A 115,002-nucleotide genomic window follows, 5' to 3' on the forward strand; every position below is an offset into this window, starting at 1 on the left:
CCACCAGATACGAGAAGACCGCCACTTCCTACGAAGCTGCGGTCACCCTCGCCTCGTTCCTGCTCTGGGCAAGATCCGTTTGAAGACGGACCCTAGTGCCCCGGCAGGCGACGTTTGCCCGTCGAGGAGCGGCGTCCGGTGCGTGCTCTCGGTGTGCCGGGCGCAGGCCCTCGTACTGGGTGTACTTGGGTGTGTGCCCGGTGCGGCGAGAGTGCGTGCCGGGCGTCGCGACGGGGCGAACGTCGCCTGTCGGGGCACTAGCCGCCGGAGGTGTCCAGTTCGGCATCCTCGCCCACTCCCGCGCAGTCGTAGGGGTCCTTCAGCCAGCCGTCCGGCAGGACCACCCGGTTGTTGCCGGACGTGCGCCCGCGGGGCCCGTCCGCGCCGGTCGGCCACGGCTGGTCGAGGTCCAGTTCGTCGAGACCGGCCCGCAGCTCGGCGAGCGACGAGGTGACCGCGAGCCGCTTGCGCATCTCGGAGCCGACCGAGAAGCCCTTCAGGTACCAGGCGACGTGTTTGCGGAAGTCGATCACGCCGCGCGTCTCGTCGCCGATCCACTCCCCGAGCAGCGTCGCGTGCCGGACCATGACCTCGGCGACCTCCTTGAGCGCGGGCCGCGCGATGTCCTGCTCCCGCCCCTCGAACGCGGCCACGAGGTCCGCGAACAGCCACGGCCGGCCCAGGCAGCCGCGGCCCACGACCACCCCGTCGCAGCCCGTCTCCCGCACCATCCGCAGCGCGTCCTCGGCCGACCAGATGTCGCCGTTGCCGAGCACGGGGATCTCCGGCACGTGCTCCTTGAGCCGGGCGATGGCCTCCCAGTCCGCCGTGCCGCCGTAGTGCTGGGCGGCCGTGCGGCCGTGCAGCGCGATGGCGCTCACGCCCTCCTCGACGGCGATGCGCCCGGCGTCGAGATAGGTGATGTGGTCGTCGTCGATGCCCTTGCGCATCTTCATGGTGACCGGCAGGTCCCCGGCGCCCGCGACGGCCTCGCGCAGGATCGCGCGCAGCAGGTTGCGCTTGTAGGGCAGGGCCGAACCGCCGCCCTTGCGCGTCACCTTGGGGACCGGGCAGCCGAAGTTGAGGTCGATGTGGTCGGCGAGGCCCTCCTCGGCGATCATGCGGACGGCCTTGCCTACGGTCGCCGGGTCGACGCCGTACAGCTGGATCGAGCGCGGTTTCTCGGACGCGTCGAAGTGGATCAGCTGCATGGTCTTCTCGTTGCGCTCGACCAGCGCCCGGGTCGTGATCATCTCGCTCACGAACAGGCCCTTGCCGCCGCTGAACTCCCTGCACAGCGTGCGGAAGGGCGCGTTGGTGATCCCGGCCATGGGGGCGAGGACGACGGGCGGCCGGACCGTGTGCGGGCCGACCCGGAGGGGCGTGGCGGGCTTGGACATTCCCCCATTGTCGCGCACGCGTGCCCGTGCCCGTCCGGCCCTGTGGACAACCCCACGACCACGACCGTGCAGGAGTCATTAGTTAGCCGCACTATTGAATTGCGCGTACGATGGGGCCCATGCCCGAGCTCAGCCACCGCCGACGTCTGCTCGTCCTCGCGATCTGCTGCATGAGTCTGCTGATCGTCAGTCTCGACAACACCGTCCTCAACGTCGCCCTGCCGTCGATGCAGCGGGAACTGCACGCGACCACCTCGGGCCTCCAGTGGACGATCGACGCCTACACGCTGGTGCTGGCCTCGCTGCTGATGCTCTCGGGCTCCACCGCCGACCGCATCGGCCGCAAGCGGGTCTTCATGGCCGGTCTGGTGGTCTTCACCCTCGGCTCGCTGCTGTGCTCCCTCGCGCCGAACCTGGAGTCCCTGGTCGTGTTCCGCATGATCCAGGCGGTCGGTGGCTCGATGCTCAACCCGGTCGCCATGTCGATCATCACCAACACCTTCACCGACCCCCGCGAGCGCGCCCGTGCCATCGGCGCGTGGGGCGCGGTCGTCGGCATATCGATGGCCGCGGGCCCGCTGGTCGGCGGGCTGCTGGTGGAGTCGGTCGGCTGGCGCTCGATCTTCTGGGTCAACCTGCCGGTGGGCCTGGCCGCGCTGCTGCTCACCCTGCGCTGCGTCCCCGAGTCCCGCGCCCCCAGGGCCCGCCGCCCCGACCCGGTCGGCCAGGTCCTGGTGATCGCGCTGTTCGGCTCGCTGACGTATGCGATCATCGAGGCCCCGGACTCCGGACCCAGCACGGTCGTGCCCTTCGCGGTCGTCGCCCTCCTCGCCCTGCTGGGTCTGCTGCGCTACGAGCCCCGGCGCCCCGAACCCCTCATCGACCTGCGCTTCTTCCGGTCGGCACCGTTCAGCGGCGCCACCGTCATCGCGATCAGCGCGTTCGCCGCGCTCGGCGGCTTCCTGTTCCTGTCGACGCTCTACCTCCAGAACGTCCGCGGCCTCGACGCCCTGCACGCCGGCCTGTGGATGCTGCCGATGGCCGTGCCCTGCTTCCTGTGCGCGCCGCTGTCCGGACGGCTGGTCGGCACCCGGGGACCGCGGGTGCCGCTGCTGATCGCGGGCCTCGCCATGACCGCGAGCGGGCTGCTGTTCGCCCTGTTCGAGGCGGAGACCTCGAACACCACGCTGTTCGCCGCGTACGCCGTGTTCGGCATCGGCTTCGGCTTCGTGAACGCGCCCATCACCAACACCGCCGTCTCCGGCATGCCCCGCACCCAGGCCGGGGTGGCCGCCGCCGTCGCCTCCACCAGCCGGCAGCTCGGGCAGACGCTGGGCGTCGCGGTGATCGGGGCGGTCCTCGCTTCCGGCATCGGCTCCTCGCCGTACCGGGACGCCTTCGTGTCGGCGGCCCGGCCGGGCTGGTGGATCCTGACCGCGTGCGGCCTCGCCGTGCTGGTGCTCGGGGTGCTCACCAGCGGGCGCTGGGCCCGCCGCACCGCCGAACTCACCGCTCAGCGGCTGGAGTCCCCCGAGGTGAGGGAGGCGGCGGGCGCCACCGCCTGAACCTCCTCGGCGAGGACGGCCGCGTACAGTTCCTCGATCCGCTTCCGGGTCTCGTCGTCCTTCGGGACGTACGTCACCATCCGCGCCCCGGACTCCGGGTTGAGCCACAGGTCGGTGTGGTCCAGCGTGACCAGGCCGACCAGCGGGTTGAGGAACTGCTTGGTCTTGGTGCGCATGCCCACGACCTCGTAGCGCTCCCAGTTCGCGCGGAACTCGGGCGACTGCGCCGTCAGCCGCTTCACCAGCATCTTCCAGGCGGGGTCGCCGAGGTTGCCGGCCATCGAGGCGCGCAGCTTGGCGGCCATCAGCCGCATCGTCTCGTCGTGGTGGACGATCGCCCGGCGCCAGTCGGGGTGGGTGTACACGAGGAGGATGCAGTTGCGGTCCTCGGGCGGCACCTCGTCCAGGTTCCCCATGAGCCGGCCGTAGGTGCGGTTGTAGGCGAGGATGTCGTACTTGCTGTTCTGCACGCAGGCCGGCAGCGGTTCCAGGCGGCGCAGCATCTCCGCCAGCGCCGGGGTGACGCTCGGGCAGCTCGCGGCGGGCGTCGGGTCGGCCGTCCCGGCGAGCTGGAAGAGGTGGGCGCGCTCGCTGCCGTCCAGCATCAGCGTGCGGGCCAGCGCGTCGAGGACCTGCACGGAGACCTGGATGTCCCGGGCCTGCTCCAGCCACGTGTACCAGGTCACGCCGACCGCGGAGAGGTGCGCGACCTCCTCGCGGCGCAGGCCGGGGGTGCGCCGGCGCGGGCCGCGCGGCAGGCCGACCTCCTCGGGGGTGATCCGCTCGCGGCGGCTGCGCAGGAAGGCGGCCAGCTCGTGCCGCCGGATCTCCGAACCCCGGGCCGCCGGGGCGGCCGTCCCCTGTGCCATGCTCGTCATTCCTCCAGACTGCCGTCCGGTTGATCCTGTTGCCAGGTAGTCCTGGTACCAGGATAAGGACACTCTGGTACCAGCCTTGGCGCTACCGCAGGCTCGGGATCATGACCGAAACCGTCACCACCCCGACCGTCCGGTCCCCGGCCGCCGCGCCACCGGCGCTCAGCGGCCCCGGGCTCTTCACCGTACTGCTGGCCGCGGCCCTCCCCCTGGTCGACTTCTTCATCGTCAACGTCGCCCTCCCCACGATGGGCAGGGACCTCGACGCGAGCGAGGCCGTCCTCGAACTGGTCGTCGCCGGCTACGGGCTGGCGTACGCGGTGCTGCTCGTCCTCGGCGGGCGCCTCGGCGACCTCTTCGGCCGCCGCCGGCTGTTCATCGGCGGCATGGCCGCCTTCGGCCTGACCTCGCTGGCCTGCGGGCTCGCGCCCGACGCCTGGAGCCTGGTCGGGGCCCGCGTCGCCCAGGGCGCCGCGGCCGCCGCGATGCTGCCGCAGGTCCTCGCCACCATCCAGGCGTCCACCAAGGGCGCCCGCCGCGCCCGCGCCATGAGCCTGTACGGCGCGACCGCCGGCCTGTCGATGGTGGCGGGCCAGATCCTCGGCGGCGTCCTGGTCGCAGCCGACATCGCGGGCACCGGATGGCGCTCGGTCTTCCTCGTCAACGTACCGGTCGTGGTCATCGGCCTGGTGCTGGCCGTGCGGACCGTCCCCGAGACCCGCTCCCACCACCCCGAGCCGGTCGACGGCGCCGGCACGGTCCTGCTCGCGGTCTCGCTGCTGACCCTGCTCGCCCCGCTCACCGAGGGCCGGGCGGCGGGCTGGCCGCTGTGGACGTGGCTGTCGCTGGCCGCGTTCCCCTTCGCGGCCTGGGGGTTCTACGCGGTGGAGCGCCGCGAGGACCGCGCGGGCCGTACGCCGCTGGTGCCGCCGAGCCTGCTGGAGCTGGCCTCGCTGCGCCGGGGCCTGGTGCTGATCGTGCCGTTCTCCATCGGCTTCAGCGGGTTCATGTTCGTGATCGCGGTGGCCCTCCAGCAGGGCGCGCACCTCGGCCCCGTCCAGGCCGGTCTGGCGCTGGCACCGATGGCGGTCGCGTTCTTCCTGGTCTCCCTGGCCGGGCCGCGGCTCGTCGGCCGGTACGGCACCCGTGTGGTGACCGCGGGCTCGGTGCTCCAGGGCGTGGGCGTGGCGCTGATCGCGCTGGCCGCCTGGCGGGACTGGCCGCACCTGGGCTTCACCGAACTGCTGCCGGGCGTCGCGGTCGCCGGTGCCGGGCAGGCGCTCCAGCTGCCGGTGGTGCTGCGGCTGGTGCTGTCCGAGGTGCCGGCCGCCCGCGCCGGGGTCGGCAGCGGCGTGATGGTCACCACACAGCAGTCGGCGCTCGCGCTGGGCGTGGCCACGCTGGGCACCCTGTTCCTGTCGCTGTCCTCCTCGCACGGGATGGGGGACGCGCTGGTGATCACGCTGCTGGTGCAGCTGGCCGGGATCGTCCTGACCGGTCTGCTCAGCCTGCGGCTGCCGCGCACGGTGGCCTGAGCCGGGGCACGGCTTGGTGAACTCACCGTGCCGGAACCCCTGTTGATGTTGTTCTTGCTGCACACTCCTGGGAGTTCGAGGCAAGAGTGTCACAACGGATTCTGTCGAGGGACCGGGGCCGACCGGCCCCGGACGCGGGAGGCGTCATGCCGCAGATCGACTCGAGCAAGGTGAGCCGCCGGGACGGACAGGGGCGGGAGCACGTGGTCCGGGTGGAGCGGACGGGAGCGCAGCGCACGATCAGCTGCGACACGTGCGGCTGGCACAAGGGGGCGCAGTTCCTGCCCTGGCTGAAGGCCGAGGAGCACCTCGCCGAGGCGCACCGGGCGACGGTGGATCCCCCGGACGCCCCGACGTCGCGATGAGTCGCGGCCGCCGGGACGGTCATCACGGTGAGGACGTCCCCGACCCGGAAGGCCCGCCATGACCAGTTCGCTCCGCACGACCCTGCGGCGGTACGTCGACGACGGCACGGTGCCCGGCGCCGTGGGCCTGGTGGCCCGCGGCGACCACGTCGAGGTGGTAACCGCCGGCGCCATGGACACGGCGGGCAGCGCGCCGATGGCCCGGGACTGTCTGTTCCGGATCGCCTCGATCACCAAGCCGATCACCGCGGCGGCGGTGCTGGCCCTGGTGGACGACGGGCTGCTCGGGCCGGCCGACCCGGTGGCGCGGTGGCTGCCCGAACTGGCGGAGCCGGTCGTCGTGCGCGATCCGGCGGGCCCGGTGGACGACGTGGTCCCGGCGCCCCGGCCGGTCACCGTCGAGGACCTGCTCAGCTCCCGGGCGGGCTGGGGCTTCCCTGCGGACTTCTCGCTCCCCGCCGTACAGGCCCTGTTCGAGGTGCAGAAGGACGGCCGGGAGCCGGAGGCCACCCCGGACCCGGACACCTGGCTGGCCGCCCTGGCCCGGGTGCCGATGCTGCGCCCGCCGGGCGAGACGTGGCTGTACCAGACGTGCTCGGACCTCCAGGGCGTGCTGGTAGCCCGCGCCTCGGGGCGTACGTTCCCGGAGTTCCTGGCGGAGCGGATCTTCGAGCCGCTGGGCATGGCGGACACGGGTTTCGAGGTGCCGAAGGCGAAGCGCGACCGGTTCACCTGGTCCTACCGTCCCGGCCCGGACGGCGCCCTGGAACTCGCCGACACCCCGGACGGCCGGTGGAACACCCTGCCCGCGTTCCCCTCGGGCGGCGGCGGTCTGGTGTCCACGGCCGACGACTGGCTGGCCTTCGCCCGGATGCTGCTCGGCGGCGGCGAGACGGGCGGCCGCCGGGTCCTGTCGCCGACCTCGGTCAGCCGGATGACCACCAACCACCTCACCGCGGCCCAGCGGGAGGAGAGCACCCTGTTCCTGGAGGGCCAGGGCTGGGGGTACGGCGGCCAGGTCGACGTCACCCCGGCCGACCCCTGGAACGTGCCCGGCCGCTACGGCTGGGTGGGCGGCACGGGCACCAGCGCCCATCTGGTCCCGCACACCGGCACGGTGGCGATCCTGCTGACCCAGGTCGCCATGACCGGCCCGACACCGACCCCCCTGATGCGCGACTTCTGGCGGACGACGACCTGACCCGTCACGCCCTAGCTGCGCGGCGCTCCACCGATGACCACCGCCCGAATATCGTCACATTGACGCTAAATGCGTTCAGTGACCCACTCCCCGCCCCCACGTCTGGGATGCTGAGCTCCAGCGAGAGGGGCCGCGGCGATGCAATGGAAGGTCCACGGGGAACGTCCGATCTACGAGAACCCCTGGGTGAACGTGTGGCTGGTGGACGTCGAGCAGCCAGACGGGCACCGGTGGGAGCATCATGTGCTCAAGCTGCGGCATCTGGCGGTAGCGGCCGTGGTGAACAGCGAGAAGCAGGTACTGATGATGTGGAGGCACCGCTTCATCACCGACTCCTGGGCGTGGGAGCTGCCCATGGGGCTGATCGAGCCCGGAGAGATTCCGGCCGAAGCAGCCGCCCGAGAGGTGCTGGAGGAGACCGGCTGGCGTACCGGCGAGATGACGCCGCTGATCTATGCCCAGCCGGCCAACGGCATCACCGACTCCGAGCACTTCGTCTTCCGCGCGGACGCGGCCGGGTACGCCGGGCCGCCGACCGAGCTGAACGAGTCCGATCGCATCGAGTGGGTCCCGTTGTCCGACCTGCGGAGCATGATCGACCGCCGAGAGATCGTCAGCAGCGGTACCCTCGTCGGCGTTTTGTACCTGCTACTGGACGAGGCCGGCCTGTAGGCGGTTGAGCCCGTGGTTCAGCCCGCCGCTTCGGCCAGCCGCGCGTCCAGTTCCGTCACCGGCCGGGACGAGCGAAACGGCGTGAGCAGGCGGCGGAACTCCTGCAAGTGCGCCGCAACACGGGGCGAGTCCACGGTCATCGACAGGTTCAGGGCGTCGTCGGCCGTCTTGCAGGCCGCTTCGACGTTGCCGCGTTGGAGCTGCGTCCTGGCCAGCCAGAAGGAGTGGAAGGCCCGGCCCCGCAGGTTCGTCTCCGGTTCGCTGTGCAACGCCTCGGCGATCAGGGGCTCGGCCGCTCCCGCATCCCCGAGCTGACCGAGCGCGATACCGATGTCCACGGTGAGCTTGGTCCGGTCGAAGTAGCGCACCCATGGCGGGTCGTCCGCCGGGCCCACCTGCTCGAAGTGCCGCTGCGCTTCGCCGATGGCGGCATAGGTCGCGGAGCGGTCGTGCGCGCTGGCGTGGCCGAACGCCTCGCGCATGGAGAGCATCGCCATCAGCCGGGGCGTACCACCGTCGTGGCGCGCGACGTCCTGCGCGGTCCGCGCCAGGGTGACGGCCTCCTCCGCCCGGTCCTGGTAGGTGGCCTGCAAGCTCAGGCAGGCGAGGACGTTGGCGGCGAAGGCACTGTCGTCGATGGCGCGGGCCAGCCGCAAGGACTGCGTGAAGTACGTTCGCGCGGTGCTGTATTGACGGGCGTCGAAGAACGTCCAGCCGGCCAGCCGCGCGAGTTCAGCAGCGATGCCCTGCAGACTGCGCCGGAAGCCGGGGTCCGCGCTGTCGGCCAACACGCTTGTGACGTAGCGGAGTTGTCCGATGACCGCCGGCCTCAGAGCCTCTCCGCCGTGCTGATCGTCCCGGCGCCAGTAGTCCTCGATGGACGTCTGCAACGACCGCAGGGTGCGGTCACTCCTGCTTCGCGCAGTTCGGCGACGCTGCGCCGGGCCGCCGGGTGCCGGTTCTGGGCCTCGTTCCAGTGCGGGAGGGCGACGATGGGCAGCCCCTTGCCGATGCCTTCGGTGACCAGGCCGAGCGCAAGCGTGTCACTGATACCGGCGGCCCACTCGTTGAGGGTGTTCGAGGTCATCCGAGGGAAGCTTGCAGGAGTGCCGGAGGGGGTGGCCGGTGGGGACGGTGAGACGCCGGGCGGGCGGCGCAGGCGATCACGTACAGAGTCTTCCCACGGGCAGTCCACAGCGTGCGGCGAGCGCCTGCAAGCGGTCTTCAGTCGTACCCGACGCTCAAACGCCTTGAGTTCTCGATGGGTTGCGGGAGTGCCGTCATCGTTCACTACGCTGAGCACCAGCGCGCCTCCCAGACCGGCGCTGCGAACACCGGTCTGCTCGATGACCATCGGCCGATCACCCGGGAAAGTACACCCTTCGCGTACTCCCCGAGTTCGATCCACAGATCTTGAGCGTGGCTCCCCCGAAGCGCGGTGCCCTCCTCTACGACCCAGAGGAGGGCACCGTTCACTTGTACAGAGTTTGTCAGACGGGGATGTTTCGGATGAAAGCGGTGAACGCGGAGCCCGAGACGAGGAGAGCCGGCCCTCTCGTGTCCTTCGAGTCGCGCACACCGACGCCCTGAGGCAGGGCCGCGATCTCGACGCAGTTACCGCCGTCCTGACTGCTGTACGACGACTTGAACCATGCGCCCTCCGGAGCCAGGTCGGTGGAGCGACTGGTTATACCCGAATGTGTCATTTCCAGAGTTCCTCTTCGAGGTCCTTGAGTAGGTGCGGTGTCTCGGACGGTCCGGGAGCCGCTTTTGCCATCGCGTCGAACTGCCTGGTGAGCAGCCCGACGTCGGCCGGTTTGGAGAACATGGTGGTGGATCGGTAGCCGTCGGACTGCACAACGGCATCCAGTTCCTCGAACTCCAGAACCGTGAAGTTCCAACCGGCTCGGTAGATCGGCAACTTTTCGGGGATGATCTGGACGTCTACGTTGTCCAGACCGCAGAGACGGACGATCTCCGCGTACTGTGCACGCATCACCTCGGCACCTCCGACGCAGGTACGCAGGGTGTTCTCCGTCAGGATGATGTGGACCTCACGGCCTTCGACCAGAAGCGCCTTACGCTGCATGCGCGCTTCAATGCTCTGTTGCACGGCCTCCGAGGTCCGCTCCTCGACGACTCTGGCCGAGTTCATCTGAGCGGCTGCGTAGACGTCTGCCTGTAGAAGTCCGTGAACGGCGTTGTTCTCATAGCCCCGAATGCGGATCGAATCTCGCTCCAGCCCCAGGTAACGAGGCATACCGGAAGGCAGGAAGGCCCGGTACGACGTGACTGGATCGACCTTCAACGAGTCCAGTTGCATGCGCTTGAGATCGTGGAGCTCTTCGATGTCGGTGACACCGTATTCGTCGAGAAGGGCTTCCAGATCTGCCAGCTTGGGGAGGGGAATCTCGCCCGCTTCCACCCGGCTGAGTTTCGACCGGGAGAACTCAAGCCGGGTTGAAACAGCTTCGGCGGTCCATGTGGACGGATCGCTGCCGTCCGCCTCCGCTGTCCTCTTCTTCTGCTCGCGCAGTGCACGCAGCTCCTTGCCCAGAGCAACGCGCATGTAGGTCGAACCTCGTCGTGCGGCCACCTGTCCGTCTCCTCGCTTCCCCTGTCGGCCGACAGGGGATGTCTGTCCGGCGACGGGGCTTGTCAGTCCGTCGGACCGTGCTCGCTGTCCGGAGTCTGACCTGCCCTGCCCTCCATGCAACACCCGCTGTCGGTTAACCGGCAATTGCCATTTCACGCCCGTTGGAGCGTTACCTTGAATGTTAATCGGGGTGTGCAGCACTCTAGTTGTGCGCGTCGTGCCAGGAGTCACGTTCGGGATACGGAGCGCAAGAGAAACGCGCGGTTCCGACGACGGAGCCACGCGCCCCCGAGCATGCGGCTCGCTGGAGTCTTCCTCGACAACCTGGTGCCGGCCGCAGCTGCCTTGCGACGATACGGGAGAAGGTTCTCGGGCGATGCCCTCCACATCTCATGCCAAGTCCTCCGGCTGGGGCGGCGATCCGCGATGACCCTTGCGACGCCGGCCCTCAACTTCGATGCAGGCCAGGCCCTTGACCTGCCGGACCGCTTGACTCTGCTGTTCGCAGTCAGCGGGTGCGCTGCGCGCGGACCGGTCCATCCCAAGGACGCAAGACGCGTGGCTTCGTCTCGGCACTGTCTTGGTACCTGGCTCCGGGCCTGTGGTGTTCACGACCACCTCATCGAGGACGCCGAGCTGCTGCTGACCGAACTTGTCACCAACGCCGTCGAGCACGGGTCGGTGGGCGATGTCGAGATCCGTGTCATCAGCTCGCGTGACAGCGTGATGCTCAACGTGCGTGACGGATCGAAAGCAGTCCCACGCCTACAGGCTCCTGATACGGATGCTGAGGGTGGTCGTGGCCTGCTCATCGTCGACGCGATCACGAGGGATCGCGGAGGCGATTGGGGCGTAAGCCGCGACAACACGACGACGTGGTGCACCATCTCGTCTCGCACAGAGGAGACGAGAGCGCGGTCGCAGCCTGCCCCGTGATCCGGATCGGACGCGGCGTAGTCGACACTCAGCGCCCCTGCCTGGTGGCCAGCTGAAGCCAGGTCCCGACCATCAGGCAGGCACGCCCCCTGCCTGGGACACCGACCAGCCATTTTCCCCATGGCGTCCGACACCGGTTCACACGCAGCACCGTCCCAGACACCGTCGTGAGTGCATACGTCTTCGCCCCGCCGGGTGCCCCCTCCCGTCGGCCGTGCCGTGAAAGCCAAGACCCCGCCGACCGTGGTCCTACCGACAGTGGCCCTACCGAGAGTGAAGAAGAAGACTCCCGTGACCAACATCAACATGCTCGACCCGGGTGCTTCGCCGCTCGACTTCTACGGGTCCGAGCTCCGGCGGCTCCGGGAAGCGGCCGGTCTGACGCAGCAGCAACTCGGTGACGTCATCGCCTACACGGGATCACTCGTCGGCCAGATCGAGACCGCCCGCAAGCTGCCCACGGCGGAGTTCAGCGCACGGGCCGACACCGCCCTGGAGACGGGCGGACTACTGTCCCGGCTCGTGGACCTGGTCATGAGAAGTCAACTCCCCCGCTGGTTCCAGGACACCGCACAGCTGGAAGCACGGGCGAGCGAGATCTGCACCTTCCAGCCGGGCATGGTCCACGAGCTGTTGCAGACCCGGGCCTACAGCACGGCGGTACTCGTCGCGTTCAACCAGGCCCACCCGGGGGACGGAACCGCCGCGCGACTGGCCCGGCAGCGCATCCTCGACCAGGAGAAACCACCGGTCCTCTGGATGGTCCTCGGCGAGGCCGCCCTGCACCAGGAAATCGGAGACCCCGAGACCATGCGCGGACAACTCACCCACCTGGCCTCCTACGAGTCTCAGGTCCGGGTCAACATCCAGGTACTGCCCTTCTCGGCCGGAGCACACCCGGGGCTCACCGGCCCCTTCACCGTCTACCGATTCGCGACCGACCCCGCTGTCACCTGCACCGGGGGATACGGCAAGAGCCGTCCCACGGCGGAACCGGAGACGGTCGAGACCTGCTCACTCCGATACGACCACCTACGGGCCGCCGCACTGTCCGTCAAGGACTCGGCGGAGCTGATGCGGCGGACGGCGGAGGACCGCTACGGAGAGCAAGTGACATGAGCCCCGCGGCGGTCAGGGCAGTGAGGATGCCGAGCCGGATCGGCTAGCGCGCCCGCAGGCCCCGTACGAGCAGGTCCACCGCCGCCTCGAAGTCCCGGTCCGCATCCGGGCGTTCCCACTCCCGTGCGTAGCAGGGGTCGTGGTAGCGGCCGGAGAGGTGGAAGAGCGTGCGGCCGGTGGACGCCGGGTCGCCGGGGGCGAAGACGCCCTCGGTGATGCCCGCCGCCACGATCCGGGTGAGCTGGGCGGTCAGTTCGGCGATGTGCCCGGCGACCGCGTCCACGTTCTCCCCGGCCAGCACCAGATAGGTGGCGAACAGCTCCGGGTCGTCACCCGCCTTGCGGCGCTTGGCCTCGAACAGCGCCCGCAGCCAGACCCGCAGCCGCGTCTCGGGGTCCGGTTCGCCGGCCGCGACCTCGGACAGCATGTCCGAGGTGCGGTCCAGCCAGCGTTTGGTCACCGCCTCGCGCAGGGCCGCCTTGGTGCGGAAGTGGCGGTAGACGCTGCCGTGGCTGACGCCGAGCGCGCGGGCCACGTCGACCACGGTCGCCTTGGCCGGCCCGTGGCGGCGCAGCACCTCCTCGGTCGCTTCGAGGATGCGCTCGGCGGTCAGGGCTTCGGTGGACGCTCCCATGCCCCCGACCGTACCCGGCGCCGGGCGCACTACTTGATCCCGAGGCGCGCCATCTGGTGGGCCGGGTAGCGGTCGCCCGCCGCGGCGCCCGCCGGGACGGCCTCCTCGACGGCCGCGAGGTCGGCGGCGTCGAGGACGACGTCCAGCGCGCCCAGCGACTCCGTGAGCCGTTCGCGGGAGCGGGCGCCGACCAGCGGCACGATGTCCTCGCCGCGCGAGAGCACCCAGGCGATGGCGATCTGCGCGACGCTGACGCCCCTGCGGTCGGCGACCGTGCGCAGCGCGTCGACGAGGCCGAGGTTGTGCCGGAGGTTCTCGCCCTGGAAGCGGGGAGCGTGGGCACGGAAGTCGTTCGGGGCGAGACTCCGGTCGCCGGCGAAGTGACCGGAGAGGAGTCCGCGGCCGAGGACGCCGTACGCCGTGATGGAGATGCCCAGTTCACGGGTGACGGGCAGGACGTCGGGCTCGATGCCGCGCGACAGGAGCGAGTACTCGATCTGGAGGTCGGCGACGGGCACGGTGGCGGCGGCGCGGCGGACGGTCTCGGCGTCGACCTCGCTCAGGCCGACGTGGCGGACGTGGCCCTTCTCGATCAGTTCGGCGATGGCGCCGACCGTCTCCTCGACGGGGACGTCCGGGTCGAGGCGGGAGATGCGGTAGACGTCGATGTGGTCGACACCGAGGCGCTGGAGGGAGTAGGCGGCGAAGTTCTTCACGGCGGCCGGGCGGCCGTCGTAGCCCGCCCAGGCGCCGTCGGGGTCGCGCAGGGCGCCGAACTTCACGCTCAGGACGGCGTGCTCGCGCCGGGCGGCGGGCGCGGTGCGCAGCGCCTCGCCGACCAGCAGCTCGTTGTGGCCCATGCCGTAGAAGTCGCCGGTGTCGAGCAGGGTCACGCCCGCCTCCAGGGCGGCATGGACGGTGGCGATGGACTCGGCCCGGTCCGTGTTGTCGCCGTAGAAGGCGGACATGCCCATGCAGCCGAGGCCGAGGGCGGAGACCTGGGGGCCGGTGGTTCCGAGGGTGCGGTTCTGCATCGTCATGGGAGTCACCCTGGCACGTCGACTGACAGGTTTCAATTTCTGTCAGTTGTCAGTCTCCCGTCCGGTCGCACCCGACCGAGGTCCAATTTGGTCCATACCTATTGACGAGAGGTCTGGACCACGAGCACTGTCATGCCTACGACACCTCACCGACCCCCACCGGGAGGCCCGTATGATCCGCCGCACCCTGCGGCTGCTCACGTCGGCGCTGGTCGGCGCCGCCCTGCTCACCCCGCTGTCGCTCGCCGCCGCCCCCGCCGCCTCCGCGGCCGACACCTGCGCGGTCAAGTCACGCCCCACGGGCAAGGTCCTCCAGGGCTACTGGGAGAACTGGGACGGCGCCTCCAACGGCGTCCACCCGCCCTTCGGCTGGACCCCGATCACCGACTCACGCATCGCCGCGCACGGCTACAACGTGCTCAACGCGGCGTTCCCGGTCATCCGCTCCGACGGCACGGCGCTGTGGCAGGACGGGATGGACACGGGCGTGAAGGTGGCGACGCCGGCCGAGATGTGCGCGGCCAAGGCGTCCGGGCAGACGATCCTGCTCTCCATCGGCGGCGCGACGGCCGGCATCGACCTCAACTCGACGGCGGTCGCGGACCGGTTCGTGGCGACCATCGTGCCGATCCTGAAGACGTACAACTTCGACGGCATCGACATCGACATCGAGACCGGTCTGACGGGCAGCGGCAACATCAACCAGCTGTCCACGTCCCAGGCCAACCTGATCCGCATCATCGACGGCGTGCTGGCCCGGATGCCGTCCAACTTCGGCCTGACGATGGCCCCCGAGACCGCCTACGTCACGGGCGGCAGCATCACCTACGGCTCGATCTGGGGCGCGTACCTGCCGATCGTCAAGAAGTACGCGGACAACGGCCGGCTGTGGTGGCTGAACATGCAGTACTACAACGGCAGCATGTACGGCTGCTCCGGCGACTCCTACCAGGCCGGCACCGTCGCGGGCTTCACCGCCCAGACCGACTGCCTCAACCGCGGCCTGGTGGTGCAGGGCACGACGGTCAAGGTGCCCTACGACAAGCAGGTGCCGGGCCTGCCCGCGCAGTCCGGGGCGGGCGGCGGCTACATGTCCCCGTCCCTGGTCTCCCAGGCGTGGCGCACCTACGGCAGCTCGCTCAAGGGCCTGATGACCTGGTCGCTCAACTGGGACGGCTCGAAGAACTGGACCTTCGGCGACAACGTCAAGTCGTTGCAGGGGCGTTGAGCGAGGGACGCCGGACGCACGAACGCCGGACGGGTCGCCATCGACCCGTCCGGCGTTCGTGGTGGTGACTAGGCGCCGATGAGACGTCCGGCGAGGTAGCCCTCGATCTGGTCCAGCGACACGCGCTCCTGCTTCATCGTGTCGCGCTCGCGCACGGTCACCGCGTTGTCCTCGAGCGTGTCGAAGTCGACGGTGACGCAGTACGGCGTGCCGATCTCGTCCTGACGGCGGTAGCGGCGGCCGATGGCGCCCGCGTCGTCGAACTCGATGTTCCAGTGCCCGCGCAGCGCCTGGGCGAGGCCCTTGGCCTTGGGCGACAGCTCCGGGTTGCGCGAGAGCGGGAGCACGGCGACCTTCACCGGGGCCAGGCGGTGGTCGAGGCGCAGCACCGTGCGCTTCTCCAGCTTGCCCTTGGCGTTGGGCGCCTCGTCCTCGACGTAGGCGTCGAGCAGGAACGCCAGCATCGCGCGGCCGACACCGGCCGCGGGCTCGATGACGTACGGCGTCCAGCGCTCGCCGGCCTCCTGGTCGAAGTAGGACAGGTCCTGGCCGGACGCCTTGGCGTGCGCGGACAGGTCGTAGTCGGTGCGGTTGGCGACGCCCTCCAGCTCACCCCACTCGTTGCCGCCGAAGTTGAAGCGGTACTCGATGTCGGCGGTGCGCTTGGAGTAGTGGGAGAGCTTCTCCTTCGGGTGGTCGTACCAGCGCATGTTCTCCTCGCGCAGGCCCAGGCCCGTGTACCAGTTCCAGCGCTGCTCCATCCAGTACTCCTGCCACGCCTCGTCCTCGCCCGGCTTGACGAAGAACTCCATCTCCATCTGCTCGAACTCGCGGGTGCGGAAGATGAAGTTGCCGGGCGTGATCTCGTTGCGGAAGGACTTGCCCATCTGCGCGATGCCGAAGGGCGGCTTGCGGCGCGAAGTGGTCTGCACCTGGGCGAAGTTGGTGAAGATGCCCTGGGCGGTCTCGGGGCGCAGGTAGGCGACGGAGCCGGAGTCCTGCGTGGGGCCGAGGTGGGTGGACAGCAGACCCGAGAACTGCTTGGGCTCGGTGAACTGGCCCTTGTTGCCGCAGTTGGGGCAGTTCACGTCGGCGAGGCAGTTCTCCGGCAGCCGGCCGTGCTTGGCCTCGTACGCCTCCTCCAGGTGGTCCGCGCGGAACCGCTTGTGGCACGCGGTGCACTCGGTCAGCGGGTCCGTGAAGGTGGCGACGTGACCGGAGGCGACCCAGACCTCGGGGGCAAGGATCACGGACGAGTCGATACCGACCACGTCCTCGCGCGACGTCACCATGTAGCGCCACCACTGGCGCTTCAGGTTCTCCTTGAGCTCGACACCCAGCGGTCCGTAGTCCCAGGCGGCACGCTGGCCGCCGTAGATCTCACTGCAGGGGAATACGAAGCCACGGCGCTTGCTCAGGCTGACGATGGTGTCGATCTTGTCGGCGGCCACGGTGCTCTCTTCATTACGACGACGGGCGACGAAGCGAGATGCTTCCAGCGAATGCTTCAGGTTACCGGCGCATGCTCCCCCACGACCAAATCGGTGGGTCCTCCAGCCACCTCCCGGGGGCTCCTCGGGAGCTTCTACGGGAGCTTGTTGACAACGGTTTCCATCTTCGTTGAAAATGACTCTCATGAACGTACGACGACGCCTCATATCCACGGCCGCCGCGGGCGCCGCCACCGCCCTCGGTCTGGCCACCCTCTCCGCCTGCTCCACCGACAGCGCCGCCGCCGGCGACACCGGCACGTTCGACGTCGTCGCGTCGTTCTATCCCATGGCCTTCCTGGCCGAGCGGATCGGCGGCGACCACGTCCACGTCACCAGCCTCACCTCCCCCGGCCAGGAACCCCACGACCTGGAGATCAGCGCCCGGCAGACCGCGCGGCTCCAGGAGTCCGACGCCGTCCTCTACCTCAAGGGCCTCCAGCCCTCCGTGGACGACGCGGTCGCCCAGTCCGAGATCAAGACCAAGATCGACGCGGGCTCCCTGACCACACTGGAGGAGCACGGCAACGAGGTCGGCGGGCACGCCGCCGAGCACGACACCCACGAGGGCGAGGAGTCCGGCGGCCAGGACCCCCACATCTGGCTCGACCCCGTGCGCTACGCCCAGGTCGCCGAGGGCGTCGGCAAGGCCTTCGAGAAGGCCGACCCCGACCACGCCGCCGACTACCGGAAGAACACCGCGGACCTGGTCGGCCGGCTCGGCGAGCTCGACACCGCGTTCAAGGACGGACTCGCGCACACGAAGTCCAAGGTCTTCATCACCACCCACGCCGCCTTCGGCTACCTCGCCGAGCGCTACGGCCTCACCGAGGAGGCCATCAACGGCCTCGACCCCGAGTCCGAGCCCAGCGCCGCCCGCGTCCGGGACCTGGAGCACATGGCCAGGGCCGACGGCGTCACCACCGTCTTCTACGAGACGCTGGTCAGTGACAAGACGGCCAGGACCGTCGCCCGGGACGCCGGGCTGCGCACCGACGTCCTCGACCCCATCGAGGGCATCACCGGCAAGTCCCGCGGCAAGGACTACTTCGCCGTCCAGCGCGCCAACCTCCAGGCCCTCCGAACGGCCCTGGGCGCGGCATGACGGCCCCGGAGGAGAAGCCCATGAGCGACCCCGACCGATCCGCCGCACCCGTCGTCTCCCTGCGCGGGGTGCGCGCCGAGCTGGGTTCGCGCCCGGTCCTGCGCGGCATCGACCTGACCGTGCGCCGCGGCGAGGTCGTCGCCCTGCTCGGCGCCAACGGCTCCGGCAAGTCGACCGCGATCCGCAGCGTCATCGGCCAGGTCCCGGCCGCCGCCGGCGGGATCGAGCTGTTCGGCACCCCGCTCGCCCGCTTCCGCGACTGGGCGCGCGTCGGCTACGTACCGCAGCGCACCACGGCCGCCGGCGGGGTCCCGGCGACCGTCACCGAGATCGTCTCCTCCGGCCGGCTGTCCCGCACCCGCTTCGGCGTCTTCCGCCGGGCCGACCACGCGGCCGTGCGCCGGGCCCTGGAGCTCGTCGGCATGGCGGACCGCGCCAAGGACTCCGCCGAGGCGCTCTCCGGCGGCCAGCACCAGCGGGTGCTCATCGCCCGCGCCCTGGTCGCCGAGCCCGAACTGCTGATCATGGACGAGCCGATGGCGGGCGTCGACCTCGCCAGCCAGGAGATCCTCGCGCACACCCTGCGCGAGCAGGTCGCGGCGGGGACGACCGTGCTGCTCGTCCTGCACGAACTCGGCCCGCTGGAGCCGCTGATCGACCGCGCGGTGGTACTGCGCGACGGCTGCGTCGTGCACGACGGTCCGCCCCCGCACGCCCTCGGCCAGCACGCGCTCCCTGGCCACGACCACGTCCACCCGCACGCACCCGCGGGCACCGATCCGATCCGCACGGGACTGCTGAGCTGATGGAAATCCTGGACTACGCCTTCATGCAGCGGGCACTGCTCGCCGCCGTGCTCGTCGGCATCACCGCCCCCGCCGTGGGCATCTACCTCGTCCAGCGCCGCCAGGCGCTGATGGGCGACGGCATCGGACACGTCGCCATGACGGGCGTCGGCCTGGGCTTCCTGCTCTCCTGGTCGCCGGTGTGGATGGCGACGGCCGTCTCCGTGCTCGGCGCGATCCTCATGGAGCTGATCCGCTGGTACGGCAGGACCCGCGGCGACATCGCCCTCGCCATGCTCTTCTACGGCGGGATGGCGGGCGGCGTGATGTTCATCAACCTCGCGCCGGGCGGCTCCAACGCCAACCTCACGTCGTACCTGTTCGGCTCGCTGTCGACCGTCTCCCAGTCCGACGTCACCGCGATCTGCCTGCTCGCCGCGTTCGTCGTCGTGGTCACCCTGGGGCTGCGCCGGCAGTTGTTCGCGGTCAGCCAGGACGAGGAGTTCGCCCGTGTCACCGGGCTGCCGGTGCGGGCGCTGAACCTGCTGACGGCGGTCACGGCGGCGGTCACCGTGACGGTCGCCATGCGGGTCGTCGGGCTGCTGCTCGTGAGCGCGCTGATGGTGGTGCCCGTGGCCGCCGCCCAGCAGCTCACCCGGAGTTTCGCGGCCACCTTCGCGATCGCCGTCCTGATCGGCGTGGGCGTGACCCTCGGCGGCACGGTGACGTCGTACTACCAGGACGTGCCGCCCGGTGCGACGATCGTGCTGCTGACCATCGCGGCGTTCCTGCTGCTGACCGCCCTCGGCGCCCCGCTGGCCCGGCGGCGGGCCCGCGCGGCCGCCGCGGCGCGGCCCGCCGGGGATCCTGCGGAGTGTGCCATTCCGACCACGCGCGGTGCCGGCGACACGGCCGGCGCCTGACCCGGCGGGGCCCGGACTGGCACAATGGCCCGGCAGACGTCAGCCCCGCCAGGGAAGCAAGGAGGCACACCGGTGACGACCGCTGGACCGCCCGTGAAGGGCCGCTCGACCCGTCAGCGGGCTGCCGTGGCGGCTGCGCTGGACGAGGTCGAGGAGTTCCGCAGCGCGCAGGAACTCCACGACATGCTGAAGCACAAGGGCGACTCGGTCGGCCTCACGACCGTCTACCGCACGTTGCAGTCCCTTGCGGATGCCGGTGAGGTCGACGTCCTGCGGACCTCCGAGGGGGAGTCCGTGTACCGACGCTGTGCCAGTGGGGAGCATCACCACCATCTCGTGTGCCGTGTCTGCGGCAAGGCCGTGGAGGTGGAGGGGCCGGCGGTGGAGAAGTGGGCGGAGGCCATCGCGGCGGAGCACGGGTACGTCAGCGTGGCGCACACCGTCGAGATCTTCGGTACGTGTTCGGATTGCGCCACGCGTTAGCGTTGGCGGGAAGCGCCGTCCGGGGCGGGTTCGCTGCGGGGTGCCGGTTCGTCGTGGCCGGTCGCGCCCACGCGACGGAGTCGCATGTCGACACAGCCCCGCGCCCCTACGGGGCGCGGGTTCTCGGGGCGTGCGGAGAGGCTAGGCTTCGTCGCCCCTCATCGCCGCTTCCATCGCCAGGAGATCCTCGTTGGGGACCGCGCCGCCGAAGCGGCGGTCCCGGGACGCGAATTCGAGGCAGGCCCGCCACAGGTCACGGCGGTCGAAGTCGGGCCACAGCACGTCCTGGAAGACCATCTCGGCGTAGGCGCTCTGCCAGAGAAGGTAGTTGGAGGTGCGCTGCTCGCCGCTCGGGCGCAGGAACAGGTCCACGTCCGGCATGTCCGGGTAGTACAGGTACTTCTGGAGCGTCTTCTCGGTGACCTTCGACGGGTCGAGCCGGCCCGCCTTGACGTCCTCGGCCAACGCCTGTGCGGCGTCGGCGATTTCGGCCCGGCCGCCGTAGTTCATGCAGAAGTACAGGGTGAGCAGGTTGTTGTCCTTGGTCTGCTCCTGCGCGACCTGGAGCTCCTTGGCGACCGACTTCCACAGCTTGGGCATCCGGCCCACCCAGCGCACCCGGATGCCGAGCCCGTCGAGCTGGTCGCGGGTCTTGCGGATGAAGTCGCGGTTGAAGTTCATCAGGAAGCGCACCTCCTCGGGCGAGCGCTTCCAGTTCTCGGTGGAGAAGGCGTACAGCGAGATGTTGCGGACGCCGACCTCGACCGCACCCTGGAGCACGTCGAGGACCCGCTCGGCGCCGACCTTGTGGCCCTCGGTGCGCGGCAGCCCGCGCTCCTTCGCCCAGCGCCCGTTGCCGTCCATGACGATCGCCACGTGGTTCGGGACCAGCTCACCGGGGAGCTTCGGCGCGCGGGCACCGGACGGGTGCGGCTCCGGCTGCTTGTACTCGCGGCGCTGCCGCCCCAGGATCCCGCGTACGACCATGGCCTTCTCGTCTCCTCTTGGTGCTCATGACTTCTCGACGTACCGAAGCGAGCGCAGCCCGCGCTCCAGATGCCAGTGCAGGTAGGCGGACACCAGCCCGCTGCCCTCGCGGACGTGGCGTGCTTCGCACGCGTCCGCCGTCTCCCAGTCTCCCGTAAGCAGGGCGCCGAGGAGGACGAGGGTCTGGGGAGAGGGTACGACGCTGCCGGGCACCCGGCAGTCGACGCAGACGCTGCCGCCGGAGGCGACCGAGAAGAACCGGTTCGGTCCGGGCATTCCGCACTTGGCGCAGTCGCCGAAGCTGGGCGCGTAGCCGTTGACGGCGAGGGAGCGCAGCAGGAAGGCGTCGAGGACCAGGTGGGGGGCGTGCTCGCCGCGGGCCAGGGTGCGCAGGGCGCCGACGAGCAGCAGGTACTGCTGGACGGCGGGCTCGCCCTCGTGGTCGGTGAACCGCTCGGCGGTCTCCAGCATGGCGGTGCCGGCGGTGTAGCGGGCGTAGTCGCTGACGATGCCGCCGCCGTACGGGGCGATGGTCTCGCTCTGGGTGCACAGGGGCAGGCCGCGGCCGACCAGCTCACTGCCCCGGGCGAAGAACTGCACGTCTACGTGGGAGAAGGGTTCGAGCCGGGCCCCGAACTTCGACTTGGTGCGCCGCACGCCCCGGGCCACGGCGCGGACCCGTCCGTGGCCGCGGGTGAGGAACGTGATGATCCGGTCCGCCTCACCCAGCTTCTGGGTGCGCAGCACGATGCCGTCGTCGCGGAACAGACTCATGCCCCCCATTCTGCCCTCACGCCGGGCCGGCCCGGACGCCCTCCGGTCAGCGGGCGTCGGAGCGGTCCGGCGCGCCGGTGTCCGCGCCGGTGTCCGTGTCGGGGTGGTCGGCGGGGTGCTCGTCGGGGGTGGCCTCGCGCACGGCCTCGGGCCGCGCGTCCCACTCCAGTCCGCCACCGTACGGCCTCAGCTGCACGTACGGCCCCTCGTGCCCCATGACGATGCCGAGCTTCCCGGTGAGGGTGTCCACGGCCCAGGAGCCGAGGGGCGGTTTCTGCAAGGCGTCCTCCGAGAGTAGCGACGAGACGTCAATCCCCGCCGCCGTCCCGTTTCACGCTTCGCGTCCCCACGATGGCTGTGGGTGTGCGCAGTTGGCCGGAGAACGCGCTCGGGCCCACCGGATCTCCCCCGGGTGCGCGGCCCCTCAGCCCCCGAACCGGCGTACGTACCGCCGCTGCCACGGTGTCTCCACCGCGTGCCGGTCGTAGTGGCGCCGCACGAAGTCCACCGCCTCGCCCGCCGGCACCCCGTCCAGGACCGCCAGGCAGGCCAGGGCCGTTCCGGTGCGTCCACGCCCGCCGCCGCAGGCGAGTTCGACGCGTTCCGCGGGCGCCCGCCGCCAGACCTCGGCGAGGAGGGCGCGGGCGGCGGCGGGGTCGGCCGGGAGCCGGAAGTCGGGCCAGCGGATCCAGGCGGACTCCCACGGGAAGGACGGGGGGCGGCGGCCCAGCAGATAGACGCCGTACGACGGGCTCGGCGAGCCGGGGTCCGGCGGGCGGCGCAGTCCCCGGCCGCGCACCAGCCTGCCGGACGGCAGCCGCAGCACGCCAGGCCGCCCCTCCTGCCACGCCCCCTCGGATGTCATCGGCCCATCCCAGCGCGATCCGCGTCCGCGGGCAACCTCATTCCGCGCCCGGCGAACCCCGGGACGCCCTGGCCTCGATGCCCCGGAAGTGGACGGCCATGGCCTGCTGGGCGCCGGGGACGTCGTGGGCGCGCAGGGCCGTCACGATGGCGCGGTGGCGCAGGACCGTGAGGCCGGGCGACGGATCGGTCGGCCGGCCGTGGGCGGTGGCCACCCGGCCGAAGACCGTCCAGAACACGCCCAGGAGCTGGGAGATCAGCACGTTGCCGAGGGGCGCGTAGAGCAACTCGTGGAATTCCCGGTCCAGTTCGGGAAACGGGCGGCCGGCGCGGCCCGCCCGTTCCATCCGGCGCACCACCCGCTCCAGCCGGTCCAGCTCCGGCTGGGTCACCGTCACCGCCACCCGCCGGATCAGCCCCTCCTCCAGCACCTCCCGCACCTGGAGGATCTCGGCCAGCGCCCCGGGGTCGTCGGCGTGCCGGGTCAGCGTGCGGAAGGTGAGCCCGTCGACCAGGGGCGTGAGCGACGCCTGGCCGACGTAGGTGCCGTAGCCGTGCCGGATCTCCACGATGTCGAGGGCCTGGAGCGCCTTGAGGGCCTCGCGCACGGAGTTGCGGCTGACGCCGAGCCCGGCCGTCAGCTCCGCCTCCGTGGGCAGCGGGGCGCCCGGCCGCAGACCGCGGTCGAGGATCAGTTGCACGACCGCGCGCTGCAACCGGCTGTTGCGGCTGTCCCTGGGCTCCCCGGCGGGCATGCGCCGCATCGTACGCGTACCAGACGTCCTACGTCCCACGTCCCGTCATGACCAGGGCCAACTCCCGCCATTTCGCTGTGCCATTGGTGCGACCTCTGGCGGCTACGCCATTCGTGTGCGATCCCTTGACCGCCCCCACGGGCACTCCTATGGTCGCGCTGACCACCCGGACGTAGGACGTCGTACCTCCTCACTTCTCCCCACTTCTCCCCACCCGCTGGAGGAACCCGTGCGCGACGACGTGACCCCTGACGTGCCGGCGCTGCACCGTCGGTCGTTCCTGAAGTGCACCGGAGCCCTGGGCGCCGCCGCCGCGCTGTCCTCGTCGCTGGCGGCCTGCTCGTCCGGTCCGGAGTCCACCAACGACACCGGCGGCGGTGGCACCGGCCGGGACCGCACCCTGACCGCGGTGATCGGGTACGGGAACGACGGCAGCTGGGACCCGACGCAGACGGCGTCCGCGTTCTGCATGGCGGCCAACAACCATATCTACGAGGGCCTGCTCGACACCGACCCGATCTCGCGCGCGCCCTACCCGGCGCTGGCCACCCGGCTGCCCGCCGACCCGAACGCGACCACCTGGCGGTTCACGCTGCGCGCGGGCGCGACGTTCCACGACGGGAAGCCCGTCACCGCGGACGACGTGGTCTTCGTCTTCGACCGCATCCTCGACCCCGGCACGCAGACCCTCGCCAAGGGCTTCTTCGCGAGCTGGCTGAAGGAGGTCCGCAAGGTCGACGCGCAGAACGTGGAGCTGGTGCTCAAGTTCCCCTTCCCGGAAGGGGTTTCACGGCTCACCCTCGCGAAGATCATGCCGAAGCACGTGTTCTCGCAGCCCGGCGCCTGGGACGACGCGATCAAGGGGAAGGCGATCGGCTCGGGGCCGTACCGGCAGACCGCGCACCACCCGAAGTCCAACACCACCTTCGAGGCGTTCGCCACCTACAACGGGCCGCGCCGGCCCGCGTTCAAGCGCATGAACTGGCTCACCATCGTGGACGCCGCACCGCGCGTCGCGAAGATCTCCGGGGCGAGCGCGGGCGCGCAGATCGCCGACAACATCCCCTACGCCAACATCCCGCGGCTGGAGAAGGGCGGTCTGTCGGTCGCGGGCGGCGCCGGGATGAACAACCTCTTCCTCATGTTCAACACCCGGCACAAGCCCTTCGACGACGTCCGGGTGCGGCAGGCGCTGCACTACGCCATCGACACCGGCAAGATGGTCGAGGTCGCGCTCAAGGGACACGGCAAGCCGTCCTCGTCCTTCCTCGACGAGGGCAACCCCGGCTACCGCCGCGCCAAAACGGTCTACGACCACGACCCCGACAAGGCGAAGGCCCTGCTGAAGGCGGCGGGCGTCAGCGGTCTCGAGGTCGAGATCCTCGCCGTGAACGTGAGCTGGATCGTCGACTGCCTGCCGACGATCAAGGCGTCCTGGGACGCGATCGGCGTCGAGACCACGCTGGCCCCGCAGGAGACCACGGCCGTCTTCACCAAGATGGACCAGAAGCGGGACTACCAGGTGGTCGCCGCCGCCTCGAACCCCAACCAGTTCGGTGTCGACGCCGACCTGATCATGCACTACAACTACGGCCCCACCAACCTCTGGATGCAGTACACCCGGTGGGCCGACGACCCGGTCGCGGGGGCCCTCTTCCGGGACATGGACCGCGCCACCCGAGAGCCGGACCCCGCGAGGAAGAAGGCGATGGTCCAGGACTACATCGACGTCGTCGCCGAACAGGCGGTGCTCTACCCGGTCGTCCACAACGAGCTGATGACCGCCTGGGACCCGCGCAGGCTCACCGGCATAAGGGCGCAGCCCTACCCGGGCATCAACCTCCTCCAGGCCAAGTGGACCTGACGGCATGACGACCGTCGTCAGGATCCTGCTGCGCCGGATCGCCCTGCTGGTGCCGCTGCTGCTCGGCATCGTGCTGTTCGTGTTCCTGGTGATGCGGTTCTCGGACGTCGACCCGGCGTCCGCGTTCTTCCAGGGCGCCAACCCGACGCCGCAGCAACTGCACGAGTTCCGGGAGCGCAACGGGCTGCTCGACCCGCTCCCGGTGCGCTACGTCCACTTCGTCGGCGACCTCCTCCACGGCGACCTGGGCACCAGCGCCCTGACCCGGGCGCCGGTCGTCGACCAGGTCACCACCGCGCTGCCGCTCACCCTGCAGCTCACCTTCCTCGGGCTGGCCGTCGCGGTGGTGCTTGCCCTGCTCGGCGGGGTCACCGCGGCGGTCTACCGCGACCGGCTGCCCGACCAGGTCATCCGGGTCGTGTCGCTGACCGGGGTGGCCGCGCCCGCCTTCTGGCTGGCGCTGCTGATGATCCAGTACCTGGCGGTGGACCGCGGCTGGTTCCCCACCGGGGGCTACGTCAACCCGGCCGACTCCCTCACCGGCTGGCTGCGCGCGATGACCCTGCCGGCGCTGGCCCTGTCGCTGCCGGTGGCGGCGCAGCTCACCCGGATCGTACGGACGTCGGTGGTGGAGGAGCTGGACAAGGACTACGTGCGCACCGCGATCGGCAGCGGGCTGCCCCCGTGGGTGGTCGTCGGGCGGAACGTGCTGCGCAACGCGCTGATGAACCCGCTGACCGTGCTCGGGCTGCGCGTGGGCTATCTGCTGGGCGGCGCCGTCGTCATCGAGACGATCTTCTCGCTGCCCGGGATGGGCAAGCTGATGATCGACGCCGTGCAGAACGGCGACCCGGCGGTGGTCCAGGGCGTCGTCCTGACGACGGCGACCGGGTTCGTGGTGGTCAACCTGGCCATCGACATCCTCTATCTGCTCGTCAACCCCCGTCTGCGGGAGGCGACGTGACGCACACGCGCAAGGAGCTCGCCGAACGGCTCTCACGGCCCGGTCTGCGACCGCGCGCCTGGCGCCGGCTGCCGCCGCTGTCCCGGGCCGCCGTCTGCTTCCTGGCCGTGGTGGTGCTGACGGCCCTGCTGGCGCCGCTGCTGGCCCCGCACGACCCGCTCGACCAGCAGCCGCAGGTGGACGGCACCGGGCACCCCTCCGCCGCGCACTGGATGGGCCAGGACAGCCTGGGCCGGGACATCCTCAGCCGGCTGATGTACGGGGCCCGCTGGTCGCTCGCCATCGGGCTGGGCGCGACCGCCCTGGCGCTGGTGGTGGGGGCGGTGATCGGGGCGGTGGCCGCGACCTCCCGCAAGGCGGTCGACGAGACGCTGATGCGCTGCCTCGACGTGGTGATGGCGTTCCCGGGCATCGCGCTCGCCGCGGTGCTCGTCGCCGTGTTCGGCGGCGGCATCACCGTGCTGATCTGCGCGATCGCCTTCCTGTTCACCCCGCCGGTGGCCCGGGTCGTCCGGGCCAACGTGCTCGACCAGTACGGCGAGGACTACGTCACCGCGGAGCAGGTCATCGGCGCCCGCACCGGGCACATCGTGCTGCGGCACGTCGCCGTCAACTGCGCCGCCCCGGTGCTGGTGTTCTGCACGGTGCAGGTGGCCGAGGCGATCGTGTTCGAGGCGTCGCTGTCGTTCATCGGGGCGGGTGTGCGACCGCCCGACCCGTCGTGGGGCAGCGTCATCGCGGACGGCAAGAACATGGTGCTCACCGGCGGCTGGTGGGCGACCGTCTTCCCCGGGCTGCTGATGCTGGTCACCGTCCTGTCGCTGAACATCCTCTCCGAGGGCGTGTCGGACGCCTGGGCGGCCCCGGCGCCCCGGGACGTGCCGGCCCCGCAGGACCGCCCGGCGGCCGCCGGGCCCGGCGGCGACGACGTGCCGCGGCTCCCCGGTCTGGCGGAGGCCGCGGGCCGGCTGCGCGCACGGGCCAGGCCGCTGCCCGCCGCGGACACCCCGCCGGTGCTCGCCGTGGAGGACCTCGCCATCGGCTTCCCCGGCCGCCACCGGGGCGTGGACATCGTCGACGGCATCAGCTTCGAGGTCCGCCCCGGTGAGGTCCTGGGCCTGGTGGGCGAGTCGGGCTGCGGCAAGTCCCTGACCGCCCTCACCGTCATGGGCCTCCAGCCCCCGGACGCCCGGGTGGGCGGCCGGGTCCGCTTCCGGCAGCGGGACCTGCTCACCGAGCCGGCGCGGGTACGGCGCCGGCTGCTCGGGCACGAGATGGCGATGGTCCACCAGGACGCCCTGTCCTCGCTGAACCCCGCCATGACCATCCGCGCCCAGCTCAAGCAGCTGGTCCGGCGCGGTGGCCGCCGTACCCCCGGGGAACTGCTCGCCCTGGTCGGCCTCGACCCCGAACGCACCCTGCGCAGTTACCCGCACGAGCTGTCCGGCGGCCAGCGCCAGCGGGTGCTGATCGCGATGGCGCTGTCGCGGGAGCCCGCCCTGATCGTCGCGGACGAGCCGACGACCGCCCTGGACGTCACCGTGCAGGCCCAGGTCATGGAGCTGCTGCTGCGGCTGCGCGCGGAACTCGGCTTCGCCCTGGTCCTGGTCTCGCACGACCTGGCGCTGGTCGCGGACGTCACCGACCGGGTGGTGGTGATGTACGGCGGGCAGATCGTGGAGACGGGCGTGACCGCCGACCTGGTGGCGGCGCCGGCCCACCACTACACGCGCGGCCTGCTCGGCAGCGTGCTGTCCCTGGAGTCGGCGGCGGCGCGGATGACGCAGATCAGAGGTGTCGTCCCGGCCCCGGCCGACTTCCCGGCGGGCTGCCGGTTCGCCACCCGCTGCCCGGCGGCGAGCGAGGTGTGCCGGACGACGGCGCCCGTGCCGGCCGGCGTCCCCGCGCACACGGCGGCCTGCCACCACCCGGCGGTCGACCTCGTGACCAGTGAGAGCGAGCCCGTGACATGACCGCCCGCGACCTGACCGCCGTCGTCGAGCTCTCCGGCGCCCACGTCGTGCACCGGGCCCGCAGCGGCGGGGTCTTCACCCGGGACCGGGTGTACGCCCTGACCGACGCCGATCTCACCGTGGCGCCCGGCGAGACGGTCGGCGTGGTCGGCGAGTCCGGCTGCGGCAAGTCGACGCTGGCGAAGGTCCTGGTGGGCGTCCAGCGGCCGACGGCCGGCACGGTGACCTTCCACGGCCGCGACCTGTGGTCGCTGCCCGCGGCCGAGCGGCGCGGGACGGTGGGCGCGAGCACCGGCATGGTCTTCCAGGACCCGTCCACGGCCCTGAACCGCCGTCTGCCGGTCCGCCGCATCCTGCGCGACCCTCTGGACGTCCACGACCGCGGCAGCCGCGCACAGCGGGAGGAGCGGGTCCGGGAACTGATGGCCCTCGTGGGGCTGCCCGGGGTGCTCGCCGACGCCCTGCCCGGCCAGCTGTCCGGCGGCCAGCGGCAGCGGGTGGCGATCGCCCGCGCACTGGCCCTGGACCCGGCGCTGGTGGTCGCGGACGAACCGACGAGCGCCCTGGACGTGTCGGTGCGCGCCCAGATCCTCAACCTGCTGCTCGACCTGAAGGAGCGGCTCGGGCTTGCGCTGGTGTTCGTCTCGCACGACATCCAGACGGTACGGCGGATGAGCGACCGGGTGATCACGATGTACCTGGGCCGGATCGTGGAGGAGGCCCCGGCCGACCGGGTGACCGACGCGGCCCGGCACCCGTACACCCGGGCCCTGTTCTCCGCGACCCCCGGTCTGCTCGACCCGATCGAGCCGATCCCGCTGACCGGGCCGGTGCCGTCGGCGACCCGGCCGCCGAGCGGATGCCCGTTCCGCACCCGCTGCTGGAAGGCCGACGAGGAGTGCGCGGCGGCCCTGCCGGAGTTCTCGCCCGCGTCGCGCCCCGGACATCGCTACCGTTGCCACCATCCTGTGGAGGAGGATCAGCCGACCCGCGACCTCGTGCGCCAGAGCCTCCCCAAGGAACCTCGATGACCTTCCCCACCCCGCTCACCGGTGTCGTACCTCCCCTCTGCACCCCCCTGACACCGGACGGCGAGGTGGACGTGCCCTCGCTCCACAACCTCGTCGACCATCTGGTGGAGGCCGGGGTGCACGGGCTGTTCGTGCTCGGGTCGACCTCCGAGGCGGCCTATCTGACCGACCGGCAGCGGGTGCTGGTCACCCGGACGGTGGTCGCGCGCGCGGCGGGGCGGCTGCCCGTGCTGGCGGGCGCGATCGACATGACGACGCCCCGGGTGCTCGACCACGTGGCCGCCGCGACGGAGGCCGGCGCGGACGCGGTGGTGGTGACCGCCCCGTTCTACACGCGCACCCATCCGGCGGAGATCGCCCGCCACTACCGGCTGGTGGCCGCCGACAGCGCCGTCCCGGTCGTCGCCTACGACATCCCGTCCGCCGTGCACACCAAGCTCCCCGCCGGCGTGGTGCTGGAGCTGGCGTCGGAGGGGGTGCTGGCCGGGCTGAAGGACTCCAGCGGCGACCTGGCCGCGTTCCGTGAGGTGGTCACGGGACTCGCGGGCCGCGCCGGCACGGCCGGGTTCACCGCGCTGACCGGCTCGGAGCTGGTCATGGACGCGGCGATGGCGATGGGGGCGGACGGGGGTGTGCCGGGGCTCGCCAACGTCGACCCGCACGGTTACGTACGTCTCTACCGGTTGTGCCGGGCGGGTGACTGGGCCGGGGCCCGCGCGGAACAGGAGCGGCTGTGCGCCCTGTTCGGGCTGGTGGGGGTCGGGGATCCCGCGCGGATGGGGGGCAGTTCTTCGGCCCTCGGGGCGTTCAAGGCCGCGCTGCATCTGCGGGGGGTCATCGCTTCGCCGACCACTGCGGCGCCGCAGGTTCCGTTGTCGGCGGAGGAGATCGAGCGGGTGGGCAAGTACCTCGCGGCGGCGGGGTTGCTCTGACCGTGCGTCGTTCGTCGTCCGCGGCTGGATTGTGGCTGAGCGCGCAGTTCCCCGCGCCCCTTCGGGGCGCTCCTTCCTGGGCGTTCCTCACGGAGCTCAGGTGAGTTTCAGGCGGCGGAAGGTGATCGTTTCGTAGGTGCTGGTCGTGCCTGTCTCGTAGGTCAGACCGACCGTGCCGTCCTGGAGTTGGACCAGGTCCGAGTAGGCCGCCTTGTCCTGGGACAGGGTCAGGGCCCTGGTGAAGGTTCGGCCGGCGTCGGTGCTGCGCCATACCGCCATGGCCTGGCGGGTGGTGGGCACGGACGGGCCGGAGAACAGCAACGGGGCCCTGGCACCGCGCAGTTGGAGGACCGAGCCCTCGACCACGGGGACGTCGTCCAGGGTGTGCTGGACGGCGTAGGGGCGGTCGAGGCGGCGGCCGCCGTCGGACGAGTAGGCGTCGAGCCGGTTGCCCGGGCTGCTGCCGTTCTGGTCGCGGGAGCTGAAGTAGAGCCTGCCGTCGGGCAGTTGGGCGGCACTGGACTCGTTGGCGTTGACCAGCCCGTCGTAGGTGTCGTCCACGAAGCCCAGCCGCCAGGTGCGGCCGCCGTCGTCGCTGTAGAGGGCGTGGGCGCCGTAGTGGCGGGCCTCCTGGCCGGTGTCGGAGGAGCCGGCGGGCGGGGCGGCCGAGTGGTTGGCGGGGACGACGAGGCGGCCCTTGTGCGGCCCCGTGGTGAGTGCCACGGCGTGCCCGGGTCCGGTCGCGTACCAGCGCCAGTCGCCGCGCTTCACCGCGGCGGTGATCTCGCGGGGCGCGCCGAAGTGGCGCCCGTCGTCGGAGCTGCGCTGGACGAACACCCGGCGGCTCTGCGCGGGCGTGACCTCGCCGCGCATGATCTGCGCCTCGGTCACGGCACCGCTGTTGTAGGTGGTCAGGAGCACGATCGCGCCGGTGCGCGGGTCGAGCACGGGGGCCGGGTTGCCGCGGGTGTCGCCGTCCCCCGCGGCCACGACGGTCTGCGGCCCCCAGGTGCAGCCCCCGTCGGTCGAGCGCCGCAGGACGACGTCGATGTCCCCGCTGTCCCCCGCGCCGTCGTGCCGCCCCTCGGCGAAGGCGAGCACGGCGCCGTCGCGCGTGAGCACGGTGGCGGGGATGCGGTAGGTGTCGTAGCCGCCCTCGCCCGCGGTGTAGGGCACGGAGGTGGTGCAGCCAGGGCTCGCGGCGGCGGGGTGGAGCGCGGCGAGGGAGGCCAGGGGGGTGAGGAGCACGGTGGCGGTGCGGAGGGCGCGGCTCAGGATGGTCACGGGGCCATGTTCCCCGCGTTCACCGCGACCGCCCGGCGGACCGCGCCACTTCGCCCGAACGGGTCACGAGGGGGTGCGGGCCGCGGCCATCAGCCGGGTCACGTCGTCGGAGCAGATGGTGAGCGCGGCACCGACGGTGCTGAGGACGTCGCGTTCGGCGGGGGTGTAGGGGGCGTCGGCGAGGGCGATGCGGGCGGCCTGGAGCAGGATCGACTCGCGGCCCGCGGGAGCGAGGTGCGGGGCGAGGGGGTCGAGGGCCTCGTGCAGCTCTATCGCCAGGCTCGCGCCGGACGGCGGCCCGAGGACCCGGCCGGTGTCGGCGGCCAGCGCGTCCACGAGCGCGGCGAGCTGCTCCTCGGTGCAGTCGGCGAATCCGGCGGCGCGCACCGTGCTCGCGGCGGTCTCCAGGGCCGTACGGGCGCTCGCGCCGCCCGCGGCCAGGACGGCGAGGGCGACGGTGTGCACGGCGTCGCGGAGCATCGCGGAGAAGCGGGCGGTGGTGGGATGGCCGAGGACGTCGGTGCCGAAGTGGCACGCGCAGGCGGCGCATTCGACGACCGGTCCCGCGGTGCCGCGCGGCAGGACGGGCATGCCGAGCAGGGTGAGCCGGCGGCGGCCGGTGAGCCGCTGGTAGTTGCGGTCGCCGCCGCAGCCCGGACAGAAGAACTCGCCGTCCCCGACGGGTGTCCAGGCGGTGCGGACACCCAGGATGCGGGCAGCCCTGGTGGCACGGCCGTCTCGTCCCCGTACTGGCAGCACGTCGCACCTCCGTAGCCCCGCGGCAACATCGCCGCGCTGGCGTGATGTTAGCCACATTGTCGAGGCGGAGTCAGTACCCCGGACGAGACCTTTCCGTGACCTCCACGGTCACATGGCCGATAACCGATGGGGCCCCGGCCGCTCGAAGGGGCGGCCGGGGCCCGAAAACACCCGGTGGGAGGGGTCAGCGGGTCGCGCGGTTGACCGCGGAGACGACCGCCTTCAGCGACGCACGCGTCGTGTTCGCATCGATGCCGATGCCCCACAGCACCTTGTCGTCGATCGCGCACTCGATGTACGAGGCGGCCTGCGCGGAGGCACCCTCGCTCATGGTGTGCTCCTGGTAGTCGAGCAGGCGTACGTCGACGCCGATGGAGTGCAGGGCGTCGAAGAAGGCCGAGATCGGACCGTTGCCGGAACCGGTCAGGACGGTGTCCTCGCCCTCGACCGTGGCCTCCACGGTCAGCGTGTCCACGCCGTCCGTGTCGGTGGTCGACTGGCCGGTGCGCACCTGGATGCGGCCCCAGGGGTTCTCGGGGTTCGGCAGGTACTCGTCGCGGAAGACCGTCCAGATCTCGCCCGGCGTGATCTCCCCGCCCTCGGCGTCCGTCTTCGCCTGGATGATCCGCGAGAACTCGATCTGCATCCGGCGCGGCAGGTCCAGCTTGTGGTCGTTCTTCAGGACGTACGCGATGCCGCCCTTGCCCGACTGGGAGTTGACCCGGATGACCGCCTCGTAGGAGCGGCCGACGTCCTTCGGGTCGATCGGCAGGTACGGGACCGCCCACTCGATGTCGTCGACGGTGACGCCCCTGGCCGCGGCGTCGGCCTCCATGGCGTCGAAGCCCTTCTTGATGGCGTCCTGGTGGGAGCCGGAGAAGGACGTGAAGACCAGGTCGCCCACGTACGGGTGGCGCGGGTGGACCTCCATCTGGTTGCAGTACTCCCACGTACGGCGGATCTCGTCGATGTCGGAGAAGTCGATCTGCGGGTCGACGCCCTGGGAGAACAGGTTCATGCCCAGGGTGACCAGGTCGACGTTGCCGGTGCGCTCGCCCTGTCCGAACAGACAGCCCTCGATCCGGTCGGCGCCGGCCATCAGGGCGAGTTCGGCGGCGGCGACGGCGGTGCCGCGGTCGTTGTGCGGGTGGACCGACAGGCACACGTGCTCGCGGCGGGAGAGGTTGCGGTGCATCCACTCGAAGCGGTCGGCGTGCGTGGACGGCGTCGAACGCTCCACCGTGGCGGGCAGGTTGAGGATGATCTCGCGGCCCGGACCGGGCTGCCAGACGTCCATGACCGCCTCGCAGACCTCCAGCGCGAAGTCCAGTTCGGTGTCGGTGAAGATCTCGGGCGAGTACTGGTAGCCGAACTCGGTCTCGGGGCCCAGCAGTTTCTCGGCGTACTCCATCACCAGGCGGGTGCCGTCGACGGCGATCTGCTTGATGTCGTCCTTGGAGCCGCGGAAGACGACGCGGCGGAAGACCGGGGCGGTCGCGTTGTAGAGGTGGACGTTGGCGCGCCTGGCGCCCTTCAGGGACTCCACGGTCCGCTCGATCAGGTCCTCACGGGCCTGGGTCAGCACGGAGATGGTCACGTCCTCCGGGATCGCGCCCTCCTCCTCGACGATCGAGCGCACGAAGTCGAAGTCGGTCTGGCCGGAGGCGGGGAAGCCGACCTCGATCTCCTTGTAGCCCATCGTGACCAGCTGGTCGAACATCCGGCGCTTGCGCTCGGGCGACATCGGGTCGATCAGGGCCTGGTTGCCGTCGCGCAGGTCCGTGGAGAGCCAGCGGGGGGCGGCGGTGACCCGCCGGTCCGGCCAGGTGCGGTCGGGGATGTCTACCTGCTCGTAGCGGCCGTACTTGTGGATCGGCATGGAACTGGGCTGCTGGCGGTTCGCCATGATCGCGTGGGCTCCTCGATTGGGGCGGGGTCCGGTGATCCGGTGTGTCCCGTGTCCGGAAGGACGGCCGACGACGCAACGCCAAGCTCCGCGGGGAGGGGGTCGGCCTCGACTACAGGCCCTCGCCGCGGCAGCTAAGGAGAAGCAGCCCGAAACGCATGATGCTGCGCAGCCTAGCCGAGCCGTGCCGGACGCGTGGGCCCGTATCAGTATGCGGAACCCGGGCCGGAAATAGGACAAAAAGTGCGCTATACCACTCTCCGCAACTACCCCATGCCGAATGTCCGCGTATTTCACCAATCATGGTTGCGGGTAGTGACAGGCCCATCACCCGGTGCAAGGGTGCCGGGCATGACCAACCACGGGGGCTTCCAGCCCGTCTTCTGCACCATCGTGCCGCCCCACGTCCTCGACCGGCTCGCCCAGCACGGGGACTCCGCACTGTCCGGCCCCGCGCGCAGCACCCTGGAGCGCGACGCCTACCAGCGCACCCGCCGCCGGCTGACCACCGTGGTCGGCGCCCCCTCCGTCGCCCCGCCCGCCGACGCCGCCGCCGACCGCCCGCACCGCACGATCTACGACGCGGGGCACCGTGAGGACCTGCCCGGCGAGAAGGTCCGCGAGGAGGGCTCCGAACCGGGCCGGGACGCCACCGTCAACCGGGCCTACGCGGGTCTCGGCGCCACCTTCGAGCTCTATCTGAAGGCGTACGGCCGCGACTCCATCGACGGCGACGGCCTCCCCCTCGACGCCACCGTGCACTACGGCGAGAACTACGACAACGCCTTCTGGAACGGCGAGCAGATGGTGTTCGGCGACGGCGACGGCGAGATCTTCCTCGACTTCACCATCCCGGTGGACGTCATCGGCCACGAGCTGACCCACGGTGTCACCCAGTACACGGCGAACCTCACCTACTTCGGCCAGTCCGGCGCGCTCAACGAGTCGCTCTCGGACGTCTTCGGCTCGCTGATCAAGCAGTACTCGCTGGGCCAGACCGCGACCGACGCCGACTGGCTGATCGGCGCGGGCCTGCTCGCCCCGCGCGTCACCGGCACCGCGCTGCGCTCGATGAAGGCACCGGGCACGGCGTACGACGACGACGTCCTCGGCAAGGACCCGCAGCCCGCGACGATGGACGACTACGTGCACACCGGCCGGGACAACGGAGGTGTGCACATCAACTCCGGCATCCCCAACCACGCCTTCTACCTGGCCGCGACCGCGCTCGGCGGGAACGCCTGGGAGCGGGCCGGGCAGATCTGGTACGACGTCCTCACCGGCGGCGGGCTGGAGACCCGGGCGAACTTCGCCGACTTCGCGAAGCTCACGGTCGCGGCCGCCCGGGCCCGCTACCAGGAGGGCGAGGAGCTGGAGGCCGTGCTGAAGGCGTGGCAGCGGGTCGGGGTGCCCACCTCGTAGCCGCGCGCGATCCGTACTAGACAGGAACCATGCGGATTCAGGTGAGGCGCACGGGCGGGTTCGCGGGCATCGAGCGCCGTGCCGAGGTGGACACCTCGGGGCGGCCCGACGCGAGCGAGTGGCACGCCCTGGCCGAGCGGGCACTCGCCGCCGGCCGGGGCACACCGCCCCCCGGGGTGCCGGACGGCTTCGACTACCAGATCACCGTGGACGGGAGGACCGTCTACACGGCGGACCCGCGGCTGACGCAGGAGCAGCGGACGCTGATCTCCCGGGTCCTCGGGGAAGGAGCGTGAGGACCGACTCCGTTGTGCCGCGGGCCCGTTGACGCACGGCGGTCCGGGTGCGGATGATCCGGTCCATGGCGACCAAGACGATGCCGCGGTTCCCGGCCGGTTTCCTGTGGGGCGTGTCGACCTCGGCGCACCAGATCGAGGGCGCGGCCGACGAGCGCGAGCCGTCCGTGTGGGACGAGTTCACCGCCGCGCCTGGCCGGGTGAAGGACGGCTCGACGGCGGCGGTGGCCTGCGACCACTACCACCGCTACCGCGAGGACGTGGCCCTGCTGGCCGGCCTCGGCGTGGACGCGTACCGCTTCTCCGTCTCCTGGCCGCGGGTGAACTCCCCGCGGGGCCTGGACTTCTACGACCGGCTGGTCGACGAGCTGTGCGCGGCGGGCGTACGGCCCGTGCCGACCCTCTTCCACTGGGACCTGCCCGCCCGGCTGGACTGGCTGGAGCGGGACACCGCGGAACGCTTCGCCGACTACGTGACGGAGGTCGCGGACCGGCTCGGCGACCGCGTCGGCACATGGATCACCCTCAACGAGCCCGCCGAGCACACCCTGCTCGGCCATGCGCTCGGCGCCCACGCGCCCGGGAAGCGACTGCTGTTCGACGCGCTGCCGGCCGCCCACCACCAGCTCCTCGCGCACGGCCTCGCGGTGCGGGCGCTGCGCGCGGCCGGGGCACGGGACATCGGCGTCGCCAACTCCCACGGCCCGACCTGGCCGGCCTCGTCCGAGCCCGCCGACCTGGAGGCGGCCGGCTTCTACGACCTGCTGCTCAACCGGCTGTTCGCCGAGCCGCTGCTGCTCGGCGCCTACCCGGACGGGCTCGGCGAACTGATGCCGGGCGACGTGGCCGAGGACCTGGAGGCCATCGCCGAGCCGGTCGACTGGTACGGCGTCAACTACTACGCGCCGACCCGGGTCGGCGCCCCGCGGGAGTCGGACACCGCGTTCGGCGGGCTCACGATGCCGGCCGAACTCCCCTTCTCGGTACGGCAGATCGAGGACCGCCCGCTGACCGACTTCGGCTGGCCGGTGGTCCCGGAGGGCCTGACCGAACTGCTCACCACGTTCCGCGACCGCTACGGCGACCGTCTCCCGCCGGTGGTGATCACGGAGAACGGCTGCTCCTACGAGGGCCTCGACGACCAGGAGCGGATCGCCTATCTCGACGCCCACGTCAGGGCCCTGCACCGGGCCCTGGAGTCCGGCGTGGACGTGCGCGGCTACTTCGTGTGGTCGCTGCTGGACAACTTCGAGTGGGCGGAGGGCTACACCCGCCGCTTCGGCCTGGTCCACGTCGACTTCGCCACCCGGACCCGCACCCCGAAGTCCTCGTACCACTGGTTCCGGAAGCTGCTGGAGGGGCAGCGGGCCTGACGCCGGGCGGTCAGAAGCCGAGGCGCCTGAGCTGCTTCGGGTCGCGCTGCCAGTCCTTGGCCACCTTGACGTGGAGGTCGAGGAAGACCGGGGTGCCGAGAAGCGCCTCGATCTGCTTGCGGGACTTGATGCCGACCTCCTTCAGGCGCTTGCCCTGGGGGCCGATGACGATGCCCTTCTGGCTGGGGCGCTCGATGTAGAGGTTGGCGTGGATGTCCAGCAGGGGGCGGTCGGCCGGGCGGTCCTCGCGCGGCAGCATCTCCTCCACCACCACCGCGATGGAGTGCGGCAGTTCGTCGCGGACGCCCTCCAGCGCGGCCTCACGGATCAGCTCGGCGACCATGACCTGCTCGGGCTCGTCCGTGAGGTCGCCCTCCGGGTAGAGCGCGGGGCCCTCCGGGAGGAGCGGGACGAGCAGGTCGGCCAGCAGGTCCACCTGCCGGTCACCGACCGCGGACACCGGGACGATCTCCGCCCACTCGAAGCCGAGCTCCTTGCCCAGCTGGTCGATCGCGATGAGCTGCTCGGCCAGCGCCTTGGAGTCGACGAGGTCGGTCTTGGTGACGATCGCCACCTTGGGCGTCTTGCGGATGCCCGCGAGCTCCTTGGCGATGAACCGATCGCCGGGGCCGATCTTCTGGTCGGCGGGCAGGCAGAAACCGATCACGTCGACCTCGGCCCACGTGGTGCGCACCACGTCGTTCAGCCGCTCGCCGAGCAGTGTGCGCGGCTTGTGCAGGCCGGGGGTGTCCACCAGGATCAGCTGGGCCTCGGGGCGGTGCACGATGCCCCGCACCGTGTGCCGGGTGGTCTGCGGCCGGTTGGACGTGATCGCCACCTTCTGCCCGACCAGAGCGTTCGTGAGGGTGGACTTGCCCGCGTTGGGGCGGCCCACGAAGCAGGCGAAGCCGGCGCGGTGCACGGCCTCGGCGGGCTGGTCGGATGACGGGGTACGAACGCTCATGGGCTTCATTGTCCCTGATCCACGAGACCCCACCGCACCACGCCCGGGGCCGTGAGGTTCCGGAAACCCGTACGCAACGAAACGTCACGGAAACACACCCGTACGCAACCGGAAACGGATGCCCATGACCCTCTGACGGGACCCCACACCGTTGGAGACGCCCGTGATCCTCATCGCAGCGAAGGCCGACACCGGCGACACCGCCTGGCTGCTCGCCGCCACCGCCCTCGTCCTCCTGATGACGCCGGGGCTCGCCCTCTTCTACGGCGGCATGGTCCGCACGAAGAGCGTCCTCAACATGCTGATGATGAGCTTCGTGTCGATCGCCCTGGTGACGGTGGTCTGGCTCGCGGGCGGCTACTCGCTGGCCTTCGGCGACGACATCGGCGCCGGCCTCCTCGGCGGCCTCCGGCACGCGGGCATGTCCGGCATCGGCCCGGACAGTCTGCACGGCACGGTCCCCACGCTGCTGTTCGCCACCTTCCAGCTGACCTTCGCGATCATCACGGCGGCGCTGATCAGCGGTGCGGTCGCGGACCGGGCCAAGTTCGGGGCGTGGCTGGTGTTCGTGCCCGTGTGGGCGCTGCTCGTATACGTTCCCGTCGCCCACTGGGTCTGGGGGCCGGGCGGCTGGATACTCGACGGGCTCGGTGCGCTGGACTTCGCGGGCGGGCTGCCCGTCGAGATCACCTCGGGCGCCTCGGGGCTCGCGCTGTGCCTGGTCCTCGGGCCCCGGCTGGGGTTCAGGAAGGACGCGATGCGCCCGCACAACCTGCCGCTGGTCGTGCTGGGCGCCGGACTGCTGTGGTTCGGCTGGTTCGGCTTCAACGCGGGCTCCGCGCTCGGCGCGAACGGTCTCGCGGCCGCCGCCTTCCTCAACACCCTGGCGGCCGGCTGCACCGGGCTGCTGGGCTGGCTGTTCGTCGAGCAGCGGCGCGACGGGCACCCCACGACGCTGGGCGCGGCCTCCGGCGCGGTCGCCGGCCTGGTCGCGATCACCCCGTCCTGCGGCGCGGTGTCGCTGCCGGGCGCGCTGGTCGTGGGGCTCGCCGCGGGCGTGGTGTGCTCGTACGCGGTGAGCTGGAAGTTCCGGCTGAACTACGACGACTCGCTGGACGTCGTCGGGGTGCACCTGGTCGGCGGGATCATCGGCACGGTGCTGATCGGCGTCTTCGCGGTGCGCGGGATGACGGGCGGCGCGCAGGGGCTGCTGTACGGGGGCGGGTTCGGGCAGCTCGGCCGGCAGCTGGTGGCGGTGCTCGCCGTGGGGGCGTACGCGTTCGCGGTGACGTACGGCATCGGCAAGGTGATCGACCGGGTGATGGGGTTCCGGGCGAGCGAGGAGCAGGAGCACACCGGGCTGGACCTTACGGTGCACGCCGAGACGGCCTACGATCACGGGGTCCTGGGGCACGGCGCCCCGGTCGCCCACTCCGTCCCCGCCGTCCGGAAGGCCGACTCCCCCTCATGAAGCTGATCACCGCGGTCGTGAAGCCGCACCGCCTCGACGCGGTCAAGACCGCCCTCCAGGAACTGGGCGTGCGGGGGCTGACCGTGACCGAGGCCAGCGGCTACGGCAGGCAGCACGGCCACACGGAGGTGTACCGGGGTGCCGAGTACCGGGTGGACCTGGTGCCCAAGGTGCGCATCGAGGTCGTCGTGGAGGACGCGGACGCGGAGAACGTGATCGACGCGGTGGTGGGGGCCGCGCGCACCGGCAAGATCGGCGACGGCAAGGTCTGGTCCCTCCCGGTCGACACCGTCACCCGGGTCCGCACCGGCGAACAGGGCCCGGACGCCCTCTGACACCGGACGCCCGCGACGCCCCGGGCCGGGGTCAGCCGGCCGCGAGGGTCGTGTGCACCGTGCCGTCCGGGGCCGCCAGCAGGACGGGGGTCGCGGGGCCGCCCAGGTCGCGCACCGCCGCGCGGTCCTCGTCCGGGACGGACTCCGCCGCGCTCACCACCGCCGCCGCCTCCAGGGACGTCGCGCCGGACGCCACGGCCATGGCCACCGCCGTCCGCAGCGCGCTCAGGCGCAGGGAGTCGAGGGCGACGGTCCCGGCGACGTAGGTACGGCCCGTCTCGTCCCGTACGGCCGCGCCCTCGGGCACGCCGTTGCGGGCCCGCGCGGAACGGGCCAGGGTGACGATCTTGCGGTCCTCGGGGTCGAGCGCGCTGCTGTCGGTCATGACCCGAGCATACGGATCACGTTCCCGGCCGCCCCGCGACGGGTCCCCCGGCCGGCCGGGGGGCCGCACGCCCGGGTCAGGGGCGGTCGAGCCGCAGCCGCTCGGCGCGCGGCAGCCCGGCGACGACCAGGTCGTAGGAGTCCTCCACCAGCTCCCGCACCAGCCGGTCCGGGAGCCCTCCGTCCACGGTGACCGTGTTCCAGTGCCGCTTGTTCATGTGCCAGCCGGGGACGATCAGCCCCTCGTGCTCGGCGCGCAGCCGGATCGCGTCCTCCGGGTCGCACTTGAGGTTCACCGTCAGCGGGCGCGCGTCCAGGCTCGTCAGGGCGAACATCTTCCCCAGCACCTTGAAGACGGACGTCTCCGGGTTGAACGGGAAGTCCTCGACGGTCGCGTTGAAGGAGAGGCAGAGGGCGCGGAGCCGCTGCGGGGTCACTCGGGCTCCTCCTCCGGGGGTCCGGCCCGGCCCAGCGGCTCCACCAGGACGGTCACGATCTTGTTCCGGCGACCCGCCGCGGCCTCCGCCGTGAGCCGGAGTTCGCGCCCGTCGGGCAGCGCCACGACCGCGGAGGCCCCGGCGATGGGCACCCGGCCGAGCGCCTTGGCGAGCAGCCCGCCGACGGTCTCCACGTCCTCGTCGTCGTACTCCTCCAGGCCGTACAGCTCGCCGAGGTCGGTGATGTCGAGGCGGGCGGTGACCCGGTGGCGGTCGTCGCCCAGGTCCTGCACGGGCGGCAGCTCCCGGTCGTACTCGTCGGTGATCTCGCCGACGATCTCCTCCAGGATGTCCTCGATGGTGACGATGCCCGCGGTGCCGCCGTACTCGTCAATGACGACGGCGACGTGGTTGCGCTCCTTCTGCATCTCACGCAGCAGGTCGCCCGCGTTCTTGGTGTCGGGCACGAAGAACGCGGGCCGCATGGCCGTGGACACCAGGTCGTTCTCGGCGTCGCGGCTGATGTGCGTCTTGCGGACCAGGTCCTTCAGATAGACCATCCCGACGATGTCGTCCTCGCTCTCGCCGGTCACCGGGATGCGGGAGAAGCCGGAGCGCAGCGCGAGGGTGAGCGCCTGGCGGATGGTCTTGTAGCGCTCGATGACCACGAGGTCGGTGCGCGGGACCATCACCTCGCGCACCAGGGTGTCGCCGAGTTCGAAGACGGAGTGCACCATGCGGCGCTCCTCGTCCTCGATCAGCGACTCCTGCTCGGCGAGGTCGACCAGCGCCCGCAGCTCGGCCTCGGAGGCGAACGGGCCGCGCCGGAAGCCCTTTCCGGGGGTGAGCGCGTTGCCGATGAGGATGAGCAGCGACGGGATCGGGCCCATGACCCGGGCGAGCGGCAGCAGGACGTACGCGGCGGCCGTGGCCGTGTTCAGCGGGTGCTGGCGGCCGATGGTGCGCGGCGAGACGCCGACGGCGACGTACGACACGAGGACCATGACGGCGATGGCGATGAGCAGCGCCTCGGCCGTGTCCGAGAACTCCTGGAGGCAGGCGTAGGTGACCAGCGCGGCGGCGGCCATCTCGCAGGCGACGCGCACCAGCAGCGCGACGTTGAGGTAGCGGGTGGGGTCGGCGGCGACCTGGGCCAGCTTGGCGCTGCCGCGGCGGCCGGACTTGACGGCCTCCTCGGCACGGAAGCTGGAGACGCGGGCGAGGGCGGCCTCGGCGCAGGCGGCCAGCCAGGCCACGACGACGAGGGCGATCGCGCCGACGACGATCTGGGGACTCATCCGGGGCCGGCCCGCCCTACGAGACCGTCGGCGCCGGGGAGGGGCCGGTGAGGCCCTTCTCCGCGCGCCAGCCGTCCACGATGGCCGCCTGGAGGCCGAACATCTCGGCCTTCTCGTCCGGTTCCTCGTGGTCGTAGCCCAGCAGGTGCAGCACACCGTGGACGGTGAGCAGTTGGAGCTCCTCGTCCATGGTGTGCTGCGTGGGCGCCTCGGCCCCCTGCTTGGCGGCGACCTCGGGGCACAGCACGATGTCGCCGAGGAGTCCCTGCGGGGGCTCGTCGTCGTCCTTGGCCGGCGGGCGCAGCTCGTCCATCGGGAAGGACATGACATCGGTGGGCCCCGGCAGGTCCATCCACTGGATGTGCAGCTGCTCCATGGCGTCGGCGTCCACGACGATCACCGAGAGCTCGGAGAGCGGGTGGATGCGCATCCGCGCGAGCGCGTAGCGGGCGATGTCGAGGATCGCCTGCTCGTCGACCTCGGTTCCGGACTCGTTGTTGACGTCGATCGACATGGTGCTGCCGTGTCTCTACTTCCCCTTGTGCCCGGACCTGCCCCGGCTGCCCTTGTGGCCGCCGTTCTCGGTGCCGTGCGTGCTGTCGTACTTCTCGTACGCGTCGACGATACGGCCCACCAGCTTGTGCCGTACGACATCGTGGGAGGAGAGACGGGAGAAGTGGACGTCGTCGACGCCCTCCAGGATGTCCTGCACCTGCCGCAGACCGGACTTGGTGCCGTTCGGCAGGTCGACCTGGGTCACGTCACCGGTGATGACGATCTTCGAGTCGAATCCGAGGCGGGTGAGGAACATCTTCATCTGCTCGGGGCTCGTGTTCTGGGCCTCGTCCAGGATGATGAAGGCGTCGTTGAGCGTACGGCCGCGCATGTACGCCAGCGGCGCGACCTCGATCGTCCCGGCCGCCATCAGACGGGGGATGGAGTCGGGGTCGAGCATGTCGTGCAGCGCGTCGTACAGCGGGCGCAGATAGGGGTCGATCTTCTCGTAGAGCGTGCCGGGCAGGAAGCCCAGGCGCTCGCCTGCCTCGACCGCGGGGCGGGTGAGGATGATGCGGTTGACCTGCTTGGACTGGAGGGCCTGCACCGCCTTGGCCATGGCGAGGTAGGTCTTGCCGGTGCCGGCGGGGCCGATGCCGAAGACGATCGTGTGGTGGTCGATCGCGTCGACGTACCGCTTCTGGTTGAGGGTCTTGGGGCGGATCGTGCGACCGCGCGAGGACAGGATGTTCTGTGTGAGCACCTGGGCCGGGGTCTCCTCCGGGCCCTCCCCGTTCTCGCTCGCGCGCAGCATGGCGATCGAGCGTTCCACTGCGTCCTCCGTCATCGGCTGCCCTGTGCGCAGCACCAGCATCATCTCGTCGAACAGGCGCTGGACGAGGGCGACCTCACCGGGGTCGCCGACGGCGCTGACCTCATTGCCCCGGACGTGGATGTCGGCCGCCGGGAAAGCCTTCTCGATCACGCGCAGGAGGGAGTCACCGGATCCCAGAACGGTGACCATCGGGTGCTGGGCGGGGACCGTGAACTGTGCTCTCGCCTGCCCCTGCGCGGGGGTGTGAGCTGTGGGTGTCTGAGTCATGGGCCGGCGCTGAAGGCCTGCGGTTCCTCCTCGTCACGGCCGCGTAGCTGAGGGCGGCCTCGCGATTCAAGGGTACGACGGTGGACTGACAACGCCGTAGGGCTTTTCCGTATGCCTGTCCGATGTTCAACCCGATGTCCACGAGGCCCGTTCGCGACCGTTCGGGTCCGGTCCCGGTCAGGCCGAGCGGCGGAAGCCGATCGTCGGCACCGCGCGGCGCAGCGGCCAGGGCCGCGCCTGCTCCTCGGGGACCAGGCGCTCCAGGAACGCGTAGCGGCGCAGCGCGGCCGGGTCCTGGCCGGGCGCGGACTGGACCTCGCGCCACCAGGCGCCGATCTCGCTCCAGCCGGGCGCGGACAGCGAGCCGCCGAACTCCTGCACGGACAGCGCCGCGGTGAGCCCGGCGAAGGCGAGGCGGTCGGCGAGCGGCCAGCCGGCCAGGGTGCCGGTGACGAAGCCGGCGACGAACACGTCCCCCGCGCCGGTGGGGTCCAGGGCCTCCACGGCGATGGCGGGGACCTCGGCGGTCTCGCCGGTGCGCCGGTCGACGGCGTAGGCGCCCTCGGAGCCGAGGGTGACCACGGCCACCGGCACGTACTCGGTGAGGGCGTGGGCGGCGGCGCGCGGGGAGTCGGCGCCGGTGTAGCGCATGGCCTCGGCGGCGTTGGGCAGGAACGCCTCGCAGTGTTCGAGGTCGGCGAGGCCGGCCAGGTCCCAGGCGCCGGTGTCGTCCCAGCCGACGTCGGCGAAGATCCGGGCGCCCTTGCGGGCGGCCTGGGCGATCCAGGGGGCGCGTCTGCCGGGGGTGAGGGAGGCGACGGCGGCGCGGGAGCGGGGCGGACAGTCGGGGGCGGGCTCCTCGGGGGGAGGTTCGTGGCCGTGGGAGACCATGGTGCGTTCGCCCTCGTACGCCATGGAGACGGTGACCGGGGAGTGCCAGCCGGGGACGGTGCGCGAGGGGGTGAGGTCGATGCCCTCGCCGAGGGCGAGCGCGTCCCAGCAGTACTCGCCGTAGTGGTCGTCGCCGAAGGCGGCGGCGAGGGACGTGCGCAGACCGAGGCGGGCCAGGGCGGCGGCCATGTTGGCGACGCCGCCGGGGCTTGAGCCCATGCCGCGGGCCCAGGACTCGGTGCCCCGCACGGGGGCGGAGGCGAGTCCGGTGAAGACGATGTCCAGGAAGACGGTGCCGGTGAGGTAGACGTCGCAGGGCGGATCGGCGGCCGTGCGCAGGCCGGCCAGGGGGTCGACCTGGGTCTGGCAGCGGGCTGTTTCGGCGGCGTGCTCCGGTTCCTCTCCGGCGAACGCTGGGGACGGGCTCACGGTGCGCTCCCTGACGTGGTGCGGATCTGGCCAGTGTGCACCACGTCACGGACAGCACGGGGACGCTCACTCCGGAAGGGTCCGGGGGGCGGGGCCGGCCGGTGTCTACCAGCGGGGCACGGTGGGCGTGACCCAGGCGGGGTCGACGACGCGCATGGCGGCCGCGTCGTCGCGCTCGCGCAGCGTGCCGGAGTCGTCGAGCCACCGTTGGTGCAGGAACGCCAGCCGGTCGCGGTCGAGTTCGACGCCGAGGCCGGGGGCGTCGGACACGGTGACCCGGCCGCCGGTGAAGGCGAGGCGCTCGGTGAGCACGTCCTCCGACTGCCAGGGGTAGTGGGAGTCGCAGGCGTGGTGGAGGTCCGGGACGGTCGAGGCGACATGGGTCATCGCGGCGAGGCTGATTCCGAGGTGGGTGTTGGAGTGCATGGAGACGCCGACGCCGAAGGTGCGGCAGACGGCGGCGAGCCGCTGGGTGTTGCGCAGCCCGCCCCAGTAGTGGTGGTCGGACAGGACGACCTGGACGGCGCCCCGGGTGAACGCCTCCGGGATCTCCGCGAAGGTGGTCACGCACATGTTGGTGGCGAGGGGCACCCCGGTCGCGGCGGCGACCTCGGCCATGGCGGGGGTGCCGAGGGCGGGGTCCTCCAGGTATTCGAGGACGTCCCCGAGCTCCTCGGCGACCTTGATCGAGGTCTCCACCGACCAGGCGCCGTTGGGGTCGAGGCGCAGGGGGTGTCCGGGGAACGCCTCGGCGAGGGCGCGTACGGCGGCGATCTCCTCGTCGGGCGGGAAGACGCCGCCCTTGAGCTTGAACGAGGTGAAGCCGTGGCGCTCGGTGAACTTCCGTGCCTGCGCGACGACTCCGGCCGGGTCGAGGGCCGCGCCCCAGTCGTCGCCGCCGTACTTGTAGAAGAGGTAGGCGCTGTACTCGACGCTGTCGCGGACCTTGCCGCCGAGCAGGGCGTGCACGGGCAGGCCGAGGGCCTTGCCGAGGGCGTCGAGGCAGGCGACCTCGAAGGCGGAGACGACGGACAGCCGCAGCTTGTCGGCGGTCTGGACGCCGCGCAGCCCGCCCACGTCGACGGCGTCGGACACCCGTGAGGCGTCCACGGCGACCTCGTCCGCGAGTGTGAACAGCCCGTTGAGGTCGGTCACCTGGCGCCCCGTCAGCCGCCCGGCGAACGGCCGGGCGAGTTCCAGGTACTTGGTGTCGCCGTAGGTCTCGCCGACCCCGGTGGTCCCGTCGGCCGTCTCCACCTCCACGATCAGCCGGGGGGTGCACGGCTGGTGGACGCCCTGGGTGTTCAGCAGCGGCGGATCGGCGACCAGGATCGGTGTCAGCCGTACGTCGGTGATGGCGAGGTTCACAGGGGCTCCTACGACGTCGGGTCCGACATCTTTCCATCCAGATGTCATCCACGTATGAAGACAAAGATTAGGTAGCTGAACCTGAGGGCGTCAACGCCACCCCGGCGAGGTGCCCGACGCTAAAATCAGGGCAGCTACCCGGGGTTCCCCGTCCCAAACAAAGAGTGATCCAGATCACATCGGCCGCTCTTTTTCCGGCACCGCGTGCTTGATACAAATTGCCCGCGCGTTCCTGTCCGTCGACGGTCGGCGCCTCCCCCCCTTTTCGAGCCGCTCCTTTCGTTTGCCCTGGGAACGCCCGTGTCCGCCCCCCGCACCCTGCCCTGGCCCCTGCTCGCCCTCTTCACGGCCGGGTACCTCGCCCCCTATCTGCTGCCGACTACCGTCGGCCGCCTCGACGCCGGTCTGCCGCTGTCCGCCACCGAGGCGGGCGCCGTCGGCAGCGCGCTGCTGCTGAGCTCGGCCGCGGCCGGCTTCCTCCTCGCCTCACGCGTCGACCGCGTCGGGGCGCGCGCCCTCGCCCGCGCCGGCCTGCTGCTCGCCGTCCTCGGCTACGGCGGCGCCGCGCTCACCGCCTCCGTACCGGCCGTCGTCGCCGGCGCGATGCTCGGCGGCTTCGGCTCCGGGACGATCACCGCGGTCGCCGCGTCCGGCATCGCCGCGCAGCGCGACCCGCACCGCACCGCCACCCTCGGCCTGCTCGGCGTCTCCGCACTCGCCGGCGCCTTCTACCTGACGATCCCGCACCTCGGCGCGGGCCACGGACAGCCGCTCGCCGCGCTCGCCCTGACCGCGGCGGCCGTCTGGCCGCCGACGTCCCGGCTGCCCGGCCGTACGGCCGCCCCGCGCATCCGGGAACAGGTCGGCGCCCCGCTGCCGCACCGCCGGGCCGGGCTGCTCCTGGCCGCCGCCATGCCGTGCTGGTCGCTCGTGCAGAACGCGCTGTGGGGCGTCAGCGGCCGCATCGGCCTCGGCCAGGCGCGGCTGACCGAGGTCACGGTCGGCGCGGTCTTCGCGATCGCGCTCGGCGCGGGGCTGGTCGGGGTGGTGGGCGCCGGGGCGCTCGGCACCCGGCTCGGCCGGGCGGCGCCCATCGGCATCGGCACGGTGCTCATCGCGGTGTGCGTGGCGCTCAGCGCGGGCGCCGACGACCTGCGGACGTTCGCCACGGGCGAGATCGCCTGGAACACGCTGTACCCGATCGTGCTCTCCTACCTGCTCGGCCTCGCCGCCTCCCTGGACCCACGCGGCCGCTGGGCGGTCTTCGTCGGCTCGGCCTCCTCCCTCGGCACGGCCGCGGGCCCCCTCACGGGCAGCGCCCTGGCGACCTGGGCGGGCTTCCCGACGATGGGCCTGATCCTCGCCGCGGCCCTCCTCCTGGTGGCCATCCCCATGACCCTGGTGGCCCGCACCCCCCGCACGACGGAGGTCTTCCAGCCGACGGAAGTCTTCCAGCAGACGGAGATCGTACGGTCGCCGGAGGTCATGCGGTCGCCGGAGGTTCTCCAGGCCACCGAAGCTCTCCAGCCCGGCCGCAACACTCCCAGCCCGTCCGGCGTTTGAGGACGAGGCCGGAGGCCGAAGCGGGGGCCCGGGGGCGGCAGCCCCCGGACGGGCGGAGCAACACCGGGCACCGACACCGACCCGGCAGACCTAGTGGAACGAATACGCGGCGACCTCCGCGAGGTAGCGGCGGCGCAGCTCCTCGTCGTCGTCAAGGAACGCCGCCAGGAAGGAATTCCGCGCCAGCTCACGCAACCTTTCCTCGCCAAGGCCCAGCGCCGAGCGCACCGCGTCGAAGTTGTCCCCCGCGTACCCCCCGAAGTACGCCGGGTCGTCCGAGTTGACCGTGCACAGCAGCCCCGCGTCGAGCATCGCGGCCAGCGGATGCGCGGACAGCTCGGCCACGGCCCGCAGCCGCACGTTGGACAGCGGACACACCGTCAGCGGCACCCGCTCCCGCACCAGCCGCTCGACCAGCGTCGGGTCCTCCAGACAGCGCAGCCCGTGGTCGATCCGCTCGGCCCCGAGGACGTCCAGCGCCTCGGTGACGTACTCCGGCGGCCCCTCCTCCCCCGCGTGCGCCACCCGCCGCAGCCCGAGCGCCGCCGCGGCCGCGTACACCTCGCGGAACTTCGCCGGCGGATGCCCCACCTCGGCGGAGTCGAGCCCCACCCCGACGATCCGGTCCAGATACGGCTTCGCGGCCTCCAGCGTGGCCAGCGCCGACTCCGCGGACTCGTCCCGCAGGAAGCACATGATCAACCGCGTGGAGACCCCGTGGTTCCGCTCACTGGGGCCGAGCGCCCGCCACAGCCCCTCCACGACCGTGCCCATCGCCACGCCCCGCGCCAGATGGGCCTGCGGATCGAAGAAGATCTCCGCGTGCCGCACCCCCTGCGCGGCGGCGCGGGCCAGGTACGCGTTCGCGAGGTCCTCGAAGTCCCGCTCGGTGCGCAGGACGGCCATCAGCTCGTAGTAGAGGTCCAGGAAGGACTGGAGGTCGGCGAACCGGTACGCCTCGCGCAGCGCGTCCGTGTCGGCGTACGTCAGCTGGACACCGTTGCGAGCGGCCAGCGCGAACGCCAGCTCGGGCTCCAGAGTGCCTTCGATGTGCAGGTGCAGTTCAGCTTTGGGGAGCGCCATCAAAGCATCGTACGGCGGATCTACCTGCGCTTCGGAACCGGCACTCGGAGCAGATCCCGCGCCACGGTCAGCTCCCCGTCGAACCCGGCGGCCCGTGCCTGCCGTTCGAACTCCTCGGGGTCGGTGTAGCGCTGGCTGAAGTGGGTGAGCACCAGGTGCCGCACGCCCGCCTCCCGCGCCACCGCCGCCGCCTGCCCGGCCGTCAGATGGCCGTGCTCGTCGGCGAGTCCGGCGTCCTCGTCGAGGAACGTGGACTCGATGACCAGCAGGTCGCATCCCTCGGCCAGTGCGTGCACGCCCTCGCACAGCCGGGTGTCCATGACGAACGCGAACCGCTGCCCGCGCCGCACCTCGCTGACCTCCTCCAACGTCACCCCGCGCAGCGCGCCCTCGCGCTGGAGCCGTCCCACGTCGGGCCCCGTGATGCCGTGCGCGGCGAGCCGTTCGGGCAGCATGCGGCGCCCGTCGGGTTCGACGAGCCGGTAGCCGTAGGACTCCACGGGGTGCGAGAGCCGGTGGGCCCCGAGCGTGTACGGCGGGCCCGTCACCAGGTCGCCGTCGGCGTCCACCGGGGCCTCGGTGACCCCGACGGTCTCCCGGTAGGCGGTGGCGTACCGCAGCCGGTCGAAGAAGCGCTGCCCCGAGCGCGGGTAATGGGCGGTGACCGGGTGCGGGACCTGGTCGAGGTTGATCCGCTGGATCACCCCGGCCAGGCCCAGCGAGTGGTCCCCGTGGAAGTGCGTGACGCAGATCCGGTTGAGGTCGTGGGCGGCGACCCCGGCGCGCAGCATCTGGCGCTGGGTGCCCTCGCCGGGGTCGAACAGCAGGCCCTCGCCGTCCCAGCGCAGCAGATAGCCGTTGTGGTTGCGGTGCCGGGTCGGGACCTGGCTGGCGGTGCCGAGCACCACCAGTTCACGGACGGACACGGCGACCTATCCGGGGGGCCAGTGGAGGCCGCGCCCGCCGAGGACGTGCGCGTGGGCGTGCCAGACGGTCTGGCCGGCGCCGCTGCCGGTATTCAGGACGACACGGTAGCTGTCCAGCTTCTCGTCGTCGGCGACGGCCTGGGTCTCGCGCAGCAGGTCCGCGGCGACGGCCGGTTCGGCGGCGGCGAGCAGGGCGGCGTTCTCGTAGTGGACCTTCGGGATCACCAGGACGTGCGTGGGCGCCTGGGGGTTGATGTCCCGGAACGCGACCGTCGTGTCCGTCTCACGGATGATCGTCGCCGGGACGTGTCCCCCGACGATCTTGCAGAACAGGCAGTCGTCCTGCGGCTCCCCGGCCATACCGTTCCCTCCGAGAGATCGATCGCGTCCCGGGCATCGTAGCGTCGTCAGGTCGGCAGACCCGGCGGTGTCTTCGCGGGCCGCTCCTCCAGGGACTCCAGGGCCAGCCGGATCGCCTCGTCCAGCTGGGGGTCGCGGCCGGCCGCCCAGTCCTGGGGGCGCTGGAACACCTCGACGTCCGGGTCCACGCCGTGGTTCTCCACGCCCCAGTCGTAACCCTCCAGCCAGAAGGCGTACTTGGGCTGGGTGACCAGGGTGCCGTCGACCAGGCGGTAACGGCTGTCGATGCCGACGACACCGCCCCAGGTGCGGGTGCCGACGACGGGCCCGATGCCGAGGGCGCGGATCGCCGCGTTGACGATGTCGCCGTCCGACCCGGAGAACTCGTTGGCGACGGCCACCACCGGCCCGCGGGGCGCGTCCTGCGGATAGCTGTACGGCCGCAGCCCGCGCGGCAGCACCCAGCCGACGATCCGCCGGGCCAGCTTCTCCACGACGAGTTGGGAGGTGTGCCCGCCCCGGTTCTCGCGCACGTCGACCACCAGCCCCTCGCGGACCACCTCGACCCGCAGGTCACGGTGGATCTGCGCCCAGCCGGGGGCCTGCATGTCGGGCACGTGGAGGTAGCCGAGCCGCCCGCCGGAGCGCTCGTGGACGTAGGCGCGCCGGCCGGCGACCCAGTCGTGGTAGCGCAGCGGCTCCTCGTCGGCGATCGGGACGACCACCGCGTACCTGAGGTCGCCGCCGCCGGCCGGTGAGATCGTCAGCTCGACGGCGCGTCCGGCGGTGCCGACCAGCAGGGGCGCGGGTCCGGTCACCGGTTGGACGGGGTGGCCGCCGACGGCGACGATCGTGTCCCCGGCGCGCACCGCGACACCGGGCGCGGCGAGGGGGGCGCGGGCGGCCGGGTCGGAGGTCTCCGAGGGCAGGATCCGGTCGATGCGCCAACTGCCGTCCCGGTGGCGGGAGATGTCGGCGCCGAGCAGCCCCTGGCGGGCGCCGGAGCCGAAGCCGCCGCGCGGGGTGACATAGGCGTGGGAGGTGCCGAGTTCGCCCTGCACCTCCCACAGGAGGTCCACGAGGTCGTCGTGGGTGGCGATCCGGTCGAGGACGGGACGGTAGCGGTCGAGGACGCCCTGCCAGTCGACGCCGCTGAGGTCGGGCCGCCAGAACTGGTCGCGCATGATCCGGCCGGTCTCGTCGAACATCTGCCGCCACTCGGCGGCCGGGTCGACGGTCTGCCGGATGCGGGAGAGGTCGACGCCGACGCTGGTGTCGCCGTCGTCGTCGGACCCGGTCCGCCGGTCGCTCGGCACGAGCCGCAGCCGGTCGTCCGCCCACAGCAGGACGCGTTTGCCGTCGCCGCTGACCTCGAAGTGGTCGGCGTCGGCGGCCAGGTGCTCCAGGCGGTGCTGGGCGAGGTCGTAGCGCTCCAGCTCGGTCTTGGGGTCGGGGTCGTCGGGGGTGGCCCGGGACGCGCCGAGGACACCCTGCACGGGGTGCCTGAGCCAGAGCACGCCGTCCTTCGCGGCCCGCAGGTTGGAGTAGCGGCCGGCCTCGACGGGGAACGGCACGATGCGGTCGGCCAGGCCCTCCAGGTCGATGCGGGTGACCGGGGTGCCCTCGCTGTCGGGCGTCTCGTCGCGGTCGGGGGTCTCGAAGGGCCGGCCGTGCCGCTGCGGGCCGAACGGGGAGGGCGTGGTCGCGGCCAGCGTGATCAGGTGCGGGCGGTCGCCGACCACGAAGGCCAGGTCGAAGACGTGCTCGTCGTAGACCGGGTCGAAGGAGCGGGTCGACAGGAACGCGAGGTGCTTGCCGTCCTGGGTGAAGGCGGGCGCGTAGTCCTGGAAGCGCAGCGGGGTCGCCTCGGTGACCGACAGGTCGGTGGTGTGGGCGATGCGCAGCTGGGACAGGGGGCGCGGGCCGGGGTGGGACCAGGCGAGCCAGGCCGAGTCGGGCGAGAAGGCGAGCCCGGACACGTCGCCGTCGGCGCTGCGGTCGACCTCGCGGACCTCGCCGGTCTCCCGCTCGACGAGCAGCAGCCGTCCGTCGTGCGAGGCGACCGCGGCCCGGCTGCCGTCGGGCGACATGGCCAGCTCCAGGACCCGGCCGAGCTGTCCGGCGGCGAGCCGGCGCGGGATGGCGCCGGGGACCGGGCCGGTGGCGGGGGCGAACTCCAGGGCGTCCTCGCCCTCGGCGTCGGTCACCCACACCGCCCACTCCTCGCCCTCGGCGCGGAAGGCGCGCGGCAGCCGGGCCCGTACGCCGGGCCGGGCGGACAGGGCGCGGGCGGGGCCGGCGCGGTGGGTGACCCAGTGGACGGCGCCGCGCACGACGACCGCGCTGCCGCGCGCGGTGTGGTCGGGGGACGCCTCGCCGAACCAGCGGGACGCCTTCAGCGGGTACGGCCGCAGGTCGAGGCGCGGTCCGCCGAGCCGCACGTCGAGCCGCCTGGGCTCGGCGCCCTCCAGGTCGTCGAGCAGCCGGAGTTCACCGCCGGCGACGTAGACGACACGCTGTCCGTCGGTGGCGGCGTGGCGGGCGTAGAAGCCGTCGAGGGGCGTGTGGCGGCGCAGGTCGGAGCCGTCGGCGAGGGAGGAGTAGAGGGCGCCGGTGCCCTCGTGGTCGGAGAGGAACCCGACGCGCTCGCCCACCCACAGCGGGAACTCCAGGTTGCCGTCGAGGTCCTGGTGCAGCCGGACGAACTCGCCGTCGCCCTCCCGGTCGATCCACAACTTGCCCGCGGTGCCGCCCCGGTAGCGCTTCCACCAGGCGGCCTCGCGGCCCATCGGCGCGGACAGCAGCACGGTGGCCGGGCCGAACGCGACGTCGCCGACGGGCCCGTAGGGCAGGGTGTCGGCCGGTCCGCCGTCGAGCGGGACGGCCCGCGCCCAGCTGCGGCGCAGGCTGGCCTGGCCCTGGGTGCTGATCGCGAGGACCTTGCCGTCGGGGGTCCAGCCGCGCACCTGGGTGCGCCAACTCCCCCAGTGGGTGAGGCGGTCGGCGGGGCCGCCGGCCACCGGGGCGACGTGCACCTCGGGAGCGCCGTCGCGGGTGGAGGTCCAGGCGACGGTGGTGCCGTCGGGCGAGATGCGCGGCAGGGTCACCGGCACGTTGTCGGCGCTGACCCGCCAGGCCCGGCCGCCGTCGAGGGGGGCGAGCCAGACGTCGTCCTCGGCGGTGAAGGCGACCAGGTCGCCCCGGAGATGGGGGAATCGGACATACGAGGAAGAAGCTGTTGAAGGCGTCGATGTGGTCGAATGCGCGGAACCCGCCGATGTGGACTCAGTCACCCGATCACCTTAAGCATGGCGCGACCTCGGCGGACACCCCTGCGATCACTTGCCTTCCACGGGCCCGCAACTGGGGTCGCCCACGCACCAGATGGTCCGGGTGACGGTGACGGTGACCGTCGGTCCGGGCCGCGGCACCCCGCCGCCCGCGGGCGGGGTCCCCACCGCGCTGGGAGCTGCGCCGCAGTCGCCGAGTCCGTCGACGCGGAAGACCTGGTCCCCGTCCACCGCGGCGACCAGATCGCCGCGCACGCAGGCGCCGCCCACGGCCCGGGTCACCCGGCCGGTGACGGTGATCCTCCGGTCGTCGGTGGTGCGGCCCTGGCAGTCGACGGCGACGACGGTGGTGGTGGTCCCGGTGGCCGAGGGCGCCGGTCCGCCGGAGGCCCCGGACCGGTCGCCGTAGTCGCCGGTGCAGGTCAGCCAGCGCACGCCGACGTGCCGGCGCTGGAGTTCGGCGGTCGCGGTCCGGTCGGTGGTGTAGGAGACGGTCGCCGTGCTCAGGCCGCCCGGGTCGCACGCCACGGCGCCGCCCACGGCCAGCGCCGCGAGGCCCGCGAAGGCCACCGCCCGCGTCCCGCGCGTCCCGCGCGTTCCGGGGCCCCTGTGCCGGACCGACCTCAACACCCCCATGGACGGCAGCCTGCCACCGCCGCGGATGGGGCGGTAGGGCGCCGACGACCACTCATGTGTTCGCGCACGTCACGGAAGGGGGACCCGGCCGCGGGCCGGGGTTCAGGACCAGCGGCCGGTGCGTCCGAGGAGCAGGGCCGCCGCCGCGGTCCCGGCGGTGGAGGTGCGCAGCACGGTCGGCCCGAGGACGTACGCCCGTGCGCCCGCCTCCTCGAACAGTGCCAACTCCTCGGGGGAGACGCCGCCTTCGGGGCCGACGACGAGCACGATCTCGCCCTCGGCGGGGAGTTCGGCGGTGGCGAGCGGGGCGGTGCCGCTCTCGTGGAGCACGGCGGCGAAGTCGGCCCGGGCGAGGAGGGCGGCGACCTGCTTGCCCGTGGCCGCGTCCGCGACCTCCGGGAAGCGCACCCGGCGGGACTGCTTGCCGGCCTCGCGGGCGGTGGCCCGCCACTTGCCGAGCGCCTTGAGTCCGCGCTCGCCCTTCCACTGGGTGATGCAGCGGGCGGCCTGCCACGGCACGATCGCGTCGACGCCGACCTCGGTCATGGTCTCGACGGCCAGCTCGCCCCGGTCGCCCTTGGGCAGCGCCTGGACGACGGTGATCCGGGGTGCCCGCTCCGGCTCCTCCTCCACCGGGGCCATGTGCACCACCAGCCGGTCCTTGCCCTCGGTGCCGAGCACGTCGCACACCGCGTAGCGTCCGGCGCCGTCCGTGAGGACGACCTCCTCCCCCGCCTGGAGGCGCTTCACGGAGACCGCGTGCCGTCCTTCGGGTCCGTCCAGGACGTAGCGGCCGCCGCTGTCCGCGCGGAAGTGCTCGACGACGAAGACCGGCGCCGTCACCGGGCGCCCTCGGCGGCGAGGACGGCGCGCGCCTCGGCGAGTTCGGCGGTCAGGACCTCCACCAGCCGTGCGGCGGGCAGGTCGCGGGCCATGCGGTGCCCCTGTCCCGCCCACAGCGCCATGCCCTGCGCGTCGCCGCCCTTGGCGGCGGCCTTGCGCAGCGGGGAGGTCAGGTGGTGGACCTCGGGGTAGGCGGCGGGGGCGTACGGGCCGTGCTCGCGCATGAAGCGGTTGACCAGGCCGCGCGCGGGCCGCCCGGAGAAGGCGCGGGTGAGTGCCGTCCGCGTGAACAGCGGGTTGGTCAGCGCGTCCTTGTGCGCGGCGGCGGCACCGGACTCGGGGGTGGCGAGGAACGCGGTGCCGAGCTGGGCGGCGCTCGCGCCGGCCGCGAGGACGGCGGCGATCTGGCCGCCGCGCATGATGCCGCCGGCGGCGACGACCGGGATCTCCACGGTCTCGCGGATCTGCGCGACGAGGGAGAGCAGGCCGACGGAGGAGCCGTCGTTCTCGGCGATGTCGCGGTGGGTGCCCTGGTGGCCGCCGGCCTCCGCGCCCTGGGCGATCACCGCGTCGGCGCCGGAGCGCTGCACGGCGAGGGCCTCCTCGGCGGTGGTCGCGGTGACCAGGGTGAAGGTGCCGACGCGGTGCAGGGAGTCGACGACCTCGCGGGTCGGGACGCCGAAGTGGAAGGAGACGACCGGCACCGGGTCGTCGACGAGGACGGCGAGCTTGGCGTCGTAGCCGTCGTCGCGGCCGCTGTCCGGGTCGCCGAGCTCCGTCTCGTACCAGGCGGCCTCGCCTGCGAGCTGGTGGGAGTAGACCTCCACGGCGGCGGGGTCGGCCTGCTCGGACTGCGGCATGAAGAGGTTCACGCCGAACGGCCTACCGGTCAGCCCCCGCAGCTGCTTGATCTCCTGGTACATGCCGTCGGCGGTCTTGTACCCGGCGGCGAGGAACCCCAGACCGCCCGCCTCGGAGACGGCGGCGGCGAGCTGCGGCAGGGAGACGCCGCCCGCCATCGGGGCCTGCACGATCGGATGTGGGAAGAGATCGGTCAGCGCGGAGGACATGACGGCATGTTGTCACGTCCTCCGAACAACTCCGAACCCACCCTTCCCTTGGCATAGGCCCCTGGCAAGGAGGTCGGCGACCGTCGGGGGCGCGGCTCGGCTCAGCGACCGTTGAAAGCGTCCTTCAGCCGGGAGAACAGACCCTGCTGACCCGGCTGGAACTGGCCCTGGGGGCGTTCCTCGCCGCGGAGCTTGGCCAGTTCGCGCAGGACGCGTTCCTGTTCGGGGTCGAGCTTGGTCGGCGTCTGGACCTCGACGTGGACGATCAGGTCGCCCCGGCCGCCGCCGCGCAGATGCGTGACGCCCCGGCCGTGCAGCGGGATCGACTGGCCGGACTGGGTGCCCGGACGGATGTCGATCTCCTCCATGCCGTCCAGGGTCTCCAGCGGCACCTTCGTACCGAGCGAGCCCGCCGTCATCGGGATCGTCACCGTGCAGTGCAGGTCGTCGCCGCGCCGCTGGAAGGTGCTGTGCGGCAGCTCGTGGATCTCGACGTACAGATCGCCCGCGGGACCGCCGCCCGGACCGACCTCGCCCTCGCCGGCCAGCTGGATGCGCGTGCCGTTGTCGACGCCGGCCGGGATCTTGACGGTCAGCGTCCGCCGCGAGCGCACCCGGCCGTCGCCCGCGCACTCGGGGCACGGGGTCGGGACGACCGTGCCGAAGCCCTGGCACTGGGGGCAGGGCCGGGAGGTCATGACCTGGCCCAGGAAGGATCGGGTGACCTGCGAGACCTCACCGCGGCCCCGGCACATGTCACAGGTCTGCGCGCTGGTGCCGGGCGCGGCGCCCTCGCCGTTGCAGGTGTTGCAGACGACGGCCGTGTCGACCTGGATGTCCTTCGTGGTGCCGAAGGCCGCCTCGTCCAGCTCGACCTCGATCCGGATCATGGCGTCCTGGCCCCGGCGGGTGCGCGAGCGCGGCCCGCGCTGCGACGCCGTGCCGAAGAACGCGTCCATGATGTCGGAGAAGTTGCCGAAGCCGCCCGCCCCGAAGCCGCCCGCGCCTCCGCCGCCGGACTGGGAGAGCGGGTCGCCGCCGAGGTCGTAGACCTGTTTCTTCTGCGGGTCCGACAGGACCTCGTAGGCGGCGTTGATCTCCTTGAAGCGCTCCTGCGTCTTCGGGTCCGGATTCACGTCCGGGTGAAGCTCGCGCGCGAGTCGCCTGAAGGCCTTCTTGATCTCATCCTGCGACGCGTCGCGGCGCACGCCGAGAACGGCGTAGTAGTCCGTGGCCACTTACGACTCCGCCAGGATCTGTCCGACGTACCGTGCCACTGCGCGTACCGCTCCCATCGTTCCCGGGTAATCCATGCGGGTCGGTCCGACCACGCCGAGCTTGGCGACTGCCTCGCCGCCCGAACCGTAGCCGACCGACACCACGGACGTGGAGTTGAGTCCCTCATAGGCGTTCTCGTGACCGATCCGCACGGTCACGCCCGAATCGCCGGCCTCGCCCAGCAGCTTGAGGAGCACCACGTGCTCCTCCAACGCCTCCAGGACGGGCCGGATCGTGAGGGGGAAGTCATGTCCGAAGCGGGTGAGATTGGCGGTGCCGCCGATCATCAGCCGCTCCTCGTTCTCCTCGACCAGTGTCTCCAGCAGGGTGGAGAGCACCGTCGAGACCGTGCCGCGGTCCTCGGCCTCGAACGCGTCCGGCAGGTCCTCCACCAGACGGGGCACGTCCGAGAAGCGCCGGCCGGCGACCCTGCTGTTGAGACGGGCCCGCAGGTCCGCGAGCGACGTCTCCCCGAAGGGCGCCGGGCAGTCCACCATCCGCTGCTCGACCCGGCCCGTGTCCGTGATCAGCACGAGCATCAGGCGCGCGGGCGCGAGCGAGAGCAGCTCCACGTGCCGCACGGTCGAGCGGGTCAGGGAGGGGTACTGCACGACGGCGACCTGCCGGGTGAGCTGCGCGAGCAGCCGTACCGTACGCGCCACGACGTCGTCGAGGTCGACGGCGCCGTCGAGGAAGTTCTGGATCGCGCGCCGCTCGGGTCCCGTCATCGGCTTGACGCCGGCGAGCTTGTCGACGAACAGCCGGTAACCCTTGTCGGTGGGGATGCGCCCCGCGCTGGTGTGCGGCTGCGCGATGAACCCCTCGTCCTCCAGGGCGGCCATGTCGTTGCGGACCGTCGCCGGGGACACACCGAGGTTGTGCCGCTCGGTGAGCGCCTTGGAGCCCACCGGCTCCTCGGTGCCGACGTAGTCCTGGACGATGGCGCGCAATACCTGGAGCCTGCGTTCACTCAGCACCGCGCACACCTCCAGAAGTCGTCCCCTTGGCGCCTTTCCTGGCACTCTGAACCGTCGAGTGCCAGCCTTCTCCGGCCAGTGTACGGCCGTGGGGTACGCCGGGGGCAAGGCTCAAGCCGGACGACAGCGCCCCGAAGGCGCGCGGGACGGTGCCGCTGTGCGGCTCCGCCGCGTGCGCGCGACCGGCCCCGGCGGTGCCGCGGACGGCGGACGGCCGTCGCGGCACCGCCTGCGGAGCGCGTAGCGTCGGTGCATGACGGTGACATGGGAAGCGGCCCGCTGGGAGCGGCTGACCGACAGGGTCGCACGGTGCCGACTGCCGGGGTGGGACTGCACGGTGGGGCTGGTCCTCGGCGCGGGCACGGCCCTGTTGGTGGACTCCGGATCGAGCCTGGCGGAGGGCGCCCGACTGCGCGCGCAGGTGCGGCAGCTCACGGGCCGGGATGTGACCCATCTCGCGCTCACCCATCCCCACTTCGACCATGTCCTCGGTGCGGCGGCGTTCCCGGAGGCCGAGGTGTACGCGGCGGTGGGCGTGGCCGGGGTGTTCGCGTACGAGCGCGCCGCGCTGCTGCGGGACGCGCTGGCCGAGGGGCTGGACGCGGCGCTCGCCGAGGCGGCGGTGGCCGCGCTGGCCCCGCCCCGCCATCCGGTCTCGGGCGAGTGGACGCTCGACCTGGGCGACGGCCGGCAGGCGCTGCTGGCGAACGTGGGCCCGGGGCACACGGCGCACGACCTGGCGGTGCTGGTGCCGGGCGAGCGGGAGGTGGTCTTCTGCGGCGACCTGGTCGAGGAGTCCGGCGAACCGCAGGCCGGCCCCGACGCGGTGCCCTCGCGGTGGCCGGCGGCGCTGGACCGGCTGCTCGCCCTCGGCGGCGAGGACGCGCTGTACGTGCCCGGTCACGGAGCGGTGGTCGACGCCGGGTTCGTACGGGCCCAACGCGACGCCCTGGCCGCGCGTTTCGGCGTGTCGTGAGTGGGCGCGGGGCGCTTCTCCTATCGTCGGGCGAATGCGCCAGTACTCGCCCGACCTGACTCCGCCGTGGAAGAAGCCGAAGCACGTGCCGGAGGTCGCGGCCGAGCCGGGGCTGGTGGTGGAGGAGCCCGGGACCGGCTTCTGCGGGGCGGTGATCCGCTGCGAGGCGGGCACGGTGACCCTGGAGGACCGTTTCGGCAAGCACCGTGTGTTCCCGCTCGGGCCGGGCGGCTTCCTGCTGGAGGGCCGCCCCGTCACGCTCGTACGGCCGTCGGCGGCGCCCGGACGTCCCACCCGCACCGCCTCCGGTTCGGTGGCCGTGCCCGGGGCCCGCGCGCGGGTGGCACGGGCCGGGCGGATCTACGTCGAGGGCCGCCACGACGCCGAGCTGGTCGAGAAGGTGTGGGGCGACGACCTGCGCATCGAGGGCGTGGTCGTGGAGTACCTGGAGGGCGTGGACGACCTGCCGGCGATCGTGGCCGACTTCGCCCCGGGCCCCGACGCCCGGCTGGGCGTGCTGGTGGACCACCTGGTGCCGGGCAGCAAGGAGTGGCGGATCGCGCAGTCGGTGACCGACGAGCACGCCCTGGTGGTGGGCCACCCGTACGTCGACGTCTGGGAGGCGGTGAAGCCGTCGGCCCTGGGGATCGCCGAGTGGCCGCGCGTCCCCCGCGGCCAGGACTGGAAGACGGGGGTGTGCCGGGCGCTGGGCTGGCCGGACAACACCGGCGCGGCCTGGCAGGCGATCCTGTCCCGGGTCCGCTCCTACAAGGACCTGGAGCCGGAGCTGCTGGGGTGCGTGGAGCGGCTGATCGACCATGTGACGGTGCCCGGGGCGGACTCCTGACCGTCAGTCCACCAGGTCCCTGACCACCGCGTCCGCCAGCAGCCGGCCGCGCAGGGTCAGCACCGCGTGTCCCTCGTCGTAGGCGCCGGGCGCCAGCAGGCCCTCGTCCAGGAAGCGGTGGGCGGCCGTGCGGCCCGCCGGGCGCAGCAGCGACAGCGGGACGCCCTCCCGGAGCCGCAGCTCCAGCAGCACGCGCTCCACCCTGCGGTCCTCGTCGGTCAGGACCTCACGGCCCGCGCCCGGGGTGCGGCCCGCCGCGAGCGCCGCCGCGTACGCCCCCGGGTGCTTCGCGTTCCACCAGCGCACCCCGCCGACGTGGGAGTGGGCGCCGGGGCCCGCGCCCCACCAGTCGGCGCCGCGCCAGTACAGCTCGTTGTGCAGACAGCGGGCGGCCCGCGAGGTGGCCCAGTTGGAGACCTCGTACCACTCGAAGCCCGCCGCCGACAGCACCTCGTCCGCGATCAGGTAGCGGTCCGCGTGGACGTCGTCGTCGGTCATGGGGACCTCACCCCGGCGGATGCGGCGGGCGAGCCGGGTGCCCTCCTCCACGATGAGCGCGTAGGCGCTGACGTGGTCGGGGCCCGCGCCGAGCGCCGCGTCCAGGGAGGCCCGCCAGTCGTCGTCGGACTCGCCGGGCGTGCCGTAGATCAGGTCGAGGTTGACGTGCTCGAAGCCCGCCGCCCGCGCCTCGGCGACGCATGCCTCCGGGCGGCCGGGGGTGTGGGTGCGGTCCAGGACGTCCAGCACGTGGCGCCTGGCGCTCTGCATGCCGAAGGAGATCCGGTTGAAGCCGCCCTCGCGCAGCTCGGCGAGGTAGGCCGGGTCGACGGACTCCGGGTTGGCCTCGGTGGTGACCTCCGCGTCGGCCGCGAGGCCGAACTCGTCCCTGATCGTCCCCAGCATCCGCACCAGGTCGGCGGCGGCCAGCAGGGTGGGCGTGCCGCCCCCGACGAACACCGTGCGGACCTCGCGCGGGTCGTCGCCCAGCACCTTGCGGGCGAGCCGGACCTCGTCGGCGAGGGTGTCCGCGTAGTTGTCGCGGGAGGCGAGCACGCCGCCGGTGCCGCGCAGCTCGGTGGCGGTGTACGTGTTGAAGTCGCAGTAGCCGCAGCGGGTCGCGCAGTAGGGGACGTGCAGGTAGAAGCCGAGGGGCCGGTCGGCGGACCCGGCGAGCGCGGACGCGGGCAGCGCACCGTCGCCGGGCACGGGCTCACCGTCGGGGAGTGCGGAAGGCATGTCCCCCATTGTCCCGCACACCCACCACCACCTGTCCCGCCCGCCCGGCGCCCCCCTGCGCGGCGGCGGATCACCCGGCCCGGAGCAGACCGCGCACGCCCCGGTCACCGAGCCCTGAACGATCCGACGATCCGCGACCCACCCGGTTCCCCGCCCCGGAGCCGACCCGCGCGCCCCGGCCGCTCGGCGCGGGGCCGACGGTGAGCGGATCGGCCCCCGACCCGGAGTCAGCCCTCCCGGAGCGGCCCGTACGCCCGGAGCAGCCCGTACGCCCGGCCGCTCGGCGCGGGGCCGGCCGTGGGCGGGTCGGCCCCCGACCCGGAGTCAGCCCGCCCGGAACGGCCCGTACGCCCGGAGCAGCCCGTACGCCCGGCCGCTCGGCGCGGGGTCGGCCGTGGGCGGGTCGGGCGCCCGGACCGGAACCGGCCGTACGGCCCGGAGCGGTCCACGACCGCCCCGGTCACCCGGCCCGGACCGGCCAGGAGCGGACCGGCTCATCGGCGCCGGGGCCGGCCGGGTGCTGCTCGGCCGGTCGGCCCGGAGGGCTCCGCCTGGAGGATCAGGAGGGCCAGGTCGTCCTCCGGTGGGGTGGTGCCGAACTCGTGGACCAGGCGCCGGATGCGCTCGGCGATCAGCTCGGCGCTCAGCCCCGCGCACCCGGCGAGCGCCCGCGCGAGCCCGTCGCCGTCGTCGAACTGCCGGGAGCCGCAGCGCCGCTCGGTCACCCCGTCGGTGACACAGAGCAGGCTGTCCCCGGGCCGCAGCTCGATGCTCTCGCTGACGTACGTGGCGTCCTCGATCACCCCGAGCAGGGTCTGCGGCCGGGCCGCCGTACGGACCTCGCCGCCGGGCCCGAGGAGCAGCGGCAGCGGATGGCCGGCGGAGGCGAGGGTGCAGCGGACGCCGCCCTCGAAGGGGGCCAGTTCGCCGTAGAGCAGCGACAGGAACCGGGGCTGGTCGGCGTCGGCGACGGCCCGGCCGCCCGCGACGGCCAGCGCGCGGGCGGCGGCGTCGGCGGCCTCGGTGGCGTCGTCGAGGAGGAGCTGGTTGAGGCGGTCGAGGACGTCGGCGACCCCGTACCCCTCGCGGGCGAGCAGCCGCAGCCAGGGCCGGGCGAGACCGATCACGACGGCCGCCTCCGGTCCCTTGCCCTGCACGTCGCCGACCGCGAAGCACCAGCGGCCGTCGCCCGCCGGGAACAGGTCGTAGAAGTCGCCGCTGGGGCCGCCCTTGTCGCACGGCTCGTGGACGAGCGCGCTGCGCAGCCCCGGGATCTCGGCGACGGCGCCGGGCAGCAGCCCGCGCTGGAGCACCTCGCTGATGGTGGCCTGGCGGGCGTACCGGCGGGCCGCGCCGATGGCGAGCGCCACCCGGCGGCCGAGGTCCTCGACGAGCCCGGTGATCTCGTCGGGGAACCCCGGCACCCCGCACCGCCCGATGACCAGCGTGCCTACCGGCCGGCCGCCCGTGACCAGCCGGTAGGCGAGCGCCGCGCCGTCGGTGCCGTGCGGGCCGAGCGCCGCGCCGGGCCAGGGGTACGGCACCGGGCCGGAACCCGCCCAGTCCCCGCCGTGCTCCGGCGCGGGCGCTCCCCGGGCGTCGCGCGGGCGGGGTGGGTCCTTCTCCAGGGCGCGGCGCAGTTCCTCGATGCGGTTCTCGCTGCCGTGCCAGACCCGGGCGAGCCGGGGTCCGGCCGTGCCGGTGCCGTCGCTCCAGCGGGGTGACCCCCAGCGCCGGGTGGACTCGTCCTCCAGCCACACCGCGCACCAGTCGGCGAGCCGGGGCACGATCAGCTGTCCGGTGAGCGCCGCGACCAGGTTCTCGTCGAGCTGTCCGGCAAGCAGGTCGGACGCCTCGGCCAGGAAGGACAGGGCGCCCCGGTTCAGCCAGTCCCGGTCCCGTCCGTCCCGGCCCGGTTCGGGTGCGAGCAGTCCGGCGAGCCGTACGTCGTGGTCCTCGGCGCCCGGCTCGGGCTCCGCGGCGCCCGGGTACGGCGGCCGGGCGGGCAGCCGGGCCCACACGGTCTTGGCGCCGGTGCGGTAGCCGACGCCCCAGGACTCGGAGAGGTTCGCGACGAGTTGCAGGCCGCGCCCGGACTCGGGGGCCTCGCGCGGCGGTCCTGCGGGGTCGTCGCGGGGCGCGCGGGAGGGGTGGTGGTCGGTGACCTCGACGGTGAGGGTGCCGGTCGCGGGGTCGGCGGAGCAGACGATCCCGACGTCGGTGCCCGCGTGCACGACGGCGTTGGTGACGAGTTCGCTGAGCACCAGCAGGGCGTCCTCGGCGAGCCGTTCGCCGGCCAGGAGACCGCCACGGGTCCACTCGGTGAGCGCGCTGCGCAGCAGGGCGCGGGCGGCGCCGGGCGCGAGGGGGCTGCCGGGCAGGGTGGCGTGCAGCTGGGTGCGCTCCTCGGCGGCGTGCGCGGCGGCGGACGGGTCGCGGACCCGGAACACGGTCTCCCGTTGCGTGGGTATGGCCCCCATGGCCGGCTCCTGGAGCAGTTCGGACGAATACACCTCGGTCGATGCGCACAGGGTGACAGACTGACTGCGCTCATAAGCACCGAGTTACCGAAGTGGGCCGCCATGAGTGAGAACAGTGCTACGCGCCTGCTCGAAGAGGGACAGAATCCGCAACGACTCAGCGCATCCGAACTGCGCCCGCTGCTGGCCGCGCTGATCGCGGCGCGGGACGGAGACTTCACCAAGCTCCCCGAGAACGGGGAGGGGATCGTCGCCGAACTCACGGCGGCCTTCAACCAGACGATGGACCGCACCGAGCACTTCAACGCCGAAGTGCGGCGGGTGAAGCGGGAGTTGGTGCGGCACGGGCGGCTGGACGAGCGGCTGTCGGCGAGTCCCGGGCAGGGCGCGTGGACGTCCCGGGTGGACGACGTCAACCAGATCCTGGACGCCCTGGTGGCACCGGCGGCCAACGCGACCCGGGTGCTGGACGCGGTGGCGGGCGGCGATCTGACGCAGCGGGTCGATCTGCACGACGGCAGCCGTCAGTTGCGCGGTGACATGCGGCGCCTGGGCCGGGCGGTGAACACGATGGTCGACCAGCTGTCCCTGTTCACCGACGAGGTGACCCGGGTGGCCCGCGAGGTCGGCACCGAGGGGCGGCTCGGCGGGCGGGCCAAGGTGCGGGGGCTGTCGGGCAGTTGGCGGGCGGTGACGGAGGCGGTCAACACGATGGCGGCCCGGCTGACCGCCCAGGTGCGGGACATCGCCCTGGTGACGACGGCGGTGGCGCGCGGCGATCTGACCCGTACGGTCACGGTGGAGGCGACCGGTGAGCTGCTGGAGCTGAAGCTGACGGTCAACACGATGGTGGACCAGCTCTCGGCCTTCGCGGACGAGGTGACCCGGGTGGCCCGCGAGGTGGGCACGGAGGGGCAGTTGGGCGGGCGGGCCCAGGCGCGGGGCGTCTCGGGGGTGTGGAAGGACCTCACCGACAACGTCAACTTCATGGCGTCGAACCTGACTTCGCAGGTCCGCAACATCGCGCAGGTGACGACGGCCGTCGCCAACGGCGATCTGAGCCAGAAGATCACGGTCGACGCGCAGGGCGAGATCCTGGAGCTGAAGTCGACCATCAACACGATGGTGGACCAGCTGTCCGCCTTCGCCGGCGAGGTCACCCGCGTCGCCCGCGAGGTCGGCACCGAGGGCAACCTCGGCGGCCGGGCGCAGGTGCGGGGCGTCTCCGGCGTCTGGAAGGACCTCACCGACAACGTCAACTTCATGGCGGACAACCTGACGTCCCAGGTGCGCAACATCGCCCTGGTGTCCACCGCCGTCGCGCAGGGCGACCTGTCGAAGAAGATCACGGTGGAGGCGAAGGGCGAGATCCTGGAGCTGAAGTCCACGATCAACACGATGGTCGACCGGCTGTCCGCCTTCGCCGACGAGGTCACCCGCGTCGCCCGCGAGGTCGGCACCGAGGGCAACCTCGGCGGTCAGGCCCAGATGCGGGGCGTCTCCGGCGTCTGGAAGGACCTCACCGACAACGTCAACTTCATGGCCCTCAACCTGACCTCGCAGGTCCGCAACATCGCGCAGGTCACCACGGCCGTCGCCAACGGGGACCTGTCGAAGAAGATCACGGTTGACGCGCGCGGCGAGATCCTCGAACTCAAGGACACCGTCAACACGATGGTGGAGCAGCTGCGGGCCTTCGCCGACGAGGTGACCCGGGTGGCCCGCGAGGTCGGCACGGACGGCAGGCTCGGCGGCCGGGCCCAGGTGCTGGGCGTCTCGGGCGTCTGGCGGGACCTGACGGACAACGTCAACTACATGGCCGACAACCTGACCTCACAGGTCCGCAACATCGCGCAGGTGGCCACCGCCGTGGCCCAGGGCGACCTGTCGAAGAAGATCGACGTGGACGCGCGCGGCGAGATCCTGGAGCTGAAGACCACCATCAACACCATGGTGGACACCCTGTCCTCCTTCTCCTCGGAGGTCACCCGGGTGGCCCGTGAGGTCGGCTCGGAGGGCCAACTCGGCGGCCAGGCCCGGGTGGAGGGCGTGTACGGCACCTGGAAGCGCCTGACAACCAACGTGAACGAACTCGCCCTGAACCTCACCACCCAGGTCCGCGCGATCGCCGAGGTCGCCTCCGCCGTGGCCCAGGGCGACATGTCCCGCTCGATCACCGTGGAGGCGCGCGGCGAGGTCGCCGAACTCAAGGACAACATCAACCTGATGGTGGCCAACCTGCGCGAGACGACCCGCGCCAAGGACTGGCTTGAGTCCAACCTGGCCCGGCTCGCCGCGCTGATGCAGGGCCACCGGGACCTGATGGAGGTCGCCGACCTGATCCTGCGCGAGCTGACGCCGCTGGTGAACGCGCAGTACGGCGCGTTCTTCCTGGCCGACCCGGACGAGGACGGCGCCTCGCTGCGCACGACGGTCCCCGCGAAGGGGCTGGCCTTCATCGCCGGGTACGGGGCGGCGCAGGACGCGACGGTCGAGACGGGCGGGCTGCCGGTGCACGGGCTGGTCCGGCAGGCGGCCCGCGAGAAGACGCGCATCCTGGTGGAGGAGGCGCCCCCGGACTACATCACGATCAGCAGCGGGCTGGGCGAGGCGGCCCCCACGACCATCGTCATCATCCCGATCCTCTTCGAGGACAAGCTCCTCGGCGTGATCGAACTCGCCTCGTTCTCCCGCTTCTCCGACGTCCACCTGGCCTTCTTCGACCAGTTCGTGAACACGATCGGTGTCGCCATCAACACGATCATCGCCAACTCCCGTACGGAGTCGCTGCTCGGGGAGTCCCAGCGGCTGGCGATGCAGCTCCAGGAACGCTCGGACGAACTCCAGGAGCAGCAGGCCGAGTTGCAGCGCTCCAATGCCGAACTGGAGGAGAAGGCGGCCCTGCTGGCGACCAGTTCCCAGTATAAGTCGGAGTTCCTGGCCAACATGTCGCACGAGCTGCGCACCCCGCTCAACTCCCTGCTGATCCTGGCCCGGTTGCTCTCCGACAACCCGGACGGCCGGCTCTCCGAGCAGGAGGTCCAGTTCGCGACGACGATCCACCGCTCGGGCTCCGACCTGCTCCAGCTGATCAACGACATCCTGGACCTGTCGAAGATCGAGGCCGGCCGGATGGACGTACGCCCGAAGCGGCTCCCCCTGATCAAGCTCCTCGACTACGTCCACGCGACCTTCCGCCCGCTCACCCTGGACCGGGGGCTGGCCCTGGAGGTGGCCGTCGGCGCGGACGTGCCGCGCGAGATGTACTCCGACGAGCAGCGCCTCCAGCAGATCCTGCGCAACCTGCTCTCCAACGCGATCAAGTTCACCGCGACGGGCCGCGTCGAGCTGCGGGTGAGCCGGGTGGGCGACGCCGAGCACCCCGACGCCCGCGACGGCGAGGAGGTGGTCGCCTTCGCGGTCTCCGACACCGGCATCGGCATCGCCCCCGAGAAACTCCCGGTGATCTTCGAGGCGTTCCAGCAGGCCGACGGCACGACGAACCGCAAGTACGGCGGGACCGGCCTCGGCCTGTCCATCAGCCGGGAGATCGCGGGCCTGCTGGGCGGCCGTATCGTCGCCGAGAGCGAACCGGGCCGGGGCTCCACCTTCACCCTCTACGTCCCGGTGGTCGGCCCCGGCCACGCGCCGGCCCCGGAGCCCCAGGCCCCCGCGGCCCCGCTCCCCGGACAGCGGACCGCCGAGCCGTTCCCGCCCGCGCACGACCCCGACGACACCTGGCCGGCCCCCGCCAAGCTGGAGGCGTGGCGCACGGGCCGGGCGGGACGGGTGCTGCCGGGCCGGCGGGTGCTGATCGTGGACGACGACATCCGCAACGTCTTCGCGCTCACCCATGTGCTGGGCCGGGTCGGCATGCCCGTGCTGTACGCGGAGAACGGCCGGGAGGGCATCGAGACCCTGGAACGCCATCCGGACGTCGAACTGGTCCTGATGGACATCATGATGCCGGAGATGGACGGCTACGAGACCATCGCCGCCATCCGCCGCACCCCGCGCTGGGCGGGTCTGCCGATCGTCGCGCTGACCGCGAAGGCGATGCCGGGCGACCGGGAGAAGTCCATCGCGCGCGGCGCCAACGACTACGTGCCCAAGCCGGTGGACGTCGACCGGCTGCTGACGGTCGTGTGCACGCTCCTCGATCCCGAGGGCGCACGGGAGACACAAGCCGAGGAGTCGTCATGACGAGCACCGCACCGACGGCCGACACCTATGCCGGCATCCTCCTGGTGGACGACATGGAGGACAACCTGACGGCACTGGAGGCCGTCCTAGGCTCCCTCAACGAGCCGATGACGAGGGCGCGTTCGGGCGAGGAGGCGCTGAAGGCCCTGCTCCGCCGGCGCTTCGCTGTCGTCCTCCTGGACATCCGCATGCCGGGCATGGACGGCTTCGAGACGGCCGCGAACATCAAACGCCTGGACCAGACGAAGGACGTCCCGATCATCTTCCTCACGGGCGCGGAGGACGAGGGGTACGCGTTCCGCGGCTACGCGACGGGTGCCGCCGACTTCCTGACCAAGCCGTTCGACCCCTGGGTACTGCGGGCGAAGGTGAACGTGTTCCTGGAACTCCACCGCCTGCGCACCCAGGTGACCGAACTACGCCGCCTGCTGGACAAAGGGGACTGAGTCGCGCCCCAAAGGGGCGCGGGGAACTGCGCGAGCAACCACAACGAACCCGCAGCCGCCACGAAGCTCCCCGCCCCACCCCCTTGGGCGCTCCCTCAGGCCTCCCGCGCCCCGGCGTACATGTCGTCGATGAGCGACTTGTACTCCCGCTCGACCACCGGCCGCTTCAGCTTCAGACTCGGCGTGACCTCCCCGTGCTCCACGTCGAGATCCCTCGGCAGCAGCCGGAACTTCTTGATCGTCTGCCACCGCTGGAGACCCTGGTTGAGCTCGGTCACGTACCCCTCGACCAGGGCGACCGTCCGCGGCGCGGCCACCACCTCGGCGTAGGACTTCCCGCCCAGCCCGTTCTCCCGCGCCCACTCCAGGATGGACGGCTCGTCCAGGGCGATGAGCGCCGTGCAGTAGTTCCGGTCGGCGCCGTGCACCAGGATGTTGGAGACGTACGGGCACACCGCCTTGAACTGCCCCTCCACCTCGGCGGGCGCGATGTACTTGCCGCCGGACGTCTTGATGAGGTCCTTCTTGCGGTCGGTGATGCGCAGATACCCGTCGGGCGACAGCTCCCCGATGTCCCCGGTGTGGAACCAGCCGTCCGGCTCCAGCACCTCCGCGGTCTTCTCGGGCAGCTTGTGGTAGCCCTCCATGATGCCGGGACCGCGCAGCAGGATCTCGCCGTCGTCCGCGACCCGCACCTCGCAGCCGGGCAGCGGCTTGCCGACCGTGCCGGTGCGGTACGCCTCCCCGGGGTTGACGAAGGACGCGGCCGACGACTCGGTGAGGCCGTAGCCCTCCAGGATGTGCACCCCGGCGCCGGCGAAGAAGTAGCCGATCTCGGGCGCGAGCGCGGCCGAGCCGGAGACACAGGCCCGCAGCCGCCCGCCGAACGCCTCGCGCAGCTTGGCGTAGACGAGCGCGTCCGCGACCCGGTGCTTGGCGGCCAGCCCGAACGGCACGGTCGCGGCGCCGGTGCGCCGGAAGTTGTCCTGGCTCGCCCTGGCGTACGCGCGGGCCACCTCGGCCGCCCACTGGAAGATCCGGTACTTGGCCGCGCCGCCCGCCCGCGCCTTGGCGGCGACCCCGTTGTAGACCTTCTCGAAGATGCGCGGCACGGCGGCCATGTAGGTCGGTTGCACGACCGGCAGATTCTCGATGATCTTGTCGACGCGGCCGTCGACGGCCGTGACGTGGCCGACCTCGATCTGGCCCGAGGTGAGCACCTTGCCGAAGACGTGCGCCAGCGGCAGCCACAGGTACTGCACGTCCTCGCCGCTGATCAGCCCGGTCGCGGCGATCGCCTTCGCCATGTACGACCAGTTGTCCTGCGGCAGCCGTACGCCCTTGGGCCGGCCGGTGGTGCCGGAGGTGTAGATGAGGGTGGCGAGCTGGTCCTTGGTGATCGCCCCCACCCGCTCCTTGATCAGCTGGGGTTCCTTCTCCAGCCGGGCGGCGCCACGCTGCTCCAGCTCGGTGAGGGTGAGCACGTCGTCCCCGGTCTCCACACCGGCCGGGTCGATCACCACGACATGGGTCAGCTCGGGCAGCTCGGCACGCCGCTCGCGCGCCTTGGCGAGCTGGGCCGCGTCCTCCGCGATCAGCACCCGGCTCCCGGAGTCGGAGAGGATGAACGCCGACTCCTCGGCGTTGGTCTGCGGGTAGACGGTGGTCGTGGCCGCGCCCGCGCACAGGATGCCCAGGTCGGCGAGGATCCACTCGACACGGGTGGCGGAGGCGAGGGCGACCCGCTGCTCCGGCCGCACCCCCAGCTCGATCAGGCCGGCCGCGATCGCGTACACCCGCTCGGCCGCCTGGGCCCAGGTCAGCGACTTCCAGTCGTCCGGACCCCGCCCCGAAGCCGGCGGTACGGGGTAGCGGTATGCCTCGGCGTCCGGCGTGGCCGCGACGCGGTCCAGGAAGAGGGCCGCCACGGACGGCGGACGGTTCTCGATCATGGTCTGTGTGTCGCTCACGACATCCTCCGGGGCCCGCGACAGTGCGGCTGGCTCAGTGCGGCTGGTTTGCTCTCGGTGGGCTCGTTGTTTAACTCGCGAGTAACTATCCGAGCAGAGATCAGGGTAGAGCCCGGTCCGCCGGTGCGTAAGGGGCGGCGCCCTGTCACTTCCCACAGAGAGCGACCGTACGCATGCACAGGGGCCCGCCGCACTTTCGCCCGACGAGCCCCTGTTGCACCCGGTTTGCGCCCATACCCCGGCGCGACCTGCGGTTACTTCTTGCCCTTGGCCGACCCCGCGCTGTCATCGCTGGACAGGACGGCGATGAACGCCTCCTGCGGAACCTCCACGGAACCCACCATCTTCATCCGCTTCTTGCCTTCCTTCTGCTTCTCCAGCAGCTTCCGCTTGCGGGAGATGTCACCGCCGTAGCACTTGGCGAGGACGTCCTTGCGGATGGCGCGGATGGTCTCGCGGGCGATGACCCGGGAGCCGATGGCGGCCTGCACCGGCACCTCGAAGTTCTGCCGCGGGATGAGCTCCTTGAGCTTGGCGACGAGCCTTACGCCGTACGCGTAGGCCTGGTCCCGGTGGGTGATCGCCGAGAAGGCGTCCACCTTGTCGCCGTGCAGCAGGATGTCGACCTTGACAAGTGAGCTGTCCTGCTCGCCCGTGGGCTCGTAGTCCAGCGAGGCGTACCCGCGCGTCTTCGACTTCAGCTGGTCGAAGAAGTCGAAGACGATCTCCGCGAGCGGCAGTGTGTAGCGGATCTCGACCCGGTCCTCGGACAGGTAGTCCATGCCGAGCAGGGTGCCGCGCCGGGTCTGGCACAGCTCCATGATCGCGCCGATGAACTCGGTGGGCGCGAGGATCGTGGCCCGCACGACCGGCTCGTACACCTCGGCGAGCTTGCCCTCGGGGAACTCGCTCGGGTTGGTGACGGTGTGCTCCTCGCCGTCCTCCATGATCACGCGGTAGACCACGTTGGGCGCGGTGGCGATCAGGTCGAGGCCGAACTCCCGCTCCAGCCGCTCGCGGATCACGTCGAGGTGCAGCAGGCCGAGGAAGCCGACGCGGAAGCCGAAGCCGAGGGCCGCGGAGGTCTCCGGCTCGTAGACCAGGGCGGCGTCGTTGAGCTGGAGCTTGTCCAGCGCCTCGCGCAGCTCGGGGTAGTCGGAGCCGTCCAGCGGATACAGACCGGAGAAGACCATCGGCTTCGGGTCCTTGTAGCCCCCGAGCGCCTCCGTGGCCCCCTTGTGCTGGCTGGTGACGGTGTCACCGACCTTGGACTGGCGGACGTCCTTCACGCCGGTGATGAGGTACCCCACCTCACCCACGCCGAGGCCGTCGGCCGGGAGCATCTCCGGCGAGTTGGTGCCGATCTCCAGCAGCTCGTGCGTGGCGCCCGTGGACATCATCCTGATGCGCTCGCGCCTGTTGAGCTGTCCGTCGATGACCCGGACGTACGTCACGACACCGCGGTACGAGTCGTACACCGAGTCGAAGATCATCGCCCGCGCGGGGGCGTCGGCGACGCCCACCGGGGCCGGGATCCGCTCGACGGCCCGGTCCAGGAGCGCCTCGACGCCCAGACCGGTCTTCGCGGAGACCTTGAGCACGTCGTCGGGCTCGCAGCCGACCAGGTTGGCCAGCTCCTCGGCGAACTTCTCCGGCTGTGCGGCCGGCAGGTCGATCTTGTTCAGCACGGGGATGATCGTGAGGTCGTTCTCCATCGCCAGGTAGAGGTTGGCGAGGGTCTGCGCCTCGATGCCCTGGGCGGCGTCGACGAGGAGGATCGTCCCCTCGCAGGCGGCAAGCGACCGCGAGACCTCGTACGTGAAGTCGACGTGACCCGGGGTGTCGATCATGTTGAGGATGTGCGTGTTGCCCGGGTCATGGGTGGGGGCCCACGGCAGACGCACCGCCTGGGACTTGATCGTGATGCCACGCTCACGCTCGATGTCCATGCGGTCGAGGTACTGAGCACGCATCTGCCGCTGCTCGACCACACCGGTCAGCTGGAGCATCCGGTCGGCGAGCGTGGACTTTCCGTGGTCGATGTGCGCGATGATGCAGAAGTTGCGGATCAGAGCCGGGTCGGTACGGCTCGGCTCGGGCACATTGTTAGGGGTCGCGGGCACGCAGGGTCCTGTCTCTTGAGGCGCCTTATGCCTCGGGTCGGATCGATACGTAGCTTCCATGGTCCCACGGGCGGGGGGCTGGAGCGGGTTTGGGCCGTCTGCCGGGCCGCTGGTAGTGTGGGGGGCTGTGTCTCTTGCCCTCTCAGCGCGAGGCACACCTTCAAGAAATCACCCGGCGTCGGAACCGCGCGGCATCCGTGCGGCCCCGTGCCAGAACCTGAAAAGGCTCATTCGTGGCGAACATCAAGTCCCAGATCAAGCGGATCAAGACCAACGAGAAGGCCCGGCTGCGCAACAAGGCCGTCAAGTCCTCCCTCAAGACCGCGATCCGCAAGGCCCGTGAGGCCGCTGCCGCGGGTGACGTCGAGAAGGCCACCGAGTACCAGCGCGCTGCCGCGCGCCAGCTCGACAAGGCCGTCTCCAAGGGCGTCATCCACAAGAACCAGGCCGCCAACAAGAAGTCGGCGCTCGCTTCCAAGGTCGCGTCCCTCAAGGGCTGACACCTGATGTGACGCCGGGGGACCCAGGCGGGCCCTCTCTCATCCGCCTCCACCCGGCACCCCAGGATCCGCGCGCGGCCTGCGTTCGCCACGCGGGCGCGGATCCACCCGGCTCCGACGGAACCCCGGTCCCCCCTTCCCCAGGGGGAACCGGGGTTTTCCGCTTCCCTACTCTGGTACCGGGCCGGGGGAGGGACGAGCACCCGTTATCACTCACCGAGTCGGCTGGTGGGTGGGCGAGGCGGGGTCCAGGGGGCGGAACCCCCTCGGAGACGCTCCCGCAGCCGACGGGCTACACCCGCCCCCGCGACCGCGCCGCCCGGGCGACAGCCACCACGGCCTTCTCCAACGCGTACTCCGGATCGTCCCCCCCGCCCTTCACCCCCGCGTCCGCCTCCGCGACCGCCAGCAACGCCACGGCCACCCCGTCCGGCGTCCACCCCCGCATCTGCTGCCGCACCCGGTCGATCTTCCACGGCGGCATCCCCAGCTCCCGCGCGAGATCGGCGGGCCGCCCGCCCCGCGCGGACGACAGCTTCCCGATCGCCCGCACCCCCTGCGCGAGCGCACTGGTGATCAGCACCGGCGCCACCCCCGTCGCCAGCGACCACCGCAGCGCCTCCAGCGCCTCCGCCGTCCGCCCCTCGACCGCCCGGTCGGCGACCGTGAAGCTCGACGCCTCGGCCCGCCCTGTGTAGTACCGCCCGACGACCGCCTCGTCGATCGTCCCCTCCACGTCCGCGACGAGCTGGGTCACGGCCGAGGCAAGCTCCCGCAGATCGCTCCCGATCGCGTCGACCAGCGACTGGCACGCCTCCGGGGTGGCCGACCGCCCGAGCCCCCGGAACTCGGCGCGCACGAACGCCAGCCGGTCCGCCGGCTTGGTCATCTTCGGGCACGCCACCTCCCGCGCCCCGGCCTTGCGCGCCGCGTCCAGCAGCCCCTTGCCCTTGGCCCCGCCCGCGTGCAGCAGCACGAGCGTGATCTCCTCGGCGGGCGCCCCCAGATACGCCTTCACGTCCTTGACGGTGTCCGTCGAGAGGTCCTGCGCGTTGCGCACGACCACCACCTTGCGCTCCGCGAAGAGGGACGGGCTGGTCAACTCGGCGAGCGTGCCGGGCTGCACCTGGTCCGGCGTCAGGTCCCGTACGTCCGTGTCGGCGTCGGCGGCGCGGGCCGCGGCCACCACCTCCTGCACGGCACGGTCGAGCAGCAGGTCCTCCTGGCCCACGGCGAGCGTCACCGGGGCGAGCGGGTCGTTGTCAGCAGTCTTCCTGGCCATCGCGACCAGCATCCCACGCCCCACCGACAACGCGCCGGGCCGTGGCACCCGGCCCCTGACACCCCCGGCCCACGGCTCCCGACACCACCCGGTCTACGGCTCCTCGCGCCAGCCGTCCCACTCCCCCGCGAGCGCGTCCAGCTCGACCGGGTCCAGCCGCGCCGCCTCGTCCCGCAGGACGACGAGCCACTGCGCATCCTCCGCGTCGTCCTCCCCCGCCAGAGCGTCCCGCACCAGGCGCGGCTCCTCGGCCACGCCGAACCGCACGGCCAGCGCCTCGGCCACCTCCTCGGCCGCGTCGCGGTCGGGCAGCACCAGCACATGTCTCACGTCGCTCACGCGCCCATTGTCCGGCACCCGCGGCACCGGTCGGCGCGGCCCGGACCGCTCAGCCCTTGCGCACGAGCTGCACGTCGAGGTCCACCCTGATGCTCGGGCCGACCACCGCGATCCCCCGGGCCAGCATCGTCTGCCAGCTCACCGTGAAGTCGTCGCGGTGCAGCTCCGTCGAGGCCCGGAACGCCGCCCGCACCTCGCCCTCCATCCCGTTGCCGAGCCCCAGGTACTCCAGGTCCAGGGTGACCGTCCGCGTCACCCCGTGCAGCGACAGCGCACCCGCGACCGCCCACCGGTTGCCGCCCTTGTGCACACAGCGCTCGCTGTAGAACTCCAGCGTCGGGAACCGCTGGACGTCCAGGAAGTCCGCCGAGCGCAGATGGTCGTCGCGCATCGGCACGCCGGTGTCGATGGTCGAGGCGTCGATCACGGCGTGCATCGCGGACCGCTCCGCCCGGTCGTCGATCCGGATGGCCCCCGCGAAGGAGTTGAACCGCCCGTGGATACGGGCCAGCCCGATGTGCCGCGCGGTGAACGTGATCGAGGAGTGCGTCCGCTCGATCTCCCAGTCGCCCGGCGCCGGCAGCTCGGGCGGCTGCGCGACCTGGAGGGTCACGTCGCCCAGCGAGGCGAGCGTGTTCTCCCCGACCACCGCGGTCGCCCGGTACGGCGTGTACCCCTCGGCGGACACCGCGAGCCGGTACTCCCCCGCCGGCACCGTCGTCATGAACGACCCGTAGGGATCGGTGCCGCCGCTGACCACCTTGCGTCCCTGCGCGTCGCTGATCGCGAACTCCGCATGTGTCACCGGCTCGTTGACGGGGTCGAGCACCCGGCAGCTCAGCACCCCGGCCTCGGGTGGCGTCTGCACCGCGGCGAGCGGACTCGTCCGTTGCACTCGGTTCGTTCGGTTTCCCAGCCAGCGGCCGACCATCTACGCCACCCCTGTGTGCTTCGACTTCTGCGTTGCCGAAGAGATATTCGATCACCGATGCGGCTTTCGAGGCAACACGAACCCACATCGCGGGAAACCAGCACATGTGATGGGACTACGCACGAGTAGCCGCCAGACATCCGATGTTGTCCCCATTGCTCACTCCGTGCTTCCCCCGTCCTCCGTCCCCCTCCCCCGCACCGCCGGCACCCGGTCCAGCACGATCCCGAACCGCTCCCGGTACACCGCCAGCACCTCCTCGTCCGCCTCCAGCTCCCGCACCTCGCGCTTCCCGTCGGGCGCCGTCACCGTCAGCGTCCGCCCGCTCAACGTGACCCTGCCGCCCTCCTCCGTGACCCGGGAGCACACCGTCGACCTGCCGAAGTGCGAGGCGGGCGAGGTGCTGTGCCACCAGGCCCCGGCCCGGAAGTCGCCCAGCACCCGGGGCCGCGTCTCCAGCCGGTACTGCCGCCTGCCGTCCATCAGCACGTCCAGGTCCACCGGCCCCGTCGCGCCCGCGCCGCCCGCACCTGCCGCGTCCGGTCCCGACTCCGCGATCCGGAACACCCCACCGGGGTCGAACTGCTCGCCCCGCTCGTCGAACACCAGCGGATAGTGGCTGTGCGTCCCGAACCCCACGTCGGCCAGCCACGCGCCGCCGTCCACCGTCCCCACCCGCAGCGCGAGATGGTCGTACGGGATGCCGAGCCGGCCCCCCGCCCCGTACACCCGCCCCGCGAGCAGGGTGACGGCGAAGCCGAGCGCGGTGAGCAACGCCCCGAACGCGCCGTTGAGTTCGTAGCAGAACCCGCCCCTGCGCGCGTCCACCACCTTGTCCAGCAGCCGCCTCTCGTCCAGCACGATTTCCTCTCCGAGGTGGAGGGACAGGTTCTCGAAGGGCACGGCCGTCAGATGGCGCAGATGCAGCTCACGCAGCACCTCGACGGTGGGCCAGGCCGGATGGTCGGCCCCGATGCGGCGGAGGTAGGCGTCGGCCTGTGCGGGGTTCATGCCCTCAGTCTCGCGCCACGCGCAGCCCGGCGCCCGCCCCGGCGACCGCCAGCGCGCCGTCCTCGTCCGTCCGCAGCACCACCGCCCCGCCGGCCCGCAGCGCGGCCAGGGTGCTCGGCGCCGGATGCCCGTACGGGTTGTCCGCGCCGGCCGACACGAGCGCCACCCTCGGCGCCACGAGCCGTATCAACTCCGGGTCCTGGTAGGCCGAACCGTGATGGGCGACCTTCAGCACGTCCACGTCGCCGAGGCCGGCCGCCGCCGGTGACCTCGACAGCGCCTGCTGCGCCGGGGGTTCCAGGTCCCCGAGCAGCAGGAGCCGCAGCCCGCCCGAGCGGACCAGCAGGGTGAGGCTCGCGTCGTTGGGTCCGTCGGGCGGCGGCGCCGGGCCCCCGGGCGGCCACAGCACCTGCCAGGAGAGCCCTCCCCCGGCACGGCGACGCTCCCCGGCGACGGCGCGGACGACCGGGACGTGCCGCCGGGCCGCCTCCCGCCGGACGAACCCGACCTGCTCCGCCGGCTCCTCGAAGCCGGTCACCTCGATCCCGCCCACCGCCCGGCCGCGCAGCACACCGGGCAGCCCCGCGACGTGGTCGGCGTGGAAGTGGGTCAGGACGACCAGCGGGACCCTGGTGACGCCGAGGTCGCGCAGACAGCGGTCCACCAGCGCCGGATCGGGCCCGGCGTCCACGACGATCCCGCTGCCCGCGCCCGCCGCGAGCACCGTGGCATCGCCCTGCCCCACGTCGCACATCGCGTACCGCCAGCCGGGCGGCGGCCAGCCCGTGACGACCCGGGTCAGCGGTACGGGCCGCAGCACCACCAGCAGGAGCAGCAACGCGCACACCCCGCACCACATCGGGTACCGCAGGAGCCGCCGCCCGGCGAGCACGACGGCCGCGGTCACCCCGGCGAGCAGGAACGCCCCCGCCCAGCCGCCGGGCCAGTCCACTCCTCCGCCGGGCAGCGCGGCCCCCGTCCGCGCGACACCCGCGATCCAGCGGACCGGCCAACTCGCGCACCACGCCAGCGCCTTGGCCACCGGCATCATCACCGGTGCGACGGCCAGCGCCGCGAAGCCCAGCACGGTGGCCGGGGCGACCGCGGCCTCGACCAGCAGATTGCAGGGCACGGCCACCAGGCTGACCCGCGCCGACAGCACCGAGACGACCGGCGCGCACACCGCCTGGGCCGCGGCGGCCGCCGCCAGCGCCTCGGCGAGCCGTCCGGGCACCCCGCGCCGGCGCAGCGCGGCGCTCCATCTCGGCGCGAGCACCAGCAGCGCCCCGGTGGCCAGCACCGAGAGCAGGAAGCCGTAACTCCGCGACAGCCACGGGTCGTACAGCACCAGCAGCAGGACGGCCGTCGCCAGTGCCGGGATCAGGGATCTGCGGCGGCCGGTGGCCAGGGCGAGCAGGGCGACGGCTCCGCAGGCCGCGGCCCGCAGCACGCTCGGATCGGGGCGGCACACGACGACGAAGCCGAGGGTGAGCGCCCCGGCGAGCAGTGCCGTGGTCCGCAGGGAGACGCCGAGGTACGGGGCGAGGCCGCGGCGTTCGGCGTGACGCGCCAGGCCGGGCGGTCCGACGAGCAGGGCGAGCAGCACGGTGAGGTTGCTGCCGGAGACGGCGAGGAGGTGCGCGAGGTCCGTCTCCTTGAACGCCTCGTCCAGATCGGGTGTGATCCGTGAGGTGTCCCCGACGACCAGGCCCGGCAGCAGGGCCCGCGCGTCGCCGTGCAGCCCGTCCGTCGCCGCACGCAGCCCGGCCCGCAGCCGTCCGGCGACCCGCTGCGCACCGCTCGGCCCGTCCACCACCTCCGGCACGGGCCACTCGGCGACCCGCAGCACCGCGGCGGTGCGATCACCACCGGCACCAGCAGGCGCGAGCCGCGCACTCACCCGCACCCGAGTGGAGGGCAACAGCCCGAGCCAGCCCACGACACCGTCCCGACCGGCCGGAGCCACCCGAGGAGCCGAGGGGAGAGTTGGGACGAGGACCGAGGCGGAAGTCGCTCCCGGGGCCGGGGTGGGGACCGCCCTGAGAGCCGAGGCCGGGGTCGGGCCGGAGACCGAGGCGGAAGCCGCCCCGGGAGCCGAGGCCGGGGTCGGGACAGGGGGCGGGACGTCCTCGTCGACGATCATCAGTACCGGTGTCCGGACATCCACGGCCGAGCCGTCGGGCCTTCGGATCCGGCGCACCTCGCCCCGGACCAGCACGGCGGTCGGCGCGGCGTGATCACCGCGGACGCGGGGTCTGCTGAGCCAGGGGTCGGACCCGATCTCCACCTCCGCCGTGACGTTCGCGTAATCCCGGGCCAGCCCCGGCACCGGTCCCCGTGCGGTGTCCGCCCCGTGCAGTCCGGCGGACACCGCGGCCGCGCCGGTGCACAGCAGCACGGCGGCGACGGACACCCGGCGCCAACCGGACCGCGCCGAGGGCACCGGTCCCCGGCGCCGGACCAGCAGCAGTAGCACCGCCGAGCCCAGACACCCCACCGCGACGAGGGCGGCCCACGCGGCCGGGGCGTCCACCACCACCGCGGCGGTCCCCCATGCCGCCAGCGCGGGCAGCACCAACCGCAGATCGACCGGCCCCTCCTGCCGAGGATGAGCGTCCCCGAGCCGACTCCCGGCGGCAGCGTGCACGGGGTGCCGGGGCTCACGAGCAGGCACCGCCGGCCGAGGCGGGGGCAGGGGGTCGGTGGGGGTCATGGCCGTACCAGGTCGCGCAGGTCGGCGAAGCGGCGGTCGCCGATGCCCTTGACCTGGCGGAGTTCGTCGACCGAGCGGTAACCGCCGTGCTGGGCGCGGTAGTCCACGATGTGCTGGGCCAGGACCGGGCCGACGCCGGGCAGGGTGTCGAGCTGGTCGACCGTGGCCGTGTTCAGGGAGATCGGCACCACCGGACCGGCCCCGGCCACCGCCGCCCCGGAACCGGCCGGACCGCCACCGCCCGCCCCCGCGCCGCCCGGTGGTGCCGGAGCGCCCACGACGATCTGTTCGCCGTCCACCAGGAACCGCGCCCGGTTGAGCCCGTCCGTGCTGACGCCCCGCCGCACCCCGCCCGCCGCCCGCAGCGCGTCCACCACCCGCGACCCCGCCGGCAGCCGCTGGATGCCCGGCCTGTGGACCTTCCCACCGACGTCCACCACGATCTCGGTCGCCGCGCCCGCCGCGCCCGCCGTGCCCATCGCTGCCGACGCGGCCCCGGCCGGGCCGGTCGACGGCGCCTCGCCCGGCTCCCTCCCCTCCTTCTCGCCCACCCGTTGCTCGGCCCGCACCACCTGTGGTGCCCGCACCGTCTGCGGGCGCCCCGCCCAGAAGTGCTGCACGGCGAACACCGCGACCAGGGCGAGCAGCGCCGCGAGCGCGATCACGCCCCGCCGCTCCATCCCACACCTGGCCTGGACCCACACCGGCATCCGCTCCCGCAGGGCGGTCCCCACCCGCTCCCGCAGACCGGGCGGACGGTCGTCACCGGGCAAGTCCCGCCCGCCCGGCGGCACATGACCGACGTCGGGCGACGCGTGGCCGACGCCGAGCGGCGCATCCCCCGCAACCGCCACCGCCCCTGCTCCCACTCCCCCGCTCCCGCTCCCGCCCGGAGGGCCGTGCCCCGACTCCTGTCGTTCCGGGCCGGGTTCGCCGAAGAGGAGTTCCGCGCGGCGGCGCAGGTCGTCCACCGGCGCGTGCCCGTGCCGAGAGGTCCGACGGATGGGCTGACGGCGGTGCCGGGTACGGCTGTCGGAGGCCGGGGCCCGGCCCGGTCCACTGGTCGCGGTCGTTGTGCGTGAGCGTGATCGAAGTGCCATGCGACGAGGATCCGACATCCCGCCGCATCACGATGATCTTGCTCAATTCCCGGGGACTACCGCCCGGTTGTGGAAAACCCTGTCACCCGTTCGAGCCCCCTGGAGCGCCCCGCGCCCCGCCCCACACCCCGCCCCGCTTCACACCGGCTCCGCTCCACACCGGCTCCGCCACCGGATCCCACCGGCTCCCCGGCCCCCACCGGCTCCCCACCTCACCCCGTCACCGAAGCGACACCACGGCCCCCAGCAGCCCCGGCCCGGTGTGCGCCCCGATCACCGCCCCGACCTCGCTCACATGCAGGTCGGCCAGCCCCGGCAGCCGCGTCCGCAGCCGGTCGGCCAGGGCCGAGGCACGTTCGGGCGCGGCGAGATGGTGGACCGCGATGTCGACCTTCGCGGTGCCCGCCCGCTCGGCGACGATCTCCTCCAGCCGGGCGACCGCCTTAGACGCCGTGCGCACCTTCTCCAGCGGTTCGATGCGCCCGCCCTCCAGCTGGAGCAGGGGCTTCACGGCGAGCGCGGAGCCGAGCAGCGCCTGCGCGGCGCCGATGCGCCCGCCGCGGCGCAGATAGTCGAGGGTGTCGACGACGAAGTAGGCGCAGGTGGCCGCGGCCCGTTTCTCCGCCGCCGCGACGGCCTCGTCCACCGTGCCGCCCGCGTCCGCGACCTCGGCCGCGGTGAGGGCGCAGAAGCCCAGGGCCATGGCAATCATCCCGGTGTCCACGACCCGTACCGGCACCGGTGCCTCGCGCGCCGCGACGACCGCGGCGTCGTACGTGCCCGACAGTTCGGCGGAGAGGTGGAGCGAGACGATGGCGGTGGCGCCGGACCCGGCGACCCTGCGATAGGTTTCGGCGAACTGGGCCGGGCTGGGCCGGGACGTGGTGACGGGGCGCCGTTTCTGCAGGGCCTGGGCGAGGGAACGGGTGGAGATCTCGGTGCCCTCTTCGAGCGCGCGGTCGCCGAGGACGACGGTCAGGGGAACCGCCGTGATGCCGTGACGCTCCATCGTCCGGGGCGGCAGGTAGGCCGTTGAATCGGTGACGATCGCGACATGGCGGGACATGAGCTGGAGGTTACCTGGCGTAGTGCCCATGCGGCAGCTCGGCCCCTTTCACCTGCCCGGCAACGGCCGGATCAAGTTGTGCTCTCCGGGCGGGGCTTCTTCTGCCAGGGGTACACGGGGCTGCGGCCGGGCGGTGTGATGGCGGGCTTGGCCTGTTCCTGACCGGTGCCGGGCTCCGCGGTGCCGGGCCAGGTCTGCCGGGTGTGCGGGCCGTCGGGCTCCGGGGCGTCGGGCCACGGGGGCGGTGTCGGGTCGGACTCCGTGCGCTGCCAGTGCCGCAGGGCGCCCGTCTCGACGTCGATCTGGGTGCTCAGCGAGTCCAGGTCGTCGTCGGCGAAGCGGTGGGCGCGGTCGCGGGCGGCCCAGCGCAGGGAGTCCGCGGAGCGTGTGATGCGCTCGGTGCGGCGGCGCAGCTCGGGCAGGCGGGCGGCCAGGGTGGCGCGGTCCGGTTCCGACTCCAGGCGCTTGAGTTCGCCGTCGAGTTCCTGGCCGTGGGCGCTGAGCCGCTGGAACAGGCCCAGGGACTCGCGCAGCGACTCGTCCTCGGTGACACCCGCCCGCAGCGCGTCCTGGGTGGCCCGCATCGAGGTGCGCAGGCTCAGTCTGAGCTGGGCGATCTCACCCACCGGGCCGGGCTGTGCGAAGGACTTGGCACGCAGGGTGTGGTCCTCGACCGTGCGGCGGGCCTGGTCGATCGTGCGGTCGACACCTCGCTTGGCCGCGCCGATCGCCCTGAACGTGGCGTACGCCCCGAGGGCCACGAACAGGAGGAAGAGCAGGGCGACGACTGCGATCACTGCTTCCACGACGCTCCTCCTCGGACCGGCGGCGCGCTGTGCCCCGCCTCTCCACGGTAAACGCAACGGGCAGGTCCGGAGTTCCGGAAGAACCCCGAACCTGCCCGTAGGGGACCACCCCTACCGCGCCGGTCGCGCCGGCCGCGCCGACTATGCGGTCACGATGTTGACCAGCTTGGGCGCGCGGACGATCACCTTGCGGATCTCGGCGCCGTCCAGCGCCGCGACGACCTTCTCGTCGGCCAGGGCGGCCTTCTCCAGCTCCTCCTCGGAGACGGCAGGCGAGACCTCCAGACGGGCCCTGACCTTGCCCTTGATCTGCACGACGCAGGTCACGGTCTCGTCCACGACGTACGCCGGGTCGGCGACCGGGAAGTCCCGGTGGACGACCGAGTCGGTGTGGCCCAGGCGGCGCCACAGCTCCTCGGCGATGTGCGGGGCCAGCGGCGCGACCATGAGCACCAGCGGCTCGGCGACCGCGCGCGGGATCGCCCCGCCCGCCTTGGTCAGGTGGTTGTTCAGCTCGGTGACCTTGGCGATGGCGGTGTTGAAGCGCAGACCCTCCAGGTCCTGGCGCACGCCGTCGACGGCCTTGTGCAGGGCGCGCAGCGTCTCGTCGTCGGGCTCGGCACCGGTGACGGTGACCTCGCCGGTCGTCTCGTCGACGACGTTGCGCCACAGCCGCTGGAGCAGCCGGAACTGGCCGACCACCGCGCGCGTGTCCCAGGGGCGGGAGACGTCCAGCGGGCCCATCGCCATCTCGTACAGGCGCAGGGTGTCCGCGCCGTACTCGGCGCAGATCTCGTCCGGAGTGACCGCGTTCTTCAGGGACTTGCCCATCTTGCCCAGCAGACGGCTGACCTGCTCGCCCTGGTGGTAATAGGCGCCGTCGCGCTCCTCCACCTCGGCGGCCGGCACCGCGATGCCCCGGCTGTCACGGTAGACGTAGGCCTGGATCATGCCCTGGTTGAACAGCTTGTGGAACGGCTCGGCGGACGAGACGTGCCCCAGGTCGTAGAGGACCTTGGACCAGAAGCGGGCGTACAGCAGGTGCAGCACGGCGTGCTCGGCGCCGCCGACGTACAGGTCGACACCGCCGTGCGGCTGTCCCGCGCGCGGGCCCATCCAGTACCGTTCGATCTCGGGGTCGACCAGCTCCCGGTCGTTGTGCGGGTCCAGGTAGCGCAGCTCGTACCAGCAGGAGCCGGCCCAGTTGGGCATGGTGTTGGTCTCGCGGCGGTACTTCTTCGGCCCGTCGCCCAGGTCCAGGGTGACGTGGACCCATTCCTCGTTGCGCGACAGCGGCGTCTCGGGCTGGGTGTCGGCGTCGTCCGGGTCGAAGGTGCGCGGCGAGTAGTCCTCGACCTCGGGCAGCTCCAGCGGCAGCATCGACTCGGGCAGCGCGTGGGCGGTGCCGTCCTCGTCGTAGACGATCGGGAAGGGCTCGCCCCAGTAGCGCTGGCGGCTGAACAGCCAGTCGCGCAGGCGGAAGTTGACGGTGCCCTCGCCGATGCCGCGACGGGCCAGCCACTCGGTGACGCGGGCCTTGGCCTCGGCGACGCGCAGGCCGTCCAGCTTCACGTCGTCGCTCGCGGAGTTGACGATCACCGCGTCGTACGACACGAACGCGTCGTCCCACGCGGAGGTGTCGGTCCCGCGGTCGTCGTTGGGCTCGACCACGCAGCGGATCGGCAGGTCGAAGGCGCGGGCGAACGCGAAGTCGCGCGTGTCGTGGGCCGGGACGGCCATGATCGCGCCGGTGCCGTAGCCCATCAGGACGTAGTCGGCGATGAAGACCGGGACCCGCTCGCCGTCGACCGGGTTGGTCGCGAACGCGCCCGTGAAGACGCCGGTCTTGTCCTTGGCCTCGGCCTGGCGCTCCACGTCCGACTTGGCGGCGGCCTGGGCGCGGTAGGCGGCGACGGCCTCGGTGGGCGTGGCGTGACCGCCGGTCCACGCCTCGCGGGTGCCCTCGGGCCACGCCTCGGGGGTGAACCGGTCGACCAGCGGGTGCTCGGGGGCCAGCACCATGTAGGTCGCGCCGAACAGGGTGTCCGGGCGCGTGGTGAAGACCGTGATGTGCTCGCCGTCGATCGGGAAGTCGACGCGGGCGCCCTCGGAGCGGCCGATCCAGTTGCGCTGCTGGAGCTTGATGGCCTCGGGCCAGTCCAGCTCCTCCAGGTCGTCCAGCAGCCGGTCGGCGTAGGCGGTGATGCGCATGTTCCACTGGCGCAGCTTGGCCTTGAAGACGGGGAAGTTGCCGCGCTCGGAGCGGCCGTCGGCGGTGACCTCCTCGTTGGCCAGCACGGTGCCCAGTCCCGGGCACCAGTTGACGGGCGCGTCGGAGGCGTAGGCCAGGCGGAACTCGCCCAGGACGTCGGCGCGTTCGACGGCGGTCAGCTCGTTCCACGCGCGGGTGTGACCGGGTACGGTGCGGTCACCCGACGCGAACTGGGCGATCAGCTCGGAGATCGGGCGGGCCTTGCCGGCCTCGTCGTCGTACCAGGAGTTGAAGATCTGGAGGAAGATCCACTGGGTCCACTTGTAGTACTCCGGGTCGATCGTGGCGAACGACCGGCGCTTGTCGTGGCCCAGGCCCAGCCGGCGCAGCTGGGCCTTCATGTTCTCCATGTTGGCCTCGGTCGACGCGCGCGGGTGCGTGCCCGTCTGCACGGCGTACTGCTCGGCGGGCAGGCCGAAGGCGTCGAAGCCCAGGGTGTGCAGGACGTTGTGACCGGTCATCCGCTGGAAGCGGGCGAAGACGTCGGTCGCGATGTAGCCCAGGGGATGGCCGACGTGCAGGCCCGCACCTGAGGGGTATGGGAACATGTCCATGATGAACTTCTTGGGCCGCGCGGCGGTCTCCGGGTCGCCGCCCAGGTCACCCTTGGGGTTGGGGGCCGCGTAGGTGCCGTCCGCGTCCCAGAAGTCCTGCCAGCGTGCCTCGATCTCGGCCGCCACGGCGGCCGTGTAGCGGTGCGGCGCGGCCTCGGCCGACGCGGCGGCGGTGGCAGCGGGGTTCGTCTCGCTCATGATCCTCAAAGCTCCATAGATCGTCTCTGCCTGCGGCTGCGACTTTCAGGAAACGAAAAATCCCCTCGCACAGGAGGGGATGCCGCGCCGATGCCGACCACGATCTCCGGTGGTCGGAACTGATCAGCGCGGCCCGCTAAGCAGAAGGCGTACGGCACGCATGGCGTCAGGGTACCTCAGCCCTTGAGCAAGGGGCGACGCTGCTCCGTATGCCTGGTTGACAGCACAAGCACTGAACCAAGTTCAACGATTACTTCGCGTAACGCCCACTACCGGGACATCGCAACAGTCGCACAGCCCTTTGATAACAACGCAATAACTCAAACGTCTAACTGATCGGTATGGCGCCGCTTAGAGTGCGGCGGCGGGACCGCTTTCCCGAACCGCTCGGAGTTGCCCCCATGAACCCTCGTCGCAGTAACAGTTCGCTCCCCAAACCCGGCCGGTCGGCCTATGGGGTGGCGAGCGCCGTCGTCCTGCTCCTCATACCCGTGGTCGTGCTGTTCGGCGGCAACTGGCTGCAGGACTTCCTCAACTTCGGGGCCGGCGTGCTGTCCCTGGTGTGCCTCACCTGCTCGGTCATCTGGGGCCTGGTCGCCCAGGACCGGCTCATCCTCAACATCCGCCAGCGCATCGTCGCGCAGGGTGTGCACCGGGTGACCGCCGTCGCCTCGATCGCCTTCCTGCTCGTCCACATCACCGTCAAGCTGGCGCTCGACCACACGGTCCTCATCGCCGCGGTGATCCCCTTCAGCCTCGGCGTCAAGGGCAGCGCGGGCCTCATCGGCCTCGGCTCGCTCGCCGGACTGCTCATGATCTTCGTGGGCGTCACCGGTGCCCTGCGCAACCAGTTCGCGTCCCCGGCGCCGGTCGCCGCGCGCTGGCGCGCGATGCACATGCTGGCCTACCCGGCCTGGTGCGCCGCCCTGGTCCACGGCCTGTTCGCGGGCCGCCCCGCCAAGACGTTCTTCATGGTGTCGTACGAGCTGTGCCTGGTCGGCGTCGCCGCCGCGATCGCGCTGCGGGCCGCGCCCCGCCCGTTCAAGCGCAGGGTCGCCGACCGGCTCGTCGCACTCCTGGGCAACGAGCCCATCGGGCGCGACGACCGCGACGACCTGGACGCGAGCCGGTCCCGCATGGCGGAGACCTCCTCCGCGCTGCCCGGGATGCCCGGCTACGACAACCGGCGCCCCGCGCGCGACGACCGGCCCGGACCCCGGACGCCCTCCTACGAGCCGCCCGCCCCGGACCCCGCGCCCGGCTTCGCGGCCGCCTACCGGGCCGTGTCCACGCCCCGCCAGCAGCCCTGGGCGGGCGGACAGGGCACGGGCCTGCCGATGGACCAGCTGCCCACCCAGGCGATGCCGCGCGTGGACGGCCCCTCCAGCACCTCGGGCACCTGGCCCGTCCCGTCCCCGCCGCCGGTCGGCGAGGCGCCCCCGTCGGCGTACGACCCGCTCCAGGACACCGGATACACCATCCCGGCCCAGGGCAATCCGGGCACCGGCGGGTACGGCGGGAGTGATGTGTACAACACCGGTGAGACGAACGTGCCCTACGGGACGTACAACCCGGGTGACACGTACAACAGCGGTCCCGCCACTGAACCACCGCCCGGCACCCCGTCCTTCGACACGCCCGGCCCGGGCGAACCGTGGAACACGCCTTCCGGAGGCTATAGGTGAACGAGGCCCTGCCCGACGTACCCGAAGTCCGCGTGGTCGGTCTTCCGCAGCTCACGTCGGGCTTCGACCTTGTCGAACGACTCGATCTCCCCATGCACCTCAAGGTGCACGGGCCGCTCGAACCCCTGGGCGGTGAACAGCTCGCGCAGCTCTCCGAGCGCATCAACCTGAAGGGCCGCGGCGGTGCGGGCTTCCCCTTCCACAAGAAGCTGCGCTCGGTCGCCGAGGCGGCGATCAAGCGCGGCGTGCGGCCGGTCGTCGTCGTCAACGGCAGTGAGGACGAACCGGCCTGCCGCAAGGACACGGTGCTCATCAACCGTGCCCCGCACCTCATCCTGGACGGCGCGCTGCTGTGCGCCGAGGCCATGGGCGCGCGCACGCTCGTGATCGCCGTCACCCGCGAGTCCACCCAGCGCTCCATGGAGGCCGCGCTCGCCGAACGCGGCCTGAGCAACAGCCGCCGCTCCGCCCTGCGCGCGTGGGTGCAGCGCAACCCGGTCCGCATGGTCACCGGCGCCGCCGCGTCGGTGATCCGCTCCGTCGACGGCGGCCCCGCGATCCCGCCGGGCCGCAAGGTCAGCGCCTCGCAGACCGGCGTCGGCGGCGCCCCCACCCTGCTGTCGAACGCCGAGACGTTCGCCCAACTCGCCATCGCCGCCCGCATCGGACCCGAGCGCTACGGCAACACCGGCCTGTACGACGAGCCGGGCACCGTCATGCTCACGGTCTCCGGCGCGGTCGCGCGCCCCATGGTGATCGAGGTCCCCACGGGCGTCCCGCTGCGCTACGTCCTCCAGCTCGCCGGCGCCCCGCCGGTGCCGCAGGGCGTGCTCACCGGCGGCTACCACGGCAAGTGGATCGACGCGGCGACCGTCAACGAGGCGATCGTCTCCCGCAACTCCCTGGACGCGGTGGGCGGTTCGCTGGGCGCCGGCGCCATCCTGCCGATCACCCAGGAGACCTGCCCGCTGGGCGAGTCGCTGCGGGTGGCCCAGTGGCTGGCCGAGGAGAGCGCGGGCCAGTGCGGCCCCTGCTACCTCGGGCTGCCGGCCGCCGCGCGCGGTATGGAGGACATCCTCAACGGCGGCGGACCGGCCGCCCTGGAGGCGCTCAAGCAGGTCGCCAAGAACGTGAAGCGGCGCGGCGCGTGCTCGCACCCCGACGGCTCCGCGATGTTCCTGGAGTCGACCATCAAGGCGTTCACCGACGACCTCGCCGCCCATGTCCTCGGAAACGGCTGCGGACGGCCCGTGGAGGGCGTCCTGCCGCTCTTCGAGGGGGGCAGGACCCCCGCGGGCATCACCTCCGGCGCGGAGCCCGAGGACAGCGGCGCCAGCCGTCAGAAGATCTACGTCGACTGGACCCTGTGCCGGGGCCACGGCCTGTGCGCGGACATCCTCCCGGAGGTCTTCCAGCTCGGCGCCGACGGCTTCCCGACCGTCGCGCAGGCGAAGGTGCCGCAGTACGCGGAGGCGAAGGCGCTGCGCGCGGTGCGCCGCTGCCCGGCCCTCGCGCTGCGCCTGGAGGAGGACACCCGCGCGCAGGCGCCCTCCCGCAATCTGCCGGTCCTCTCGCAGGGCCGCGGCCGCCGCGCCCTCGGCCGCTGAACCAAGCGGTGGGGGCCGTCCGGAGACGGACGGCCCCCACCGCGGGCGCACTCCGAAGCCGTGCACGCCCCGCGACGCCGTACACACGTCCAAGCCGTACACACGCCGAAGGCGGACCGTCCGATCGGACGGTCCGCCTTCGATTTCTGTGGAGCTAAGGAGAATTGAACTCCTGACCTCCTGCATGCCATGCAGGCGCTCTACCAACTGAGCTATAGCCCCTCGCTGTGGTCCGCCCGGTTTCCCCGGCGGCGACGCCAACATTACACGGTCGACAGGGCACACCACCAAATCGTTTCCGTTCTGGGCCGTTACGGGCACTAGTGTCGCTTTCCGTGACCGTGATCGCGTTCTCCGGGGCCCACCGTCGGACCCCGGTCGCCCTCGGGGCGTGCCTGGTGTCGTTCGCCGTGTTCTGGCTGGCGCAGCGGGCCGCGCACGTGTCGATGATCGACCTGATGGTGTACCGGGCCGAGGGGGCGACCGTCCGCGCGGGAGGCGACCTCTACGCCCTGCGGACGACCGCGTTCCGGCTGCCCGCCACCTACCCGCCGTTCGCCGCCCTCCTGTTCACCCCCCTCACGCTCCTGGACACCGGCCAGCTGCGCGCCCTGGCGACGGCCGGCAACCTCGCCCTGCTGATCGCGTTCGTCCGGCTGTCGCTGCTCCTCGTCGGGCACGCGCGCCGGGCGAGCGTGTGGTGGGTCGCGGCGCTGGCCGTGTGGTGCGAGCCGGTGTGGACGACCCTGCGCTACGGGCAGGTCAACCTGCTGCTCGCCGTCCTGGTCCTGGGCGACCTGGTGCGCCGCTCCCCCGGCGCCCGCTGGGCCGGTGCGGGCCTCGGGCTCGCCGCCGCGGTCAAGCTGACGCCGGCGCTGTTCGTGGTCTTCCTGGTGGCGACCGGGCTCACCGCGCGGCTGCGGGGCGTCGACCCGGACCCCTGGCTGCGGCCCGCGCGCGGGGCGGTCGCCGCGTTCGCCGGGGCGACGCTGCTCGCGGCGGCCGTCCTGCCGTACGACTCCTGGCGCTTCTGGACCGGCGTGGTGCTGCGCACGGGACGGGTGGGGCACGCCGAGGAGACCGCGAACCAGGCCCTGCGCGGCGTTCTGGCGCGCGTCCTGCACACGCCCGAGCCGGGAGCCCCCTGGGCCGTCGCGGCGGCCCTGGTGGCCCTCTCGGGCCTCGCCGTGGCGGTCGCGGCGGAACTGCGCGGGCGGCACGGCCCGGCGGTCGTGGCGTGCGCGGTGACGGCGCTGCTGATCTGCCCGGTGTCGTGGTCCCACCACTGGGTGTGGTGCGTGCCCGTGGTGCTCGTGCTGTGGACGCGCGGACACCGCGCGGTCGCCGCGGGCACGCTGCTGGTGTTCTGCTCGTACGTCCCGTGGTGGGTGCCGCACGGCTCCGGACGACCCGAACTCCACCAGGGAGCCAGCGAGTTGGCGCTCTGCTCGCTCTACGCGGCGGCCGGGCTGTGCTTCCTGTCGCTCGCCGGACGCCGCCTCCGGCACCCGGCGGACGTCACGCCGTCACGAACGAGTAGAACCGTTTGAGGGTGCAGTGCTCCTCCAGGAGCCGCCCGTAGATCGGCTCGCCCTCCAGCTCGCGGTACGTCTCGATCGGGTCGCCTTTTATGATCAGCGCCCGCGCGCATTCCTCGCACCAGTACTGGTAGTCGGGGTTGATCGGCTCCATGTCGCGGACGATCGGGGTACCGCTCCCGCACCAGTCGCACTTACGCCTGTGTGCACCCATCGATCAGCTCCAGCTGTGGCCGCAGGCCGTGCACACGTAGGAGATTCCGCCGTTGTCGCCGAGCACTTGGGCCACATGCGCGGAACCGCAGGAAGGGCAGCTGAGGCGGATCGCCGTCTCCCGTGTCAACGCCGCAGCGAGGAGGTGGCCGCCCTCCTCCAGGATGCTCGCAGGCATCGCTACTCCCTCCCGTCGGGCCGCGCCCCCTTCCGGCCGTTTGATTCTGCCACGGCCGGGCCGACACGGTCAGCGACGCCTCAGTACCAGTCCGGACACGACGAGCGCGGAAGTCGTCCTCGCAGAGGTATACGCCTGTGGGGGCCCCGGTGACTCAAGCAGTTTCGGACAACAAGAAATCCCGCCCTCGGGAGGACGGGATTCTTCGGGATGTGGAGCTAAGGAGAATTGAACTCCTGACCTCCTGCATGCCATGCAGGCGCTCTACCAACTGAGCTATAGCCCCTGGTTCCACACGACCTGGGCCGTATGGTGTTTCGCCCCGCTCGGCGGGGCGAACAAGAAGAACTCTAGCCTGCGACCTGCCGCAAAGTGAAATCCGGGCCCCGGCGTCCCGTACGGCGGCTCAGTCGTCGTCGCCGAGGACCGGCTCGGGCAGCGTGCCGGCGTTGTGCTCCAGCAGCCGCCAGCCGCGGGCGCCCTCGCCGAGGACGGACCAGCAGCAGTTGGAGAGACCGCCGAGGCTCTCCCAGTGGCGGGCCTCCAGGCCGAGCAGGCGGCCGATGGTCGTACGGATCGTGCCGCCGTGGCTGACCACCACGAGCGTGCCGTCCTCGGGCAGCTTCTCGGCGTGCCGCAGCACGACGGGGGCGGCCCGGTCGGCGACCTCGGTCTCCAGCTCCCCGCCGCCGCGGCGCACCGGCTCGCCGCGCTTCCACGCGGTGTACTCCTCGCCGTACCTGACGATGATCTCCTCGTGCGTCAGGCCCTGCCAGACGCCCGCGTACGTCTCCCGCAGGGCCTCGTCGCGGGTGATCTCCAGGCCGGTGAGCGCGGCCAGCTCGGCGGCCGTCTCCGAGGCCCGCCTGAGGTCCGAGGCGACGATCGCGTCCGGGCGCAGGGAGGCGAGCAGCCGGGCGGCGCGGCGGGCCTGGCCTACGCCGGTCCCGGTCAGCTCGACGTCCGTGGTGCCCTGGAAGCGGCGCTCCACGTTCCAGGAGGTCTGGCCGTGCCGCCACAGGATGATCCGGCGCCCCCGGCCGGCCCTGCCGTCGGACACCTCGCCGGTGGCGCTCATCGCCACTCCCCGGAGGGCTCCGCGGCCTCCTCCGCGGCCTGGAGCCTGGCGTGCTCCGCGCCCTTGCCGCGGGTGGCCTTGGCGTCGGCGGGCAGCTCGATCTCGGGGCAGTCCTTCCACAGCCGCTCCAGGGCGTAGAAGACCCGCTCCTCGCTGTGCTGCACGTGGACGACGATGTCGACGTAGTCGAGCAGGATCCAGCGGGCCTCGCGGTCGCCCTCGCGGCGCACGGGCTTGGCGCCCAGCTCCTTCTGCAGCCGCTCCTCGATCTCGTCGACGATCGACTTGACCTGGCGGTCGTTGGGGGCGGAGGCGAGGAGGAAGGCGTCCGTGATCGACAGGACGTCGCTGACGTCGTAGGCGATGACGTCGTGGGCGAGCTTGTCGGCGGCCGCCTGGGCGGCGGCGTTGATGAGCTCGAGGGAACGGTCGGTAGCGGTCACTGCATGGCTTTCCGTCGGCGGTCTGTTGACCTCAAGGGTCTCACGGACCGCCGGGGGCACCCCAGGTGATTGCCGGATCACCTGGGGTGCCTCACCGGGCGTGACGCGGCCGTCACGTGGACGGCGGCTCGTAGTCCTGGCCGAGGACCACCGAGACGTCCGTGTTCGCTCCGACGTCGCCCTTCGTCACGGCGCCGTCGGGCAGCCCCAGGGTCTTGGCGACCTCGGAGGCGTTGTCCTTGTCCGCGGCGTCGGAGTACAGCACCTGGGACGTGGTGCGGGCGGCGGAGGCGGTGCCGCCGTCCTGGAAGGAGAAGCCGCCGTTGAGCAGGACCACGCGGGCCTTCTCGGCGTCGTCCTTGAGGCCGGTGGCGTTCTGCACGGAGACCCGGACCGCGTCGCCCGCGTCGGGGCTCTTGGCGGTGCCGCCCAGGATGTCCTTGACGACGCTGGTGCTGGTCTGCGCGGTGAGGGTGCCGTCGGACCGGAGCGGCAGGAGCGCCGTCCTGTAGTCGCCGCCCTTGGCGAGGTCGGCGAGCTTGGCCAGGAAGGCGCCGAGGTTCTTGTCGGACAGCGGCGGCTCGATGATCTGGCCGAGCGTCTGCACGGTGACGGTGGCGCCCTGGGCGTCGGAGGACAGCTTGCGCAGCACGCCCTGGAGGACCTGGCCGAACCGCTCCAGCTGGGCGTTGTCGGCCTCGCCCGGGGCCCGGTAGGTGGCGTAGGCGACGGCCGCCTTGCCGGAGAGCGTCTGATCCTTGCCCTGGCGGACGAGGGGGGTGCCGCCCTTCTTCTTGGCGGCGGGGTCGGGCACGTCGGCGTTGGTGTCGATGTCGATGTTGCCGACGAGTTCGACCAGGTTCTGGAGGTAGGGCGTGTCCAGGCGCCAGGTGCCCTCGATGTCGGTGCCGAGGACGGTGTCGAGCTGGTCGCGGGTGCCGGAGGACCCGTCGTCGTCGACGGACTTGGCGAGAGTGGTGACGGAGCCGTCGTCGTCGCTGAGGGCGAGGGAGTTGGGCAGCAGGACGGTGGTGCCCTGCTTGGTGGTGGTGTTGTCCACGAGCAGCGCCGTGGAGGTGCCGCCCTTCGCCGTGTTGTGCAGGTGGACGACGATCACGTCGCGGTTCTGGTCGGCCACCGCCGTCGCGGTGCCGGACTTGGTGCCGGACTCGGACAGCCCGGGCAGCTTCCCGTCGTACCAGAGGTAGCCGACGCCGCCGACGACCACCAGGGCGAGGACGACGACCAGGGCGACGATCCGGCCACGGGCCCTGCGGCGGGCCTCCTCACGGCGCTCGGTGCGGTTCTCCGTGAACTTCAGCCAGTCGATGACGTCCTCGGAGTCGCCGTCCGGCTCCTCCGCGAACGCGAACTGCTCGGTGCCGTCGCCCCGTTCGCCCGCCGCGGGCGCGTCGGCGGACCCGGTCCGGTACGCGCCGTGGCCGGTCTCCGCGTGGTCGGTCTCGCCGCGGTCGGCCGGTCCCGGCTGGTGCGGGATGTGCGCGGTCTGCTCGCCGGCCCGGGGCTGCCGGGCGTCGGCCTGCTGCTGCCCGTAGGCGTCGTAGGACTGCGGCTGGGCGGTGGTGCCGGTGCCGTAGGGGTCGTACGCGTCATAGGGCTGCGCCTGGGGGTGGCCGCCCGTGTCGTAGCCGCCGTACCCCGGGACGGACTGCTGCTGCCCGGTCGCGTACGGGTCGTAGCCGTAGCCCTGTTGTTGCTGCTGCTGTTGCTGTTGCTGTTGCTGTCCGTACGGGTCGTACGTGCCCCGGGGGTCGTGCTGGGCCGGGATCTGGCGGTACACGGGCCTGCCGTACTCGTCGTAACCGACGATCTCGTACTGGTCGCCCGCGTACCCCGGGTCGTATCGGTCGTTCACCGGTGCCCCTCTCGGCTCACTCGCCGCGGTACAGCTCGCGCTTGTCGATGTAGCGCACGACTCCGTCCGGCACCATGTACCAGATGGGGTCGCCCTTGGCGACTCTCGCACGGCAGTCTGTGGAGGAGATGGCGAGGGCGGGGACCTCGACCAGCGAGACGCCGCCCTCCGGCAGCCCGGCGTCCGTGAGGTGGTGTCCGGGCCGGGTCATGCCGATGAAGTGCGCCAGTGAGAACAGCTCCTCCGTGTCGCGCCAGGTCAGCAGCTGGGCGAGGGCGTCGGCTCCGGTGATGAAGAAGAGGTCGGTGTCCGGGTTGAGCGAGCGCAGGTCGCGCAGGGTGTCCACGGTGTAGGTGGGGCCGCCGCGGTCGATGTCGATGCGGCTGACCGAGAACTGGGGGTTCTCGGCGGTCGCGATGACCGTCATCAGATAGCGGTCCTCGGCCGGGGAGACCTCGCGGTGGGCCTTCTGCCACGGCTGGCCCGTGGGGACGAACACCACTTCGTCGAGGTGGAACTGCGCGACGACCTCGCTGGCCGCCACGAGGTGCCCGTGGTGGATCGGGTCGAAGGTTCCGCCCATGACGCCCAGGCGGCGCTTTCCCGTGTGCGCGGGGCCGTTGCCCGCCTTGAACGCGGGGGCCCTCATGTCGTGCTCTCCCATGCGTGCAGACCCTACCGGCCCGTTCGGTGGGGCGGCGCCCCGCAGGGGCGCGGCCCCCGGCCGCGGGACGTTCAGCGGTCCCGGTTGAAACGGGTCGTGATCCACAGCAGGAGCAGCAGGATGAGGAACGCGCCGCCACCGGTGACGAGCGGGTCGAGGCTGTTGTGGTTGCCGCCGTGCTCCTCGCCCTCGGCGGCGAGCGTGACCAACTGGGCTGCGGTGCTCTGGAAGCTCATCTTCGGCAGGACCTATCCGGTGTGGGCGGGATAAAGATGTCGGCCCATCGTAAGCGGGGCACCCCACGGCGATCACCCCGACTCCGCCGTCGGGGACGGGCGGGGAACGATCCGGGCGTCTCAGTCGTCCTTCTGCCTGTACCCGCGCAGCAGGAACCACGCGGTCAGTACACAGCCGACGATCATCACGACGAGGACGACACGGAGCAGGTTGCCCGCACCGTGCTGCTGGGCGGCGCTCGCGGCCTGGGTCAGCCAGGCGGCCGGGGACGGGTGCTCCATGATGACGTTCTCCTTCGGCTGTACTGCCCGTCCACGGTATCCCCGCCTAGGCTGGGGCCTGCCTCGGGGGCACATCGGGACACAGACGCACATGGGGGACCACATGTCCGACGACGGTCACGAGCAGAACGGGCACGAGCGGGTGCCCAGCAGGCAGCGCAGGCGCTTCCCGGGGATCTCCTCGCGGGCGTACGAGCACCCCGCCGACCGGTCCGCCCTGGTGGCGCTGCGCAAGCTGAGCGGTTTCGACACGGTCTTCAAGGCGCTCAGCGGGCTGCTGCCCGAGCGGAGCCTGAGGCTGCTGTTCCTGTCGGACTCGGTCCGGGTCTCGGACCGCCAGTTCGCGCACCTCAACGACATGCTGCGGGACGCCTGCTACATCCTGGACCTGGAGAAGGTCCCGCCGATGTACGTCACGCAGGACCCGCAGCCCAACGCGATGTGCATCGGTCTGGACGAGCCGATCGTGGTGGTGACCACCGGGCTCGTCGAGCTGCTCGACGAGGAGGAGATGCGGGCGGTCGTCGGCCACGAGGTGGGGCACGCGCTGTCCGGGCACGCGGTGTACCGCACGATCCTGCTGTTCCTGACGACGCTGGCGCTCCGGGTGGCCTGGATACCCCTGGGCAACCTCGCGATCATGGCGATCGTGACGGCGCTGCGGGAGTGGTTCCGCAAGTCGGAGCTGTCCGCGGACCGGGCGGGGCTGCTGGTCGGGCAGGACCTCCAGGCGTCGATGCGCGGCCTGATGAAGATCGCGGGCGGCAACCATCTGCACGAGATGAACGTGGACGCGTTCCTGGAGCAGGCCGAGGAGTTCGAGACGGGCGGGGATCTGCGCGACTCGGTGCTGAAGATCCTGAACGTGCTGCCCCGCTCGCACCCCTTCACCGTGGTCCGGGCGGCCGAGCTGAAGAAGTGGGCCGCCTCCCGGGACCACCAGCGGATCATGGACGGGCACTATCCGCGGCGCGACGAGGACAAGGACACCTCGGTCACCGACTCGTTCCGGGAGTCGGCGGCGAGCTACGCGAGCGGTGTGAAGAACTCCAAGGACCCGCTGATGAAGCTGGTCACGGACCTGGCGGGCGGCGCGGGCGACCTGGGCGGCCGGGTCAGGCGCGGCTTCAGCGGCTTCACGGGCCCGACCCCGCCGAAGAACCACGACCCGCACGAGAACGACGGGACGGACGACCGGGACGACGACGGGCGCTGACCACCGGCGGCGCCTGACGACGGCGGCCCACGCCCGACGACAGACGCGGGTGCGTCACGTCGTCGGCTGGGACTTCGTCGCCAGGGTTCCACACAGGGCCGTGGGGCTGCCCGTCGCATAGGGATCGGTGCCGGCCGGGCCTCCCGTCCCCGGGGCCTGGCCGGCCAGCAGCGGGCGCAGATGGTCGGCGGAGTCCTCGGCGCAGGACAGGGGGCCCGCCTGGACGTGGGAGACGACCAGCTGGGTCTGGTTGGTGCGCAGGTCGGCGCGGTCGAAGCGGAAGGTCAGCGCGCGGCGCACGGTGAACAGGGAGACCCGGGTGCCGTCCGCCGCGCCGGCCGGCCGGAGCGCGTAGACGACGGTGTGGTCGGCGGTGACCTCCAGCGTGGACTGGTCGGCCTCGCCGGCGTGGAGGCTGCCGCGGACGCGGATCCTGGGGTCGGCCAGCTCGGCGCGGGCGGGGTCGAAGCGGACCACCCAGCCGGTGGGGGCGTGCCGTCCGTCGGCGGCGGGGTGCTCGAAGCTGCGGTCGAACTGGTCGAGCTGGCCGGGGTCGAGCAGCATCCGGGCGAGATGGACCTGGCTGCCGTCGAGCACCTCGGGGTAGAGCGAGGAGCGCACGACGTAGCTCTGCGCGATGGTCAGCGCGGTCTTCACGTCGGTGCCGGAGAAGTGCGCGGTGCGCCGCCAGGCGGGCAGCGGGACGCCCTCGCTGCCGACGTCGAAGTGGGCGGCGGGGCTGTGGGCGTACAGCGCCTCGGCGTCGTCCCCGCCGGGCACCCGGCCCTGCGGGGACAGGGGTATGACGGTCATCCGCAGCGGTTCCACGGCCGGCCGGGTCTGCGGGCTGCCGTAGGGGTGGCGTACGCCCATGTAGATCGCGGTGCCGAAGGCGACGGCGATCAGCAGGACGAGGATCAGGGCCTGCCGGGACAGTCCGCGGTGCAGTTGGGGGCGGCGGCGTACGGCGGGGGCGTGGTCGGTCAGGCGTTCGCGCGCGGAGAACTCCTGGAGGCGGGCAGCACGGACGAACGACTCGTCGAAGACGACGGATCGGTATTCGTCCTCTCCGCCACCACGAGCGCCCTCGGATGTCCCCTCGGGTGGTTCTCCTGGCCCGCCCATACCTTCAGAGTAGGTCTCACGAGCCCCGGGTAAACGCCCCGTTGCACGACAAGTTCTGACAGGTTCTCACCAGAACCCGGCCAGGGCGTTCAGGGTGTGGGCGGGATCGCGGAGACGGCCGGCCGGGAGTAGTCGGCGGATGTGGACGGGGCCGCGGCGGTCCCCTGTTCGAGGCCGGTGGAGGCGGGCGCCGGGACCTGGTCGCGGTTGCCCGAGGAGGTGCCCCGGTAGACGGCGGCGAAGGCCAGCGCGACCATGCCGACGCCCATCACGACGGCGAGCACCCAGGCGACGGGGCGGTGCCAGCGGACGTGCTTGCCGTACGGCCAGGGGCCGCCGCGGGAGTGTGCGGGGCCGTCGAGGTCGTCCAGGTCGTCGAACTCGTCGTCGTGGCCGAAATCGGCGCCCTCGGGGCCGTACACGTCGTCGTAGCGGTCGCCGCGCGCATGGGCGCGGCGGGCCTCCGCCTCGGACGCCTCCGCTCTCGCCTGCGCGGCGGCCAGGAGGCGTTCGACGGCGGTCGGCTCGTGCACCACGGCCGCCCGTACGAAGTCCTCGTCGAAGACCACGGAGGCGAACTCTTCGTCCGGCACCCCGTGGTCGTGGTCGTCGTCGGGCTCCCAGCCGTCAGGGAACGGCGTGCCCCCCACGTCCTCCGGCACGGATCCAGGGTAGACCTGGGGGGTCAATTTGGGCAGACGGTACGGAAATTCATCCGCCTGCTGAGACGACCGTCACGCGCCGGGGTCAGCGGCGGACGTGGCCGTCGCCGGTGACGATGTACTTCGTGCTGGTCAGCTCGGGCAGGCCCATGGGGCCGCGGGCGTGCAGCTTCTGCGTGGAGATGCCGATCTCGGCGCCGAAGCCGAACTCGCCGCCGTCGGTGAAACGGGTGGAGGCGTTCACGGCGACGGTGGTGGAGTCGACCAGCTGGGTGAAGCGGCGGGCGGCCTGCTGGGAGGTGGTGACGATCGCCTCGGTGTGGCCGGAGCTCCACAGCCGGATGTGCTGGACGGCCTTGTCGAGCGAGTCGACGACGGCGGCGGCGATGTCGTACGAGAGGTACTCGGTGTCCCAGTCGTCCGGGGTGGCCTCGACCACGGTGGCCCGGGAGTCCTTGGCGTGTGCGAGGACGCGTTCGTCGGCGTGGACGGTCACCCCGGCGTCGGCGAGGGCGTCGAGGGCGCGGGGCAGGAACTCGGCGGCGATGTCCTGGTGGACCAGGAGGGTCTCGGCGGAGTTGCAGACGCTGACGCGCTGGGCCTTGGAGTTGATCAGGATGTCGACGGCCATGTCGAGGTCGGCGTCGGCGTCGACGTAGACGTGGCAGTTGCCGGTGCCGGTCTCGATGACCGGGACGGTGGACTCGGCGACGACGGTCTGGATCAGCGAGGCGCCGCCGCGCGGGATCAGCACGTCGACCAGGCCGCGGGCGCGCATCAGCTCGCGCACGCTCTCGCGGCTCTCGCCGGGCACCAGCTGCACGGCGTCGGCGGGCAGCCCGGCCCCGCCGACGGCGTCGCGGATCACCCGGACGAGGGCGGTGTTCGACTCGTAGGCGGAGGCGGAGCCGCGCAGCAGGACGGCGTTGCCGGACTTCAGGCAGAGGGCTGCGGCGTCCACGGTGACGTTGGGGCGGGCCTCGTAGATGATGCCGACGACACCGAGGGGGACGCGGACCTGGCGCAGGTCGATGCCGTTGGGGAGGGTGGAGCCGCGGACGACCTCGCCGACCGGGTCGGGCAGCGCGGCGACGTCCCGCACGTCGGAGGCGATGGCGCGCACCCGCTCGGGGGTGAGGGTGAGCCGGTCGACGATGGCCTCGCTGGTGCCGGCCTCGCGGGCCTTGGCGATGTCCCGGGCGTTCGCCTCGACGATCTCGCTCGTGCGGACCTCCAGGGCGTCCGCGACGGCGAGCAGCGCGTCGTCCTTCGCGGCCCGCGGCAGCGGCGCGAGGTCCGCGGCGGCCGACTTGGCGCGGTAGGCGGTCTGGACGACCGGGGACATGGAGTCGTACGGCGAGAGCGTCGTCATGAGGGAAGGGTAGTGCGCGGGCGGCGGGCGTTCCCGGTTCGTCCCACACCGCGAGACGGGATCGAAGCGTCGTCGAGAAGCGATCGGAAAACGATCAAAAGGGGTGAACTCCCACCGGCGTCGCGGGCGGCGGACCGTAGCCCTCGGCGATGCGCTGGTGGTAGGTCTCGCGGTCGATGACCTCCAGGCCGACGATCTCCCAGGCGGGCAGCCCGGCGGTCTGGCGGTGCTCGCCCCACAGGCGCAGCGCCACGGCCGCCGCGTCGTGCAGGTCGCGGGCCTCCTCCCAGTAGCGGATCTCGGCGTGGTCGCCTGCGTATCTGCTGGTCAGCAGGAAGGGGTGGTCGTGGGCGAGCTGTTCCAGGGCCCGGCGCAGCTCCGTGAGGGGGACCTCGTCGCCGGAGACGCTGAGGGTGACGTGCCACAGGCGCGGCAGGTCCTTGGGCGCCTCGTAACGGTCGCCGGCCGCGACGCTCGTCAGCGGGCGCTCCTCGCCGGGGGTTCGCGAGGATGAACCACCGCGGGACGCCGGCGCCCCAGGGCGTACTCGTCTCACCACGGCCTCCTTCGCGCGGCGCTCGTGCGGAACGTGCCCCGCGGGCACGCCCCTGAGACAAAGTTGAGCAGGCCGCACGCCTCCGCGTGGCGGTTTTACGGAACGTCCCCCACCGGGGGCGGCGGGGACGCCGGGTTTTACGGGTTTTACGGGTGGAGGATCACCAGGTCGTCCCTGTGTACGACCTCGCGTTCGTAGGCGGGGCCCAGTTCACGGGCGAGGTCGTGGGTGGAGCGGCCGATGAGCCGGGGGATCTCCCTGGCGTCGAAGCTGACGAGTCCGCGGGCCACGGCGTGCCCCTCGGTGTCGCGCAGTTCGATGGGGTCGCCGGCGCTGAACTCGCCCTCGACGGCGGCGATCCCGGCCGGCAGCAGGGACTTGCGGCGTTCGACGACCGCGCGCACGGCGCCGTCGTCGAGGGTGAGCGCGCCCTGCGGGGTGGAGGCGTGCTGGAGCCACAGCAGCCGGTCGGCGGAGCGTTTGCCGGTGGGGTGGAAGTAGGTGCCGGTGTCGCCGCCGCCGAGGGCGTCGGCCGCGTGGACGGCGCTGGTGAGCACCACGGGGATGCCGGCGGCGGCCGCGATCCGGGCGGCCTCGACCTTGGTGACCATGCCGCCGGTGCCGACGCCCGCCCGGCCGGCGCTGCCGATCTCGACGTGGGCGAGGTCCTCCGGGCCCCTGACCTCCGTGACGCGCGAGGTACCGGGGCGGCTGGGGTCGCCGTCGTAGACGCCGTCGACGTCGGAGAGCAGGACGAGGAGGTCGGCGTGGACGAGGTGGGCGACGAGCGCGGCGAGGCGGTCGTTGTCGCCGAAGCGGATCTCGTCGGTGGCGACGGTGTCGTTCTCGTTGACGACGGGGAGGGCGCCCATCGCCAGGAGTTTGTCGAGGGTGCGGGAGGCGTTGCGGTGGTGGGCGCGGCGGCTCATGTCGTCGCTGGTGAGCAGCACCTGGCCGACACGGACGCCGTAGCGGGCGAAGGAGGCGGTGTAGCGGGCGACGAGGAGTCCCTGGCCGACGCTGGCGGCGGCCTGCTGGCGGGCGAGGTCGCGGGGGCGGCGGCGCAGGCCCAGCGGGGCGAGGCCGGCGGCGATGGCGCCGGAGGAGACGAGCACGATCTCCTTCTCCCCGCCGCTGCGGCTCTTGGCGAGGACGTCGACGAGGGCGTCCACGCGGTCGGCGTCGAGGCCGCCCGAGGCGGTGGTCAGCGACGAGGACCCGACCTTGACGACGATCCTGCGAGCCTCACCCACGGCCTGCCTTGCGCTTGCCACCTTGCTGTTCCGTCCCCTCGCCCGCGCTCCCGCTGCCTGGGCGGCAATCTACGCGAACGGCCGCGGGGCACGCGCGTGCGTCCAGCAGGCAGACAGGACCGGGGCGGCCGTCGCGCACGGGGTGATCAGGACCGGCAGGCCATGGACAGATAGACCGGTCCGGCCCACTGCTTCTCGTCCGGGACGTAGGCCACGTACTGCATCATGCACCGACCGCCGTGGTTGAAGGCCCTCAGGTTGGTCAGGTAGGCGCGGCCGGTGTCGAGGCGCCACCCCTTCCCCGGGGCCTTCGCCTCATTCGCCACGTCCTGGCGCGACGCGGGCAGGAAGCCCTCCCGTTCCAGGCCGAGTGCCGAGAGATAGGCCCGGCCGGCCGTCTCGTCGACGGTGAGCTCCAGGTTCGCGGAGGGCCCGTCGCCGCCGTCCGTCTCGCAGAACACGAACCTCGCGCCGCGCGGGATCTCGGGCAGCTCGTAGGTGGAGGTCGCCGAGGAGGGCAGCTCGTCCGTGGAACACCGGTCGTGGCCGGAACCGGCCGGCGAGGACGACGAGGAGTCCGAGGAGGTTACGGTCGGGGACGAGCACGCGCCGAGCGGCAAGGCGAGCGCCAGGCCCACGGCGGCTCCGGTGAGCGCACGGCGCATGCGGCGGTTCCTCGGACGTGACTCGGGTGAAACTGACGACACGTGAACGTACCTCTCGGGCACCCTTCCGTCCACCGGGGGTCAGCCGACGTAATTGTGCGTGGAACTCGTCCCCACCATGGCGAACTCCCGTGCCACGCCCAGCTCGTGCAGCTCGGCGAACGGCTTCAGCGAGATGCGCTTGTTGAGGACGGGGATGTTCGCGGTCTTGAACTTGTCGAAGTTCCAGTCCTTGTACACCTCCACCTGGTAATCGATGGATGCCTTTCGCGAGGAGCCCTTGCCGGACATCGAGAGGGTGCCGGTCAGACGCATCTGGGCGTGGCCGATCGCCACCGCCCCGTCACCGCTCGTGAACTGGGTGCCGAGCCATTTGCTGTCCAGCGCGAACGAGCAGGAGCCGTGCGGGCACTTCCCGCGGGCCTCGTCGGACCAGCGGTCGAGCATCCACTGGATTCCCTTGGAGTTCCGGTCGGCGCCCTTGCCCTCGCGGAATCCCGCGTCGCTGGAGATCAGGTCGTCCACGTCCACGCTCTTCTTCCCGCCCAGCGCGCTGCCGTAGTAGTCCCACAGCTGGCAGGTGAGCCAGTAGCCCCGGGCGCAGGCCGCGAGCGTCAGGGTGCCGAATTCGGCTGCCTTGGCGCCGTTGCGCAGGTCGTACGCGCTGTACCAGTGCCACTTGGAGCCGAAGGGCGCGTTCTCGGACGCCGTCTTCGGTGAGTCCCCTCCGGGGGACGAGAGTGTCCCGCCCGTGGTGCTGTCGCCCGTGTCGACCGTGCCCGACGAGGTGTGGGGGCCCGGCCCGCACTCCTCCCAGCCGCCGGTGCAGTCGGCCAGCCGGAGGCCCGACGGGTCGGCCGCGTTGACGGGGTCGTTGTCGCTGTAGCTGTAGGCCGACAGGTTCTGGGGGGTGTACGGCGAGCTGAGTTCGTCCGGGCCGGTGAACCGCCCGAGGCTCGCGTCGTACATGCGGGCGCCGAGGATCGACAGACCGGTGGAGTCGTCCTCCGGTTTGCCGAGGAAGCCGCGGTCCAGACCCGGCGGGAGAGTGCCGTCGACGTCGCGCTCCTTGCCGAAGGGGGTGTAGCGCCTGCGGGTCACGACGCCGCCCAGCGTGATCAGCAGGGACGTGGACGCCTGTGTGTCGCCCAGGAGCCAGGTCAGCCGGCCGGCGCCGGACCCGTCGGCCTCGCGCATCGCGACCGTGGTGCCGGCGGCCGAGTACAGACGGGTGGCCCGTACGGTGCCGCCCGTGGTCCTGTGCAGCTCCTGCCCGTCGAGGTAGAGCACGTTCTCCTGGGGAGAGGTGCGCAGCAGGACGTTGCCGTCCGTGTCGTACGTGTACGTCGACACGGCGTCGCCCGTGGACTTGTGCACCGTGATCCGGTTCACGCGGTTCTGGGCGTTCCAGTCCATGGTGGAGCTGACACCGCCGACCGTGCGGGTGCGCATCTGGCCCGCGGCGGTGTAGCCGTAGGAGTCGGAGCCGGCCTGGGTCACCGCGTGCGGGCGGGCCTGGCCCGCCGTGTACGTGGTGCCGTCGGCGCCGTAGCCGGGGTAGGTGTACTTCTTCGTCGTCGAACCGCTCGCCCCGGTGTCCTTGACGGACATCAGGTTGCCGAGCGCGTCGTAGGAGTACGCCTGGTCGTAGGGGTCGAGGCCGCTGCTCGGGTCGGGCGTCGCCGCTCCCGCGCACCCGCCGTCGGCCTGGGTGGTCCACGCGTGGGTGAGCCGGTTGAGCTCGTCGTACGTGTAGCACTCGCTCTGCCGGGTCACGCCGTCCGCGACTCCGGTGAGCTGGCCGCCGAGGTCACGCATGAACGTGTCGTCCTGCGCCACCTTCGTGGTGTCGGTGCTCACCGTGGTCCTGACGCCGGCCACCGTGCCGCTGCCGTTGGCGTCGTCGAAGGAGTAGGCGCGGCTGATCGTGGCGTCCGGGCCGCCGCTCGCGCCGAACGCGCGGGCGTCGAGACGGCCGACGCGGTCGAACCCGATCGAGGACTGGTACGTGGCCAGCGCGGAGGAGACCTTCGTCGGCCGTCCCTGGCTCGTGTAATCCGTGGTCACGGTCTCCGCGGGCAGTCCGCCCACCGCCGGGTATCTGACGGACGTCGGGTGGTCGGCGAGGTCGTAGCCGTACCCGAAGTCGTAGGTGCCGGCGAAGCCGGACCCGTCGTCCGGAACCGTGTACCTCTTGCCCGTCACCCGGCCGCGGTCGTCGTAGCCGGTGACGGCCACGGTGTAGGCCCGGCCGCCCTCGTAGCTCGTGGACGAGGCCGTCTGCCCCTTGCCCCCGGGAGCGGTGTCGTACGACAGCCTGGAGAGGACCGTCGTGCCCTGGCTGACGGTCGTCGGGCGCTGGAGCGCGTCGTACGCGTACGTCAGTGTCGTGTTGTTGCCGTCGGTCGTCGTGGCCGCCTGGCCGTTGTCGTCGTAGGTGGTCGACGACGGGCCGGCGTCGGGATCGGTGGTCGTGAGGCGCTCGCCCAGCCAGTCGTAGGAGTAGCCGGTGGTGTTGCCCTTCGCGTCGGTGATCTTCTTCAGCTTCCCGCTGCGGGTGTACTCGTACGCCGTCGTCTGCGGCCCGTTCGGGCCGTACTCGACGACCTTTGTGGTCTGGCCGAAGACGTCCGTGTACGTGTCCGTGCGCTCGCCCGTCGCGGGGACCACAGTGGTGCGGTCCCCGAGGTACAGGGTCCGGGTGTGGTTGTCGGGCTGGACGGTGCCGTTCACCAGGGTCTGGACCTCGGTCGTCCGGCCCGCCCAGTCGATGATCGGGTCGGTGTAGGACGGGAGGTCCGCCACCGTGGGCAGCACCATGCCGGAGCCCGCCGCGCCGGAGTTGTAGAAGGCGGCGGAGGTACCCGTCACGTTGCCCGAGGTGTCGTAGCGCGTGGAGACCACCGTCCGGCCGCTCCCTTCGGGCGCCGTCGACTGGGTCTCGCGGGTGCGGCCGAGACCGTCGAGGTACTCGTAGGAGCTCACGTACGAGGTGCCGGACTGCAGGACGCCCGTGGTGACCTTGGGCGCCGCGGTGACCGTGTCGGGGACGCCGTCGGCGTTGGTGCCGGTCGGGACCGTGTAGGTGAACCGCATCGACGGGTTGCCATCCGGATAGGCAGCGATCTCCGTCGGCTTGAAGACCTGGCTGTAGCGGCCCACCGAGTCGAGGACGATCCGGGTGGTACGGCCGCCCGGGTCCAGGATCCGGTACGGGGTGCCCCACAGCCGCGACGACCAGGTGGTCGTGGACATGGCCGTGCCCGGTCCGGTGCCGTCGGGATCGGGGGTCGTGACGGTGACACCGTCGGTCGGCCAGGTGGTGTTCGGCGCGTAGGTCGTCGTGCTCCTGGCGCCCCGGCCGTCGTAGACCGCGACGGCGCGCCCGGCGGCGTCGTAGTCCGTCCTCGTCGTACGGGAGTGGGTCGCGTCCGTGTAGACCGTCTTCGCGGTGGGGTTGCCGTCGACCAGCGCGGTGTCGTTGTCCGTGACCGAGGCCGAACCGTCGTACAGGGTCACCGTGTACGCGTCCTGGTTGGCGGCGGCGCGGGCGGCGCAGTCGGCCGCGTAGTGGCGGCGTTCGTCCTCGACGACCATCCAGCGCTTGACGTCCGAGTCGAGGAAGGCCGACGTGTTGTAGGCGCGGCCGTAGGTGGTGCAGCGGTTGTCGTCGGTGTCGACGAGGCCCCAGTCGTTGGTGCGCAGGGGCAGGCCGTACGTGGTGGACGTGCTGGACGTGTCGTCGTACTCGTCCTTGACCACGTGCTCGCGCCAGCCCTGCGAGGTCAGCTCGTCCGTCGTGGTCTTGCTGTCACGGACGAAGCGCGCGTCGGGCAGGCCGTCGTAGTGGGCGGTGTCGTGGACCCAGTACTCCTTGCGGACGCGCTGGTGCGCGCTTCCGTCGCCGTCGCGCTTCGAGTACTCCAGGGTCTTGCCGGCCAGCCAGGCGGAGTCCGTCCAGGAGTCGCCGAAGCCGTCCGTGACCGTGGCGGCGCGGGTCGCCGACGTGTCCGACTTGGAGGTGCGGTCGCCGTCCAGGCCGCGGTAGAGCCAGTAATAGGTGGAGCCCGCGTTGCTCTTGGTGCCGGTGAAGACCTCGACCTGCGGATAGCCGCGCCAGTCGGACCAGGTCTCGTCGGAGTCGGGGACCAGGGGGTCGTTGGTGAACCGCCACCCGGCGCCGCCGTGGTACTCGTACCGCGTGGTCATGACCGGGTCGCCGTCGCTGTCCGCGCCCTTGCCGACGCCCGGGTCCACGGAGACCTGGGTGACGAGGTACTTCTTGAACCAGCCGGTCTTCGGGGTGTCGGCACCCTCGGGCGTCCACTTCTGCCAGAAGCACAGTTCGGTGTTGGACGACTCGGAGGGCAGGCTGTTGATGTCGCAGGCGTCGTTCGGCTGACCGTAGGTCACGTTGGTCACCGAGCCGAGGTCGCCGTAGACCTTGGTGACCCGGCGGAAGTTCAGTAGGCCCGAGCCGACCTGGTTGTCCAGCCACTCACCATTGAAGTTGACGACCGGCAGGCGCAGGTCGGGGCCGTCGCCGTAGCCCATGCGCTGGACGTAGTCGAGCCACAGGGTCTTGCCGACCGTGCCGTCGGGGTTGGGCAGGCCGTACTTCATCTGGTACTGCATGGCCGGGTCCCACGTCGTGCCGCCGTCGTCGCTGACGTAGGTCTTGACGTCCCACAGCATGTCGGTGGTGAAGAACGTGGGGTAGTACGTCTTGCCCGCGCAGTTGTCGTCCGCCGCGGTGCCGTCGCACATCAGGTCGGTCGGGACGTCGGGGTACGACTCCGGGTCGGTGGAGATGCCGGGGCAGGCCGACGGCTCCTTGCCCAGCGGGTCGAGGTCCTTCATCCGCTCGACGCAGCGGCCGACGTGCCGGAGCTCGACCTTCGCCGGGAGCTTCGCGCCGGAGATCTGGGAGGCCCAGCCGTACTCGATGCGGGTCAGATAGCTCGCCGCGTCGTACGCGCGGGCCTTGTCGGTGTTGATCACCGAGCGGTAGTGGTTGGTCTGCTTGTCGTAGAAGTACGCGTTCTCGACCTCGTTGGGGTCGACGACCCGGTCGAGGTTCCAGCGCCAGGCCTGGGTGCAGGGCTCGGGGAACGAGGCGTGACAGGGCTCGCCCGAGTCGTCGCCGGCCACCGGGACGGTCAGCACGGAGCCGGTGGCGTCGCCGGTGCGCTCGCTGCGGCCCCAGCCGAAGTAGTACCGCATGCCGTCCTGGCTGGAGATCACCCAGTACTCGTCGTCGGCGCCGTGGCCGTTCGACAGGTGCTGCACCCGCCAGCCCGGGTCGTCCAGGACGTGGTACGAGCCCGTGCCGTTGCCGTCCTGGACGAGTTGCGAGCTCACGCCGTTGAGGTTGATGACGTACTCGGCGCCGTCGGGCTCGGTGGTGTGGTTCGGGGACTGCCAGCACAGGTCGCCGACCGTGTTGTTGACGTCCTGCGAGCAGGTCTTGTAGCGCCGCTCGACGTAGCCGACGTCCAGGTCCCAGCCCATGCCCGCCCAGGACGCCTGGTTGTTGGTGGCGGAGGTACGGCCGTCCACGGACTGGGAGTTGTACGACAGGGACAGCGACGGCGTCGCGCCGAAGGGGGCCTTGGGCAGGGTGATCGGCAGGTCGTAGGTGAACGCGCCGGAACCGGTCGACACGGCCCAGGAGCCGCTGGGGGCGAGTGTGGACGCCCGGTAGTCGCCCTGGTCCGACGAGGACCCCGTCGTCAGCGTCGTCACGGTGGCAGTGGCGGCCGCCGTGGACACGAGGCCGTTCAACCGCGGGGTGCCGGTCCCCGTCCCGGCCGTCGGGGCCGGGTCGGCGTCCGCGTAGACCGTGGCCGTCAGCGTGCCGGACTTCTCGTCGTTGACGGCTGGGACGTATCGGCGGTCGTCGGGGGAACAGCCGGGCTCGTCCGGTGTGGTGAGCGCGCACGCCGGGAGTTGCACGAGGCGGAGCCGGGAGGCGAAGTCACCGCCGTACGCGTACCGGAAGCCCGAGTAGTCGATGCTCACGCGCACCGGGCCCGGAGCAGCGGCACGGTCCCTGCGGGTGAGCCGCAGGCCCATGCCGAGGCCGCCGGCAGACTTCACCCGGGCGCGGTCCAGCACCTCGACGTCGACGTCCTGGGGCGCGGGCGCCGTCGGCGTCAGGCCGGTGGCAGGGTCCGATCCGGTGACCGTCCTCGCGGCCCTGCCTCGCGCGCCGAGTTCCGCCTGGGGCGGGGTGCCGGCGACGGCCGCCTGGGCGGCCGTCGGACGCTGCACGGTCACGACGGCGGAGGCGGAGGCGGCGGTGCCGCCGCCGGCGTCGACCACGGCGCCCGACGGGGCGAGGGCCAGGGCGTGCCCCGGCTTCGACGCGCCGAGGTCGATCCGTGCCCGGGTGGGTGCGGGCCAGGTGACCGGCGGCGCCTCGGTCATGGTGCTCTCGGCCTGCTGGCCGGGCACTGCCTCGCCCTTGCGGGCCGGCACGTCGACGGTCCTGTCGTGGGGCCGCGCCACGGCGACGGCCGCGGCGAAGGCGGGAACGGACAGGAAGCCGGACAGCAACGCGCTGGAGACCGCCACGACAAAGCCGCGTCTCAGCGACGACCGCATCACGAACCCCACCCCTCTGGCCGAGAACAGCCACAAACGGTCAAAAAGGCGAGTTCGCAACCCTCGGTCAACACCAGGCCAACACAGAGCGAACACGCGCAGGCCACAAGGTAATCCGGGCGATCAAGATCCCAACTCCCGCAAATCCGCTCCGGAAGGGCAAAAAAACTTCACCGATTGGCCAAGTCTTTACCCATGTCGCACCAACGGACGGCCGTCGTCCACCGTCCATGTCGCCGGCCGTCGCGCGGTGTTTTAATGACCCGCCGCTTTTCCCTTTCCGAGGAGGCTCGATCATCGTGCTCGATCGCAGGCAGCTGCTGCGCGCGGCGGGAGCCGTCGTCGGCGTGGCCACGGTTCCCGCGGTGTCCGTCGGGGCGGCGAAGGCCGTTTCGCGGTCCCACCGCACGGCACGGGACGGGGCCGCCGCGGGAGCCGTGGGCGCGAGCAAGCGGTTCGACCTGACCGCGCCCTCCACCGCCCTGCTGCGCGAGGTCCAGCTGTCCGGCACCCGCGTGCTCCAGTCCTTCGCGTTCGACAACACACGCGGGCACCTGTTCACGGTCCAGCTGGTCGACGGCGGCCTCCGACTCCCCGGCGAGTCCCAGGTCTCCTCGGGAGCCGACCGCGAGGCCAACGGTGACCTTTGCGTGACCCGGCTGGACAATTCCGGGCAGATCCTCGGCACCATGTATCTCCGCGGATTCGGACACGGCGTACAGATCGGCGTCGAATCCACCGCTTCCGGAAGTTTCCTCTGGACCGAGACCCACAACGTCCGGACCCAGAATTCCGACGGCACCTTCAGCGGATGGGGCGACCGGATCGCCCGCTTCAAATTCGCGAACGGCACCGTCCTGACCGCCGATTCGCCGGCCGTCACGCAATACGCGCTGGAATCCGGCGTCGACCGGACCACGGTGGCCGTCGATCCCGTGAACGCGCGGCTCGCGGTGCGCTGCCGGGTCAACGGCGCCTTCCGGTTCCGTCTCTACGACCTCGCCGCGTTCACCTCGGGCGGGCGCACCGCGCTCGCCGACGTCGCCCAGCCCGCCGACCTCCAGCCGGCCTACCCCGACACCTTCCAGGGGTTCGCCACGTACGGCGGTTACCTCTACCTGCTGGCCGGCACCTACTACGGGTCGGACGGCTCGGTCTCCCCGGACGGCAACACCTTCATCACCTGCGTCGACTGGAACACCGGCGCCGTCGTCGACCAGCAGCTCACCAAGGCCGGTTACACGCTTCCCTACCGTGAACCCGAGGGCATGGCCATCCAGGTCCCCGACCCCGCCAACCCGCAGGCCGTGCGCCTGTGCAGCGGCTTCGCCTCCACCACGTCGGACACGGACTCGCGCAAGAAGGCCAGCGTCTACTACAAGGAAGCGCTGATCTGACCCACCGTGCCGGGTACGTTCCGCGGCCGGTCTGCGACCATTGGGCCCATGCGAAAAGGCAGTTCGATACGGGGAGTCGCCGCCGCGGCCTGTGGAGCGGTGCTGGCGCTGTCCCTGGTGGCGTGCGGCGGTTCGGACCACAAGCCCGGCAAGACGAACCGCGGCGCGGTGACCGGCGCGCAGGCGCGCAAGGCCGAACTCGACCGCGTGCCCGGGATCGGGGACGGGCTGTGGAAGCGCGTGCCGGCCGACTCACGCCAGGTGGTGGCCGTCTACGGGGCCGGCCGGAACTCCGCCGACTCGACCGTCGCCCTCTTCACCAGGAACGGCTCCACCTGGACGCAGGAGCGCTCCTGGGCGGCGCACAACGGGCGCAAGGGCTGGACGACGGACCATCACGAGGGGGACAAGCGCACCCCCGTGGGGGTGTTCACGCTGAGCGACGCCGGCGGAGTGCTCAAGCCTCCCGCGACCCGGCTCCCGTACACCGAGTCCGCCGGCTTCCAGGCCCCGCACTCCTGGAGCAAGGGGTACTGGCACGACTTCGACTACGTGATCGCCATCGACTACAACCGCGTCAAGGGCACGTCGCCCAACGACCCGACACGGCCGGAGGGTCAGTCCAAGGGCGGCAGCATCTGGCTGCACATGGACCACGGCAGCGGCACCTCGGCGTGCGTGAGCCAGTCGAAGGCGGACATGGAGTACCTCCTGCGCACCCTCGACCCCGCGCAGCACCCGGTCGTGGTGATGGGCGACAAGGCCGACCTGAAGGTGTGAGGTCATGAGGAGCGGGGGCGGGGAGCGGGCCGTACGTCCGTTCCCCGCCCCCGCTCGTCTCACGCGTGCCGGTGCCGCCAGCCCTGCCAGGCGGAGTCGATCATCTCGTCCAGGCCGAGCCGGGCCGTCCACCCCAGTTCCGTGCGGATGCGGTCCGCCGACGCGACCACCCGCGCGGGGTCCCCGGGGCGACGCGGGGCCACCTCGGGCGTGAGGTTCCCGTTGCCGGTCGCCTTCAGGATGTGGTCCACCATCTCCCGGACCGAACTGCCCTCGCCCCGGCCGATGTTCAGAACGAGCGAGGTGCCCTCGGGAGCCTCCGCCAGCCGCACGGCGGCCGCCAGGTGGGCCGAGGCGATGTCCTGGACGTGAATGTAGTCACGTACGCAGGTGCCGTCCTCGGTGGCGTAGTCGTCGCCGAAGATCCGGGGCGCCTCGCCCGCCTCCAGTCGCTCGAAGACCATGGGGACCAGGTTGAAGACGCCGGAGTCGGCCAGCTCGGGGGAGGCGGCGCCCGCCACGTTGAAGTAGCGAAGGCTGACGGCGCGGACGCCGTGGGCCCGGCTGACGGCGTCGATCAGCCGCTCGCCGATGAGCTTCGTCTCACCGTAGGGGCTCATGGGAAGACAGGGGGTGTCCTCCGTCACGACGTCGACGTCCGGCATGCCGTAGACGGCGGCGGACGAGGAGAAGACAATCCGTCCCACGCCGGTGGCCGCCATGGCCTCCAGCAGCGTCTGAAGCCCCGTGACGTTCTCGCGGTAGTAGTGGAGCGGCTTCTCGACCGACTCCCCCACCTGCTTCTTGGCCGCGATGTGCACCACACCGGTCACGGCATGGTCACGAATCGTGCGCTCCAGGAGCTCCCTGTCGAGCACGGTGCCGACGACCAGCGGCATGCCCTCGGGCACCCGGTCGGCGCTGCCGGTGGACAGGTCGTCGTACACGACCACGTGCTCCCCGGCGGCGGTCATGGCACGCACCACATGCGCGCCGATGTACCCGGCACCGCCCGTGACCAGCCAGCTCATCCTCGCTCCTCCTCGCCGTCGGCACTGGTCAGCAGAGTTGTGCACTCGCCGCGAAAAATCGAATCCGGCGATACGCCACAAATCGCCTCAATGCACACGAGAGCAGATGTGAGGAAGATCTTCAGACCAGGCGAACCCTTGGCATACTCACCGCCTTGCCAACGGAAACTTCAAGTGAATCCCTTACGCTGATGCGGCGGCACGCTTCGGGTCGGTCGACGAGCGGAGCGTGCATCGACCCCGGCCCACGCTGTCGCCCATCGCCTCTCGGAACAGGTTGTCAGGATGCCCAAGCTCTCTCTCGTCGTCCCCGTCCACAAGGTTCAGGCGTACTTGGCCGAGTGTCTGGACTCTCTGCTGGGACAGGACTTCGCGGACTTCGAGGTGATCGCGGTCGACGACTGCTCACCCGACGCCTCGGGTGCCATCCTCGACGAATACGCCCGCCGGGACGCCCGTATTCATGTGATTCACCTCACGGAGAACGTGGGCCTCGGGCAGGCCCGCAATGTGGGCATGGAACAGGCCACGGGCGAATACCTGCTGTTCCTCGACAGCGACGACACCCTCTCCGACGGCGCGCTCCGGGCGATGGCCGACCGCCTCGACGCCACCGGTGACCCGGACATCCTGATCTTCGACTACGCGCGCACCTACTGGAACGGCCAGATCCGCCGCAACCAACGGGCCGACCTCCTCAAGGAGGACGGCCCGAACGTCTTCTCCCTCGCCGACCGGCCGCAGCTCCTCGACCTCCTCCAGATCGTCTGGAACAAGGCGTACCGCCGCGACTTCGTCGCCGAGCAGGGCCTCACCTTCCCGGTCGGGTACTACGAGGACGCCCCCTGGACGTTCTGTTCGATGATCAGCGCCAAGAGCATCACCGTGCTCGACCAGGTCTGCGTCCTCTACCGGCAGCGGCGCGAGGGCGGCAACATCCTCAAGACCACCAGCCGCAAGCACTTCGACGTGTTCGACCAGTACACCCGGGTCTTCGACTTCGTCGACGCGCACGACGAACTCGCCGCCTGGCGAGCACCGTTGTTCCGCAAGATGGTCGACCACTACCTGACGATCCTGGAGCGCCCCGGCCGGCTGCCGCAGAACGCGCGCGCCGAGTTCTTCCACCGTGCCGCCGCCGACTACCGCGCCCGTCGCCCCCAGGACTTCCAGCGACCGCTGGGTGGCAAGGGCCACAAGTACGGCCTCCTGGAACGGAATTCCTACGCCGCGATGGCCGGCGCCGCGGCCGCACTGAAGTTCCGTCAGGCGGTCAGGAAGAGCACCCGCAGGGCGGTCAACAAGTCCAAGCGACGTGCGATGGGCGTCTTCTACCAGTCCCAGCTGAAGCTACCGCTCGACGAGAACCTGGCACTCTTCTCCGCCTACTGGAGCCGCAGTGTCTCCTGCAACCCGGCCGCGATAGACGCCGAACTCGCGCGTCTCGCTCCCCATGTCCGGCGGGTGTGGGCCGTCAGGCCGGACGCCGTCGACAGCGTGCCCGCCGGGGTGGACCACGTCCGCGTCGGCTCCCACGAGTACTGGTCGGCACTCGCCCGCGCCAAATACCTCGTCAACAACGTCAACTTCGCCGACTCCGTGGTCAAGCGCGAGGGACAGATCCACCTCCAGACCCACCACGGCACCCCGCTGAAGACCATGGGCCTCGACCAGCGCAAGTACCCGGCCTCGACCGACATGGACTTCGCCAAGCTCCTCGAGCGCTGCGACCGCTGGGACTTCAGCGTCAGCGCCAACCGGTTCTCGACCACCGTCTGGGAGCGGGTGTACCCCTGCTCCTACACGTCCCTGGAGACCGGCTACCCGCGCAACGACATTCTCGTGAACGCGGGCGCGGACGACGTACGCGCCGCCCGCGCCGCCCTCGGACTGGCGGACGGCAACAAGGCGTTCCTCTACATGCCGACCCACCGCGAGTACCAGCCCGGCTTCACGCCGAGCCTCGATCTGGCCCGCCTGGCCGACGAGTTGGGCCCGGACGTCACCTTCATGGTCCGGGGCCACTACTTCTACGGCAGCTCGCCGCACACCGCCGAACTGCACCGCAGCGGCCGTATCGTCGACGTATCGGGGCACTCCCGGGTCGAGGAGCTGTACCTCGCCGCGGACGCGCTGATCACGGACTACTCCTCCGCGATGTTCGACTACGCCGTGCTCGACCGGCCGATCATCGTCTTCGCGCCCGACTGGGACATCTACTCGGCGGTGCGCGGCACCTACTTCAACCTGCTGGAGGAGCCCCCGGGGTCGGTGGCCACCTCGCAGGCCGAACTGCTCCGGCTGCTCGGGTCCCACGAGTACGACGGTCCGAGGGCGACCGAGCGTCGTACCGCCTTCCGCAAGCGCTTCTGCGAGTTCGACGACGGACACGCATCCGAACGCGTGGTACGACGCGTCTTCCTCGGCGAGGAGAACGCGCTGCCGTTCGTGCCCTTCGCCGAACGCACCCACGCACCCACCCCCGCCCAGGTGCTCGAACTGGTCGAGCGGGCCTGACCCCGAAAGGAGATCGACCCAGCCATGGCCCCTCGGCTCAGTGTCATCGTCCCCATCTACAACGTAGAACGTTATCTGCCCGCCTGTCTGGACTCGCTCGCGGCGCAGACCTTCCGCGACCTGGAAGTCCTGATGGTGGACGACGGCTCGCCGGACGACTCCGCCGCCGTAGCCGCCCGGTACGCGGCCCGCGACGACCGGTTCAAGCTGATACGCAAGGAGAACGCCGGACTCGGTGCCGCCCGTAACACGGGGATCGCGCACATATCACCCGAGTCGGAGTTCCTCACCTTCGTCGACAGCGACGACGTCATACCACCGGACGCCTACCGGCTCATGGTCTCCAGCCTCGACGGGTCCGGCTCGGACTTCGCCACCGGCAACGTCTTCCACCTCAAGGGCGAGAAGTCCTGGCAGGTGCCGCTGCTGAAGATGCTCGCCGGCGAGGCCCGCAGGGGCACGCACATATCGAAGAACCCCAAGCTCGTCGCCGACCGCATCGCCTGCAACAAGATCTTCAGACGCTCCTTCTGGGAGGAGCACGGCTTCGCCTTCCCCGAGGGAATCCTGCACGAGGACATCCCCGTCGTGCTCCCCGCCCACTACAAGGCGCGGGCCATCGACATCATCGGC

The 115,002-nt window shown here is 71.8% G+C and carries 98 protein-coding genes, 2 tRNA genes and 1 pseudogene (1 of these 101 only partly in view); 36 read left to right on the top strand and 65 right to left on the bottom strand.

Annotated features, from left to right (window positions below; all coding sequences use genetic code 11):
* Positions 1-257: 257 nt before the first annotated feature.
* On the bottom strand, positions 258-1,400 hold the full coding sequence (gene dusB / locus AB0F77_RS13710) for a tRNA dihydrouridine synthase DusB (protein WP_361946522.1): 1,143 nt from the start codon (positions 1,398-1,400) through the stop codon (positions 258-260).
* A gap of 119 nt (positions 1,401-1,519) precedes the next feature.
* Between dusB and AB0F77_RS13715 the strand changes: the two genes are divergently transcribed.
* Entirely contained in the window at positions 1,520-2,965 is a 1,446-nt protein-coding gene (locus AB0F77_RS13715; protein WP_361946525.1) for an MFS transporter, read from the top strand.
* Here the strand turns inward: AB0F77_RS13715 and AB0F77_RS13720 are convergent.
* Positions 2,914-3,843 carry a helix-turn-helix transcriptional regulator gene (locus AB0F77_RS13720; RefSeq protein ID WP_361946528.1) on the bottom strand — a complete coding sequence of 310 codons (930 nt, stop codon included), beginning with the start codon at positions 3,841-3,843 and terminating at the stop codon, positions 2,914-2,916. The genes AB0F77_RS13715 and AB0F77_RS13720 overlap by 52 nt on opposite strands.
* 101 nt (positions 3,844-3,944) lie before the next feature.
* Between AB0F77_RS13720 and AB0F77_RS13725 the strand changes: the two genes are divergently transcribed.
* From AB0F77_RS13725 to AB0F77_RS13740, 4 genes are all read left to right on the top strand, one after another.
* Positions 3,945-5,375, top strand: coding sequence for an MFS transporter (locus AB0F77_RS13725; protein ID WP_361946531.1), 1,431 nt, complete (start codon positions 3,945-3,947; stop codon positions 5,373-5,375).
* A 146-nt stretch (positions 5,376-5,521) separates the two neighbouring features.
* Positions 5,522-5,740 (top strand): hypothetical protein, encoded by a 219-nt coding sequence (locus AB0F77_RS13730; protein ID WP_361946534.1) that lies wholly within the window; start codon positions 5,522-5,524, stop codon positions 5,738-5,740.
* A gap of 58 nt (positions 5,741-5,798) precedes the next feature.
* Positions 5,799-6,941, top strand: a complete 1,143-nt coding sequence (locus tag AB0F77_RS13735) for a serine hydrolase domain-containing protein (RefSeq protein ID WP_361946537.1) — start codon at positions 5,799-5,801, stop codon at positions 6,939-6,941.
* A 138-nt stretch (positions 6,942-7,079) separates the two neighbouring features.
* Positions 7,080-7,613, top strand: a complete 534-nt coding sequence (locus AB0F77_RS13740; RefSeq protein ID WP_361946540.1) for an NUDIX hydrolase — start codon at positions 7,080-7,082, stop codon at positions 7,611-7,613.
* Positions 7,614-7,630: 17 nt separating this feature from the next.
* Here AB0F77_RS13740 and AB0F77_RS13745 read toward each other — a convergent pair whose 3' ends face one another.
* The 4 genes from AB0F77_RS13745 to AB0F77_RS13760 all read right to left on the bottom strand — a co-directional run bounded on the left by AB0F77_RS13745 (position 7,631) and on the right by AB0F77_RS13760 (position 10,209).
* Positions 7,631-8,404 (bottom strand): hypothetical protein, encoded by a 774-nt coding sequence (locus AB0F77_RS13745; RefSeq protein WP_361946543.1) that lies wholly within the window; start codon positions 8,402-8,404, stop codon positions 7,631-7,633.
* A gap of 38 nt (positions 8,405-8,442) precedes the next feature.
* Entirely contained in the window at positions 8,443-8,700 is a 258-nt protein-coding gene (locus tag AB0F77_RS13750) for a hypothetical protein (protein ID WP_361946546.1), read from the bottom strand.
* Positions 8,701-9,103: 403 nt separating this feature from the next.
* Entirely contained in the window at positions 9,104-9,319 is a 216-nt protein-coding gene (locus tag AB0F77_RS13755; RefSeq protein ID WP_361946549.1) for a DUF397 domain-containing protein, read from the bottom strand.
* Complete coding sequence (locus tag AB0F77_RS13760) at positions 9,316-10,209, bottom strand: helix-turn-helix transcriptional regulator (protein WP_361946552.1); 894 nt, start codon at positions 10,207-10,209, stop codon at positions 9,316-9,318. The genes AB0F77_RS13755 and AB0F77_RS13760 overlap by 4 nt, the downstream gene beginning before the upstream one ends.
* A gap of 426 nt (positions 10,210-10,635) precedes the next feature.
* Here AB0F77_RS13760 and AB0F77_RS13765 point away from each other — a divergent pair, with 426 nt between their 5' ends.
* Both AB0F77_RS13765 and AB0F77_RS13770 read left to right on the top strand, forming a co-directional pair.
* Positions 10,636-11,145, top strand: coding sequence for an ATP-binding protein (locus AB0F77_RS13765; RefSeq protein ID WP_361946555.1), 510 nt, complete (start codon positions 10,636-10,638; stop codon positions 11,143-11,145).
* Between the two features lie 291 nt (positions 11,146-11,436).
* On the top strand, positions 11,437-12,264 hold the full coding sequence (locus AB0F77_RS13770; RefSeq protein ID WP_361946558.1) for a helix-turn-helix transcriptional regulator: 828 nt from the start codon (positions 11,437-11,439) through the stop codon (positions 12,262-12,264).
* A 43-nt stretch (positions 12,265-12,307) separates the two neighbouring features.
* Here the strand turns inward: AB0F77_RS13770 and AB0F77_RS13775 are convergent, their stop codons facing one another.
* Complete coding sequence (locus tag AB0F77_RS13775; RefSeq protein ID WP_361946561.1) at positions 12,308-12,898, bottom strand: TetR family transcriptional regulator; 591 nt, start codon at positions 12,896-12,898, stop codon at positions 12,308-12,310.
* 29 nt (positions 12,899-12,927) lie between these two features.
* The gene (locus AB0F77_RS13780) at positions 12,928-13,938 is read right to left on the bottom strand and encodes an aldo/keto reductase (RefSeq protein WP_361946564.1); all 1,011 of its coding nucleotides are present in this window, start codon (positions 13,936-13,938) and stop codon (positions 12,928-12,930) included.
* A 172-nt stretch (positions 13,939-14,110) separates the two neighbouring features.
* On the opposite strand from AB0F77_RS13780, the gene AB0F77_RS13785 reads away from it, so the two are divergent.
* Positions 14,111-15,166 carry a chitinase gene (locus AB0F77_RS13785; protein ID WP_361946567.1) on the top strand — a complete coding sequence of 352 codons (1,056 nt, stop codon included), beginning with the start codon at positions 14,111-14,113 and terminating at the stop codon, positions 15,164-15,166.
* Positions 15,167-15,234: 68 nt separating this feature from the next.
* On the opposite strand, the gene AB0F77_RS13790 is transcribed toward AB0F77_RS13785, so the two are convergent.
* Positions 15,235-16,617, bottom strand: a complete 1,383-nt coding sequence (locus tag AB0F77_RS13790) for a glycine--tRNA ligase (RefSeq protein ID WP_361946570.1) — start codon at positions 16,615-16,617, stop codon at positions 15,235-15,237.
* Between the two features lie 184 nt (positions 16,618-16,801).
* Between AB0F77_RS13790 and AB0F77_RS13795 the strand changes: the two genes are divergently transcribed.
* The 4 genes from AB0F77_RS13795 to AB0F77_RS13810 all read left to right on the top strand — a co-directional run bounded on the left by AB0F77_RS13795 (position 16,802) and on the right by AB0F77_RS13810 (position 19,952).
* Positions 16,802-17,761, top strand: a complete 960-nt coding sequence (locus tag AB0F77_RS13795) for a metal ABC transporter substrate-binding protein (protein ID WP_361946573.1) — start codon at positions 16,802-16,804, stop codon at positions 17,759-17,761.
* 20 nt (positions 17,762-17,781) lie between these two features.
* A complete protein-coding gene (locus tag AB0F77_RS13800; RefSeq protein ID WP_361946576.1) occupies positions 17,782-18,567 on the top strand; it encodes a metal ABC transporter ATP-binding protein in 786 nt (261 codons plus the stop codon).
* Positions 18,567-19,469, top strand: coding sequence for a metal ABC transporter permease (locus tag AB0F77_RS13805; protein WP_361946579.1), 903 nt, complete (start codon positions 18,567-18,569; stop codon positions 19,467-19,469). The genes AB0F77_RS13800 and AB0F77_RS13805 overlap by 1 nt, the downstream gene beginning before the upstream one ends.
* Before the next feature lie 72 nt (positions 19,470-19,541).
* Positions 19,542-19,952, top strand: a complete 411-nt coding sequence (locus AB0F77_RS13810) for a transcriptional repressor (protein WP_361946582.1) — start codon at positions 19,542-19,544, stop codon at positions 19,950-19,952.
* A 141-nt stretch (positions 19,953-20,093) separates the two neighbouring features.
* On the opposite strand, the gene AB0F77_RS13815 is transcribed toward AB0F77_RS13810, so the two are convergent.
* The 5 genes from AB0F77_RS13815 to AB0F77_RS13835 form a co-directional block, all read right to left on the bottom strand.
* Positions 20,094-20,939 (bottom strand): isoprenyl transferase, encoded by an 846-nt coding sequence (locus tag AB0F77_RS13815; RefSeq protein WP_361946585.1) that lies wholly within the window; start codon positions 20,937-20,939, stop codon positions 20,094-20,096.
* Positions 20,940-20,963: 24 nt separating this feature from the next.
* Positions 20,964-21,713, bottom strand: coding sequence for a DNA repair protein RecO (gene recO / locus AB0F77_RS13820; RefSeq protein WP_361946588.1), 750 nt, complete (start codon positions 21,711-21,713; stop codon positions 20,964-20,966).
* A gap of 46 nt (positions 21,714-21,759) precedes the next feature.
* Complete coding sequence (locus tag AB0F77_RS13825; protein WP_361947140.1) at positions 21,760-21,993, bottom strand: hypothetical protein; 234 nt, start codon at positions 21,991-21,993, stop codon at positions 21,760-21,762.
* Positions 21,994-22,137: 144 nt separating this feature from the next.
* Positions 22,138-22,578 carry a protein-tyrosine phosphatase family protein gene (locus AB0F77_RS13830; protein WP_361946591.1) on the bottom strand — a complete coding sequence of 147 codons (441 nt, stop codon included), beginning with the start codon at positions 22,576-22,578 and terminating at the stop codon, positions 22,138-22,140.
* 37 nt (positions 22,579-22,615) lie between these two features.
* Complete coding sequence (locus tag AB0F77_RS13835; protein ID WP_361946594.1) at positions 22,616-23,341, bottom strand: FadR/GntR family transcriptional regulator; 726 nt, start codon at positions 23,339-23,341, stop codon at positions 22,616-22,618.
* Positions 23,342-23,561: 220 nt separating this feature from the next.
* Between AB0F77_RS13835 and AB0F77_RS13840 the strand changes: the two genes are divergently transcribed.
* Genes AB0F77_RS13840 through AB0F77_RS13860 form a run of 5 tightly spaced genes read left to right on the top strand, consistent with a single transcriptional unit; the run spans position 23,562 to position 30,096 of the window.
* On the top strand, positions 23,562-25,196 hold the full coding sequence (locus tag AB0F77_RS13840; RefSeq protein WP_361946597.1) for an ABC transporter substrate-binding protein: 1,635 nt from the start codon (positions 23,562-23,564) through the stop codon (positions 25,194-25,196).
* Between the two features lie 4 nt (positions 25,197-25,200).
* The gene (locus tag AB0F77_RS13845; RefSeq protein WP_361946601.1) at positions 25,201-26,160 is read left to right on the top strand and encodes an ABC transporter permease; all 960 of its coding nucleotides are present in this window, start codon (positions 25,201-25,203) and stop codon (positions 26,158-26,160) included.
* Positions 26,157-28,133, top strand: coding sequence for a dipeptide/oligopeptide/nickel ABC transporter permease/ATP-binding protein (locus AB0F77_RS13850; protein ID WP_361946604.1), 1,977 nt, complete (start codon positions 26,157-26,159; stop codon positions 28,131-28,133). The genes AB0F77_RS13845 and AB0F77_RS13850 overlap by 4 nt, the downstream gene beginning before the upstream one ends.
* Positions 28,130-29,164 carry an ABC transporter ATP-binding protein gene (locus tag AB0F77_RS13855; RefSeq protein ID WP_361946607.1) on the top strand — a complete coding sequence of 345 codons (1,035 nt, stop codon included), beginning with the start codon at positions 28,130-28,132 and terminating at the stop codon, positions 29,162-29,164. The genes AB0F77_RS13850 and AB0F77_RS13855 overlap by 4 nt, the downstream gene beginning before the upstream one ends.
* A complete protein-coding gene (locus AB0F77_RS13860; RefSeq protein ID WP_361946610.1) occupies positions 29,161-30,096 on the top strand; it encodes a dihydrodipicolinate synthase family protein in 936 nt (311 codons plus the stop codon). Before AB0F77_RS13855 ends, AB0F77_RS13860 begins: the two co-directional genes overlap by 4 nt.
* Positions 30,097-30,192: 96 nt before the next feature.
* On the opposite strand, the gene AB0F77_RS13865 is transcribed toward AB0F77_RS13860, so the two are convergent.
* The 3 genes from AB0F77_RS13865 to leuA all read right to left on the bottom strand — a co-directional run bounded on the left by AB0F77_RS13865 (position 30,193) and on the right by leuA (position 34,045).
* Positions 30,193-31,380 (bottom strand): sialidase family protein, encoded by a 1,188-nt coding sequence (locus AB0F77_RS13865; RefSeq protein WP_361946613.1) that lies wholly within the window; start codon positions 31,378-31,380, stop codon positions 30,193-30,195.
* 63 nt (positions 31,381-31,443) lie between these two features.
* Positions 31,444-32,139: a TerB family tellurite resistance protein gene (locus AB0F77_RS13870; protein WP_361946616.1), complete on the bottom strand. Its 696-nt coding sequence runs from the start codon at positions 32,137-32,139 to the stop codon at positions 31,444-31,446.
* 184 nt (positions 32,140-32,323) lie between these two features.
* On the bottom strand, positions 32,324-34,045 hold the full coding sequence (gene leuA / locus AB0F77_RS13875) for a 2-isopropylmalate synthase (RefSeq protein WP_361946619.1): 1,722 nt from the start codon (positions 34,043-34,045) through the stop codon (positions 32,324-32,326).
* A gap of 351 nt (positions 34,046-34,396) precedes the next feature.
* Here leuA and AB0F77_RS13880 point away from each other — a divergent pair, with 351 nt between their 5' ends.
* From AB0F77_RS13880 to AB0F77_RS13890, 3 genes are read left to right on the top strand one after another with little or no spacing between them, the layout of a single operon-like run.
* Positions 34,397-35,467, top strand: coding sequence for a M4 family metallopeptidase (locus tag AB0F77_RS13880; RefSeq protein WP_361946622.1), 1,071 nt, complete (start codon positions 34,397-34,399; stop codon positions 35,465-35,467).
* Between the two features lie 29 nt (positions 35,468-35,496).
* The gene (locus tag AB0F77_RS13885; protein ID WP_361946625.1) at positions 35,497-35,763 is read left to right on the top strand and encodes a protealysin inhibitor emfourin; all 267 of its coding nucleotides are present in this window, start codon (positions 35,497-35,499) and stop codon (positions 35,761-35,763) included.
* A 53-nt stretch (positions 35,764-35,816) separates the two neighbouring features.
* Positions 35,817-37,136: a GH1 family beta-glucosidase gene (locus tag AB0F77_RS13890; protein ID WP_361946628.1), complete on the top strand. Its 1,320-nt coding sequence runs from the start codon at positions 35,817-35,819 to the stop codon at positions 37,134-37,136.
* A gap of 10 nt (positions 37,137-37,146) precedes the next feature.
* Here the strand turns inward: AB0F77_RS13890 and era are convergent, their stop codons facing one another.
* A complete protein-coding gene (gene era / locus AB0F77_RS13895; RefSeq protein ID WP_361946630.1) occupies positions 37,147-38,100 on the bottom strand; it encodes a GTPase Era in 954 nt (317 codons plus the stop codon).
* A 163-nt stretch (positions 38,101-38,263) separates the two neighbouring features.
* On the opposite strand from era, the gene AB0F77_RS13900 reads away from it, so the two are divergent.
* Positions 38,264-39,571, top strand: coding sequence for an ammonium transporter (locus AB0F77_RS13900; protein WP_361946633.1), 1,308 nt, complete (start codon positions 38,264-38,266; stop codon positions 39,569-39,571).
* Complete coding sequence (locus AB0F77_RS13905) at positions 39,568-39,906, top strand: P-II family nitrogen regulator (protein WP_361946636.1); 339 nt, start codon at positions 39,568-39,570, stop codon at positions 39,904-39,906. Before AB0F77_RS13900 ends, AB0F77_RS13905 begins: the two co-directional genes overlap by 4 nt.
* A gap of 31 nt (positions 39,907-39,937) precedes the next feature.
* On the opposite strand, the gene AB0F77_RS13910 is transcribed toward AB0F77_RS13905, so the two are convergent.
* The 7 genes from AB0F77_RS13910 to AB0F77_RS13940 form a co-directional block, all read right to left on the bottom strand.
* Entirely contained in the window at positions 39,938-40,291 is a 354-nt protein-coding gene (locus AB0F77_RS13910; protein ID WP_361946638.1) for a cytidine deaminase, read from the bottom strand.
* 76 nt (positions 40,292-40,367) lie between these two features.
* Positions 40,368-40,727 (bottom strand): MmcQ/YjbR family DNA-binding protein, encoded by a 360-nt coding sequence (locus AB0F77_RS13915; RefSeq protein ID WP_361946641.1) that lies wholly within the window; start codon positions 40,725-40,727, stop codon positions 40,368-40,370.
* Positions 40,724-42,025, bottom strand: coding sequence for a hemolysin family protein (locus tag AB0F77_RS13920; protein ID WP_361946644.1), 1,302 nt, complete (start codon positions 42,023-42,025; stop codon positions 40,724-40,726). The genes AB0F77_RS13915 and AB0F77_RS13920 overlap by 4 nt, the downstream gene beginning before the upstream one ends.
* A gap of 16 nt (positions 42,026-42,041) precedes the next feature.
* Positions 42,042-42,539, bottom strand: coding sequence for an rRNA maturation RNase YbeY (gene ybeY / locus AB0F77_RS13925; RefSeq protein WP_189311176.1), 498 nt, complete (start codon positions 42,537-42,539; stop codon positions 42,042-42,044).
* A gap of 15 nt (positions 42,540-42,554) precedes the next feature.
* Positions 42,555-43,622: a PhoH family protein gene (locus AB0F77_RS13930; protein ID WP_361946648.1), complete on the bottom strand. Its 1,068-nt coding sequence runs from the start codon at positions 43,620-43,622 to the stop codon at positions 42,555-42,557.
* Between the two features lie 177 nt (positions 43,623-43,799).
* The gene (locus tag AB0F77_RS13935; protein WP_361947091.1) at positions 43,800-44,861 is read right to left on the bottom strand and encodes a PfkB family carbohydrate kinase; all 1,062 of its coding nucleotides are present in this window, start codon (positions 44,859-44,861) and stop codon (positions 43,800-43,802) included.
* Positions 44,862-45,047: 186 nt separating this feature from the next.
* Positions 45,048-46,358, bottom strand: a complete 1,311-nt coding sequence (locus tag AB0F77_RS13940; protein ID WP_361946650.1) for a glucarate dehydratase family protein — start codon at positions 46,356-46,358, stop codon at positions 45,048-45,050.
* Positions 46,359-46,610: 252 nt separating this feature from the next.
* Here AB0F77_RS13940 and AB0F77_RS13945 point away from each other — a divergent pair, with 252 nt between their 5' ends.
* Complete coding sequence (locus AB0F77_RS13945; RefSeq protein ID WP_361946653.1) at positions 46,611-47,873, top strand: MFS transporter; 1,263 nt, start codon at positions 46,611-46,613, stop codon at positions 47,871-47,873.
* A gap of 90 nt (positions 47,874-47,963) precedes the next feature.
* On the opposite strand, the gene AB0F77_RS13950 is transcribed toward AB0F77_RS13945, so the two are convergent.
* The 9 genes from AB0F77_RS13950 to hrcA form a co-directional block, all read right to left on the bottom strand.
* Positions 47,964-48,956, bottom strand: a complete 993-nt coding sequence (locus AB0F77_RS13950; protein ID WP_361946656.1) for an adenosine deaminase — start codon at positions 48,954-48,956, stop codon at positions 47,964-47,966.
* Positions 48,957-48,976: 20 nt separating this feature from the next.
* On the bottom strand, positions 48,977-49,882 hold the full coding sequence (locus tag AB0F77_RS13955; RefSeq protein WP_361946659.1) for a ribonuclease Z: 906 nt from the start codon (positions 49,880-49,882) through the stop codon (positions 48,977-48,979).
* A 6-nt stretch (positions 49,883-49,888) separates the two neighbouring features.
* Positions 49,889-50,242, bottom strand: a complete 354-nt coding sequence (locus tag AB0F77_RS13960) for a histidine triad nucleotide-binding protein (RefSeq protein WP_361946662.1) — start codon at positions 50,240-50,242, stop codon at positions 49,889-49,891.
* 47 nt (positions 50,243-50,289) lie between these two features.
* Positions 50,290-53,436, bottom strand: coding sequence for a S41 family peptidase (locus tag AB0F77_RS13965; protein ID WP_361947094.1), 3,147 nt, complete (start codon positions 53,434-53,436; stop codon positions 50,290-50,292).
* Between the two features lie 144 nt (positions 53,437-53,580).
* A complete protein-coding gene (locus AB0F77_RS13970) occupies positions 53,581-54,102 on the bottom strand; it encodes a hypothetical protein (protein ID WP_361946665.1) in 522 nt (173 codons plus the stop codon).
* Positions 54,103-54,270: 168 nt separating this feature from the next.
* A complete protein-coding gene (locus AB0F77_RS13975) occupies positions 54,271-55,011 on the bottom strand; it encodes a 16S rRNA (uracil(1498)-N(3))-methyltransferase (RefSeq protein ID WP_361946666.1) in 741 nt (246 codons plus the stop codon).
* Entirely contained in the window at positions 55,008-56,081 is a 1,074-nt protein-coding gene (locus AB0F77_RS13980; protein ID WP_361946668.1) for a nitronate monooxygenase, read from the bottom strand. The genes AB0F77_RS13975 and AB0F77_RS13980 overlap by 4 nt, the downstream gene beginning before the upstream one ends.
* Before the next feature lie 101 nt (positions 56,082-56,182).
* The gene (gene dnaJ / locus AB0F77_RS13985) at positions 56,183-57,319 is read right to left on the bottom strand and encodes a molecular chaperone DnaJ (protein WP_361946671.1); all 1,137 of its coding nucleotides are present in this window, start codon (positions 57,317-57,319) and stop codon (positions 56,183-56,185) included.
* Positions 57,320-58,336, bottom strand: coding sequence for a heat-inducible transcriptional repressor HrcA (gene hrcA, locus AB0F77_RS13990; protein ID WP_361946673.1), 1,017 nt, complete (start codon positions 58,334-58,336; stop codon positions 57,320-57,322).
* Between the two features lie 253 nt (positions 58,337-58,589).
* Between hrcA and AB0F77_RS13995 the strand changes: the two genes are divergently transcribed.
* Both AB0F77_RS13995 and AB0F77_RS14000 read left to right on the top strand, forming a co-directional pair.
* The gene (locus AB0F77_RS13995; RefSeq protein ID WP_361946676.1) at positions 58,590-59,312 is read left to right on the top strand and encodes an MBL fold metallo-hydrolase; all 723 of its coding nucleotides are present in this window, start codon (positions 58,590-58,592) and stop codon (positions 59,310-59,312) included.
* 34 nt (positions 59,313-59,346) lie between these two features.
* Positions 59,347-60,159 carry a DUF3097 domain-containing protein gene (locus tag AB0F77_RS14000; RefSeq protein ID WP_361946679.1) on the top strand — a complete coding sequence of 271 codons (813 nt, stop codon included), beginning with the start codon at positions 59,347-59,349 and terminating at the stop codon, positions 60,157-60,159.
* A 3-nt stretch (positions 60,160-60,162) separates the two neighbouring features.
* Here the strand turns inward: AB0F77_RS14000 and hemW are convergent, their stop codons facing one another.
* Together hemW and AB0F77_RS14010 are read right to left on the bottom strand one after the other, a co-directional pair.
* Complete coding sequence (gene hemW, locus AB0F77_RS14005) at positions 60,163-61,395, bottom strand: radical SAM family heme chaperone HemW (RefSeq protein ID WP_361946681.1); 1,233 nt, start codon at positions 61,393-61,395, stop codon at positions 60,163-60,165.
* A 494-nt stretch (positions 61,396-61,889) separates the two neighbouring features.
* The gene (locus AB0F77_RS14010) at positions 61,890-63,875 is read right to left on the bottom strand and encodes an ATP-binding SpoIIE family protein phosphatase (RefSeq protein WP_361946684.1); all 1,986 of its coding nucleotides are present in this window, start codon (positions 63,873-63,875) and stop codon (positions 61,890-61,892) included.
* A 102-nt stretch (positions 63,876-63,977) separates the two neighbouring features.
* On the opposite strand from AB0F77_RS14010, the gene AB0F77_RS14015 reads away from it, so the two are divergent.
* Together AB0F77_RS14015 and AB0F77_RS14020 are read left to right on the top strand one after the other, a co-directional pair.
* Complete coding sequence (locus AB0F77_RS14015) at positions 63,978-68,078, top strand: HAMP domain-containing protein (protein WP_361946687.1); 4,101 nt, start codon at positions 63,978-63,980, stop codon at positions 68,076-68,078.
* Positions 68,075-68,473, top strand: a pseudogene (locus tag AB0F77_RS14020) (response regulator); the annotation flags it as partial. The gene AB0F77_RS14015 and the pseudogene AB0F77_RS14020, both read left to right, overlap by 4 nt.
* A gap of 146 nt (positions 68,474-68,619) precedes the next feature.
* On the opposite strand, the gene AB0F77_RS14025 reads toward AB0F77_RS14020, so the two are convergent.
* Entirely contained in the window at positions 68,620-70,494 is a 1,875-nt protein-coding gene (locus tag AB0F77_RS14025) for an AMP-dependent synthetase/ligase (RefSeq protein WP_361946690.1), read from the bottom strand.
* A 254-nt stretch (positions 70,495-70,748) separates the two neighbouring features.
* Complete coding sequence (gene lepA / locus AB0F77_RS14030; protein WP_361946693.1) at positions 70,749-72,617, bottom strand: translation elongation factor 4; 1,869 nt, start codon at positions 72,615-72,617, stop codon at positions 70,749-70,751.
* Positions 72,618-72,850: 233 nt separating this feature from the next.
* Between lepA and rpsT the strand changes: the two genes are divergently transcribed.
* Positions 72,851-73,117 (top strand): 30S ribosomal protein S20, encoded by a 267-nt coding sequence (gene rpsT / locus AB0F77_RS14035; protein ID WP_015660447.1) that lies wholly within the window; start codon positions 72,851-72,853, stop codon positions 73,115-73,117.
* A 292-nt stretch (positions 73,118-73,409) separates the two neighbouring features.
* Here rpsT and holA read toward each other — a convergent pair whose 3' ends face one another.
* The 9 genes from holA to leuS form a co-directional block, all read right to left on the bottom strand.
* Positions 73,410-74,399 carry a DNA polymerase III subunit delta gene (holA, locus tag AB0F77_RS14040; protein WP_361946696.1) on the bottom strand — a complete coding sequence of 330 codons (990 nt, stop codon included), beginning with the start codon at positions 74,397-74,399 and terminating at the stop codon, positions 73,410-73,412.
* A gap of 93 nt (positions 74,400-74,492) precedes the next feature.
* A complete protein-coding gene (locus tag AB0F77_RS14045) occupies positions 74,493-74,738 on the bottom strand; it encodes a hypothetical protein (protein ID WP_361946699.1) in 246 nt (81 codons plus the stop codon).
* A gap of 49 nt (positions 74,739-74,787) precedes the next feature.
* Entirely contained in the window at positions 74,788-75,669 is an 882-nt protein-coding gene (locus tag AB0F77_RS14050) for a YceI family protein (protein ID WP_361946702.1), read from the bottom strand.
* Positions 75,670-75,828: 159 nt separating this feature from the next.
* Entirely contained in the window at positions 75,829-76,680 is an 852-nt protein-coding gene (locus AB0F77_RS14055; protein ID WP_361946705.1) for an arylamine N-acetyltransferase, read from the bottom strand.
* Between the two features lie 4 nt (positions 76,681-76,684).
* A complete protein-coding gene (locus AB0F77_RS14060; RefSeq protein ID WP_361947097.1) occupies positions 76,685-79,327 on the bottom strand; it encodes a ComEC/Rec2 family competence protein in 2,643 nt (880 codons plus the stop codon).
* 62 nt (positions 79,328-79,389) lie between these two features.
* Positions 79,390-80,493 carry a ComEA family DNA-binding protein gene (locus tag AB0F77_RS14065; protein WP_361946708.1) on the bottom strand — a complete coding sequence of 368 codons (1,104 nt, stop codon included), beginning with the start codon at positions 80,491-80,493 and terminating at the stop codon, positions 79,390-79,392.
* Positions 80,494-80,713: 220 nt separating this feature from the next.
* Positions 80,714-81,559: a DegV family protein gene (locus tag AB0F77_RS14070; RefSeq protein ID WP_361946711.1), complete on the bottom strand. Its 846-nt coding sequence runs from the start codon at positions 81,557-81,559 to the stop codon at positions 80,714-80,716.
* 71 nt (positions 81,560-81,630) lie between these two features.
* A complete protein-coding gene (locus AB0F77_RS14075) occupies positions 81,631-82,365 on the bottom strand; it encodes a hypothetical protein (RefSeq protein ID WP_361946714.1) in 735 nt (244 codons plus the stop codon).
* Between the two features lie 141 nt (positions 82,366-82,506).
* Complete coding sequence (gene leuS / locus AB0F77_RS14080; protein WP_361946717.1) at positions 82,507-85,389, bottom strand: leucine--tRNA ligase; 2,883 nt, start codon at positions 85,387-85,389, stop codon at positions 82,507-82,509.
* A 401-nt stretch (positions 85,390-85,790) separates the two neighbouring features.
* On the opposite strand from leuS, the gene AB0F77_RS14085 reads away from it, so the two are divergent.
* Positions 85,791-87,074 carry a cytochrome b/b6 domain-containing protein gene (locus AB0F77_RS14085; protein WP_361946720.1) on the top strand — a complete coding sequence of 428 codons (1,284 nt, stop codon included), beginning with the start codon at positions 85,791-85,793 and terminating at the stop codon, positions 87,072-87,074.
* Positions 87,071-88,681: an NADH-ubiquinone oxidoreductase-F iron-sulfur binding region domain-containing protein gene (locus AB0F77_RS14090; protein ID WP_361946723.1), complete on the top strand. Its 1,611-nt coding sequence runs from the start codon at positions 87,071-87,073 to the stop codon at positions 88,679-88,681. The genes AB0F77_RS14085 and AB0F77_RS14090 overlap by 4 nt, the downstream gene beginning before the upstream one ends.
* A 149-nt stretch (positions 88,682-88,830) precedes the next feature.
* Here AB0F77_RS14090 and AB0F77_RS14095 read toward each other — a convergent pair.
* A tRNA-Ala gene (locus AB0F77_RS14095) sits at positions 88,831-88,903 on the bottom strand.
* Between the two features lie 113 nt (positions 88,904-89,016).
* On the opposite strand from AB0F77_RS14095, the gene AB0F77_RS14100 reads away from it, so the two are divergent.
* Positions 89,017-90,231: a glycosyltransferase 87 family protein gene (locus AB0F77_RS14100; protein WP_361946726.1), complete on the top strand. Its 1,215-nt coding sequence runs from the start codon at positions 89,017-89,019 to the stop codon at positions 90,229-90,231.
* Here the strand turns inward: AB0F77_RS14100 and AB0F77_RS14105 are convergent.
* The 9 genes from AB0F77_RS14105 to AB0F77_RS14145 all read right to left on the bottom strand — a co-directional run bounded on the left by AB0F77_RS14105 (position 90,200) and on the right by AB0F77_RS14145 (position 95,189).
* Positions 90,200-90,433 (bottom strand): hypothetical protein, encoded by a 234-nt coding sequence (locus AB0F77_RS14105; RefSeq protein ID WP_006136074.1) that lies wholly within the window; start codon positions 90,431-90,433, stop codon positions 90,200-90,202. The two genes, AB0F77_RS14100 and AB0F77_RS14105, sit on opposite strands and share 32 nt — an antisense overlap.
* Positions 90,434-90,436: 3 nt before the next feature.
* A complete protein-coding gene (locus AB0F77_RS14110; protein ID WP_361946728.1) occupies positions 90,437-90,610 on the bottom strand; it encodes a hypothetical protein in 174 nt (57 codons plus the stop codon).
* 213 nt (positions 90,611-90,823) lie between these two features.
* Positions 90,824-90,896, bottom strand: a tRNA-Ala gene (locus AB0F77_RS14115).
* Positions 90,897-91,016: 120 nt separating this feature from the next.
* Positions 91,017-91,688 carry a histidine phosphatase family protein gene (locus tag AB0F77_RS14120; RefSeq protein WP_361946731.1) on the bottom strand — a complete coding sequence of 224 codons (672 nt, stop codon included), beginning with the start codon at positions 91,686-91,688 and terminating at the stop codon, positions 91,017-91,019.
* On the bottom strand, positions 91,685-92,131 hold the full coding sequence (gene rsfS / locus AB0F77_RS14125; RefSeq protein ID WP_361946734.1) for a ribosome silencing factor: 447 nt from the start codon (positions 92,129-92,131) through the stop codon (positions 91,685-91,687). The genes AB0F77_RS14120 and rsfS overlap by 4 nt, the downstream gene beginning before the upstream one ends.
* 112 nt (positions 92,132-92,243) lie before the next feature.
* On the bottom strand, positions 92,244-94,007 hold the full coding sequence (locus AB0F77_RS14130) for an LCP family protein (RefSeq protein WP_361946737.1): 1,764 nt from the start codon (positions 94,005-94,007) through the stop codon (positions 92,244-92,246).
* A gap of 16 nt (positions 94,008-94,023) precedes the next feature.
* Positions 94,024-94,671: a nicotinate-nucleotide adenylyltransferase gene (gene nadD / locus AB0F77_RS14135; RefSeq protein WP_361946740.1), complete on the bottom strand. Its 648-nt coding sequence runs from the start codon at positions 94,669-94,671 to the stop codon at positions 94,024-94,026.
* Positions 94,672-94,742: 71 nt separating this feature from the next.
* Positions 94,743-94,907, bottom strand: coding sequence for a hypothetical protein (locus AB0F77_RS14140; protein WP_361946743.1), 165 nt, complete (start codon positions 94,905-94,907; stop codon positions 94,743-94,745).
* Between the two features lie 120 nt (positions 94,908-95,027).
* Positions 95,028-95,189 carry a hypothetical protein gene (locus AB0F77_RS14145; protein ID WP_361946746.1) on the bottom strand — a complete coding sequence of 54 codons (162 nt, stop codon included), beginning with the start codon at positions 95,187-95,189 and terminating at the stop codon, positions 95,028-95,030.
* A gap of 103 nt (positions 95,190-95,292) precedes the next feature.
* On the opposite strand from AB0F77_RS14145, the gene AB0F77_RS14150 reads away from it, so the two are divergent.
* Positions 95,293-96,405 carry a M48 family metallopeptidase gene (locus AB0F77_RS14150; protein WP_361946749.1) on the top strand — a complete coding sequence of 371 codons (1,113 nt, stop codon included), beginning with the start codon at positions 95,293-95,295 and terminating at the stop codon, positions 96,403-96,405.
* A 54-nt stretch (positions 96,406-96,459) separates the two neighbouring features.
* Here the strand turns inward: AB0F77_RS14150 and AB0F77_RS14155 are convergent, their stop codons facing one another.
* The 7 genes from AB0F77_RS14155 to AB0F77_RS14185 all read right to left on the bottom strand — a co-directional run bounded on the left by AB0F77_RS14155 (position 96,460) and on the right by AB0F77_RS14185 (position 108,644).
* Entirely contained in the window at positions 96,460-97,530 is a 1,071-nt protein-coding gene (locus tag AB0F77_RS14155) for a hypothetical protein (RefSeq protein ID WP_361946752.1), read from the bottom strand.
* An 89-nt stretch (positions 97,531-97,619) separates the two neighbouring features.
* Positions 97,620-98,192 carry a hypothetical protein gene (locus AB0F77_RS14160; RefSeq protein ID WP_361946755.1) on the bottom strand — a complete coding sequence of 191 codons (573 nt, stop codon included), beginning with the start codon at positions 98,190-98,192 and terminating at the stop codon, positions 97,620-97,622.
* Between the two features lie 85 nt (positions 98,193-98,277).
* On the bottom strand, positions 98,278-99,564 hold the full coding sequence (locus tag AB0F77_RS14165) for a glutamate-5-semialdehyde dehydrogenase (protein WP_361946758.1): 1,287 nt from the start codon (positions 99,562-99,564) through the stop codon (positions 98,278-98,280).
* A 94-nt stretch (positions 99,565-99,658) separates the two neighbouring features.
* The gene (locus tag AB0F77_RS14170; RefSeq protein ID WP_361946761.1) at positions 99,659-100,120 is read right to left on the bottom strand and encodes a hypothetical protein; all 462 of its coding nucleotides are present in this window, start codon (positions 100,118-100,120) and stop codon (positions 99,659-99,661) included.
* A 146-nt stretch (positions 100,121-100,266) separates the two neighbouring features.
* Positions 100,267-101,373: a glutamate 5-kinase gene (gene proB / locus AB0F77_RS14175; RefSeq protein WP_361947100.1), complete on the bottom strand. Its 1,107-nt coding sequence runs from the start codon at positions 101,371-101,373 to the stop codon at positions 100,267-100,269.
* 146 nt (positions 101,374-101,519) lie between these two features.
* Complete coding sequence (locus AB0F77_RS14180; protein WP_361946763.1) at positions 101,520-102,038, bottom strand: hypothetical protein; 519 nt, start codon at positions 102,036-102,038, stop codon at positions 101,520-101,522.
* A gap of 81 nt (positions 102,039-102,119) precedes the next feature.
* On the bottom strand, positions 102,120-108,644 hold the full coding sequence (locus AB0F77_RS14185; protein ID WP_361946766.1) for an RHS repeat-associated core domain-containing protein: 6,525 nt from the start codon (positions 108,642-108,644) through the stop codon (positions 102,120-102,122).
* Between the two features lie 299 nt (positions 108,645-108,943).
* Between AB0F77_RS14185 and AB0F77_RS14190 the strand changes: the two genes are divergently transcribed.
* Both AB0F77_RS14190 and AB0F77_RS14195 read left to right on the top strand, forming a co-directional pair.
* Positions 108,944-110,041 (top strand): Tat pathway signal sequence domain protein, encoded by a 1,098-nt coding sequence (locus tag AB0F77_RS14190; protein WP_361946769.1) that lies wholly within the window; start codon positions 108,944-108,946, stop codon positions 110,039-110,041.
* Positions 110,042-110,089: 48 nt separating this feature from the next.
* Positions 110,090-110,821, top strand: a complete 732-nt coding sequence (locus AB0F77_RS14195; protein ID WP_361946772.1) for a L,D-transpeptidase family protein — start codon at positions 110,090-110,092, stop codon at positions 110,819-110,821.
* A 59-nt stretch (positions 110,822-110,880) separates the two neighbouring features.
* On the opposite strand, the gene galE is transcribed toward AB0F77_RS14195, so the two are convergent.
* A complete protein-coding gene (gene galE / locus AB0F77_RS14200; protein WP_361946775.1) occupies positions 110,881-111,852 on the bottom strand; it encodes a UDP-glucose 4-epimerase GalE in 972 nt (323 codons plus the stop codon).
* Positions 111,853-112,137: 285 nt separating this feature from the next.
* Between galE and AB0F77_RS14205 the strand changes: the two genes are divergently transcribed.
* Together AB0F77_RS14205 and AB0F77_RS14210 are read left to right on the top strand one after the other, a co-directional pair.
* Positions 112,138-114,369, top strand: coding sequence for a bifunctional glycosyltransferase family 2 protein/CDP-glycerol:glycerophosphate glycerophosphotransferase (locus AB0F77_RS14205; RefSeq protein ID WP_361946778.1), 2,232 nt, complete (start codon positions 112,138-112,140; stop codon positions 114,367-114,369).
* 24 nt (positions 114,370-114,393) lie between these two features.
* A protein-coding gene (locus AB0F77_RS14210) for a CDP-glycerol glycerophosphotransferase family protein (RefSeq protein ID WP_361946781.1) crosses the window boundary here: on the top strand, positions 114,394-115,002 show its beginning. Its footprint extends 2,958 nt past the window's final position; only the first 609 of its 3,567 coding nucleotides appear in the window; it begins with the start codon at positions 114,394-114,396; the stop codon falls past the right edge of the window.

The sequence above is a fragment of the Streptomyces sp. NPDC026672 genome (assembly GCF_040638185.1).
GTDB lineage: Bacteria > Actinomycetota > Actinomycetes > Streptomycetales > Streptomycetaceae > Streptomyces.

Excerpts from the sequence above, each read along its gene's own strand:
- dusB (WP_361946522.1), bottom strand. The coding sequence starts at position 1,400 with ATGTCCAAGCCCGCCACGCCCCTCCGGGTCGGCCCGCACACGGTCCGG.
- AB0F77_RS13715 (WP_361946525.1), top strand. The coding sequence starts at position 1,520 with ATGCCCGAGCTCAGCCACCGCCGACGTCTGCTCGTCCTCGCGATCTGC.
- AB0F77_RS13720 (WP_361946528.1), bottom strand. The coding sequence starts at position 3,843 with ATGACGAGCATGGCACAGGGGACGGCCGCCCCGGCGGCCCGGGGTTCG.
- AB0F77_RS13725 (WP_361946531.1), top strand. The coding sequence starts at position 3,945 with ATGACCGAAACCGTCACCACCCCGACCGTCCGGTCCCCGGCCGCCGCG.
- AB0F77_RS13730 (WP_361946534.1), top strand. The coding sequence starts at position 5,522 with ATGCCGCAGATCGACTCGAGCAAGGTGAGCCGCCGGGACGGACAGGGG.
- AB0F77_RS13735 (WP_361946537.1), top strand. The coding sequence starts at position 5,799 with ATGACCAGTTCGCTCCGCACGACCCTGCGGCGGTACGTCGACGACGGC.
- AB0F77_RS13740 (WP_361946540.1), top strand. The coding sequence starts at position 7,080 with ATGCAATGGAAGGTCCACGGGGAACGTCCGATCTACGAGAACCCCTGG.
- AB0F77_RS13750 (WP_361946546.1), bottom strand. The coding sequence starts at position 8,700 with ATGACCTCGAACACCCTCAACGAGTGGGCCGCCGGTATCAGTGACACG.
- AB0F77_RS13755 (WP_361946549.1), bottom strand. The coding sequence starts at position 9,319 with ATGACACATTCGGGTATAACCAGTCGCTCCACCGACCTGGCTCCGGAG.
- AB0F77_RS13765 (WP_361946555.1), top strand. The coding sequence starts at position 10,636 with ATGACCCTTGCGACGCCGGCCCTCAACTTCGATGCAGGCCAGGCCCTT.
- AB0F77_RS13775 (WP_361946561.1), bottom strand. The coding sequence starts at position 12,898 with ATGGGAGCGTCCACCGAAGCCCTGACCGCCGAGCGCATCCTCGAAGCG.
- AB0F77_RS13780 (WP_361946564.1), bottom strand. The coding sequence starts at position 13,938 with ATGACGATGCAGAACCGCACCCTCGGAACCACCGGCCCCCAGGTCTCC.
- AB0F77_RS13785 (WP_361946567.1), top strand. The coding sequence starts at position 14,111 with ATGATCCGCCGCACCCTGCGGCTGCTCACGTCGGCGCTGGTCGGCGCC.
- AB0F77_RS13795 (WP_361946573.1), top strand. The coding sequence starts at position 16,802 with ATGAACGTACGACGACGCCTCATATCCACGGCCGCCGCGGGCGCCGCC.
- AB0F77_RS13800 (WP_361946576.1), top strand. The coding sequence starts at position 17,782 with ATGAGCGACCCCGACCGATCCGCCGCACCCGTCGTCTCCCTGCGCGGG.
- AB0F77_RS13805 (WP_361946579.1), top strand. The coding sequence starts at position 18,567 with ATGGAAATCCTGGACTACGCCTTCATGCAGCGGGCACTGCTCGCCGCC.
- AB0F77_RS13815 (WP_361946585.1), bottom strand. The coding sequence starts at position 20,939 with ATGGTCGTACGCGGGATCCTGGGGCGGCAGCGCCGCGAGTACAAGCAG.
- recO (WP_361946588.1), bottom strand. The coding sequence starts at position 21,713 with ATGAGTCTGTTCCGCGACGACGGCATCGTGCTGCGCACCCAGAAGCTG.
- AB0F77_RS13830 (WP_361946591.1), bottom strand. The coding sequence starts at position 22,578 with ATGACATCCGAGGGGGCGTGGCAGGAGGGGCGGCCTGGCGTGCTGCGG.
- AB0F77_RS13835 (WP_361946594.1), bottom strand. The coding sequence starts at position 23,341 with ATGCGGCGCATGCCCGCCGGGGAGCCCAGGGACAGCCGCAACAGCCGG.
- AB0F77_RS13845 (WP_361946601.1), top strand. The coding sequence starts at position 25,201 with ATGACGACCGTCGTCAGGATCCTGCTGCGCCGGATCGCCCTGCTGGTG.
- AB0F77_RS13855 (WP_361946607.1), top strand. The coding sequence starts at position 28,130 with ATGACCGCCCGCGACCTGACCGCCGTCGTCGAGCTCTCCGGCGCCCAC.
- AB0F77_RS13860 (WP_361946610.1), top strand. The coding sequence starts at position 29,161 with ATGACCTTCCCCACCCCGCTCACCGGTGTCGTACCTCCCCTCTGCACC.
- leuA (WP_361946619.1), bottom strand. The coding sequence starts at position 34,045 with ATGGCGAACCGCCAGCAGCCCAGTTCCATGCCGATCCACAAGTACGGC.
- AB0F77_RS13880 (WP_361946622.1), top strand. The coding sequence starts at position 34,397 with ATGACCAACCACGGGGGCTTCCAGCCCGTCTTCTGCACCATCGTGCCG.
- AB0F77_RS13885 (WP_361946625.1), top strand. The coding sequence starts at position 35,497 with ATGCGGATTCAGGTGAGGCGCACGGGCGGGTTCGCGGGCATCGAGCGC.
- AB0F77_RS13890 (WP_361946628.1), top strand. The coding sequence starts at position 35,817 with ATGATCCGGTCCATGGCGACCAAGACGATGCCGCGGTTCCCGGCCGGT.
- era (WP_361946630.1), bottom strand. The coding sequence starts at position 38,100 with ATGAGCGTTCGTACCCCGTCATCCGACCAGCCCGCCGAGGCCGTGCAC.
- AB0F77_RS13905 (WP_361946636.1), top strand. The coding sequence starts at position 39,568 with ATGAAGCTGATCACCGCGGTCGTGAAGCCGCACCGCCTCGACGCGGTC.
- AB0F77_RS13910 (WP_361946638.1), bottom strand. The coding sequence starts at position 40,291 with ATGACCGACAGCAGCGCGCTCGACCCCGAGGACCGCAAGATCGTCACC.
- AB0F77_RS13920 (WP_361946644.1), bottom strand. The coding sequence starts at position 42,025 with ATGAGTCCCCAGATCGTCGTCGGCGCGATCGCCCTCGTCGTCGTGGCC.
- ybeY (WP_189311176.1), bottom strand. The coding sequence starts at position 42,539 with ATGTCGATCGACGTCAACAACGAGTCCGGAACCGAGGTCGACGAGCAG.
- AB0F77_RS13930 (WP_361946648.1), bottom strand. The coding sequence starts at position 43,622 with ATGACTCAGACACCCACAGCTCACACCCCCGCGCAGGGGCAGGCGAGA.
- AB0F77_RS13940 (WP_361946650.1), bottom strand. The coding sequence starts at position 46,358 with ATGACATCTGGATGGAAAGATGTCGGACCCGACGTCGTAGGAGCCCCT.
- AB0F77_RS13950 (WP_361946656.1), bottom strand. The coding sequence starts at position 48,956 with ATGGCGCTCCCCAAAGCTGAACTGCACCTGCACATCGAAGGCACTCTG.
- AB0F77_RS13960 (WP_361946662.1), bottom strand. The coding sequence starts at position 50,242 with ATGGCCGGGGAGCCGCAGGACGACTGCCTGTTCTGCAAGATCGTCGGG.
- AB0F77_RS13980 (WP_361946668.1), bottom strand. The coding sequence starts at position 56,081 with ATGTCCTCCGCGCTGACCGATCTCTTCCCACATCCGATCGTGCAGGCC.
- AB0F77_RS13995 (WP_361946676.1), top strand. The coding sequence starts at position 58,590 with ATGACGGTGACATGGGAAGCGGCCCGCTGGGAGCGGCTGACCGACAGG.
- AB0F77_RS14000 (WP_361946679.1), top strand. The coding sequence starts at position 59,347 with ATGCGCCAGTACTCGCCCGACCTGACTCCGCCGTGGAAGAAGCCGAAG.
- hemW (WP_361946681.1), bottom strand. The coding sequence starts at position 61,395 with ATGCCTTCCGCACTCCCCGACGGTGAGCCCGTGCCCGGCGACGGTGCG.
- AB0F77_RS14010 (WP_361946684.1), bottom strand. The coding sequence starts at position 63,875 with ATGGGGGCCATACCCACGCAACGGGAGACCGTGTTCCGGGTCCGCGAC.
- AB0F77_RS14015 (WP_361946687.1), top strand. The coding sequence starts at position 63,978 with ATGAGTGAGAACAGTGCTACGCGCCTGCTCGAAGAGGGACAGAATCCG.
- holA (WP_361946696.1), bottom strand. The coding sequence starts at position 74,399 with ATGGCCAGGAAGACTGCTGACAACGACCCGCTCGCCCCGGTGACGCTC.
- AB0F77_RS14050 (WP_361946702.1), bottom strand. The coding sequence starts at position 75,669 with ATGGTCGGCCGCTGGCTGGGAAACCGAACGAACCGAGTGCAACGGACG.
- AB0F77_RS14055 (WP_361946705.1), bottom strand. The coding sequence starts at position 76,680 with ATGAACCCCGCACAGGCCGACGCCTACCTCCGCCGCATCGGGGCCGAC.
- AB0F77_RS14065 (WP_361946708.1), bottom strand. The coding sequence starts at position 80,493 with ATGGCACTTCGATCACGCTCACGCACAACGACCGCGACCAGTGGACCG.
- AB0F77_RS14070 (WP_361946711.1), bottom strand. The coding sequence starts at position 81,559 with ATGTCCCGCCATGTCGCGATCGTCACCGATTCAACGGCCTACCTGCCG.
- leuS (WP_361946717.1), bottom strand. The coding sequence starts at position 85,389 with ATGAGCGAGACGAACCCCGCTGCCACCGCCGCCGCGTCGGCCGAGGCC.
- AB0F77_RS14085 (WP_361946720.1), top strand. The coding sequence starts at position 85,791 with ATGAACCCTCGTCGCAGTAACAGTTCGCTCCCCAAACCCGGCCGGTCG.
- AB0F77_RS14105 (WP_006136074.1), bottom strand. The coding sequence starts at position 90,433 with ATGGGTGCACACAGGCGTAAGTGCGACTGGTGCGGGAGCGGTACCCCG.
- AB0F77_RS14110 (WP_361946728.1), bottom strand. The coding sequence starts at position 90,610 with ATGCCTGCGAGCATCCTGGAGGAGGGCGGCCACCTCCTCGCTGCGGCG.
- AB0F77_RS14120 (WP_361946731.1), bottom strand. The coding sequence starts at position 91,688 with ATGAGCGCCACCGGCGAGGTGTCCGACGGCAGGGCCGGCCGGGGGCGC.
- nadD (WP_361946740.1), bottom strand. The coding sequence starts at position 94,671 with ATGGGAGAGCACGACATGAGGGCCCCCGCGTTCAAGGCGGGCAACGGC.
- AB0F77_RS14140 (WP_361946743.1), bottom strand. The coding sequence starts at position 94,907 with ATGAGCTTCCAGAGCACCGCAGCCCAGTTGGTCACGCTCGCCGCCGAG.
- AB0F77_RS14145 (WP_361946746.1), bottom strand. The coding sequence starts at position 95,189 with ATGGAGCACCCGTCCCCGGCCGCCTGGCTGACCCAGGCCGCGAGCGCC.
- AB0F77_RS14150 (WP_361946749.1), top strand. The coding sequence starts at position 95,293 with ATGTCCGACGACGGTCACGAGCAGAACGGGCACGAGCGGGTGCCCAGC.
- AB0F77_RS14155 (WP_361946752.1), bottom strand. The coding sequence starts at position 97,530 with ATGGGCGGGCCAGGAGAACCACCCGAGGGGACATCCGAGGGCGCTCGT.
- AB0F77_RS14165 (WP_361946758.1), bottom strand. The coding sequence starts at position 99,564 with ATGACGACGCTCTCGCCGTACGACTCCATGTCCCCGGTCGTCCAGACC.
- AB0F77_RS14180 (WP_361946763.1), bottom strand. The coding sequence starts at position 102,038 with ATGCGCCGTGCGCTCACCGGAGCCGCCGTGGGCCTGGCGCTCGCCTTG.
- AB0F77_RS14185 (WP_361946766.1), bottom strand. The coding sequence starts at position 108,644 with ATGCGGTCGTCGCTGAGACGCGGCTTTGTCGTGGCGGTCTCCAGCGCG.
- AB0F77_RS14195 (WP_361946772.1), top strand. The coding sequence starts at position 110,090 with ATGCGAAAAGGCAGTTCGATACGGGGAGTCGCCGCCGCGGCCTGTGGA.
- galE (WP_361946775.1), bottom strand. The coding sequence starts at position 111,852 with ATGAGCTGGCTGGTCACGGGCGGTGCCGGGTACATCGGCGCGCATGTG.
- AB0F77_RS14205 (WP_361946778.1), top strand. The coding sequence starts at position 112,138 with ATGCCCAAGCTCTCTCTCGTCGTCCCCGTCCACAAGGTTCAGGCGTAC.